The 115,343-nt window shown below is 54.1% G+C and carries 99 protein-coding genes, 1 riboswitch and 1 other annotated feature (2 of these 101 cut by a window edge); of the genes, 35 read left to right on the top strand and 64 right to left on the bottom strand.

Annotated features, from left to right (window positions below; genetic code table 11):
- Positions 1-720, top strand: the 3' portion of a protein-coding gene (gene hofC, locus JOE25_RS11120; RefSeq protein WP_209635097.1) for a protein transport protein HofC. 480 nt of this gene lie to the left of the window's left edge; only the last 720 of its 1,200 coding nucleotides appear in the window; its start codon lies off the left edge, out of view; its stop codon occupies positions 718-720.
- 68 nt (positions 721-788) lie between these two features.
- On the opposite strand, the gene JOE25_RS11115 is transcribed toward hofC, so the two are convergent.
- Positions 789-1,832 (bottom strand): GMP reductase, encoded by a 1,044-nt coding sequence (locus JOE25_RS11115; protein ID WP_209635095.1) that lies wholly within the window; start codon positions 1,830-1,832, stop codon positions 789-791.
- Between the two features lie 379 nt (positions 1,833-2,211).
- On the opposite strand from JOE25_RS11115, the gene coaE reads away from it, so the two are divergent.
- From coaE to yacG, 3 genes are read left to right on the top strand one after another with little or no spacing between them, the layout of a single operon-like run.
- On the top strand, positions 2,212-2,826 hold the full coding sequence (gene coaE / locus JOE25_RS11110; RefSeq protein ID WP_209635093.1) for a dephospho-CoA kinase: 615 nt from the start codon (positions 2,212-2,214) through the stop codon (positions 2,824-2,826).
- Between the two features lie 5 nt (positions 2,827-2,831).
- Positions 2,832-3,584 (top strand): cell division protein ZapD, encoded by a 753-nt coding sequence (gene zapD, locus JOE25_RS11105; protein ID WP_209635091.1) that lies wholly within the window; start codon positions 2,832-2,834, stop codon positions 3,582-3,584.
- 50 nt (positions 3,585-3,634) lie between these two features.
- On the top strand, positions 3,635-3,826 hold the full coding sequence (gene yacG / locus JOE25_RS11100) for a DNA gyrase inhibitor YacG (RefSeq protein WP_037426075.1): 192 nt from the start codon (positions 3,635-3,637) through the stop codon (positions 3,824-3,826).
- A 41-nt stretch (positions 3,827-3,867) separates the two neighbouring features.
- Here yacG and mutT read toward each other — a convergent pair whose 3' ends face one another.
- The 3 genes from mutT to secM form a co-directional block, all read right to left on the bottom strand.
- Positions 3,868-4,272 carry an 8-oxo-dGTP diphosphatase MutT gene (gene mutT, locus JOE25_RS11095; RefSeq protein ID WP_209635089.1) on the bottom strand — a complete coding sequence of 135 codons (405 nt, stop codon included), beginning with the start codon at positions 4,270-4,272 and terminating at the stop codon, positions 3,868-3,870.
- A gap of 104 nt (positions 4,273-4,376) precedes the next feature.
- A complete protein-coding gene (gene secA, locus JOE25_RS11090; RefSeq protein ID WP_209635087.1) occupies positions 4,377-7,088 on the bottom strand; it encodes a preprotein translocase subunit SecA in 2,712 nt (903 codons plus the stop codon).
- A gap of 88 nt (positions 7,089-7,176) precedes the next feature.
- On the bottom strand, positions 7,177-7,710 hold the full coding sequence (secM, locus tag JOE25_RS11085) for a secA translation cis-regulator SecM (RefSeq protein ID WP_209635085.1): 534 nt from the start codon (positions 7,708-7,710) through the stop codon (positions 7,177-7,179).
- A 26-nt stretch (positions 7,711-7,736) separates the two neighbouring features.
- Between secM and JOE25_RS11080 the strand changes: the two genes are divergently transcribed.
- On the top strand, positions 7,737-8,261 hold the full coding sequence (locus tag JOE25_RS11080; protein WP_209635083.1) for a DUF721 domain-containing protein: 525 nt from the start codon (positions 7,737-7,739) through the stop codon (positions 8,259-8,261).
- Between the two features lie 14 nt (positions 8,262-8,275).
- On the opposite strand, the gene lpxC is transcribed toward JOE25_RS11080, so the two are convergent.
- The 16 genes from lpxC to mraZ form a co-directional block, all read right to left on the bottom strand.
- A complete protein-coding gene (lpxC, locus tag JOE25_RS11075; protein ID WP_037426060.1) occupies positions 8,276-9,193 on the bottom strand; it encodes a UDP-3-O-acyl-N-acetylglucosamine deacetylase in 918 nt (305 codons plus the stop codon).
- Between the two features lie 103 nt (positions 9,194-9,296).
- Positions 9,297-10,451 (bottom strand): cell division protein FtsZ, encoded by a 1,155-nt coding sequence (ftsZ, locus tag JOE25_RS11070; RefSeq protein WP_004950150.1) that lies wholly within the window; start codon positions 10,449-10,451, stop codon positions 9,297-9,299.
- Between the two features lie 74 nt (positions 10,452-10,525).
- Positions 10,526-11,782 carry a cell division protein FtsA gene (gene ftsA, locus JOE25_RS11065; RefSeq protein ID WP_004950148.1) on the bottom strand — a complete coding sequence of 419 codons (1,257 nt, stop codon included), beginning with the start codon at positions 11,780-11,782 and terminating at the stop codon, positions 10,526-10,528.
- Positions 11,779-12,630: a cell division protein FtsQ gene (gene ftsQ, locus JOE25_RS11060; protein ID WP_209635081.1), complete on the bottom strand. Its 852-nt coding sequence runs from the start codon at positions 12,628-12,630 to the stop codon at positions 11,779-11,781. The genes ftsA and ftsQ overlap by 4 nt, the downstream gene beginning before the upstream one ends.
- A 1-nt stretch (position 12,631) precedes the next feature.
- Positions 12,632-13,552, bottom strand: a complete 921-nt coding sequence (locus tag JOE25_RS11055) for a D-alanine--D-alanine ligase (protein ID WP_209635078.1) — start codon at positions 13,550-13,552, stop codon at positions 12,632-12,634.
- The gene (gene murC, locus JOE25_RS11050) at positions 13,542-15,020 is read right to left on the bottom strand and encodes a UDP-N-acetylmuramate--L-alanine ligase (protein ID WP_209635076.1); all 1,479 of its coding nucleotides are present in this window, start codon (positions 15,018-15,020) and stop codon (positions 13,542-13,544) included. Before murC ends, JOE25_RS11055 begins: the two co-directional genes overlap by 11 nt.
- An 83-nt stretch (positions 15,021-15,103) precedes the next feature.
- On the bottom strand, positions 15,104-16,168 hold the full coding sequence (gene murG / locus JOE25_RS11045) for an undecaprenyldiphospho-muramoylpentapeptide beta-N-acetylglucosaminyltransferase (RefSeq protein ID WP_209635074.1): 1,065 nt from the start codon (positions 16,166-16,168) through the stop codon (positions 15,104-15,106).
- A 3-nt stretch (positions 16,169-16,171) separates the two neighbouring features.
- Positions 16,172-17,374 carry a cell division protein FtsW gene (gene ftsW, locus JOE25_RS11040; protein ID WP_209635072.1) on the bottom strand — a complete coding sequence of 401 codons (1,203 nt, stop codon included), beginning with the start codon at positions 17,372-17,374 and terminating at the stop codon, positions 16,172-16,174.
- Positions 17,371-18,690 (bottom strand): UDP-N-acetylmuramoyl-L-alanine--D-glutamate ligase, encoded by a 1,320-nt coding sequence (gene murD, locus JOE25_RS11035; protein ID WP_209635070.1) that lies wholly within the window; start codon positions 18,688-18,690, stop codon positions 17,371-17,373. The genes ftsW and murD overlap by 4 nt, the downstream gene beginning before the upstream one ends.
- A 2-nt stretch (positions 18,691-18,692) precedes the next feature.
- Positions 18,693-19,775: a phospho-N-acetylmuramoyl-pentapeptide-transferase gene (gene mraY, locus JOE25_RS11030; protein WP_012005208.1), complete on the bottom strand. Its 1,083-nt coding sequence runs from the start codon at positions 19,773-19,775 to the stop codon at positions 18,693-18,695.
- A complete protein-coding gene (murF, locus tag JOE25_RS11025; protein WP_209635068.1) occupies positions 19,769-21,130 on the bottom strand; it encodes a UDP-N-acetylmuramoyl-tripeptide--D-alanyl-D-alanine ligase in 1,362 nt (453 codons plus the stop codon). The genes mraY and murF overlap by 7 nt, the downstream gene beginning before the upstream one ends.
- Positions 21,127-22,614: a UDP-N-acetylmuramoyl-L-alanyl-D-glutamate--2,6-diaminopimelate ligase gene (gene murE / locus JOE25_RS11020; protein ID WP_209635066.1), complete on the bottom strand. Its 1,488-nt coding sequence runs from the start codon at positions 22,612-22,614 to the stop codon at positions 21,127-21,129. The genes murF and murE overlap by 4 nt, the downstream gene beginning before the upstream one ends.
- Positions 22,601-24,364, bottom strand: coding sequence for a peptidoglycan glycosyltransferase FtsI (locus JOE25_RS11015; RefSeq protein WP_209635064.1), 1,764 nt, complete (start codon positions 24,362-24,364; stop codon positions 22,601-22,603). Before JOE25_RS11015 ends, murE begins: the two co-directional genes overlap by 14 nt.
- Positions 24,365-24,406: 42 nt before the next feature.
- On the bottom strand, positions 24,407-24,727 hold the full coding sequence (gene ftsL, locus JOE25_RS11010; protein WP_012005204.1) for a cell division protein FtsL: 321 nt from the start codon (positions 24,725-24,727) through the stop codon (positions 24,407-24,409).
- Positions 24,724-25,665, bottom strand: coding sequence for a 16S rRNA (cytosine(1402)-N(4))-methyltransferase RsmH (gene rsmH, locus JOE25_RS11005; RefSeq protein WP_209635062.1), 942 nt, complete (start codon positions 25,663-25,665; stop codon positions 24,724-24,726). Before rsmH ends, ftsL begins: the two co-directional genes overlap by 4 nt.
- 2 nt (positions 25,666-25,667) lie before the next feature.
- On the bottom strand, positions 25,668-26,126 hold the full coding sequence (mraZ, locus tag JOE25_RS11000) for a division/cell wall cluster transcriptional repressor MraZ (RefSeq protein WP_037420797.1): 459 nt from the start codon (positions 26,124-26,126) through the stop codon (positions 25,668-25,670).
- A gap of 871 nt (positions 26,127-26,997) precedes the next feature.
- On the opposite strand from mraZ, the gene JOE25_RS10995 reads away from it, so the two are divergent.
- Entirely contained in the window at positions 26,998-27,438 is a 441-nt protein-coding gene (locus tag JOE25_RS10995; RefSeq protein WP_209635060.1) for an L-alanine exporter AlaE, read from the top strand.
- A gap of 42 nt (positions 27,439-27,480) precedes the next feature.
- Here JOE25_RS10995 and cra read toward each other — a convergent pair whose 3' ends face one another.
- From cra to leuO, 5 genes are all read right to left on the bottom strand, one after another.
- Positions 27,481-28,485: a catabolite repressor/activator gene (cra, locus tag JOE25_RS10990; RefSeq protein ID WP_020825201.1), complete on the bottom strand. Its 1,005-nt coding sequence runs from the start codon at positions 28,483-28,485 to the stop codon at positions 27,481-27,483.
- Positions 28,486-28,825: 340 nt separating this feature from the next.
- Positions 28,826-29,317, bottom strand: a complete 492-nt coding sequence (gene ilvN, locus JOE25_RS10985; protein ID WP_004950121.1) for an acetolactate synthase small subunit — start codon at positions 29,315-29,317, stop codon at positions 28,826-28,828.
- A 2-nt stretch (positions 29,318-29,319) separates the two neighbouring features.
- Entirely contained in the window at positions 29,320-31,038 is a 1,719-nt protein-coding gene (gene ilvI / locus JOE25_RS10980) for an acetolactate synthase 3 large subunit (protein ID WP_209635057.1), read from the bottom strand.
- Between the two features lie 321 nt (positions 31,039-31,359).
- Positions 31,360-33,162 carry a long-chain fatty acid--CoA ligase gene (locus JOE25_RS10975; RefSeq protein ID WP_209635055.1) on the bottom strand — a complete coding sequence of 601 codons (1,803 nt, stop codon included), beginning with the start codon at positions 33,160-33,162 and terminating at the stop codon, positions 31,360-31,362.
- 466 nt (positions 33,163-33,628) lie between these two features.
- A complete protein-coding gene (gene leuO, locus JOE25_RS10970; RefSeq protein ID WP_209635053.1) occupies positions 33,629-34,576 on the bottom strand; it encodes a transcriptional regulator LeuO in 948 nt (315 codons plus the stop codon).
- An 888-nt stretch (positions 34,577-35,464) separates the two neighbouring features.
- On the opposite strand from leuO, the gene leuA reads away from it, so the two are divergent.
- Genes leuA through leuD form a run of 4 tightly spaced genes read left to right on the top strand, consistent with a single transcriptional unit; the run spans position 35,465 to position 40,147 of the window.
- Positions 35,465-37,039, top strand: coding sequence for a 2-isopropylmalate synthase (gene leuA, locus JOE25_RS10960; protein WP_209635051.1), 1,575 nt, complete (start codon positions 35,465-35,467; stop codon positions 37,037-37,039).
- Between the two features lie 2 nt (positions 37,040-37,041).
- Positions 37,042-38,133, top strand: coding sequence for a 3-isopropylmalate dehydrogenase (leuB, locus tag JOE25_RS10955; RefSeq protein ID WP_209635049.1), 1,092 nt, complete (start codon positions 37,042-37,044; stop codon positions 38,131-38,133).
- 1 nt (position 38,134) lies between these two features.
- Positions 38,135-39,535 (top strand): 3-isopropylmalate dehydratase large subunit, encoded by a 1,401-nt coding sequence (gene leuC / locus JOE25_RS10950; protein ID WP_209635047.1) that lies wholly within the window; start codon positions 38,135-38,137, stop codon positions 39,533-39,535.
- A gap of 9 nt (positions 39,536-39,544) precedes the next feature.
- Complete coding sequence (leuD, locus tag JOE25_RS10945; protein WP_209635045.1) at positions 39,545-40,147, top strand: 3-isopropylmalate dehydratase small subunit; 603 nt, start codon at positions 39,545-39,547, stop codon at positions 40,145-40,147.
- Positions 40,148-40,257: 110 nt separating this feature from the next.
- On the opposite strand, the gene JOE25_RS10940 is transcribed toward leuD, so the two are convergent.
- The 3 genes from JOE25_RS10940 to sgrT form a co-directional block, all read right to left on the bottom strand.
- Positions 40,258-41,730: a DASS family sodium-coupled anion symporter gene (locus JOE25_RS10940; protein ID WP_209635043.1), complete on the bottom strand. Its 1,473-nt coding sequence runs from the start codon at positions 41,728-41,730 to the stop codon at positions 40,258-40,260.
- 142 nt (positions 41,731-41,872) lie between these two features.
- Positions 41,873-43,078, bottom strand: coding sequence for a sugar efflux transporter (locus JOE25_RS10935; RefSeq protein WP_209635041.1), 1,206 nt, complete (start codon positions 43,076-43,078; stop codon positions 41,873-41,875).
- Positions 43,079-43,237: 159 nt separating this feature from the next.
- Positions 43,238-43,411 carry a glucose uptake inhibitor SgrT gene (gene sgrT, locus JOE25_RS10930; RefSeq protein ID WP_209635039.1) on the bottom strand — a complete coding sequence of 58 codons (174 nt, stop codon included), beginning with the start codon at positions 43,409-43,411 and terminating at the stop codon, positions 43,238-43,240.
- Between the two features lie 90 nt (positions 43,412-43,501).
- Between sgrT and sgrR the strand changes: the two genes are divergently transcribed.
- The 7 genes from sgrR (at position 43,502) to ilvN (JOE25_RS10895) (ending at position 51,046) form a co-directional block, all read left to right on the top strand.
- Positions 43,502-45,163, top strand: coding sequence for an HTH-type transcriptional regulator SgrR (gene sgrR, locus JOE25_RS10925; protein ID WP_209635037.1), 1,662 nt, complete (start codon positions 43,502-43,504; stop codon positions 45,161-45,163).
- 37 nt (positions 45,164-45,200) lie between these two features.
- Positions 45,201-45,424: riboswitch (TPP riboswitch) on the top strand.
- Positions 45,425-45,480: 56 nt separating this feature from the next.
- The gene (gene thiB, locus JOE25_RS10920; protein ID WP_209635035.1) at positions 45,481-46,467 is read left to right on the top strand and encodes a thiamine ABC transporter substrate binding subunit; all 987 of its coding nucleotides are present in this window, start codon (positions 45,481-45,483) and stop codon (positions 46,465-46,467) included.
- Complete coding sequence (thiP, locus tag JOE25_RS10915) at positions 46,443-48,050, top strand: thiamine/thiamine pyrophosphate ABC transporter permease ThiP (protein WP_209635033.1); 1,608 nt, start codon at positions 46,443-46,445, stop codon at positions 48,048-48,050. Before thiB ends, thiP begins: the two co-directional genes overlap by 25 nt.
- Entirely contained in the window at positions 48,037-48,741 is a 705-nt protein-coding gene (gene thiQ / locus JOE25_RS10910; RefSeq protein WP_209635031.1) for a thiamine ABC transporter ATP-binding protein ThiQ, read from the top strand. Before thiP ends, thiQ begins: the two co-directional genes overlap by 14 nt.
- A 103-nt stretch (positions 48,742-48,844) precedes the next feature.
- Positions 48,845-48,943: an ilvB operon leader peptide IvbL gene (ivbL, locus tag JOE25_RS10905; protein ID WP_104410922.1), complete on the top strand. Its 99-nt coding sequence runs from the start codon at positions 48,845-48,847 to the stop codon at positions 48,941-48,943.
- A gap of 111 nt (positions 48,944-49,054) precedes the next feature.
- On the top strand, positions 49,055-50,749 hold the full coding sequence (gene ilvB / locus JOE25_RS10900; protein WP_209635029.1) for an acetolactate synthase large subunit: 1,695 nt from the start codon (positions 49,055-49,057) through the stop codon (positions 50,747-50,749).
- Between the two features lie 3 nt (positions 50,750-50,752).
- Positions 50,753-51,046 carry an acetolactate synthase small subunit gene (gene ilvN / locus JOE25_RS10895; protein WP_037420755.1) on the top strand — a complete coding sequence of 98 codons (294 nt, stop codon included), beginning with the start codon at positions 50,753-50,755 and terminating at the stop codon, positions 51,044-51,046.
- Between the two features lie 27 nt (positions 51,047-51,073).
- Here ilvN (JOE25_RS10895) and JOE25_RS10890 read toward each other — a convergent pair whose 3' ends face one another.
- Entirely contained in the window at positions 51,074-51,844 is a 771-nt protein-coding gene (locus JOE25_RS10890) for a DedA family protein (protein WP_209635028.1), read from the bottom strand.
- Positions 51,845-52,028: 184 nt separating this feature from the next.
- On the opposite strand from JOE25_RS10890, the gene JOE25_RS10885 reads away from it, so the two are divergent.
- The 3 genes from JOE25_RS10885 (at position 52,029) to rluA (ending at position 58,276) form a co-directional block, all read left to right on the top strand.
- Positions 52,029-54,392 (top strand): DNA polymerase II, encoded by a 2,364-nt coding sequence (locus JOE25_RS10885; protein ID WP_209635026.1) that lies wholly within the window; start codon positions 52,029-52,031, stop codon positions 54,390-54,392.
- 269 nt (positions 54,393-54,661) lie between these two features.
- The gene (gene rapA, locus JOE25_RS10880) at positions 54,662-57,568 is read left to right on the top strand and encodes an RNA polymerase-associated protein RapA (RefSeq protein WP_209635024.1); all 2,907 of its coding nucleotides are present in this window, start codon (positions 54,662-54,664) and stop codon (positions 57,566-57,568) included.
- A gap of 57 nt (positions 57,569-57,625) precedes the next feature.
- Positions 57,626-58,276, top strand: a complete 651-nt coding sequence (rluA, locus tag JOE25_RS10875; protein ID WP_209635023.1) for a bifunctional tRNA pseudouridine(32) synthase/23S rRNA pseudouridine(746) synthase RluA — start codon at positions 57,626-57,628, stop codon at positions 58,274-58,276.
- A 267-nt stretch (positions 58,277-58,543) separates the two neighbouring features.
- On the opposite strand, the gene djlA is transcribed toward rluA, so the two are convergent.
- A complete protein-coding gene (gene djlA / locus JOE25_RS10870; RefSeq protein ID WP_209635021.1) occupies positions 58,544-59,365 on the bottom strand; it encodes a co-chaperone DjlA in 822 nt (273 codons plus the stop codon).
- A 228-nt stretch (positions 59,366-59,593) separates the two neighbouring features.
- On the opposite strand from djlA, the gene lptD reads away from it, so the two are divergent.
- The 6 genes from lptD (at position 59,594) to apaH (ending at position 66,357) form a co-directional block, all read left to right on the top strand.
- Positions 59,594-61,957 (top strand): LPS assembly protein LptD, encoded by a 2,364-nt coding sequence (gene lptD, locus JOE25_RS10865; RefSeq protein WP_209635019.1) that lies wholly within the window; start codon positions 59,594-59,596, stop codon positions 61,955-61,957.
- 65 nt (positions 61,958-62,022) lie between these two features.
- Positions 62,023-63,321: a peptidylprolyl isomerase SurA gene (surA, locus tag JOE25_RS10860; protein WP_209635017.1), complete on the top strand. Its 1,299-nt coding sequence runs from the start codon at positions 62,023-62,025 to the stop codon at positions 63,319-63,321.
- Entirely contained in the window at positions 63,308-64,300 is a 993-nt protein-coding gene (gene pdxA / locus JOE25_RS10855; RefSeq protein ID WP_209635016.1) for a 4-hydroxythreonine-4-phosphate dehydrogenase PdxA, read from the top strand. Before surA ends, pdxA begins: the two co-directional genes overlap by 14 nt.
- On the top strand, positions 64,293-65,111 hold the full coding sequence (gene rsmA / locus JOE25_RS10850; RefSeq protein WP_037420728.1) for a 16S rRNA (adenine(1518)-N(6)/adenine(1519)-N(6))-dimethyltransferase RsmA: 819 nt from the start codon (positions 64,293-64,295) through the stop codon (positions 65,109-65,111). Before pdxA ends, rsmA begins: the two co-directional genes overlap by 8 nt.
- 12 nt (positions 65,112-65,123) lie before the next feature.
- Positions 65,124-65,501 (top strand): Co2+/Mg2+ efflux protein ApaG, encoded by a 378-nt coding sequence (gene apaG / locus JOE25_RS10845; RefSeq protein WP_012005174.1) that lies wholly within the window; start codon positions 65,124-65,126, stop codon positions 65,499-65,501.
- A gap of 4 nt (positions 65,502-65,505) precedes the next feature.
- The gene (gene apaH, locus JOE25_RS10840) at positions 65,506-66,357 is read left to right on the top strand and encodes a bis(5'-nucleosyl)-tetraphosphatase (symmetrical) ApaH (protein ID WP_209635015.1); all 852 of its coding nucleotides are present in this window, start codon (positions 65,506-65,508) and stop codon (positions 66,355-66,357) included.
- A gap of 39 nt (positions 66,358-66,396) precedes the next feature.
- On the opposite strand, the gene JOE25_RS10835 is transcribed toward apaH, so the two are convergent.
- The 4 genes from JOE25_RS10835 to JOE25_RS10820 all read right to left on the bottom strand — a co-directional run bounded on the left by JOE25_RS10835 (position 66,397) and on the right by JOE25_RS10820 (position 70,369).
- Positions 66,397-68,286, bottom strand: a complete 1,890-nt coding sequence (locus tag JOE25_RS10835) for a PhoX family phosphatase (protein WP_209635014.1) — start codon at positions 68,284-68,286, stop codon at positions 66,397-66,399.
- Between the two features lie 195 nt (positions 68,287-68,481).
- Positions 68,482-68,964, bottom strand: a complete 483-nt coding sequence (folA, locus tag JOE25_RS10830) for a type 3 dihydrofolate reductase (RefSeq protein ID WP_037420718.1) — start codon at positions 68,962-68,964, stop codon at positions 68,482-68,484.
- A gap of 143 nt (positions 68,965-69,107) precedes the next feature.
- Positions 69,108-69,572, bottom strand: coding sequence for a threonine/serine exporter (locus JOE25_RS10825; RefSeq protein ID WP_209635013.1), 465 nt, complete (start codon positions 69,570-69,572; stop codon positions 69,108-69,110).
- Complete coding sequence (locus tag JOE25_RS10820) at positions 69,569-70,369, bottom strand: threonine/serine exporter ThrE family protein (protein ID WP_209635012.1); 801 nt, start codon at positions 70,367-70,369, stop codon at positions 69,569-69,571. The genes JOE25_RS10825 and JOE25_RS10820 overlap by 4 nt, the downstream gene beginning before the upstream one ends.
- A gap of 174 nt (positions 70,370-70,543) precedes the next feature.
- Between JOE25_RS10820 and JOE25_RS10815 the strand changes: the two genes are divergently transcribed.
- Positions 70,544-71,158 carry a LysE family translocator gene (locus JOE25_RS10815; protein ID WP_209635011.1) on the top strand — a complete coding sequence of 205 codons (615 nt, stop codon included), beginning with the start codon at positions 70,544-70,546 and terminating at the stop codon, positions 71,156-71,158.
- Positions 71,159-71,296: 138 nt separating this feature from the next.
- On the opposite strand, the gene kefC is transcribed toward JOE25_RS10815, so the two are convergent.
- The 8 genes from kefC to pvcA form a co-directional block, all read right to left on the bottom strand.
- The gene (gene kefC / locus JOE25_RS10810) at positions 71,297-73,150 is read right to left on the bottom strand and encodes a glutathione-regulated potassium-efflux system protein KefC (RefSeq protein WP_209635010.1); all 1,854 of its coding nucleotides are present in this window, start codon (positions 73,148-73,150) and stop codon (positions 71,297-71,299) included.
- Positions 73,143-73,700 (bottom strand): glutathione-regulated potassium-efflux system oxidoreductase KefF, encoded by a 558-nt coding sequence (kefF, locus tag JOE25_RS10805; RefSeq protein ID WP_209635009.1) that lies wholly within the window; start codon positions 73,698-73,700, stop codon positions 73,143-73,145. The genes kefC and kefF overlap by 8 nt, the downstream gene beginning before the upstream one ends.
- 179 nt (positions 73,701-73,879) lie before the next feature.
- Positions 73,880-77,104 (bottom strand): carbamoyl-phosphate synthase large subunit, encoded by a 3,225-nt coding sequence (carB, locus tag JOE25_RS10800; RefSeq protein WP_209635007.1) that lies wholly within the window; start codon positions 77,102-77,104, stop codon positions 73,880-73,882.
- Positions 77,105-77,118: 14 nt separating this feature from the next.
- Positions 77,119-78,267 carry a glutamine-hydrolyzing carbamoyl-phosphate synthase small subunit gene (gene carA, locus JOE25_RS10795; RefSeq protein WP_209635004.1) on the bottom strand — a complete coding sequence of 383 codons (1,149 nt, stop codon included), beginning with the start codon at positions 78,265-78,267 and terminating at the stop codon, positions 77,119-77,121.
- 469 nt (positions 78,268-78,736) lie between these two features.
- Positions 78,737-79,558: a 4-hydroxy-tetrahydrodipicolinate reductase gene (gene dapB, locus JOE25_RS10790; RefSeq protein WP_209635002.1), complete on the bottom strand. Its 822-nt coding sequence runs from the start codon at positions 79,556-79,558 to the stop codon at positions 78,737-78,739.
- Positions 79,559-79,927: 369 nt separating this feature from the next.
- The gene (locus JOE25_RS10785; protein ID WP_209635293.1) at positions 79,928-81,187 is read right to left on the bottom strand and encodes a nucleotide disphospho-sugar-binding domain-containing protein; all 1,260 of its coding nucleotides are present in this window, start codon (positions 81,185-81,187) and stop codon (positions 79,928-79,930) included.
- A 21-nt stretch (positions 81,188-81,208) separates the two neighbouring features.
- Entirely contained in the window at positions 81,209-82,072 is an 864-nt protein-coding gene (locus tag JOE25_RS10780) for a TauD/TfdA family dioxygenase (RefSeq protein ID WP_209635000.1), read from the bottom strand.
- A 90-nt stretch (positions 82,073-82,162) separates the two neighbouring features.
- Positions 82,163-83,128 carry an L-tyrosine isonitrile synthase gene (gene pvcA, locus JOE25_RS10775; RefSeq protein ID WP_209634998.1) on the bottom strand — a complete coding sequence of 322 codons (966 nt, stop codon included), beginning with the start codon at positions 83,126-83,128 and terminating at the stop codon, positions 82,163-82,165.
- A gap of 192 nt (positions 83,129-83,320) precedes the next feature.
- Between pvcA and JOE25_RS10770 the strand changes: the two genes are divergently transcribed.
- Positions 83,321-84,244 carry a LysR family transcriptional regulator gene (locus JOE25_RS10770; RefSeq protein WP_209634996.1) on the top strand — a complete coding sequence of 308 codons (924 nt, stop codon included), beginning with the start codon at positions 83,321-83,323 and terminating at the stop codon, positions 84,242-84,244.
- Between the two features lie 307 nt (positions 84,245-84,551).
- Here JOE25_RS10770 and ispH read toward each other — a convergent pair whose 3' ends face one another.
- From ispH to ribF, 5 genes are all read right to left on the bottom strand, one after another.
- Entirely contained in the window at positions 84,552-85,505 is a 954-nt protein-coding gene (gene ispH / locus JOE25_RS10765) for a 4-hydroxy-3-methylbut-2-enyl diphosphate reductase (protein WP_209634993.1), read from the bottom strand.
- Positions 85,486-85,956: an FKBP-type peptidyl-prolyl cis-trans isomerase gene (gene fkpB / locus JOE25_RS10760; RefSeq protein ID WP_209634992.1), complete on the bottom strand. Its 471-nt coding sequence runs from the start codon at positions 85,954-85,956 to the stop codon at positions 85,486-85,488. The genes ispH and fkpB overlap by 20 nt, the downstream gene beginning before the upstream one ends.
- A 1-nt stretch (position 85,957) precedes the next feature.
- On the bottom strand, positions 85,958-86,467 hold the full coding sequence (gene lspA, locus JOE25_RS10755) for a signal peptidase II (RefSeq protein WP_209634990.1): 510 nt from the start codon (positions 86,465-86,467) through the stop codon (positions 85,958-85,960).
- Entirely contained in the window at positions 86,467-89,283 is a 2,817-nt protein-coding gene (gene ileS / locus JOE25_RS10750; protein ID WP_209634988.1) for an isoleucine--tRNA ligase, read from the bottom strand. The genes lspA and ileS overlap by 1 nt, the downstream gene beginning before the upstream one ends.
- Before the next feature lie 156 nt (positions 89,284-89,439).
- Entirely contained in the window at positions 89,440-90,378 is a 939-nt protein-coding gene (gene ribF, locus JOE25_RS10745; protein WP_061807386.1) for a bifunctional riboflavin kinase/FAD synthetase, read from the bottom strand.
- 390 nt (positions 90,379-90,768) lie between these two features.
- On the opposite strand from ribF, the gene rpsT reads away from it, so the two are divergent.
- Positions 90,769-91,032: a 30S ribosomal protein S20 gene (gene rpsT / locus JOE25_RS10740; RefSeq protein ID WP_037420676.1), complete on the top strand. Its 264-nt coding sequence runs from the start codon at positions 90,769-90,771 to the stop codon at positions 91,030-91,032.
- Between the two features lie 70 nt (positions 91,033-91,102).
- Here the strand turns inward: rpsT and nhaR are convergent, their stop codons facing one another.
- The 5 genes from nhaR to JOE25_RS10715 form a co-directional block, all read right to left on the bottom strand.
- The gene (gene nhaR / locus JOE25_RS10735) at positions 91,103-92,002 is read right to left on the bottom strand and encodes a transcriptional activator NhaR (RefSeq protein WP_037420673.1); all 900 of its coding nucleotides are present in this window, start codon (positions 92,000-92,002) and stop codon (positions 91,103-91,105) included.
- A gap of 194 nt (positions 92,003-92,196) precedes the next feature.
- Positions 92,197-93,363: a Na+/H+ antiporter NhaA gene (gene nhaA, locus JOE25_RS10730; RefSeq protein WP_209634986.1), complete on the bottom strand. Its 1,167-nt coding sequence runs from the start codon at positions 93,361-93,363 to the stop codon at positions 92,197-92,199.
- Between the two features lie 235 nt (positions 93,364-93,598).
- A complete protein-coding gene (dnaJ, locus tag JOE25_RS10725; protein WP_037420667.1) occupies positions 93,599-94,729 on the bottom strand; it encodes a molecular chaperone DnaJ in 1,131 nt (376 codons plus the stop codon).
- Between the two features lie 106 nt (positions 94,730-94,835).
- Positions 94,836-96,749 carry a molecular chaperone DnaK gene (gene dnaK / locus JOE25_RS10720; protein WP_209634985.1) on the bottom strand — a complete coding sequence of 638 codons (1,914 nt, stop codon included), beginning with the start codon at positions 96,747-96,749 and terminating at the stop codon, positions 94,836-94,838.
- A 92-nt stretch (positions 96,750-96,841) separates the two neighbouring features.
- Positions 96,842-97,012: a hypothetical protein gene (locus JOE25_RS10715; RefSeq protein WP_209634983.1), complete on the bottom strand. Its 171-nt coding sequence runs from the start codon at positions 97,010-97,012 to the stop codon at positions 96,842-96,844.
- A gap of 61 nt (positions 97,013-97,073) precedes the next feature.
- On the opposite strand from JOE25_RS10715, the gene satP reads away from it, so the two are divergent.
- Positions 97,074-97,673 carry an acetate uptake transporter gene (gene satP / locus JOE25_RS10710; RefSeq protein WP_209634981.1) on the top strand — a complete coding sequence of 200 codons (600 nt, stop codon included), beginning with the start codon at positions 97,074-97,076 and terminating at the stop codon, positions 97,671-97,673.
- A 49-nt stretch (positions 97,674-97,722) separates the two neighbouring features.
- On the opposite strand, the gene JOE25_RS10705 is transcribed toward satP, so the two are convergent.
- The 3 genes from JOE25_RS10705 to tal all read right to left on the bottom strand — a co-directional run bounded on the left by JOE25_RS10705 (position 97,723) and on the right by tal (position 100,846).
- Positions 97,723-99,030, bottom strand: coding sequence for an MFS transporter (locus tag JOE25_RS10705; RefSeq protein ID WP_209634979.1), 1,308 nt, complete (start codon positions 99,028-99,030; stop codon positions 97,723-97,725).
- A 124-nt stretch (positions 99,031-99,154) separates the two neighbouring features.
- On the bottom strand, positions 99,155-99,742 hold the full coding sequence (gene mog / locus JOE25_RS10700; protein ID WP_209634977.1) for a molybdopterin adenylyltransferase: 588 nt from the start codon (positions 99,740-99,742) through the stop codon (positions 99,155-99,157).
- A 150-nt stretch (positions 99,743-99,892) separates the two neighbouring features.
- On the bottom strand, positions 99,893-100,846 hold the full coding sequence (tal, locus tag JOE25_RS10695) for a transaldolase (protein ID WP_209634976.1): 954 nt from the start codon (positions 100,844-100,846) through the stop codon (positions 99,893-99,895).
- A gap of 381 nt (positions 100,847-101,227) precedes the next feature.
- Between tal and JOE25_RS10690 the strand changes: the two genes are divergently transcribed.
- Positions 101,228-102,652 carry a sodium:alanine symporter family protein gene (locus JOE25_RS10690; RefSeq protein ID WP_209634974.1) on the top strand — a complete coding sequence of 475 codons (1,425 nt, stop codon included), beginning with the start codon at positions 101,228-101,230 and terminating at the stop codon, positions 102,650-102,652.
- 105 nt (positions 102,653-102,757) lie between these two features.
- Positions 102,758-103,531 carry a peroxide stress protein YaaA gene (gene yaaA, locus JOE25_RS10685; protein ID WP_209634972.1) on the top strand — a complete coding sequence of 258 codons (774 nt, stop codon included), beginning with the start codon at positions 102,758-102,760 and terminating at the stop codon, positions 103,529-103,531.
- Between the two features lie 63 nt (positions 103,532-103,594).
- Here yaaA and thrC read toward each other — a convergent pair whose 3' ends face one another.
- The 5 genes from thrC to JOE25_RS10660 all read right to left on the bottom strand — a co-directional run bounded on the left by thrC (position 103,595) and on the right by JOE25_RS10660 (position 109,328).
- The gene (gene thrC / locus JOE25_RS10680; protein ID WP_209634970.1) at positions 103,595-104,884 is read right to left on the bottom strand and encodes a threonine synthase; all 1,290 of its coding nucleotides are present in this window, start codon (positions 104,882-104,884) and stop codon (positions 103,595-103,597) included.
- 3 nt (positions 104,885-104,887) lie between these two features.
- Positions 104,888-105,817, bottom strand: a complete 930-nt coding sequence (gene thrB / locus JOE25_RS10675; protein ID WP_209634968.1) for a homoserine kinase — start codon at positions 105,815-105,817, stop codon at positions 104,888-104,890.
- A gap of 1 nt (position 105,818) precedes the next feature.
- The gene (gene thrA / locus JOE25_RS10670) at positions 105,819-108,278 is read right to left on the bottom strand and encodes a bifunctional aspartate kinase/homoserine dehydrogenase I (protein WP_209634964.1); all 2,460 of its coding nucleotides are present in this window, start codon (positions 108,276-108,278) and stop codon (positions 105,819-105,821) included.
- A gap of 25 nt (positions 108,279-108,303) precedes the next feature.
- Positions 108,304-108,422: a sequence feature (Thr leader region), on the bottom strand.
- The gene (gene thrL / locus JOE25_RS10665; protein ID WP_071998276.1) at positions 108,361-108,429 is read right to left on the bottom strand and encodes a thr operon leader peptide; all 69 of its coding nucleotides are present in this window, start codon (positions 108,427-108,429) and stop codon (positions 108,361-108,363) included. (Overlaps the previous feature by 62 nt.)
- A 212-nt stretch (positions 108,430-108,641) precedes the next feature.
- Positions 108,642-109,328, bottom strand: a complete 687-nt coding sequence (locus JOE25_RS10660) for a tRNA/rRNA methyltransferase (protein WP_209634963.1) — start codon at positions 109,326-109,328, stop codon at positions 108,642-108,644.
- Between the two features lie 633 nt (positions 109,329-109,961).
- Here JOE25_RS10660 and arcA point away from each other — a divergent pair.
- Positions 109,962-110,678 carry a two-component system response regulator ArcA gene (gene arcA, locus JOE25_RS10655; RefSeq protein WP_004949989.1) on the top strand — a complete coding sequence of 239 codons (717 nt, stop codon included), beginning with the start codon at positions 109,962-109,964 and terminating at the stop codon, positions 110,676-110,678.
- Positions 110,679-110,721: 43 nt separating this feature from the next.
- Here the strand turns inward: arcA and creA are convergent, their stop codons facing one another.
- Positions 110,722-111,201 carry a protein CreA gene (creA, locus tag JOE25_RS10650; protein WP_209634961.1) on the bottom strand — a complete coding sequence of 160 codons (480 nt, stop codon included), beginning with the start codon at positions 111,199-111,201 and terminating at the stop codon, positions 110,722-110,724.
- 345 nt (positions 111,202-111,546) lie between these two features.
- Between creA and robA the strand changes: the two genes are divergently transcribed.
- Positions 111,547-112,416 carry an MDR efflux pump AcrAB transcriptional activator RobA gene (robA, locus tag JOE25_RS10645; protein ID WP_209634959.1) on the top strand — a complete coding sequence of 290 codons (870 nt, stop codon included), beginning with the start codon at positions 111,547-111,549 and terminating at the stop codon, positions 112,414-112,416.
- Here the strand turns inward: robA and gpmB are convergent.
- Positions 112,413-113,060 carry a 2,3-diphosphoglycerate-dependent phosphoglycerate mutase GpmB gene (gpmB, locus tag JOE25_RS10640; RefSeq protein ID WP_037420628.1) on the bottom strand — a complete coding sequence of 216 codons (648 nt, stop codon included), beginning with the start codon at positions 113,058-113,060 and terminating at the stop codon, positions 112,413-112,415. The genes robA and gpmB overlap by 4 nt on opposite strands.
- Positions 113,061-113,170: 110 nt before the next feature.
- Between gpmB and yjjX the strand changes: the two genes are divergently transcribed.
- Complete coding sequence (gene yjjX / locus JOE25_RS10635) at positions 113,171-113,710, top strand: inosine/xanthosine triphosphatase (RefSeq protein ID WP_209634957.1); 540 nt, start codon at positions 113,171-113,173, stop codon at positions 113,708-113,710.
- Positions 113,711-113,727: 17 nt separating this feature from the next.
- Here the strand turns inward: yjjX and trpR are convergent, their stop codons facing one another.
- Both trpR and sltY read right to left on the bottom strand, forming a co-directional pair.
- On the bottom strand, positions 113,728-114,057 hold the full coding sequence (gene trpR, locus JOE25_RS10630; RefSeq protein ID WP_209634955.1) for a trp operon repressor: 330 nt from the start codon (positions 114,055-114,057) through the stop codon (positions 113,728-113,730).
- Between the two features lie 55 nt (positions 114,058-114,112).
- Positions 114,113-115,343: the 3' portion of a murein transglycosylase gene (gene sltY, locus JOE25_RS10625; protein WP_209634952.1), read on the bottom strand. It continues 698 nt past the right edge of the window; 1,231 of the gene's 1,929 nt are visible here — the last part of the coding sequence; the start codon falls outside the window, past its right edge; the stop codon is at positions 114,113-114,115.

The raw sequence follows: 115,343 nt of genomic DNA, 5'->3' as shown, positions 1-115,343 counted from the left end.
GTTAAGGCACTGCGTTATCCCTTGTTTATCTGCGCTGTAGCGCTACTGGTGAGCATGCTAATGCTGGTCATGGTGTTGCCGGAGTTTGCCGGTGTCTACCAGTCATTCAATGCGCCACTGCCGTGGTTTACTCAAGGACTGCTGAATCTTTCCGCCCTGTTGATCCAGAGCGGCCCCTGGCTAGCCCTCGTACTGTTCTGCATGACGATGGCTTATTTTCACCGTCTGCACCCGCAACCACGATGGCGCAGGCGTGAACAGGCAGCGCTACTCCGCCTGCCGCTGATTGCGCCTTTGATCAAAGGCGGCTGTCTAAGCCAAATATTCCGCATTCTGGCGATGACCCAGCAAGCCGGGTTAACGCTGATTGAAGGCTTGAACGCAGCCGCACTGTCGATAGATAACCTGTTTTACCGTCAGGCAATTGAGAAGGTGCAGCAACAGATTGCGCAAGGGCACACTTTCCACAGCGCGTTGAAGCAACAAACGCTTTTCCCTTCGCTGTGTCAGCAGTTGGTACGGGTTGGCGAAGAGTCGGGATCGTTAGATACGCTGCTGGGCAAACTTGCTCTGTGGCATGAGCAGCAAACCTTTGAGCGGGCCGACACCCTGGCGCAAACGCTGGAACCCATATTGATGCTGGTGGTCGGTGGGATCGTAGGCACACTGGTGATCGCAATGTACCTGCCGATATTTCAGTTGGGGAATGTGTTGGGATGAACCTGAAGACGAACATGGGCGCAGCAAAACACTGCACCCACAATTTAGCTACGTGCAAGCAAGCCAGATTACTTGCTGCCGAAAACGCGGTTTTCCTGCTCCGCTACGCGGATGAAGGTGGTACGTTTGGTCAGCTCTTTCAGACGTTCTGCACCGACATACGTACAGGCAGAACGCAGGCCGCCCAAGATGTCACGAACGGTAAACTCAACCTCACCGCGCAAAGGCAGCTTAACGGTTTTGCCTTCTGCTGCCCGGTACTCAGCAACGCCACCAACATGGCGTTTCATGGCTGACTCGGAGCTCATGCCGTAGAACAGCATGAATTTCTCACCGTTCTCTTCCACAACGGTCCCTTCGCACTCGTCGTGGCCGGCCAACATGCCGCCTAACATGACAAAGTCCGCACCGCCACCAAAGGCTTTCGCGACATCACCCGGCACGGAACAACCACCGTCGCTGACAATCTGGCCACCAAGGCCATGTGCCGCATCGGCGCACTCGATCACTGCAGACAGTTGCGGATAGCCAACGCCCGTTTTCACTCGGGTGGTGCAAACTGAGCCCGGGCCAATACCGACTTTAACGATATCAGCACCGGACAGGATCAGTTCTTCAACCATTTCGCCAGTGACGACGTTACCGGCACAAATCACATGTTTTGGACAGGCCTCACGCGCTTTCTGTAAGAAAGCGACAAAATGCTCTGAGTAACCATTAGCCACGTCGATACAGATAAACTTCAGCCCCGGAGACAGAGCCAAAATCTGCTGCATCTTCACAAAATCGGCGTCGGAGGTACCGGTTGAAACCATAACGTGGCGCAGCACTGAGGCCGGGACGCGTTGCACAAAAGCGGCCCATTGCTCAACGGTGTAGTGTTTGTGTACGGCAGTGAGAACGTCGAAGGAAGCCAGGGCCTCTGCCATGCTGAAGGTGCCGACTGAGTCCATGTTGGCGGCAATAATTGGCACACCGGACCAGCTCAAGCCAGAATGTTTGAAGGTAAACTGACGTTCCAGCTCAACCTCTGAACGGCTTTTCAGCGTAGAACGTTTAGGACGGATCAGCACATCTTTAAAGCCTAACTTCAAATCTTCTTCAATACGCATGACTAATGATTTCCTGGTTTATGGCGACGGATCGCAGAGAGTATTCGAACCTATACCCTATAAAGTTGAAGTTTCAGCCAGCAACGCTGTAACTTGAAGAATGGCGGGTATAGATTAATGCCAGTTCCAGTGACGCTATCATACGCGCTAATAATCCCCGGACAAGACTGCGAATTCTCGATTATTTACGCTACAATCCGACAAATTTACCTGCGAAACCGCAATGTGAGCTCCCGCTCATTTTTCCTTTCTGGCTGCGGTTTTTATCAACGTACAACGCTAGCGACCAGACAAGCGCCACCTGCTGACTTGCACTTCTGCGCGATCGCTTTATGATTCGTCTATTATTTTTTTATGAATACCAGGTGCATTTCCTACCATGGCCTACATTGTTGCGTTGACAGGAGGTATCGGCAGCGGTAAATCAACCGTAGCGGATGCCTTTGCACGCCACGGCGTGACGGTGGTCGACGCTGACGTCATTGCGCGGCAAGTTGTTGAGCCAGGCACCCCGGCTCTGGCAACCATCGCCGATCGTTTTGGTAATGAAATGTTGCAGCCTGACGGCACACTTAACCGTGCTGCACTGCGTCAGCGTATCTTCAGTAACCCTGATGAAAAACGCTGGCTAAACCAACTGCTGCACCCGCTGATTCATCAGGAAACCCAACGCCAATTGGCGCAAGTCACTAGCCCCTATGCACTTTGGGTCGTACCACTGCTGGTGGAGAATAACCTGCAGGCGCGTGCTGACCGCGTGTTGGTGGTCGACGTTGACAGTGAAACTCAGTTGGCCAGAACCATTGCCCGCGACGGTATCAGCCGTCAGCAGGCGCAGAACATACTGTCCGCACAGGTCACGCGTGAACAGCGTCTGGCCGCTGCTGATGACATAATTGATAATAGCGGCGCTGCTCAGGGGATAGAGCCATTAGTTGCCGCACTGCATCGCCGTTACCTTGAGCTGGCGGCATCAGCGACCCGACAGGATTAAACTGAATGAGTGATGTTTCCCCAAGCGTTCTTTTTGAACACCCGTTGAATGAAAAAATGCGCACCTGGTTGCGTATGGAGTTTTTACTGCAACAGTTGCACGGCCAGCGCGCATTGAGTGAAACAGCCATCGCCTTGACGTTCTTCCGTACCATTGCCGATCTGCTGGACGTACTGGAACGTGGCGAAGTACGCACTGAGTTACTGAAAGAGCTGGAACGTCAGCAGCAAAAACTGCTGGCATGGTCCGATGTGCCGGGCGTTGATATGTCGCTGGTGGATCAGTTGCGCAACCAGTTAAAACACTGTGCCGCCGCCCTGATGTCCGCCCCGCGCCTCGGACAATCGCTGCGTGAAGACCGGCTGATTAGTCTCGTGCGTCAACGTCTAAGCATCCCTGGCGGTTGTTGCAGTTTTGACTTACCAACGTTGCACATGTGGATGCATGCGCCTCAGCAGGAACGGAATGACGACGTGAGTCAGTGGCTGCAAACGCTCGAACCGCTGAACCAGGCACTGACCATGGTGCTGGATCTTATTCGCCAATCCGGGTCATTTCGCAATCAAATCAGCCTGAATGGCTTCTTCCAGGATAACGCTGAAGGGGCCGATCTGTTGCGCTTGCGCATCAACCTGGCCCACCAGCTTTACCCACAGATTTCTGGCCACAAGACGCGCTATGCGATCCGCTTTCTGCCGCTGGACAGTGAGTTTGGCACAGTGCCGGAGCGATTAACCTTTGAGTTGGCCTGTTGTTAATCCAATGAAATAAAAACCTTTCATACGTTGGAAGGGTGTAAGGAACTGATATGACGACCGTAGTGAAATGCCCAACCTGTGGCAAAGGCGTGGTTTGGGGTGAAGTCAGCCCATTCCGCCCATTTTGCAGCAAACGCTGTCAGCTGATTGATCTGGGCGAATGGGCTGATGAAGAAAAACGCATTCCCAGCAGCAGTGATTTGTCAGAAAGCGAAGACTGGAGCGAGGCAGACGATCGCTGATCGTCGTGCTTACCGGCCTGGCATTTACCAGGCCGGCTGCTTTACTGCGCAGCGTTAGCCTGCGCCACCAGCAGTTTAATAATACTGACATTGGCTTCTGGGAAGTCTTCCTCCCGTAAATCAGCCTGCTTCACCCAGCGCATTGGCTGCCCTTCACGGCCAAACGGCTCGCCCGCCCAGCTCCCCACCAAATAAAAATTCAACGTCACGATACGATCGCTAAAGCGGTGCTCAAGGACTTCCAGCAGCTCTGCACGTTCGGCCTCAATGCCGGTCTCCTCCAGCAGCTCACGCTTAAGCGCCTGTTCCGCCGTCTCACCCTGCTCAATCTTACCGCCTGGAAACTCCCAAAAACCGGCCATATGTGAATCGGCCGCTCGCCGGGTAATAAAGATTTCCTGCTGGGCGTTACGAATGATGCCGACAGCAATGTTCAGGTGTTTCATCGCATTCTCCTGATTGATTCATTCATTAGGGCCGCAGTTCGCCCCAAAAAACAGGGGTTCAGCATGCTGAACCCCTGGGTTTTATTGGTTACACACCGCCGGATTTACTTCTGCAGACGGCCGTGGCACTGCTTGTATTTTTTACCGGAACCGCAAGGGCAAGGATCGTTACGGCCAACTTTGCGTTCTGCGCTCGCTGGTGCATCAGGATCTTCGGTAACAAGCGCGTTTTCTTCGTAATGGCTCAACTGTTGCTGTTTAGCCAGGCGCTCAGCTTCTTCGCGGCGTTGCTGTTCCAGTGCTTCAACCTCTTCCGGCATCCGCACCTGCACTTTGCTCAGCACGCTGATCACTTCATGTTTCAGTGACTCAAGCATGGTCGCAAACATGTTGAAAGACTCACGTTTGTATTCCTGCTTAGGATCTTTTTGCGCATAACCACGCAGGTGGATACCCTGGCGCAAGTAGTCCATGGCCGCAAGATGCTCTTTCCACAGTGAGTCCAGCGTTTGCAGCATCACGCCTTTTTCGAAGTTGCGCATCATCTCGGCGCCAACAACTTCTTCTTTACGTTTGTACTCTTCTTTGGCTGTTTCCAGAATACGCTCACGCAGCGTTTCTTCGTGTAGCTCTGGCTCTTTATCCAACCATTCTGCAATTGGCATATCCAGATCGAAGTCGTTCTTCAGGCGTTCGGTCAGCCCCTGAACATCCCACTCTTCTTCCAGTGACTCTGGCTGAATGTAAGCGTCGATAGTGGTTTTGAACACATCTTCACGAATGCTGCTGATGGTTTCGCTAACGTCAGACACGTCCAGCAGCTCGTTACGCTGGCTGTAGATAGCACGGCGCTGATCGTTGGCCACATCATCGTATTCAAGCAGCTGTTTACGGATATCAAAGTTACGGCTTTCCACTTTGCGCTGTGCGTTGGCAATGGCTTTGGTGACCCACGGGTGCTCAATGGCCTCACCTTCTTTCATGCCCAGTTTGCGCATCATGTTGGAAACGCGATCAGAGGCGAAAATGCGCATCAGAGCATCTTCCATCGACAGGTAGAAACGGGATGAACCGGCGTCCCCCTGACGACCAGAACGGCCACGCAGCTGGTTATCGATACGGCGAGATTCATGACGCTCGGTACCAATAATGTGTAAGCCACCTGCGGCTAACACGGCATCATGGCGAATTTTCCAGGCCTCTTTAATTGCAGCAATTTGTTCTTCAGTTGGATCTTCCAACTGGGCAATCTCTGCTTGCCAGCTGCCGCCCAAGACGATATCGGTACCACGACCCGCCATGTTGGTGGCGATAGTAACCGCTGACGTCTGCCCGGCTTGCGCAACAATATCCGCTTCCATGGCGTGGAACTTGGCGTTCAACACCTTATGGGCAATACCGGCCTTCTCGAGTTCACGCGAAACCACTTCAGATTTCTCGATTGAAATCGTACCAACCAGTACTGGTTGGCCGTTGGCGGTACGCTCACGAATGTCTTCAATGATAGCGCCAATCTTCTCCAGTTCAGTCATGTAGACCAAATCAGGCATATCTTTACGCAACATTGGGCGGTTAGTCGGCACCACAATGGTATCGAGCTTATAGATAGAGCTGAATTCGAAGGCTTCGGTATCGGCAGTACCGGTCATCCCGGCCAGCTTCTCGTACAAGCGGAAGTAGTTCTGGAAGGTGATCGATGCCAGCGTTTGGTTCTCGTTCTGGATTTCCACGCCTTCTTTGGCTTCAACTGCCTGATGCAGACCATCAGACCAGCGACGACCGTGCATAGTACGACCGGTGTGTTCATCAACGATGATGACTTCACCGTCTTTTACGATGTAGTCAACGTCACGGGTGAACAGTACATGGGCGCGTAACGCAGCCGTTACGTGGTGCATCAGCATAATGTTGGTTGGTGAGTACAGTGACTCCCCCTCCTCCATAATGCCGGCGTCCATCAGCATTTCTTCGATCAGGATCAGACCGCGTTCGGTCAGGTGTACCTGACGCGCTTTCTCGTCAACCGAGAAGTGGCCTTCGCCCTGGAAGGTATCTGAGTCTTCTTTTTCCTGACGAATCAGTTTAGGAATCAGTTTGTTAACCTTGATATACATCTCCGAGCTGTCTTCAGCCGGACCCGATATGATCAAAGGAGTACGCGCTTCATCGATCAGGATGGAGTCAACCTCATCCACCAACGCATAGTGCAGCTTACGCTGAACGCGTTCTTCAGGGCTGAATGCCATGTTGTCGCGCAGGTAGTCAAAACCGTATTCGTTGTTGGTACCGTAGGTAATGTCTGCGGCATAGGCCTCACGCTTAGCCGGTGCTGGCATACCTGGCAGGTTAATGCCGATGCTCAGACCGAGGAATTCGAACAATGGACGGTTGTTTTCGGCGTCACGTTGTGCCAGATAGTCGTTCACGGTGACCACGTGCACACCACGGCCACTCAAGGCGTTCAGGTAAGCCGGCAGGGTTGCGGTCAGAGTTTTACCTTCACCAGTACGCATCTCTGCAATACAGCGATCATTCAGTACCATACCGCCCAACAGCTGTACGTCGAAGTGACGCATGCCGAATACGCGCTTACTGGCCTCACGCACGACCGCGAAAGCTTCCGGCAGCAGGTTTTCCAACACTTCGCCCTTTTCCAGGCGAGCACGAAACTCGTTGGTTTTGGCTTTCAGTTCGTCATCGGACAGTTTTTCCATGTCCGGTTCCATCTGGTTGATCAGCTCAACCGATTTGCGCATGCGGCGCAGCGTACGATCGTTACGGCTACCAAAAACTTTGGTCAATAATTTCACTAACATGATGTTTGATATCTCTGTCATGACGGCCAACACAGGCAGTCAATTTGCTGTTATTTTTTAGGTTTTTTGTCGCCCGGCGGGCAAAAAATCAGATTAGGGCAGCGGGCCCGGCGCGAATTCCCTGCACCTGTGCGAGCCACAACCCGGTCTGATGCTGCGCAAAGGCAGGCAGTACGGCATGGTGGGTATCACGAATGATGGTTGGCGGCTTCGGCTCATGCGTCAGCAGCGCGTTAAGCGTAGAAAGCAGCGCCAGTTGCGCTACCTGCAAAGGGGGTTCAGCCACTTCCGCTTCGTTTTCCTGCACGCGCGCATAGACGGCCTGCGGCGCAAGAGCAAAAGAAAGGTGACGAATGACGGTGCGAAGCGCATGCTGGTGCCAGTAATCGACACTGAAGGTCGGGCGGCGATGCGCTTCTTGCAGTAACGCCAGGCTCTTAAAGGCATTACTGGCGGAATTTTGCCGGTTCAGGCTGGACGAGGTGCTCGGCAGAGCGGCTTGATCAGGTGCGCCGGACAGATTTGAAGGTACGCCAAGCGTGGCCGCAACCATCCCTAACAGGAGATGGGGCCAGAAATAACGTCTGCCAAATTGTCGCCAACGATTTAGAATACCGATCACGAGTTTATTATCCGCCGGAGCCCATTATGCGCGATAGCCGTCCACAATTATTAGATTCCCTGTTCGACGACGCGTCTGCAGAAGACAAAGGGCCGCTGCATAACGTCCAGCAACGCGCAGTGGCGCTGCTTAAGCTTAACCGTGCAGTGAAAGGTCTGTTACCGGTTCAACTGCATCCTTGGTGCCGCGTCGCGAATTTCCGACAGGGTATTTTAGTGCTAGAAACGGCAAATGCCAGCTGGATGATGCGCCTACGCTACGAACAACCGGCTTTATTATCTGCACTACGAGCGCAAATTCTACCATCATTGTCGTCGATCGACATCAGGATTAATCCGGCCTTGATGGCAAAAGGGAGCAACCTTGCGCAGAGCACCGCAAAAAATGCAGGAAATGCACAGCCGAGCGCACCGATGCGTCATCTGAGTCAGGAAAGTGCTAAAGAATTAAGGGGATTGGCGAGCAGAAGCCCAGAAAAACTGCGCAAGATATTGGAACGACTGGCGTCGTTGGCCGGAGAGAGTGCCAACGCGACCAGTCGTGATAAGTAATCAGCGGTATCGACTTATGCCAATACGGTAGACGGAGCTTTGAATGCCAGTGGCATTTCTGCTTCGTCCTGGAAAGTGACGTATTCCCACGCTTCCTGTTTTGCCAGAACGGCTTGCAGCAGCTTGTTGTTCAGCGCATGGCCAGACTTGTACGCGGTAAACGCGCCAATGATGTTGTGGCCGCACATGAACAGATCGCCGATAGCATCCAGCATTTTGTGACGAACAAATTCGTCTTCAAAACGCAGGCCATCTTCGTTCAGAACGCGATAGTCATCTACCACGATGGCGCAGTCAAAGCTGCCGCCCAACGCCAAACCACGCGACTGTAAGTATTCAATGTCACGCATAAAACCGAATGTACGCGCACGGCTGATTTGGCGCACGAACGAGTCGGCAGAGAAATCCAGGCGGTAGCGTTGCGTACTGGCGTCGATCGCCGGGTGGTTGAAGTCGATGGTGAAGTCCAGGCGGAACCCGTTATGCGGGGACAGCTCAGCCCACTTGTCGCCATCTTCAACACGCACGGTGTCTTTCAGACGCAGGAATTTCTTCGCAGAGTTCAGTTCTTCGATGCCGGCATCCAGCAACAGGAAGACGAACGGGCTAGCACTACCGTCCATGATTGGGATCTCGGCGGCGTCAACTTCGATAACGATGTTGTCGATGCCCAACCCAGCCAGCGCGGCATTAAGATGCTCAACGGTAGAAATACGCACGTCATGCTCATTCACCAGGCAAGTACAGAGCATGGTATCACGCACGGATTTTGCATCAGCCGGAAAATCAACCGGTGGATTCAAGTCAGTGCGACGATAGATGACCCCGGTATTAGCCGCCGCGGGGCGCATTGTCAGCGTGACTTTCTTGCCGGTATGCAAACCGACACCCGTCGCCTGAACAATACGTTTTAATGTCCTTTGTTTGATCATCGTTTTATCTCGCAATGTTATCAATCCTACCGACCAAGCATACAGCATGGCCGGCGGGACAGTTTAGCACAAAGAGCGGAGATTCCAAATTCTCAGGATATTCTTAGTCTGCCTGCTTACGCAGGAAAGCAGGAATATCAAGATAGTCGGGCTCTTTATTAGGCTGCGCAGTCGGATCGTTAACTACCTTGGCGGCAGGTTTCACTTCCTGCGGCAACGGCGACATGCCGTGCTGCTGGTAGCGATGATCCATCACTGGCTGGCTAGCCTGTTTGTTGGTCACCAGCGTGATTTCTGGACGTTTGTCCATGCCGATACCCGTCGCAACCACGGTCACGCGCAGTTCGTCGTTCATTTCCGGATCCAATGAGGTACCGATAACCACGGTGGCATTGTCGGAAGCGAAAGCACGAATGGTGTTACCCACGGTTTCGAACTCATCCAGACGCAGGTCAAAGCCTGCGGTGATGTTGACCAGCACGCCGCGAGCACCGGACAGGTCGATGTCTTCCAGCAGTGGGCTGGAGATCGCCATTTCCGCCGCTTCTTCAGCACGGTCTTCACCGCAGGCAACGCCAGAACCCATCATCGCATAGCCCATTTCGGACATCACGGTGCGCACGTCAGCGAAGTCGACGTTCATCAGGCCTGGACGGGTGATCAGTTCGGCAATACCCTGCACCGCACCTTTCAGTACGTCGTTGGCCGCGCCGAACGCGTCCAGCAGAGAAATGCCACGACCCAGAACTTTCAACAACTTGTCGTTCGGGATAGTGATCAATGAGTCCACGTGTTTGGACAATTCTGCGATACCCTGCTCAGCGAATGCCATGCGTTTCTTGCCTTCAAAATTGAAAGGCTTAGTCACCACGGCCACTGTCAGAATACCCAAATCTTTAGCCACTTCAGCAACAACTGGCGCTGCACCGGTACCGGTACCGCCGCCCATGCCGGCTGCAATGAAGACCATGTCTGCACCATCCAGTGCGGCGCGCAGGGCTTCACGGTCTTCTTCCGCTGAATTGCGACCCACTTCAGGGTTCGCGCCTGCCCCCAGACCTTTGGTAATACCGCTACCGATCTGGATGGTTTGGCCAACTGCCGTTTTACGAAGCGCCTGAGCGTCTGTATTAACGGCAAAGAATTCAACACCTTCGATGCGCTCGCGCACCATGTGTTCAACGGCGTTGCCACCGCCACCGCCGACGCCGATGACTTTAATCACCGCGTCATTGGTTAGTTCCATTGGTTCAAACATAGTTTCTCTCCGTTTTGTGCCTGTCGCTGCGAGATCATAAAAAGATTACTCAGCATGATCTCTTTGTTGAAACATTAAAACTCTTTTCTCAGCCAGCTATTGATGCGTTTAAACCAATTGCCCACTGAGGCGCGTTTTTCTACTTCTGCCTCACCACTCAGGTGAGACTCTTTTCCATAGTGCAGCAGACCTACCGCCGTAGAGTAGTAAGGCTCCTGCGCATAATCCGTCAGACCCGTGATGTTCAAGGGTTGGCCGATGCGTACCTGGGTGTGGAACACCCGTTGCGCACAAGCTGCCAGGCCATCAATTTGGGCAGCGCCACCGGTCAGCACAATACCTGCTGCCAAATGATGCTTCACCCCTTGCTGACGCAGTTGCTCCTGCAATTGCAAAATTTCATCGTTAACCAGATTCAACAGTTCGGTGTAGCGTGGCTCAATAACTTCAGCCAGTGTCTGTCTTTGCAGACTACGAGGAGGACGCCCCCCAACGCTTGGCACCTCTACACTTTCATCCTTGCTAACAATCGACCCAAGCGCACAGCCGTGTCGAACTTTGATCGCTTCCGCATCTGTCGGCGGCGTGCCGAAGGCGTAGGCGATATCGCTGGTGACCACGTTCCCGGCGTAAGGGATCACTTTGGTGTGGCGCAACGCACCGCCGGTGTACACCGCCATATCCATGGTGCCGCCGCCGATATCCACCACACAAACACCGAGTTCGCGCTCATCTTCGGTCAGGACTGCATAGCTGGCAGCCAAACCGGCGAAAATAAGTTGGTCTACTTTCAGACCGCAACGTTCTACTGCTTTAACAATGTTCTTCGCCATGTCGTTATGACAGGTGATCAGATGCACCTTGGCTTGCATACGCACGCCGGACAACCCAACGGGGTTTTTGATGCCTTCCTGATAATCGATAGCGTATTCCTGAGGGATGACGTGCAGGATGCGGTGTTCGTCACGCACGCGTACCGATTTAGCGGTATGCACTACGTTCTCGACATCTTCCTGTGTCACTTCCTCTTCGGAAATAGGAACCATCCCTATTTCGTTCTGGCAACTGATGTGTTTACCCGATAATGCGAGGTAAACCGAAGAAATCTGACAATCAGCCATCAATTCGGCCTGATCGATAGCGCGCTGTACGCACTTCACTACCGACTCAAGGTCGTTAACGCCACCCTTATCCATACCGCGAGACGGGCAGCTGCCCACCCCGATAATGTTGACCATGCCATCGGGCAGAACTTCCCCTACTAATGCGGAGACTTTTGCAGTACCGATCTCCAGCCCAACTACCAGTTTTCTGTCCGTCGACTTGATCATTGTTGTTTTGCCTGTGCCTGATTCTGTTGCTGATTACTGTTTTGCTGATCGCCTGCTGCCTGCGGGTCGATAAACACTGGGGCCCAACCTACCGATGCGCCGGACTCATAACGTAAGTCGACATAGCTGACTCGCTTACTCTGAGCCTGCCCCTGCTGCTGCAATACCGGGTAAAGCTCGATAAAGCGCTGCAGGCGTCCGGTGCGATCGTCGCGTCCCAGCTCCAGCCGAACATCATTATCCAAAGCCAGCTGCCAGGAATGGCGGGCACTCATGGCCGCCATTTTCAGCGTATATTTGCTGGCTGCTAGCATGCTGCTCATGGCCCGATAACCTTCCAGAACATCCTGTTCGCTCCCTTCCGGACCATAGAGCAGCGGCAATTTTTGTTTGCCAATTCGTTCTGCTGGCACGCTGAAGGACTTGCCTTCGGCATCCACCATGTGCAAATCATTCCAGCGCGCTACCGGGACATATTCCACCAGGTGGATTTTCAGCTCATCCGGCCATTGCTTGCGCACGCTGGCCTGCTTGATCCACGGCAGGCGTTCAATCTGCTGCTGGATGATATCCACATCCTGCGTCATGAACGTACCCGGCGATCCCAACGCCAAAATTGCCTGGCGAATATCGTCGTTGGTGGTGTAGTGACGTTCACCGGTCACCACCAGTCGTGACAGCGGCAGGCGGCTGGCATCTTTCATCCAGCCAATCACCGCCCAGCCACTCCACAGGATCGTTCCCAACACCATCAGCAGGAAAATCATTCCCGCTAATTGGGTTCCATTGCTGCGGCGCGGGTTATTATCCACCTCGCGTTCACGCGCATTCAGGGCAGCTTGCGACATATCAGTCGGCCAATTCCAAAATTCTCGCTACCAGCTGCGAGAAGCTTAAACCAGATTGGCGCGCTGCCATCGGCACCAGGCTATGACTGGTCATGCCCGGCGAGGTATTCACCTCAAGCAGATAGAAGCTGCCATCGCTATCCTGCATCACATCCACGCGGCCCCAGCCGCTGCAGTCCAGCCCACGGTAGGCGCGTAACGCCAGAGCAGCCATTTCGGCTTCCTGTTCCGCCCCTAGGCCACTCGGACAGAAATACTGCGTATCGTCCGAAATATACTTGGCCTGATAGTCATAAAACACGCCAGCCGGTTGAATACGGATTGAAGGCAATACCTGATCGCCCAACATTGCAACCGTGTATTCCGGGCCGCTCAGCCACTTTTCGACCAGCACGTCGTCGTCATGGCGGAAAGCCTCTTCCAGCGCCCCTTCAAGAGTGGCACGCTCAGTGACTTTGCTCATGCCAACGCTCGATCCTTCACGACTCGGCTTGACGATCAGCGGTAGGCCCAGAGCGTCGATGCGAGCAATCAGCGCAGACTTCTCCGCACCAACATACTGCTTACGGTTCAGTGCCACATAAGGTGCCACCGGTAAACCCATCGACTGCCACACCATCTTGGTGCGCCATTTGTCCATGGTCAGTGCCGACGCCATCACGCCACTGCCGGTATAAGGGAGCTCAAGAAACTCCAGCATCCCCTGCAGAGTCCCGTCTTCACCACCGCGGCCATGCAGCGCGATAAATACTTTGGTAAACCCGTGCTCTTTCAGCTGGGTTACCGGGAAGTCACGAATATCGATGCCATGCGCATCAATACCGGCTTCACGTAATCCGGCCAGGACGGCGGCACCAGATTGCAATGACACTTCACGTTCAGCGGAGGTACCACCCAGCAGTACGGCAACTTTATCGGCCATGGTGTTCCTCCTCTTTTTTCTGCGGCTGCAGCTTAAGCTCGGCCAGTTTTCGAGCCACCTTGCCCACGTTACCGGCACCTTGCACCAATACCAGGTCATCTGCTTGCAGCAACTGCGCCAAGGTTTCCGGCACGGTGTCTGGATCGGAAACCAAAATCGGATCCAACTTGCCACGGCTGCGGATAGTGCGGCACAGCGATCGGCTGTCCGCCCCTGGGATTGCCGTTTCGCCCGCGGAGTACACGTCCAGCATCAACAGCACATCCACCTGCGACAATACGTTAGCAAAGTCGTCGTACAAATCACGGGTACGGGTATAACGATGCGGCTGGAAAATCATAACCAATCGTTTATCCGGCCAACCCGCGCGCGCTGCTTTCAGCGTAGCGTCCACTTCTGTTGGGTGGTGGCCATAATCGTCCACCAGCATTGCGGTACCCTCTTTGCCGTTAACCGGCGTCAGCGGGAACTCGCCCAAGAAATCGAAGCGGCGACCGGTGCCCTGGAAACCTGCCAGCGCACGCAGGATATCTGCGTCATCGATCCCTTCTTCTGTCGCTACCGCCACTGCCGCTGCCGCATTCAACGCATTGTGGCGACCCGGTGCATTCAAGGTCACCGTCAACAACGGCTTGTCCTGACGGTTCAGCGTAAAGTGGCCCTGTGGCCCAACCTGGCGATAGTTTTCGATGCGAACATCAGCGTCTTCGCTAAAACCGTAAGTGGTGATATGGCGACCCACACGCGGCAGCAATTCACGCACTACGGGGTCATCAACACACATCACCGCACGGCCGTAGAACGGCAGATTGTGCAAGAAATTAATAAACGTCTGCTTCAAGTTTTCGAAGTCGCCTTGGTAAGTCTCCATATGGTCGGCTTCGATATTGGTGACAATCGCCACCATCGGCTGCAGATGCAGGAACGACGCGTCGCTTTCATCCGCTTCCGCGATCAGATAACGGCTGGACCCCAGACGTGCATGGGTACCCGCCGCTTTCACCAGCCCACCGTTGACAAAGGTCGGATCCAGGCCAGCTTCAGCATAAATGCTCGATACCATTGCCGTGGTGGTGGTCTTGCCGTGCGTACCGGCCACGGCAATGCCGTGGCGGAAACGCATCAGTTCGGCCAGCATTTCCGCGCGGCGGATCACCGGAATACGCGCCTCACGCGCGGCAACAATTTCCGGGTTGTCGGCAGAGATGGCGGTAGAAACCACCACTACGCTGGCATCCAACACATTCTCCGGGCGGTGATGGAAGTAAATCGTCGCCCCGAGCGCACTCAACTGTTGGGTTACCGGGTTTGGCGCCAGGTCAGAACCGCTGATTTGATAACCTTCGTTAGCCAACACTTCGGCGATACCACCCATGCCGGCGCCACCGATGCCGACAAAGTGAATGTGCCGGACGCGTCGCATCTCGGGCACGATAGTACGTAGTTTCGCCAGTTGTTGTGTATTCATCACTCTCTCTAATCCGGGTCCGGCATACCGGGCCCCTACATGACATTCTTTAATTCAGGCCCGGTGTACCGAACCCCTGCATATTATTTAGCGACTCGCACCAGCTCCGCCGCTACGCGTTCAGTGGCGTCAGGAATGGCTACCGCGCGGGCCTTCTCGGCCATCGCCAGCAACGTCGGACGATCCCAGCTTGCCAGCAGCTCCGCCACCACATCGGCGTTGAACTGCGGCTGCTCGATAATCTTCGCCGCACCGGCTTCTTCCAGCGGACGGGCATTCCAATACTGTTGACGGTCTTTATGCTGGAATGGCACAAAGATCGCCGGCAGGCCTGCTGCTGCGATCTCACTGACGGTCAGAGCACCGGAACGGCACACCACAACATCAGCCCAGGCGTAAGCAGCGGCCATGTCATCAATAAACTCGGTCACCTTATGCTGTGTCTGCCCTACCCTCTCGTAGTCGCGCAGCACAGTTTCCAGAGCCCCTTTGCCCACCTGATGCCAGAGCGTTATTTTATCGCCCAATCTCGCTGCGACTTCAGGAACTGTCTGATTCAGCACCCGAGCCCCCTGACTTCCGCCAATCACCAACACACGAATCGGCCCTTCACGCCCGTTCAGTCGCTCTGCCGGTAGCGGCAATGCCAGTACATCGGTACGGACTGGGTTACCCACAACCGCCGCGTTCGGAAACGCACCAGGGAACGCCTGCAAAACGGTTTTGGCAATGCGCGCCAACCAGCGGTTGGTCAGGCCAGCAATGCCGTTTTGCTCATGCAGCACCACCGGAATGCCGCACATCCATGCAGCCAAACCGCCGGGGCCAGAAACATAACCGCCCATGCCCAGCACCACGTCCGGCTGGTAACTGCGCATAATCGCTTTCGCTTGGCGTACAGCATGCCAGATACGCAGTGGTGCGCTCAGCTGGGCTTTCAGCCCTTTGCCGCGCAGGCCAGAAATACGGATGAAATCAATCTCGATCCCGTGCTTTGGCACCAGATCGGCTTCCATTCGGTCTGCGGTTCCAAGCCAGCGCACCTGCCAGCCTTGCGCCATCAGATGATGAGCGACCGCCAGCCCCGGGAACACGTGCCCGCCGGTACCGCCTGCCATCACCATTAAACGCTTAGGTTTCCCGCTCATCCCTTACCTCTTCACAAACGCCTGGGCTTTAGCCAGACGCGTTTCATAATCAATACGCAACAACAGCACGATTGCCGTCGACATAATTAACAGGCTCGAACCACCGTAGCTTATCAGCGGCAACGTCAGACCTTTGGTCGGCAACATACCGGCTGCGGCACCAACGTTTACTAACGCCTGGAAGCTAAACCACACGCCAATTGAACAGGCCAAAAAGCCGGAAAAGCGCTGATCCAGCTCCAACGCGCGGCGGCCAATCGACATCGCACGAAAAGCGACGCAGAATACCATTAACAATGCGAAAACCACACCGATATAGCCCAGTTCTTCGCCTAAAATCGAGAAGATAAAGTCGGTGTGTGCTTCCGGCAAATACTCAAGTTTCTGCACCGAATTGCCCAGCCCTTGCCCCCAGAATTCGCCGCGACCAAAGGCCATCAGAGACTGAGTCAACTGGTAACCGCTGCCGAACGGATCGGCCCAGGGATTCCAGAACGACGTCACACGACGCATACGGTAAGGTTCTGCAATGATCAGCAGCACCACCGCAAAAGCACCGGAGCCGATAATCGCCAGGAACTGCCACATTTTGGCACCGGCCAGGAACAGCATCGCCAACGTAGTGATAAACAGCACCACCACCGTACCGAGGTCTGGCTGTGCCAACAGCAACACGGCCAACACGACCATGACGCCCATCGGTTTGCAGAAGCCCCAGAAGTTGCTACGCACCTCTTCAACCTTACGGACCAGGTAGCTCGCCAGATAACAGAACAGCGACAGCTTGGACAGCTCCGCCGGCTGAATACGCAACGGTCCCAGCGCGATCCAACGCGATGCCCCGTTTACCGAGCTACCCACCACCAATACGATCAACAGCATCACAATCGACATCAACAGCATGACATTGCTGTAGCGCTGCCAGACTTCCATCGGAATACGCAGCGTCACCATCGACAAGCCAAACGCCAACCCGAGATACAAGGCATCACGCTTCGCGAACAGGAAAGGATCGTCCGCCAGACGTTGGCCGATCGGCATTGACGCCGACGTCACCATCACAAAACCGACAATGGCTAACCCGAAGGTCAGCCATAACAGGGTACGGTCATACAGCACCATATTGACCGAGTCGTTATCGCGCGACCCCGCGACCCAGTTCTTAAACAGCTCAGTCAGCCCGAAGTTCGGCAAGCGTAGTCTCATCCGCCGAGCTCCTGTGCCAAGCGGGCGAACTCGTCACCGCGCACTTCAAAATTACGGAACTGGTCCAGGCTGGCACACGCCGGTGACAACAGCACCATATCGCCAGATTGCACCCGGCCGGCAATCGCCTGCATCGCCTGCTCCATGGTATCGGTCAGCGTAGCGACCTCCGGCCGCAGTTGCGCTAACTGCTCACCGTCACGACCAAAGCAGTACAGACGGACATTATCGCCTTGCAGGTACCGCGCCAACGGGGAGAAATCGGCAGATTTACCATCACCACCCAGCAACAGGTGAAGTGTCCCATCCACCTGCAAACCATTCAGCGCCGCTTCGGTACTGCCAACGTTGGTTGCTTTAGAATCATTGATCCAGCGTACGCCGTTATGTTCCCATGCCAGTTGGAAGCGGTGCGCCAATCCGGTAAAGGTCGTTAACGCCTTCAGGCTGGAAGCCCGTGGGATATTCACCGCATCAGCCAATGCCAACGCTGCCAGCGCATTGGTATAGTTATGACGGCCGGTCAGCTTCATCTCGCGCGTGTTTAAAATTTTCTCTCCGCGAACCCGTAGCCAAGTCTCGCCCTGCTGACGGTTCAGGTGATAATCACCCACATCCGCACCAAAGCTAACGCAGCGCTCATCAGCACCGCGCACAGGCATGGTCAGCGCATCGTCCGCGTTCACCACGCAGACTTCCGCATTTTCATAGACACGCAGCTTGGCGGCACGGTACTGCTGCAGGCCAAACGGGTAGCGATCCATATGATCTTCGGTGACATTCAAAATGGTCGCTGCAGTCGCATGCAGGCTGGACGTGGTTTCCAGTTGGAAGCTCGACAGCTCCAGCACATACAGTTGGCACTCTTGGCGTAACAGGCTCAGTGCAGGCAGCCCGATATTGCCGCCGACGCCCACCGCCCAACCGGCTGCTTTTGCCATCTCGCCCACCAGGGTGGTAACCGTGCTTTTGCCGTTGGAACCCGTGATGGCAACGATCGGTGCCTGGGCTTCGCGGCAAAACAGCTCAACATCGCCAACGACTTCAACGCCAGCGTCCACCGCAGCGCTCAACGCCGGGGTCGCCAACGCCATGCCCGGGCTGGCGACGATCAAATCCGCCGCCAACAGCCAGTCCTGATGCAAATCGCCCAGATGGCGCTCTACGCTGTCGGGCAGCTTATCCAGCCCTGGCGGTGATACGCGGGTATCCATAACGCGTGGCGTCACGCCGCGCGCCATAAAGAAATCAACACAGGACAGGCCGGTGAGGCCCAACCCGATGATGACAACTTTTTTACCCTGATAGTCTGCCATGATTACCGCACCTTCAGCGTCGCCAGGCCAATCAGCACCAGCATCAGCGAAATAATCCAGAAGCGCACGATCACGCGTGGTTCCGGCCAGCCTTTCAATTCATAGTGGTGGTGAATCGGTGCCATACGGAAAATACGTTGCCCGCGCAGCTTGAACGATCCCACCTGCAAAATGACCGACAGCGTTTCAACCACGAACACGCCGCCCATAATCAGTAACAGGAACTCCTGGCGCAGCAGCACCGCAATGGTGCCCAGTGCGCCGCCCAATGCCAGTGAACCGACATCGCCCATGAAGACTTGAGCCGGGTAGGTGTTGAACCACAAGAAGCCCAGGCCAGCACCGACAATGGCGGTACAGACAATCACAAGCTCACCGGCGTGGCGCAGATACGGAATGTGCAGGTAGTTGGCGAAGTTCATGTTACCGGTCGCCCAAGCCACCAGCGCAAAGCCCGCGGCGACGAACACCGTTGGCATAATCGCCAAGCCATCCAGCCCATCGGTCAGGTTGACCGCATTGCTGGTCCCCACAATCACAAAGTACGCCAGCAACACGTATAACAGGCCGAGTTGCGGCATGATGTCCTTAAAGAACGGCACAACCAGCTCGGTGGCTGGCGTGTCTTTTCCTACGGCATACATGGCGAAAGCAACCACCAGCGCAATCACCGATTGCCAGAAGTATTTCCAACGTGCAATCAGCCCCTTGGTGTCTTTGCGTACTACCTTGCGATAGTCATCAACAAAACCAACGATGCCATACCCCACCAGTACGAACAGCACGCACCACACGTAAGGGTTGGACGGGTAAGCCCACATCAAGACTGAAACAGTGATGGAGGTCAGAATCATGATGCCGCCCATGGTCGGCGTACCACGTTTGCTGAAATGCGACTCTGGGCCGTCGTTACGCACGACCTGGCCAAAGGACATTTCCTGCAGGCGTTTAATCACCCGCGGCCCCATCCACAGGGAAAGGAACAGCGCGGTCAGCAGGCTGACAATGGCTCGGAACGTCAGGTAGGAAAAGACGTTGAAGCCGGAATAATATTTGACCAAATGCTCGGCCAGCCAAACTAACATGGTGCTTTCTCCTGTAACGCGCGTACTACCTGCTCCATTGCGGCACTACGTGAACCCTTGATTAACACGGTAATTACCGCATGTTCTGACAGTAATTCCGCCACGCGCGCGATCACTGCTGCCTTATCCTGAAAATGTTCGCCGTTACCGGAGGCATCAATCAGCGCCTGGCTTAACGGCCCCACACCCAGCACTTTATCGACTCCCGCCATCCGAGCAGCTTCGCCCACCTGACGGTGACATTCTTCAGCTTCCGCCCCTAACTCTGCCATATCCCCAACCACCATCACCCGGTAGCCGGGCATTTCTGCCAGTACCTGCGCTGCAGCGGTCATGGAACCGACGTTGGCGTTATAGCTGTCATCGAGCAGCAGTTGATGTTCAGAAAGCGCAATCGGGAACAAACGCCCCGGTACTGCCTGTAAATTTGTTAACCCTTGACGCACAGCCTCAAGCGATGCGCCTGCCGACATGGCCAGCGCCGCTGCGGCCAACGCATTGGCGACGTTATGACGGCCCGGCAGCGGCAGCGCGATAGGCGCGGTACCGAATGGGCTGTGCAGCGTAAACTGCGTCCCCTTGCCATTCACCTGCACATCGCTGGCGAAGAAATCGACACCTTCCGCCGCCTGCGGTGAGAAACGCCAGACGGTTTTGCCGCTCAGCGTGCTCTGCCAGTGTGGCCAGTCGTTATTGTCGGCGTTGATGATCCCCACGCCGTCAGCCGGCAAACCGGCAAAGATTTCGCCTTTTGCCTGAGCGACGCCGGCCAAAGAGCCGAAGCCTTCCAGGTGCGCAGCTGCCAGGTTATTCACCAGAGCCGTCTGTGGACGGGTTAATGCCGTGGTGTAAGCAATCTCGCCAATATGGTTCGCGCCCAGCTCAATCACGGCAAAGTCATGCTGCGGTTGCAAACGCAACAGCGTCAACGGCACACCAATGTCATTGTTGAAATTACCGGCGGTATAGAGCACCTCACCGCACTCACGCAAAATGGCCGCCGCCATTTCTTTCACCGAGGTCTTGCCCGATGAGCCGGTTAACGCCACGACGCGAGTGGGCACCTGTTGGCGTACCCATGCTGCGAGCTGCCCCAATGCCAAACGCGTGTCTTTCACCACCAGTTGCGGAACATCTACCATTAAGCGCTTACTGACCAACAAAGCGCCCGCACCTGCGGCAACCGCATCAACAGCAAAATCATGCGCGTCGAAACGCTCACCTTTCAATGCCACAAACAGGCAACCAGCGGTCACCTGACGGGTATCTGTCGTCACCTCAACGATTTGGCAATCGGCGCCGATCAACTCAGCGTCCAATACATCGGCCAGTGTCCGAAGGGAGACAGGAATCATGCCAGTACCCCCAGAAGACGTGCGACGGTGGTACGATCGGAGTAATCCAGACGGCGATTTCCAACCAGTTGGTAGTCCTCGTGGCCTTTGCCTGCCACCAACACCACATCGTGTTCTTTTGCTTGCATAATGGCGCTGGTGACCGCTTCAGCGCGGCCATGGATGACTAAGGCGCTCCCTGCGTCCAGCAGTCCAGTCAAAATATCTTTGATGATCGCTTGCGGTTCTTCGGTACGCGGGTTGTCGTCGGTCACGACCACACGATCGGCAAATTGCTCAGCAATGCCGCCCATCAACGGACGTTTGCCTTTGTCGCGATCGCCGCCGCAGCCGAAGACACACCACAATTGCCCTGCGCAGTGCAGACGTGCGGCTTCCAGCGCTTTTTCCAGCGCGTCTGGAGTGTGGGCATAATCGACCACAACTGTCGGTTTACCCGGTGCGTTAAACACTTCCATACGGCCACAAACCGGTTGCAGCTCCTGGCCGGTTGCCACTAACTCGTCCAGCGGATAACCCAGCGACAACAGGGTTGCCAATGCCAACAACAAGTTACTGACGTTGAAAGCGCCCATCAGACGGCTTTCAATCTGACCATCACCCCAACTTGAGCTGAAGTGGATAGTGGCACCGTTATCGTGATAATTGACGGTGGTCGTTTTCAACCAACGGCCATGGCAACCTGGCTGCAGATTATCCTGCATGGTCACGGCGACCGCGTCCGGCAACTTACTCAGCCAGCGCTGACCAACTTCGTCATCCGCATTAATAATCGCCTGGCCCACTTCGTGGCTCGCGAACAGCGACCACTTGGCCGCTTCGTAATTGGCCATGTCACCGTGGTAATCCAGGTGGTCACGGCTCAGGTTGGTGAATACCGCAGCAGCAAACGGCAGCGCCGCCACGCGGTTTTGCACCAACCCGTGAGAAGAAACTTCCATCGCAGCGAAGGTGGCGCCGCGATCGACCAGCTCGTTTAGCACGTGTTGAACATCTACCGCAGAGCCGGTGGTATTCTCGGTTGGGCACACTTGGCCCAGCAAGCCATTACCAACGGTACCCATTACGGCGCTGGTTTCACCCAGCAGCTGGCCCCACTGAGCCAGCAATTGAGTCGTGGTGGTCTTGCCGTTGGTACCGGTAACGCCGACCAAGCGCAGACGCTCCGCCGGTTCATGGTAAAAACGCCCGGCCAGTGCGGACAGACGTTGATTGAGTTGGCTCAGATAAATCACCGGCACGCCATGCATTTCCGTGATAGCGCCGTCTTCTGCCTGTCCTTCGGCTTCGGCAATCACAGCGGCAACACCCTGCGCGATAGCCTGCGGAATATAGCGGCGTCCATCCGTCTGATGGCCGACAACGGCGACAAACAGATCCCCGGCAGCCGCAATACGGCTGTCTAATGTCATTTCCCGCAGCGCGCGCCCGGGCGCCGTCGGCACCCACGGAGCGAGTAAGTCGCGCAAATTACGATCGGCCACCTGAACCCTCTTTTCTGTTAATTACAAAATCGCTTTTCTCTGTGGTGGGCAACGCATCCGGTTCAACGTTCATGGTGCGTAATACGCCACCCATGATCGCGCCAAACACCGGTGCGGAGATCGCACCACCGTAGTATTTCCCACCCTGCGGGTCATTGATCACCACCACCAGAGCGAAACGGGGATTACTGGCTGGCGCAACGCCAGCGGTATAAGCGATGTATCTATTGACGTATTGACCGTCCGGGCCAACCTTTTTGGCTGTACCGGTTTTGATGGCGATACGGTAGCCCTTGATCGCGGCTTTCACCCCACCGCCGCCCGGTAAGGCAACGCTTTCCATCATGTGTACGACGGTGCGCACCAGAGGCTCAGGGAAGACACGCTCACCGGCAACCGGTGGATCAACTTTGGTAATCGACAGCGGACGATAAACGCCCAGACTGCCGATCGTTGCGTAGACTCGCGCTAACTGTAACGGGGTTACCATTAGCCCATAGCCGAAAGAGAAGGTGGCCCTCTCTATGTCAGACCACCGTTGTTTTTTTGGGTATATGCCACTGCTTTCTCCGACCAGCCCCAAATTGGTCGCTTTTCCCAATCCAAAACGAGAGTAAGTATCTACTAACGCTGAGGACGGCATCGATAACGCCAGCCGTGAAACGCCGACGTTACTCGACTTCTGCAAGACCCCGGTCAGGGAGAGTTCCGCGTAACGCGCAACGTCCCTGATTTCCTTGCCGTTGATACGGTAAGGGACGGTATTCAGCACGCTGTTTTCTTTCACAATGCCGTGCTGCAATGCCGTCATGACCACCATGGGTTTCACGGTGGATCCAGGCTCAAAAATATCGGTGATAGCACGGTTACGCATGGTTTCTTTCGGCGTACCGGCCATATTGTTCGGGTTGTAAGAGGGGCTGTTGGCCATCGCCAACACTTCGCCGGTGTTCACATCCACCAGTACCGCGGTACCAGATTCAGCCTTGTTGAACGCCACAGCGTTGTTCAGCTCACGATAAACCAGCGCTTGCAGGCGCTCATCAACACTCAGAACCAGGTTATGCGCGGCCTGGCTGTCAACTGAAGAGATGTCTTCAATCACTCGGCCATAACGGTCTTTACGCACGGTCCTTTCGCCCGGTTGCCCGGTCAGCCAGCGATCGAAGCTCTTCTCAACGCCTTCAATCCCCTGCCCGTCAATGTTGGTTACGCCGATAATATGCGAAGTCACCTGGCCGGAAGGATAGTAGCGCCGTGATTCCTGACGCAGATAAATCCCCGGCAGTTTCAGTTTGTGGATGTAATCGCCGATCGCCGGGTTTACCTGGCGCGCCAGATAGACAAAGCGCCCCTTGGGGTTAGCATTAATGCGGGTAGAAAGCTGATCCAGCGGGATATTCAGCGCATCAGACAGTGCCTTCCAACGGCTGTCCAGCGTAATGCCACCGCGCTCATTCAGTTCTTTCGGATCAGCCCAGATAGCATTTACCGGGACACTCACCGCCAACGGACGGCCTGAGCGATCGCTGATCATACCGCGTGACGTCGGGACTTCCTGCACGCGCAGTGAACGCATGTCGCCTTCTTTCACCAGGCGGTCTGGGTTAATCACCTGCAAATAAGCCACGCGCAGCATCAACCCTACCAACGCCAGCAAAATACAGCCGCACAGCAACGCAAAACGCCAGCTTACAAAGCTGGCTTGATCTTCCTGGCGTTTCAACTTACCGGGCCGTGCTGCTTTCATGCGTTCCCTTTCTACTCCGTGTAATGATTTCAGTTAAACCATTCATTGTTTAACGATGATATTTTCCTGCGATGGATCAACATGTTGCATCTGCAGTTTTTCAGTAGCGATACGCTCTACCCGACTGTGATCCCCAAGAGCATTCTCTTCCAGAATCAGGTTGCGCCACTCAATGTCCAGAGCGTCTCTCTCTAAAACAAGCTGTTCGCGTTCGGCGGTCAATAAACGCGTGCGGTGCGCGGTGGTCACCACGAACACCGCAGATACCAGCGAAGCAATCAGCAAAATCAATGGGATCTTGGCGTTGCGCAGCAAATCACCGCCAATGACCCCGACCAAACCGTGACGCTCGTTGCCAATCACGCTGACATCCTCTCGGCAATACGCAGCACCGAGCTGCGCGCACGTGGGTTTTCTGCGACTTCGGCATCGCCAGGCATCATCTTGCCCAGCGCCTTGAGCGTGCGCCCGCCCATGCTGCGCAGCTGCTCTTCAGTCAGCGGAATACCCGCAGGTACCTGAGCACCGCGGCTATGATGGCGCATGAAGCGTTTAACAATGCGATCTTCTAACGAGTGGAAGCTGATGACAGACAGGCGTCCCTGTGGTGCCAGTACTTCCAACGCGCCGTCCAGCGCACGTTCAATCTCTTCCAGTTCACTGTTGATATAGATGCGGATCGCCTGGAAACTGCGGGTTGCCGGATGCTTATGCTTATCCCGGAACGGGCTGGCATTGGCGATCAAATCAGCCAGTTCTTTGGTCCGTGTCATTGGCTCAACGAGGTTTCTTTCTACGATGGCGCGAGCAATGCGCTTGGCGAAGCGCTCTTCACCGAAGGTTTTCAACACCCAGGCAATGTCGTCTGCTTCCGCTTTCATCAACCACTCAGCAGCCGACTGGCCGCTCGATGAGTCCATGCGCATATCCAGCGGACCGTCACGCATGAAGGAAAATCCGCGTTCTGCGTCATCAAGCTGTGGGGAAGAAACGCCCAGGTCGAGCAAAATACCGTCAATCTGCCCCACTAATTCGCGTTCCCGCACATAGTGTGACAAATCGGAGAAGGGGCCGTGTACGATGCTAAAACGAGGATCTTCAATAGACTTGGCGGCTGCAATCGCCTGTGGGTCGCGGTCAATTGCCAGCAAACGTCCTTCCGGCCCTAGCTGGGACAGAATCAGACGCGAATGGCCACCGCGGCCAAAAGTACCGTCGATATATATGCCGTTACTGCGAATATTGAGGCCGTTAACCGCCTCATCCAACAGTACGGTAGTGTGTTTATAATTTTCCAACATGCTTATAGCGACAAGTCCTGTAGCCGCTCAGACAACGGTTCCTGAGTCGACTGTTCTGCGTCAATATCATCCTTGACTTGTTGATACCAGGTCTGTTCATCCCACAGCTCAAACTTGTTGAACTGCCCGACCAGCATCACTTCTTTTGTAAGCCCGGCGTGCTGACGTAGCGTAGTGGCTAACAACAACCGACCGGCACTGTCCATCTGACACTCACTGGCATGTCCCAACAACAGGCGCTGAACGCGGCGCTCGGCGGGATTCATACTCGACAGACGGGATAACTTTTGTTCAATAATTTCCCATTCGGGCAGTGGATAAAGCAGCAGGCAGGGCTGGTGGAGGTCAATGGTACAGACCATTTGGCCTTGCGATTGCTCGTTCAGCAAATCCCGATAACGGGTCGGTACGGCAAGCCGCCCTTTGCTGTCGAGGTTAACCATCGTTGCTCCACGGAACATTCCTGAGTTACCCCTTCACGACCGTTTTCACCACTTTACCCCACAAATTCCCACATAATGGAGTTTACGGAGGGTATGAAAACCTTGTCAAGCCAGAGCGCCAGCGCTTTGGCAATATTTCTTCAGTCATTTTGGGAGCTAGCTCGCGAAAGGAACGCGATTTATTAGATGATTAAAAATTAACATCATGATAAACGGGGAGAATTTTCTAAGCGGAAAGAACGTGATTAAAAACCTGACAAATCGGCGATTAATTAACTCAATACTTCCTTCTGCAATCGATGTCTCATTTTTCAGCTCGGCAATCACAGCCCTGTAACCCCGCGCGAGCCGCAGCGGGCAAGGCCCAGCGTCACCTCACCCTAAAGGTAAAATATGTCATAAGCTATTGAGTTAATAACGCTCAATGGTTATTTCACCCCAAGACGGGCGCTATTTTACTTCAATTAATGCGCCAGTGATCAGTCCGGCAGGAAAATAAATCACTCGGATATTACGAGGCGAGCCAATTCCGATTTAAATCAATTTAGTAAGATTATTCTCAAAACACCTGTTTACAATTATGGTTTCATTTCCTTACATCATTTATTCCCACAATTTTTAGTGAGAATAATTGCCTCGTGACCAAAATCAACACAACTCATTGTTTTTTATTGAATAGTTAGAATGCATCCCTTTTTAATCCCTTCGCGCCATATTCTTCTCCATTCTCTCAGCACAAAAACCACACAAGGCACTCAAATAAAAATATTCGACTACTTAATCAACGCATGACGAAAGCGTAAACTACATAAAGAATTAAAAACCAGATTTAACAACTAAAAATTAAATAATTAACAGAGCATTAACCAATAATCACGGAGATTGCATTATGCTTTCGCCTGTCCCACATTGGCGTAGCGCCGCCGCCGATACCTTTGCACTGGTGGTGTACTGTTTCATTGCCGGTATGGCAATAGAAATTCTGGTATCCGGCATGAGTTTCCAGCAGTCGCTTTCATCTCGTTTGCTGTCGATCCCCGTCAATATCCTGATCGCCTGGCCTTATGGCCGCTATCGTGATGCCTTTATCGGCGTCGCCAAACGCCTTCGCGGCCATCCTTTTTTACTGCGCAACCTTGCCGACTTGCTGGCCTATGTCAGTTTCCAATCGCCGGTTTACGCGGCCATATTGTGGAGTGTGGGTGCCGACGGACAGCAAATCATGACGGCAGTAGCCAGCAACGCGGTGGTTTCAATGGCGATGGGCGTGGTGTATGGCTACTTTCTCGAATATTGCAGAAAGTTGTTCAGAGTGGCGGGGTACGTATAAAGGGATTCGGCAGGAGTGCGAAACAGCACTCCTGCCTGAAGATTATTTCCGGCTCAGGCTACCGCGGCGGAAAAGATTACGACGAATTCGCGTCAGACCTGGTTTAGGTTTACGTGGTTCATCCAGGCTGGCCAAGACCAGCTCCAGCACGCGTTCGGCCACATCCCGGTGCCGCTGCGCAACCGCCAAGACAGGGCATTCAAGGAAGTCCAACAGCTCATGATCGCCAAAGGTGGCGATGGCCAGATCGGTCGGCAAGCGGCCACGTTGTTTCAGCGTGACGTCCATCACCCCTTGCAACAAAGAGAATGAAGTGGTGAACAATGCTTGTGGCATTGGATGCGTTTTCAGCCATTCGGCAAACAATACCCCCGCAGCTTCACGTTCATAGCTGTTGGCATACAGATAATCGACGTGCCGTTCGTCATCCTGCCAGGCCTGGCGGAAGCCTTGTTCACGCAGGAAGCTAACGGAAAGCTCCGGCAGCGCCCCCAAATACAGAACGGACTCTGCCGGGAAGGTACGCAGTTCCTGCGCCAACGCGAAAGAGTCTTCTTGGTCAGCCCCGACAACGCTAATGAAGTGTTCGCGATCCAACGCTCGGTCCAAAGCGATAATCGGCAAGGGATCGTTAGCCCAACGCTGATAGAACGGATGCTCCGGTGGCAAGGCGGTGGAAACGATAAGCGCATCGACCTGACGTTGCAACAGGTGCTCAATACAGCGCATTTCGTTATCCGGCTGATCTTCCGAACAGGCAATCAGCAACTGGTAGCCGCGTTGACGCGCCTGGCGCTCCAAATAGTTGGCAATCCGGGTATAGCTGGTATTTTCCAGATCCGGTATCACCAAACCGATTGAACGGGTCCGCCCAGCGCGTAATCCTGCCGCGACGGCATTTGGGTGATAGTTGTGCTCCCTGACCACGGCCATCACTTTTTCGACGGTTTTATCGCTGACACGATACTGCTTCGCCTTGCCGTTGATGACATAACTGGCCGTGGTGCGCGAAACGCCTGCGAGACGCGCGATTTCATCCAGTTTCACGTTAACCCCTTTTGACGCTAAAAATAGAAGTGAAAGCGATACCCGTCATACTTGAAACTGCCCCTGCGTTGACTACGCTCACTTATCCGAATCACTTACCACAGTAAGCTCATCGGGATGCGTTCCCTTGCCGCCTTGATGCAGCTCCAATTATCTTGGGTATATACTTGGATTAACCATCGCATCCTGTGCGGGTATTCAATCCAGCCTCTGCGATCTAACAGCAGAAAACACTGCTGAGCAACCGCTTTTGCCGAAAGGTGCCAGCAAACAGGCAAAAAACACCGAAAAACAAAGGGCGCAGCCCGTGCCGCGCCCCTAAATCCTACTACGTGGAACTTCAACGCATGATTTTGTCGCCACGCGACACGCCAACCACACCGGAGCGCGCCACCTCAACGATCTCTGCCACCTCACGCACCGCGTTAAGGAAAGCATCCAGCTTATCGCTGGTACCGGCCAACTGAACGGTGTAAAGCGTGGCGGTGACATCAACGATTTGGCCGCGGAAAATATCAGCGCAGCGCTTCACTTCTTCACGGCCATAACCGCTGGCTTGTAACTTCACCAACATGATTTCACGTTCAACGTGTGCACCCTGCACCAGTTCGCTAACGCGCAGCACGTCGACCAGCTTATGCAGTTGCTTTTCGATCTGCTCTAGCACTTTCTCATCACCGACGGTTTGAATCGTCATGCGTGAGAGCGTGGGATCGTCAGTCGGTGCAACCGTCAGGCTTTCGATGTTGTAACCACGCTGAGAAAACAACCCCACCACACGCGATAACGCACCAGACTCGTTTTCCAGCAATACAGATAAAATACGGCGCATGATCAGGTCCTCTCCGTTTTGCTTAACCACATTTCGTCCATGCTTCCACCACGAATCTGCATTGGATAGACATGTTCGGTTTCATCGACGGTCACATCGACAAATACCAGGCGTTCTTTTTCGGCCAGCGCCTGCGCCAGCTTGCTTTCCAGCTCATCCGGCGTACGAATGGCAATGCCTACGTGGCCGTACGCCTCTGCCAGCTTGACAAAGTCCGGCAGGGAATCCATATAAGATTGGGAGTGGCGGCCGGAGTAAATCATGTCTTGCCACTGTTTCACCATACCCAGATAACGGTTGTTCAGGTTCACTACGATCACCGGCAGGTTGTATTGCAGTGCGGTGGACAGTTCCTGAATGTTCATCTGGATGCTGCCGTCGCCGGTCACGCAGACCACAGTTTCGTCAGGCAACGCCAGCTTTACACCCAGTGCCGCCGGCAGACCAAAGCCCATGGTGCCAAGCCCACCGGAGTTGATCCAACGACGCGGCTTATCGAATGGGTAGTAAAGTGCGGCGAACATCTGGTGCTGACCGACATCGGAAGTCACATAAGCGTCCCCTTTCGTCAGCCGGTGCAGGGTTTCGATCACTGCCTGCGGTTTAATGGTACCGCTGTTTTTGTCGTAGCCCAGACAGTCGCGCGCGCGCCACTGCTCAATTGACTGCCACCAATCACGCAACGCGTCGTGATCCTGCGCTTTGTCTTCCTGCGCCAACAGCTCCAACATCTGGGTCAACACCTGTTTGGCATCGCCGACAATGGGAATATCGGCGTCAACCGTCTTGGATATTGACGTAGGGTCGATGTCGATGTGCAGTACGGTTGCGTCCGGACAGTATTTGGCCAGATTATTGGTAGTACGATCGTCAAAACGCACGCCGACGGCAAAGATCACGTCGGAATTGTGCATGGTTTTGTTGGCTTCATAAGTCCCGTGCATGCCGAGCATGCCAACGCTCTGGCGATGCGTACCAGGAAACGCGCCCAACCCCATCAGGGTACAGGTGACCGGCAGACTCAGTTTTTCTGCCAGTTCCAACAGTTCTGCGTCGCAGGCGGAGTTGATCGCGCCACCACCGACATACATGACGGGTTTTTTGGCCGACAAGATGGTGTGCAATGCGCGTTTGATCTGCCCACGATGCCCCTGCACCGTTGGATTATAGGAACGCATACTCACTTCATCCGGGTAAGCATAAGGCATTCTCACCGCAGGACCCACGATGTCCTTCGGCAGGTCAATCACGACGGGACCAGGACGGCCCGTAGAAGCCAGATAAAAAGCTTTCTTCAGTACGCCGGGAATATCTTCGGTGCGTTTCACCAAGAAGCTGTGCTTTACCACCGGACGGGAAATCCCGACCATGTCACATTCTTGGAAAGCATCGTAACCAATCAGTGAGCTGGGAACCTGGCCGGAAAGCACCACCATAGGGATAGAGTCCATATAGGCAGTCGCAATACCCGTGATCGCATTGGTTGCCCCGGGGCCGGACGTCACCAACACCACCCCCACTTCACCGGTCGCACGCGCATAGCCATCGGCCATATGCACGGCACCTTGCTCATGACGAACCAATATGTGATCGATTCCTCCAACCGTATGCAGGGCGTCGTAAATATCGAGCACCGCCCCGCCGGGATAACCGAATACATGCTTAACGCCCTGATCAATCAACGATCGGACGACCATCTCGGCTCCTGACAACATCTCCATGGGTTTGCCTCCAGGCTAACTTATTCTTATCTGGCGCCGGAACGTGACGCCTGCTGTGGGGCAATACCCCAAAATTTTTATGGATTGACTATAACCCATTAACATAACGTCAGAATATGAGGCAGGCAAACGGCAAAATGACACAACGAGTGAAGGGTTACTGCTACAGGCTGGGGATCGGGGAATTTACAGAAACAATGCACTAGCCACGGGCAAATCAAGCTAGGCATTGTTTCAGTCAGGCGAGGAATTACAGAACTATATCAGGCAAGGATTATGCTGTTTTTTCGCCGAACAATCCGCCCGGCGACAATAGCGGATCTACTCCTGGTACATAGAATCGATTTCACGCTGATAGCGCTGTGAAATGACCTTGCGGCGCAGTTTCAGCGTTGGCGTCAATTCGCCCAACTCCATAGAGAAAGCGGCAGGCAACAAGGTAAACCTTTTTACCTGCTCAAAACGCGCCAGCTCTTTTTGCATCTCACGCAGGCGGCTTTCAAACATGTCCAGGATATGGCTATTGCGCAACAACTCAATACGATCCTGATACTTCAGGTTGATGGACTTGGCGTACTCTTCCAGAGACTCAAAGCTGGGCACAATCAAAGCAGAAACAAATTTACGCGCATCGGCGATGATAGCCACCTGTTCGATAAAACGATCCTGTGCCAACGTGCCTTCCAGCATCTGCGGCGCAATATACTTACCGCCAGAGGTTTTCATCAGATCTTTAAGGCGCTCGGTAATGAACAGGTTACCGCCTTCATCAATGGCGCCGGCGTCACCCGTTTTCAGCCAACCGTCTTCAGTAAAGCTGTCAGCCGTTTCCAATGGTTTATTGAAATAACCACGCATCACTATTGGACCACGTACCTGGATTTCATTCTCCTGCCCAATACGCACTTCAATTCCCGGTAAGGGTTTACCAATTGAGCCAAAGCGGAAGTTACTTTCTTCCCAACAGGAAACGGTGGCGCACGTCTCAGTCATGCCATAACCGTACTTGATGTTAACGCCCATCGCCTGAAAGAACAGAATGACGTTGTCGTCAAGTTTGGCACCTGCCGCTGGTAAGAAACGCACCCGCCCGCCAAGAATGCCACGTAGCTTACTCAGCACTAGCTTATCGGCCCAGCGATGGGAAAGATCAAACAGCTTACCTAAAGGTTTACCGGCACGTTCCTGCAAGAATTTGCGCTCACCGCAGACAATGGCCCAATGGAACAGCGCACGACGCAGCCAAGGTGCACGTGCCACCTTTTCATGCACTGCACTGAAGATTTTTTCATAGAAACGCGGCACGGCGCACATCAGTGTCGGACGTACCGACGCCATGGCTTCACGCACCCAGTCGGTATTGGGTAAAAATACGTTCTGGGCGCCGGAATGCATGATAAAAAAGCTCCAAGCGCGTTCAAACACATGTGACATTGGCAAGAAACTGAGAGAAACATCCTCTTCATTCACCGTCAGTCGCTCATCGTGCAGGTAAAGTTGCGCAGCCAGATTACGATAATCCAGCATGACCCCTTTTGGTTCACCGGTGGTGCCAGAGGTATAGATCAGTGTGAACAGATCGCCCAAATCGCAATCGGCGATACGCTGCTGCCGCTGCGATTCAACAGCGGCAAGGTCAGCTTCACGCTCGAAGGTACTCAGGTGCTGTGCAATTTCACAGCCGTGCAGATCGACAGCGTCATCAAACACAATAATGTGGCTTAGTTGCGGGCATACGCCACGCAATGCAATAGCGGCATCCAATTGGGCCTGCTCACCAACAAACAGAATGCGTACATCAGCATCATTGATGATAAAAGCCGCCTGAGCCGCCGTGTTAGTGGCATACAACGGTACGCTAACGCCACGCAATTGCAGAATCGCCAAATCAACCAGTGACCAAGCCATGCAGTTGTTGGCAAAAATGGCGATACGTTCCTGTACGTCAATGCCCAACGCCAGCAACGCACTTGCGATGTGACTGATATGCGCGTCGACCTGTCGCCAGGTCAACTGTGTCTCACCATCAGGTGACCATTGGCGAAAAGCTGTGCGATCGGCACGGTGGGAAACTTGATGCTGTATACGGTGAGTTAAATGGTATTGCAGCAGATTATTGATCATAGCGCTCTAAGCCTGAAATGAATCAAACAGTTAACCTTGGGCAGGACGACATATCCCGCATCTCAGCTTACACGTGTTTACTTTTTTTCGCGCAGTCTACCTACTCTCTGGCAGCGGGAAAAGAGATTTCAGCGTCGAAGTGTGCGCCAAAACCAAGATTAATTTCATCACGTCCATTCATTTGGACAGAAAGAAGGTTAAAAGGTTTGATTCAGGCTACGAAATGCATGTCTGGCAGCAGCACCTTACCAACAGGTAAAAACACCAATCACAATTAAAATATCAGGATATAATTTCGCATTGGAAAATTTTGGTAAAACTATCGAAAAAATAAAGAAGTGGTTAATGAAAAAGACTTAACTCAAGATATATCTTAGATAAGCCCAAGATAATTCCTAATAAACAAACAGCGAAAATTATTCCCCCAATCGGGAGATAGCCGCCTTAGGGGATAATAACCCGTTACTTACTCAGTGGTCTCGGGCTGACTCAGCATGGATTTCAACCATTGATGCCCCTTATCGCGTTCAGCTGATTCATGCCAAGAAAGATAGCATGTTGCTTTTTCCTCAATCCAAGGCAAGGGAATACATCTTAACTGTAATTTTTCGGCTTGCTGCTGAGCTAACCAAGCAGGAACAATAGCCACCATATCTGTATTGGAGACAATGCTCAGTACACTATATAAGTCCGTACACTGCTGGGTGATGACACGCCGCATCGTTTCTTTTATATAGTAAGGTTTACTGAATGAATAGAATCCCTCAAGCGATACTACAGCGTGCTGTTCCGATACAAGTTGTTCCTGTGTGATGTTAGCGTCAATTCTCGGATGTTTCTGGGCTAAGACTAACGTCAGCTCATCCTCAAAAAGCACAACATTGTTAAACTCTGTAGATTCAAAGTTTGCATAACCAATGACAAACTCCACATCCTGATAACGCAATTGGTTGTCAATGTTACTTGTTATATAAGAATTTATTTTCAAATGCATTTGCGGTGCCATTTCTTTCACACGGTTGATTATTGCCGCCCCCAAACGCAAATCAAGCGGGCTGCACAATGCAACAGAGAAAATGCGCTCGCTGGTCACAGGCTCAAATTCCGCCCCTGGCAATTCATTTTGCACAAGCTGCAACGCCTGGCGCATCGGGCCAAACAGCTGTTTGGCACGCACTGTGGGCTGAATGCCGCGCCCACATCGCACAAAAAGCTCGTCATTAAACATCAGTTTCAAACGCGCGACAGCGTTACTCACCGCGGGTTGTGACATCCCCAAAAAGCTTGCCGCCCGCGTAATGTTCTGCATTTGCATAACCGCGTCAAACACCGTGAGCAGGTTCAGATCGACGCTACGCAGGTGTATTTCACTCACACATTGATCAATAACAACCTCTGAATTTAATTCCGACATATCTCACTCCACTAAGTCCTATTTAGATAACTCAAACGAATATAATCAAAGCAATGATTGAAACATCACTCTCTGAATCACACACGAAAAGTTAGTTGCCCATCGCCTCTATTTAAAAAATGGCTTGAACATCATCCCATATAAAAACGTGATTAAAGATTAAATACTGACGTATATCTCGATTATTTTCTTGGTTGCAGACAGAAAAACCGCATTAAAAACCCAACAAACAGTCATAATATAACTCGCAGTTATAACATCACCTGACACACTCACCATTAACTGTTCATACCCAAGAAAATAAAATACAAAAGCATAACCTGTCAAACATCTGATTCTTACCTATTGATAGCCAGATCGTCTAACACATTCACTGGAACAATAAAAAGCACAAACACATTGACAATAGGAATGCAAAAAATAAAAAACACTCTTTTAGTCTCGCGAGAGCGATGGTTACGCACTTTCAATATTAACCAAATGTAAATCAGAAGCAATTACGACAATATATATTCAGTTAATTTATGCTAAGAGGCCCGCAAATCACTCATGATTTTTTCTCTGGCAACATCATTTTTTACCGAATTATCGTCTAAAGCGTTACGCCGTTAACCACGTATGTAAAGACTATCCCCATTTTCAATCAGGTGTTGACAGCGCCAAGCCAATAACGTATCAAATTAGACAACGACATTATTTTGAGAACGTGAACCGCTATGAACCGTACACATCGTCTACTAGGCCTACTACTTAACGCATCTTCTTTGCGCGGTATGCCAGTGGACGAAGTTCAGAGCTGATTCAGCCCACGACATAACAAACCCGCGCTACTGCGCGGGTTTTTTTTTACCCGCTTAGCGTGAAATAAACACGATAAGGAACGCCCTGATGAGCCAACAAGTCATTATTTTCGATACAACGCTGCGTGATGGTGAACAAGCGCTGCAAGCCAGTCTGAGCGTGAAAGAGAAGATTCAGATAGCGATGGCACTGGAAAGAATGGGGGTCGACGTCATGGAAGTCGGTTTCCCAGTCTCTTCACCGGGTGATTTCGAATCGGTGCAAACCATCGCCCGTCAGATCAAAAATAGCCGTGTGTGTGGATTGGCCCGATGCGTCGATAAAGATATCGACGTCGCGGCCGAAGCATTGCGTGTCGCCGAAGCCTTTCGTATTCACGTCTTCCTGGCCACCTCAACCCTGCACATCGAATCAAAGTTGAAGCGTTCGTTCGATGAAGTGCTGGAGATGGCGATTCGGTCAGTGAAACGTGCTCGCAATTACACAGACGACGTAGAGTTCTCTTGTGAAGATGCAGGCCGTACTCCCATCGATAATCTGTGCCGTGTGGTGGAAGCAGCGATTAATGCTGGCGCGACAACGATCAATATCCCGGATACCGTGGGTTACACCACGCCGAACCAGTTTGGCGGCATCATCAGCACTCTGTACAACCGCGTCCCCAATATCGATAAAGCCATTATTTCTGTCCATTGCCATGACGATTTGGGTATGGCAGTCGGCAACTCTATCGCCGCGGTGCAGGCAGGTGCGCGCCAGGTTGAAGGGACGTTGAACGGCATTGGTGAGCGTGCAGGCAACACCTCGTTGGAAGAAGTGATCATGGCGATCAAAGTGCGCCAGGACATCATGAACGTGCACACCAATATCAACCACCAGGAAATTTTCCGCACCAGTCAAATTGTCAGCCAGTTGTGTAACATGCCGATCCCGGCCAACAAGGCGATCGTGGGCTCCAATGCTTTCGCACACTCATCCGGTATCCACCAAGATGGTGTCCTGAAGAACCGTGAAAACTACGAAATCATGTCACCGCAGACCATTGGTCTGAAAGATGTGCAACTGAACCTGACCTCCCGTTCCGGTCGTGCTGCGGTAAAACACCGTATGGAAGAAATGGGCTATAAGGAACAGGACTATAACCTGGACAACCTGTACGCCGCATTCCTGAAGCTGGCCGACAAGAAAGGCCAAGTGTTCGATTACGATCTGGAGGCATTGGCCTTCATTAATAAGCAGCAAGAAGAACCAGAGCATTTCAGCCTGGACTATTTCAGCGTCCAGTCAGGCAGCAGCATCATGGCGACCGCATCGGTGAAATTGATCTGTGGTGAAGAAGAAAAAGCCGAAGCGGCCACAGGCAACGGCCCGGTTGACGCAGTTTACCAAGCTATCAATCGCATTACCGGTTACCCAATCGAGTTGGTGAAATACCAGTTAACGGCCAAAGGTCAAGGCCGTGATGCACTGGGCCAGGTTGATATTGTCGTGTCCTACAACGGTCGTCGCTTCCACGGCGTGGGCCTTGCGACCGACATCGTGGAATCCTCAGCCAAGGCGATGGTTCACGTATTGAATAATATTTGGCGCTCTCAGCAGGTAGAAAAAGAAAAACAGCGTCTGCAGCAAAGCAAACATCAAAATAATCAGGAAACGGTGTGAACATGACGAAGACTTACCACATTGCCGTCTTACCCGGAGACGGAATCGGCCCAGAAGTAATGGCCCAGGCGCGTAAAGTGTTGGACGCAGTGCGTCAGCGCTTTGATATCCGCATCACCGAAGCCGAATATGACGTCGGTGGCATCGCCATCGACCGTCATGGCAGCCCACTGCCCCAGGCTACCCTTGCGGGTTGTGAGCAAGCCGATGCTATTCTGTTTGGCTCCGTGGGTGGCCCGAAATGGGAACACCTGCCCCCCGCCGAACAACCAGAACGCGGCGCGTTACTGCCACTGCGTAAGCACTTCAAGCTGTTTAGTAACCTGCGTCCCGCGCGTTTGTACCAAGGCTTAGAAGAATTCTGCCCACTGCGCGCCGACATCGCCGCCCGGGGATTCGATATTTTGTGCGTGCGCGAACTGACCGGCGGTATTTACTTTGGCCAGCCGAAAGGCCGTGAAGGCCAAGGCATGCAGGAACGTGCTTTCGACACTGAGGTCTATCACCGTTTCGAGATTGAACGCATTGCACGCATCGCCTTTGAATCCGCCCGTAAGCGTCGCAACAAAGTCACCTCTATCGACAAAGCCAACGTCCTGCAAAGCTCAATCCTGTGGCGGGAAGTGGTCAATCAGGTTGCTAAAGATTACCCGGACGTGTCGCTGTCGCACATGTACATCGACAACGCCACCATGCAGCTGATTAAAGATCCGTCCCAATTCGACGTGCTGCTGTGCTCCAACCTGTTCGGCGACATCCTGTCCGACGAATGCGCCATGATCACCGGTTCAATGGGCATGCTGCCATCCGCCAGCCTGAACGAGCAAGGTTTCGGTCTGTATGAGCCGGCTGGCGGTTCTGCGCCAGACATCGCGGGTAAAGGTATCGCTAACCCAATCGCTCAGATTCTGTCGGCCACCCTGCTGTTGCGATACAGCCTGGGCGCCGCCGACGCGGCTGATGCCGTAGAGCGCGCGATAAACCAGGCGCTGGAACAGGGCTACCGCACCGCCGATCTGGCCGGTACAGGTAACGCCATCAGCACCGATGAAATGGGCGACATCATCGCCCGCTTTGTAGCTCAGGGGGCATAACATGGCCAAGACCTTATATCAAAAGCTGTACGATGCCCACGTGGTGTACGAAGCCCCAAACGAAACGCCGCTGTTATACATCGACCGTCATTTGGTGCACGAAGTCACTTCGCCACAGGCGTTTGATGGCCTGCGCGCCATGGGCCGCAAAGTTCGTCAACCGGGCAAAACGTTCGCCACCATGGATCACAACGTCTCGACCCAAACCAAAGACATCAACGCCAGCGGCGAGATGGCACGAATTCAAATGCAGGAGCTGATCAAGAACTGTGCTGAATTCGGTGTCTCTCTGTACGATCTGAACCACCCGTTCCAGGGTATCGTGCACGTCATCGGCCCTGAACAGGGCATGACGCTGCCGGGCATGACCATCGTGTGCGGAGACTCCCACACCGCAACGCACGGCGCCTTTGGCTCGCTGGCATTCGGTATTGGCACCTCGGAAGTCGAACACGTACTGGCGACCCAGACCCTGAAACAGGGCCGCGCCAAGACGATGAAAATTGAAGTCGCCGGCGACGCTGCCGAAGGCATTACCGCCAAGGACATTGTGCTGGCGATCATCGGCAAAACTGGCAGCGCCGGCGGTACAGGTCACGTAGTGGAATTCTGCGGCAAAGCGATTGAAGCGCTGAGCATGGAAGGCCGCATGACCCTGTGCAACATGGCGATCGAAATGGGTGCCAAGGCCGGGCTGGTTGCACCGGACGACACCACCTTTGATTACCTGAAGGGCCGCCAGTTTGCGCCGACCGGCACCAACTGGGAACAGGCTGTCGCTTACTGGCGTACGATGAAGTCCGATGATGACGCCAAATTCGATACCGTGGTGACCTTACGCGCAGAAGATATTGCGCCACAGGTCACCTGGGGTACTAACCCAGGCCAGGTGATCGCCGTCAATCAGGTGATCCCTGCACCGGAATCCTTTAGCGATCCTGTCGAACGAGCCTCTGCCGCGAAGGCACTGGCCTACATGGATCTCAAACCGGGTATCAAACTGACTGAAGTGCCGATCGACAAAGTGTTTATCGGTTCTTGCACCAATTCGCGCATCGAAGATCTGCGTGCCGCAGCGGCGATCGCCAAGGGACGCAAGGTTGCCAACGGCGTTCAAGCTATCGTGGTGCCCGGCTCCGGCCCAGTAAAGGCGCAGGCAGAGGCTGAAGGCTTGGATAAAATCTTTATTGAAGCCGGTTTTGAATGGCGTCTGCCGGGTTGCTCAATGTGCCTGGCAATGAACAACGACCGTCTGAACCCCGGCGAACGCTGTGCATCCACCAGCAACCGTAACTTTGAAGGGCGTCAGGGCCGTGGTGGCCGTACGCACCTGCTCAGCCCTGCTATGGCTGCTGCGGCTGCCGTTGCCGGTCATTTCGCCGATATCCGTGATATTCACTAAGGGGCTAACGTGTCTAAATTTACTCAGCATATCGGTTTAGTCGTCCCTCTGGACGCGGCTAACGTCGATACCGACGCCATCATCCCAAAACAGTTTTTGCAGAAAGTCACGCGCACAGGTTTCGGCCAGCATCTGTTCAACGACTGGCGTTTTCTCGACGATGCCGGTCAACAACCGAACCCAGAGTTCGTGCTGAACAAACCGCGTTACAAGGGGGCCAGTATCCTGCTGGCGCGTGAAAACTTTGGCTGTGGCTCCTCACGTGAGCATGCCCCGTGGGCACTGACCGATTACGGTTTCAAAGTCGTGATTGCACCAAGCTTCGCTGATATCTTCTATGGCAACTCGTTCAATAACCAGTTGTTACCTGTCACACTGAGCGAACAAGAAGTCGATGAATTGTTCAAACTGGTGGCAGACAACGAAGGCGTCGAGTTTGTGGTCGATCTGGAAAATCAGACCGTCAACGCTGGCGGTAAAAGCTATCCGTTCGAGATTGACAGCTTCCGCCGCCACTGCATGATCAACGGGCTGGACAGTATTGGTTTGACGCTGCAACACGAGCCCGATATTTCCCGCTACGAAGCGCAGCAGCCTGCGTTTCTGAACTGATCATCGGCTAATACTCCCAATACGACAAGGGGCCCCCTGGAGCTGAGTAAACTCAGTGGCAGGGGCCCCTTACACAACTCAAACAGCGGCAGTTTCAAGTATGACGGGTATCACCAATAACCCAGCCACTTCCACCACGCCCCACCAATCAAAATCCAAATCAACAGGTTAACCACGCTCATCACCCAACCGGCTTTCCACCACTCCCCTAGCGTCACATAGCCAGAGCCGAAAATAATCGGTGCTGTTCCCGTGCCATAGTGAGTCAGTGACATCATCAGTGAAGAAGAGAACGCCAGGATCAGTCCCAGCAATGCAGGCGGGGCACCCAGCGCAACCCCTGCAGCAAAGAACGCGGCGAACATGGCAGTGACGTGTGCAGTGGTGCTGGCGAAAAAGTAATGCGAATACAGATAGATAATGGTCAGAAGTACCGTGCCACCGACCCAGCTCATGCCCATGTGATCGATACCGTTGCCCACCGTTTGCGACAGCCAACTGATCAATCCCAACTTACCAAGGAAACTGGCCATCATCACCAGCGCAGAGAACCATACGACGGTATCCCAAGCGCCCTTGTGTTTCAGCACGTCTTCCCAGCTCAACACCCCTGTAGCCAATAGCACCGCCAGGCCAATCAGCGCCGCAGTGGTTGGGTTTACCGACAAGGCCGGTCCAAAGATCATCGCCGGGATACCTGCCCACATCACCAATAACAAGGCAAACACCGCCAAGGTGATTTTCTCGGGTAATGTGATGTGTCCCAATGCCTGCAGTTTTTCACGGGCGAAAAGTGGTGCATCCGGGGTACTTTTCACGTCCGGTGGATACAACAGGTAAATCACCAATGGCATAACGATAAGCGAGCACAATCCCGGTACCAAAGCCGCAACAGCCCACATTGACCAGGAGAGCTCAAAGTTGCCATGGGTGCCTTTGGCAATCAAACTGACGATCAAGGGGTTAGGTGCCGTAGCGGTGATAAACATCGCAGAAGTGATAGGGTTGATATTGTAATTTACCAATGACAGATAGCGGCCAATTTTACCGGAGGTATTCAACTCGGGTTTGGAGCCAAAGCTATCGGCGATTGATCTCATGATCGGATGGATAATCCCGCCGCCACGGGCCGTATTGCTTGGCGTTACCGGTGCCAACGTGGTCTCAGCCAGCGTCAATGCATAGGCGATCCCCAGCGTCTTTTTGCCAAACAGCGAAATAAAGTAATAGCCAATACGTGCACCTAACCCGGTTTTGTTCAGGCTAAGAGAAATCATAATCGAGAAACCAATCAGCCAGATCAATTGGTTGGAAAATCCACTCAGCGCGTCATTCAGCGCCGCGCCTGGATTGCCGGGATGGGTAACGCCGGTCACGGCCACCAGCGCAATGGCCACCACTGAAACGGCACCGATCGGCATCGCTTTGCCGATGATGGCAATAATGGTGCCGATAAACAGCGCCAGCAAATGCCAGGCATTGGGCTCTACCCCATCAGGCACAGGGATCACAAACCAAATTAGCAAAGTCGCAGCGAGGGCACACAGAGAAGGGACAGGTTTGAGCGGTGTTAGTTTATCCATAACATACCCACTTTTCTAAACGGATCGGCATCTCAGCAACAAGATGGGCGGGAGCGCAGCAGTCACGCTCCGTGTTCCATTTAGCTTGGGGGGTTGGCGTCATGTTCTCAATGACATGCGTCAATGTTGCTGACGTTAAAACTCACACTTCCCGCACGCGAGCGCTCACCCATAACGCCACCACAGCCAGGACGGTCGCGAACCAATACACCGCATAATGGCCCAGATTTTCCACCAATGCCCCCTGCAGTACACCCGCCAAAATCACACCGGTAGAGATGCTGTTGGTAAACAACGTCGTCGCTGCTCCCGGCCGTCCCGGCATCAGGTCCTGGAAGTACAGCATGCCGATGCCAGCGATAATGCCAATAAATATGGCGTTGAATAGCTGTAGCACCATCAGTGCCAGCTTGAATTTAAACATCACCAACCCGGCATAAAACAAAATACCCGCTGCCACAGCAAACAGCATCATGTTGCGCTTGCCGAAGCGTTTGACGTAATAGCCAGCCAGCAGCATTGCCGGGATCTCCAACCCCGCCGCTGTCCCCATCAGCAGACCCGCCAGATTCTCCGGTAGCCCCAAATCCGCGGTAATGTAGAGCGGCATATCGATGATATACATCGTATTGCACGTCCACATCAGCATCGAGGCGATAAACAAGCGCCGCACATCAGGGTTACGCCAGGCACTCACGGGGGCAATAGGGGCAGAGGCCGTATTGGCAAGCGCATCGTCCTGTGCTTGCTGCCCAGCACGCGGCACTGATGGCAAGGTAAACCACACCAATAGTGCACAGACAGCAAAGGTTGTCGCCGCAATCACGAACATCACGGTAAATCCATAAGTCAGCGCCAGCGTAAACGACAGCGGCGGACCAATCACCCATGCCAGCGACAATTGCGCACGCATCACCGAGCTGAACATCACGACTTCACGCGCCGAGCTGTCAGCATATTCTCGCGCCAGCGCGAAAATTTGCGGCATCGCCGTATTGGCAATAGCCGACAACAGCACACCGGCGGTAATCAGCGTCAAATAGTCACGATTGAAGGCAAACAGCAGACAGTTGCCGATCGCCATAACACAGCACATCAGAATCAACTTACGCCGGTCACCCTGCGTATCCGAACGCTTGGCCAACAGAAAACTGACGGCAATACCGACAATGGCATTAACGGTGTAGAACAGGCCAACCCATAACGGTCGCACCTTAACTTCAGTGGTCAGGAACAGGCTCAGCGTCGGCGCCAAGAGTGCCCCGGCAATGCCGGAAAGAAACGCGATCAGCAGGAAAGCGGCAAAGACAGGATTAAAGCGGCGTGGCAGCCAGCGCTGGCGTTTCATATCATCGTTCCCTGGCCCTAAAGCGGAAGACAGAACCTTAGGCTACGGGAGAAAAATTGCAAGAGCATCCCCATGGCCCACAATAAAAAAACCAGTGGGTATGACCCCACTGGCTGGTGAACAACACCATTACTCAGAAACACTTTCATTACCGGAGCCTCAGAGGTGCTCGCGGTATTGCTTGTCCGTCATGCTCTTAATGTCCCACTGGGTCAGGTGGGCCAACATGTCCAATCGTGCCTGTTCAGGCACCAGGCCCAGCCAGTCGGCGTGCTGCCGGCGTACCGCACTGAAGTAGCGCTGATAGAACTGTTTTGACAAGAAAACTTTCATCCGTCGCCCTCCCCCTTTCATTGAGGAAAATTATCGGCGTAATATAGGGAAAGATAAATTGATGAGTTGATGCCGGAGCGTTCCTCTTTTATGTCCACCTCCAGATTGCAACAGCAGTTCATTCGCCTGTGGCAACGCTGCCATGGCGAGCCGACAGAGACCACGCTGCAAGAACTGGCCGACGCGCTCACCTGCTCACGTCGTCACGTGCGTTCGCTACTTGGGGCCATGCAGCAGCAAGGCTGGCTGACCTGGCAAGCGGAATCGGGGCGCGGCAAACGTTCGCGGCTCACCTTCCACTATACTGGCCTGGCATTGCAGCAGCAGCGGGCGGAAGACCTGTTGGAACAAGATCGCATCGATCAACTGGTGCAATTGGTCGGCGATAAAAATGTGGTGCGACAGATGCTCCTCTCGCAACTGGGGCGCAGCTTTCGTCAGGGTAAACACATTCTGCGTGTGCTCTACTATCGCCAGTTGTACAACCTGTTGCCCGGTTCGGCGTTACGACGTTCGGAAACCCATTTGGCACGGCAGATTTTCAGCGGACTGACGCGTATAAATGAGGAAAACGGGGAACTAGAATCAGATCTCGCGCATCATTGGCAAGCGTTAACACCGCTGCACTGGCGTTTTTATCTACGTCCGGCGATCCATTTTCACCATGGCCGTGAACTGGAAATGGAGGATGTCATCAGCACGCTCAGTCGGTTGACGCCGCAGCCCCTGTTTTCCCATATCGAGCGAGTGACGTCACCGACGCCATACGTGATTGACGTGCACCTGCTCAGCCCCGACTACTGGCTCCCCTGGTTGCTGGGCTCTGTGCACGCCATGATCCTCCCGCGTGAGTGGCAGAGTCTGCCAGAGTTCTCACGCCATCCAATCGGCACTGGGCCGTACAGTGTGGAAAGGAACCACCGCAGTCAGATGAAAATTCACGCCTTCGACGATTACTTTGGTTACCGGGCACTGATCGATGAGGTAAATATCTGGGTATTGCCGGAAGTGACAGAAGAACTGGTACATTCAGGCGTACAACTGCAAGCTGACGATACCGGCAAAAATGAGCTGGAAAGCCGATTGGAAGAAGGCTGCTATTTCCTGTTGTTCGATCAACGTTCCCCATTGGCGGCAGATCCGGCCATTCGCAGTTGGCTGTGTGAGTTGATTAACCCCATTTCACTGCTGAGCAACGCCGGGCCTATCTACCAACGCTATTGGTCTCCCGCCTATGGCATTCTGCCGCGCTGGCATCATAACCGTGCGCTGGCCCTGCAACCCAAACCACCTGGATTAACCGAACTGACGCTGACCTTCTACAGCGAACACTCGGAATTCCATGCCATTCAACAGGCGATCGAACCTTTGCTGGCGCAGCAGGGTATCAAGCTGAAGATTCAGAGCGTCGATTACGACACCTGGCACAAAGGCGATGCGATCAGCGATGTGTGGCTAGGCAGCGCCAACTTCTATCTGCCGCTGGAATTCTCACTGTTCGCCACGCTGTATGAGTTGCCGCTAATGCAGCACTGCATGAATGAAGATCTCGCAGAGGATGCGATGTTATGGCGCGCCAATGCCTTACCGCTGGCCGATTTTGGTCAACGCCTGGTCAGCAGTCATCAGTTGCATCCGCTGTTCCACCACTGGCTACAGCTACACGGTCAACGGAGTATGCGCGGCGTGCGGATGAACACCCTCGGCTGGTTTGATTTTAAATCCGCGTGGTTTGCGCCACCGGAAGCATAAGCATCTTTCACCAGCGCGCGTTAGTCTTTACAATGGCGCCGTCTCAACGGGGTGCAAAAAACGAATTATTGCTGAGATATACCCAAAATAATTTGAGTTGCAGGTAGGCGGCAAACGAGCGAATCCCCAAAACATAGAATTCCTATGTGACTGGGGTGAGAGAGAGAAGCCAACACCGCTGCAACGTCAAGTATGAAGGGTATAAACCCGTCGAACCTGATCCGGTCAATACCGGCGGAGGGATTTGAGCCTAGCGAACCGGCAGCCGCCATTCGCCCCTCAGATACCTTTGCCCCCTAAATGTTCAGGAGTGCAAAGTGGTCAAAAAAAGCCTGCCCTTATTACTGTTGTTGAGCGCCGCACCGGTGTTCGCCAAACCCACGCTGACGGTCTATACCTATGATTCTTTCGCTGCCGACTGGGGCCCTGGCCCGGCAGTCAAAAAGGCCTTTGAGGCCCAGTGCGACTGTGATCTGAAATTCGTTGCCCTGGAAGACGGTGTCTCACTGCTTAACCGTTTACGCATGGAAGGCAAAAACAGTGCCGCCGACGTGGTTCTGGGATTGGACAACAACCTGCTGCAGGCCGCGCAACAAACCGGTTTATTCGCGCCAAGCGGCGTTAACAGCGCAACCTTGAGTGTGCCTGGCGGCTGGCAGGATAAAACCTTCGTGCCTTACGACTACGGTTACTTTGCCTTTGTTTACAATAAAGAAAAACTGAAGAACCCACCCACAAGCCTGCGAGAACTGGTCGACAGCGATCAAAAATGGAAAGTGATTTACGAAGATCCGCGCACCAGTACTCCGGGCCTGGGCCTGCTGCTGTGGATGCAGAAAATCTATGGTGACAAAGCCCCCGAAGCTTGGCAGAAACTGGCGAAAAAAACCGTCACCGTGACAAAGGGCTGGAGTGAAGCCTACGGTTTGTTCCTGAAAGGTGAAGGCGATCTGGTGCTCAGCTACACCACCTCCCCTGCCTATCATCTTATTGAAGAGAAGAAAGACAGCTACGCCGCGGCCAATTTTAGCGAAGGCCACTATCTGCAAGTCGAAGTGGCGGGCAAACTCAAAGCCAGCAAACAACCGGCGCTGGCCGAGCGCTTTATGCAATTTATGGTCACTCCGGCGTTCCAGAATACCATTCCAACAGGCAACTGGATGTACCCGGTGATAAAAACCCAATTACCCGCAGGTTTTGAGCAAATGACCGTACCGCAGACAGCGCTGCAATACAGTGCAGAAGACGTGGCTAAACAACGCGGCAACTGGATCCGAGCATGGCAAACCGCCGTCAGCCACTGATCCCGCATTGGCTATGGCCGGGGCTACTGGCCGCAGGTCTGATCCTGACCATCGCCGTATTGGCGATGGGTTCTCTGTGGCGACACGCGCCGGAAAGCGACTGGCGCGGCCTGTGGCAAGACAGCTACCTGTGGCATGTGGTCCGTTTCACCTTCTGGCAGGCGTTGCTGTCTGCACTGATTTCGGTGCTGCCCGCAATCCTATTGGCACGTGCGCTATACCGCCGCCGTTTTCCTGGTCGTCAACTGCTGCTGCGGTTGTGTGCCATGACGCTGGTGCTGCCCGTACTGGTAGCCGTATTCGGCTTGCTCAGTGTGTATGGCCGACAAGGCTGGTTGGCCGCGCTATGCGGCTGGCTCGGCATTGACTACAGTTTCTCCCCTTACGGCCTGCAGGGCATCCTGTTAGCCCACATGTTCTTCAACCTGCCTTTAGCGACCCGGCTACTGTTACAGGCACTGGAAAACATTCCGGTCGAGCAACGCCAACTGGCGGCCCAGCTTGGCATGAGCGGTTGGCAGCAATTCCGCTTTGTCGAGTGGCCAGCGCTGCGTCGTCAAATTCTGCCGAGCGGTGCGCTGATCTTTATGTTGTGCTTCGCCAGCTTCGCCACCGTGCTATCACTGGGAGGCGGGCCGCAAGCCACCACCATCGAACTGGCTATCTATCAGGCACTCAGTTATGACTACGATCTCAGCCGTGCAGCACTGCTGGCTCTTATCCAACTGGCATGCTGTCTGGGCCTGGTGGTGCTCAGTCAGCGTTTGAGTCAGGCGCTGCCCGTTGGCAGCACCCATGCCCACCGTTGGCGCAATCCGGAAGATAGCCTGTGGCGCCGCACCAGTGATGTTCTGCTGATTACCGCCGCGCTGCTGTTGCTGTTACCCCCGCTGCTGGCCGTCATTGCCGACGGGGCCAATCAAACACTGGTCAGCGTTCTACAACAACAGGTGCTCTGGCAGGCGTTGTTCACCTCGCTACGCATCGCGCTCGGTGCAGGCGCACTCTGTGTCATGCTGACGATGATGCTGTTGTGGAGTAGCCGTGAATTAAAGCTGCAACAGCGATTACGCTTTGGCCATACGTTGGAACTGAGCGGCATGGTGATCCTGGCAATGCCGGGTATCGTGCTGGCTACCGGCTTCTTCTTGTTGTTAAGCGATACCCTGGGGCTACCGCAATCGCCCTATGCGCTGGTTATCCTCACCAATGCGTTGATGGCAGTGCCTTATGCGTTGAAAGTGCTGGAAAACCCCATGCGCGACCTCGCTGAACGTTACAACCCGCTGTGTTTGTCACTGGATATCCACGGTTGGCAACGGCTACGCTGGATCGAACTCAAAGCATTACGCAGCCCACTGGCACAGGCGTTAGCCTTCGCCTGCGTATTGTCACTCGGGGATTTTGGCGTGGTGGCCCTGTTCGGCAACGAGCACTTCCGTACGCTACCTTTTTACCTGTATCAACAGATTGGCGCCTATCGCAGTAATGACGGCGCGGTCACCGCACTGTTGCTGCTACTGTTGTGCTTCCTACTGTTTACCTTGATCGAACGTTTACCAGGCCGCCATGATAGATCTTGAAAAACTGACCTACCTATATGAACACCTGCCCATGCGCTTTGATCTGCGCATTGAGCCGGGCGAACGTGTCGCGGTGCTTGGCCCCAGCGGGGCAGGAAAAAGCACGCTTCTTAGCCTGATCGCCGGGTTCCTGTCTGCCACCAGCGGCAAGCTGCGGCTCAATGGCAGCGACCACACCACTACGCCACCGGCTAAACGCCCCGTCTCTATGCTGTTTCAGGAAAATAACCTGTTCGCCCATTTGACGGTGGCACAGAACATCGGATTAGGTCTGGATCCCGGATTGCGGCTGAAGGAAGAACAGAAGCAACAGTTGGCACACATCGCGCGACAAGTGGGATTGGAAGAACATTTGACGCGCCTGCCGTCACAGCTATCCGGTGGCCAGCGCCAGCGTGCAGCCTTGGCCCGCTGCCTGATCCGTCAACAGCCTATCCTGTTGCTCGACGAGCCTTTCTCAGCGCTCGATCCCGCACTGCGCAATGAAATGTTGCAGCTACTGCAGGAGGTTTGCGACCAGCGCTCCCTGACATTGCTGATGGTTTCCCACAATCTGGATGATGCCGCGCGGATCGCGCCGCGCACCTTACTCGTGGTCGACGGCCGCATTTATTATGACGGCCCGACGCTGGCACTACTGGACGGCAGCGCCCCAGAGGCCAAGGTACTCGGCATCGCGAACAAAGCGTGATCTGACGCGCGTTTTTTATGCTGTGAAAATAAACCTGTTGTGCGAATTTTGCGCCTGTGGTTTTATAAAAACCTGACTTTTTTTACTGATGATAAGGTTCCCTGTGATCGCATCCTCGCTGACTTCGACCCTACTAATTACCGCGCTACCAGCCGCGGTGGTCGTCGTGCGTGTGGTGGTGGTCGTCGGCAATGCGCCGTAGGGTCCGAATCAACGCATCGATTCCCAAACCCCGCCGGCGCAAACCGGGCGGGGTTTTTAGTTTTAGCCCCCTGCCCAGAAAAGCGAACCGGCCTTGAGAAAGGATAGGAACATGGCAATTTCGGGCACGCCACATCAAGGTAACCGCTTCACCGGCGCACAGCTGATCGTTCATCTGCTGGAACGGCAGGGTATTACCACCGTCGCCGGCATTCCCGGTGGTGCAGCACTGCCACTGTATGATGCACTGGGCCAAAGCACTCGCATTCACCACGTACTGGCACGCCACGAACAGGGGGCAGGCTTTATGGCTCAAGGCATGGCGCGTGCTAACGGCAAAGCGGCGGTGTGCATCGCCTCCAGTGGACCGGGTGCAACCAACCTGGTCACCGCCATCGCCGACGCCAAGCTCGATTCCATTCCGCTGGTATGTATCACCGGCCAAGTGCCTTCCTCGATGATCGGCACCGACGCTTTCCAGGAAGTGGATACCTACGGCATCTCGATCCCTATCACCAAGCACAACCATTTGGTACGCGATATCCGCGAATTGCCGCAAGTGATCTGCGATGCATTCCGTATCGCAGAGTCCGGTCGCCCAGGTCCAGTGTGGATCGACGTGCCTAAAGACGTACAAACTGCGGTTATCGATTTGGATGAGTTGCCCCCGATCGCCATTCCCGATGCGGCTCCCGCCTTTGAAGCCTCCGCGGTGGCTCAGGCTGCGACAATGATCAACCAGGCCAAGCGCCCGGTGCTGTATCTGGGTGGCGGTATCATCTGCGCCAATGCCTACCAACAGGCGGTTGAATTGGCCGAACGCGCCAACTTGCCCACCACCATGACGCTGATGGCACTCGGCGCCATGCCGGTTCAGCATCCGCTGTCGCTGGGTATGCTGGGGATGCATGCGGCACGTAGCACTAACTTTATCCTGCAAGAAGCCGATCTGCTGATCGTACTGGGCGCCCGCTTTGACGATCGGGCGATTGGCAAAACCGAACAGTTTTGCCCGAACGCCAGCATCATCCATGTGGATATCGACCGTGCCGAACTGGGTAAGGTGAAACAGGCCAATATTGCCATTCATGCCGACGTTGGTCAGGTGTTGCAGCAACTGTTACCACTGATTGAGGCACAGCCACGCAGTGAATGGCTGGACACCGTCAACGGCCTGAAGCGCGAGTTCCCGTTCAGTATGCCGAACGCCGAAGACCCGCTGAGCCATTACGGGCTGGTGCTCGCTGCCGCACGCTGTGTAGATGACAGCGCCATTATCACCACCGACGTGGGCCAGCATCAGATGTGGGTAGCACAAGCCTATCCGCTGAGCCGTCCGCGCCAGTGGCTGACCTCTGGTGGGCTCGGGACCATGGGCTTTGGCCTACCAGCCGCAATTGGCGCCGCGTTGGCAGAACCACAGCGTAAAGTGCTGTGCTTTTCCGGTGACGGTAGCCTGATGATGAACATTCAGGAAATGGCTACTGCCGTCGAACACAATCTGGACGTGAAAATTATCCTGATGAACAACCAGGCGTTGGGGCTGGTACATCAACAGCAAACCCTGTTCTATCAACAGCGCATTTTTGCCGCCGCCTACCCCAAGCGCACCGACTTTATCAAGATTGCTGCCGGTTTCGGGTTGGACACCTGCGATTTGAACGCCGCGGAAGATCCACAGGCAGCGCTCGCAGAAGCGATCCAGCGCCCAGGGCCTTGTCTGATCCACGCGCTGATCGATATCAATGAAAAGGTCTTCCCGATGGTGCCGCCGGGTGCCGCTAATATCGACATGATTGGAGAATAAGCCATGTCAGAACAATACAATAACCCGCAGGTGATCCTGGAGCTGACGGTTCGTAACCATCCCGGCGTGATGTCGCATGTGTGCGGTCTGTTCGCCCGCCGCGCCTTTAACGTGGAAGGCATTCTGTGTCTGCCGCTGAAAGACGGTAAACAGAGCCGCATCTGGCTATTGGTGGCGGACGATCAACGACTGATGCAGATGATAAGTCAGGTAGAGAAACTCGAAGATGTATTGCAAGTAAAACGCCACAGCGAGGACGTGCGGGTGTTCGAACAGTTAGAGGCATTCTTCCAGTAATGTACAAAGGGGCGTTACGCCCCCTTGTTATTGTCCTGCTAATACCTTCCACAAGAGGTGCCGATAAACCGGCATCAGTGGTTGCAGGGACAGATAATAAAAGGTGCCGAGCGCCAGGATCCAACTCAGCACGCAGGCCATCCGCAGTCGCACCGGCGACAGCCAGTTGCTCAAGCGGTCGGCGCTGCGCTTGCCTTCACGCCACCAACGCCAGCTCAGCCAGACGGCAAGCCAAACCAGCATCACCACCGCAAACAGCAACCATTTGAATAACGCACTGTTGGCGCTGGCAGGAATGTCGATCGCCACGCCGGCCAGAATACCCGGGAAAAAATAGACCGGTGGCCAGGTGATGCAGCCGATAATGTTCGGCAATGCGAATTTGTACGGCGGTAAATCCAGCATCCCGGCGACCATCGGCACCAGTGGACGCGTCGGGCCAATAAAACGGCCAATCAGAATGGTCGCCATACTGTGCTGATGTAGCGCATGCTCGGTTTTGTCGAGCATCGCCTTGTTCTTTTTCAGGAATGACCACCGGTGCAACGGCCCCTTGAAGGCACGACCGATAAAGTAAGAGATCCAGTCGCCCAGCAAGCAACCGGCAATGCCCGCCGCCCATGCGTAATAGAAGTCAACCTGACCACTGCCAATCAAGGCGCCGATACTGGCCATCATCACCGTGCCGGGCAACAACAACCCAACCAACGCCAACGACTCCAAAAACGCGACAAGCATGACGACCATCAGAGTGAAAGCCAAAGACTGGGTAATTAAATGCTGTAAATAGGCTTCCATTAAACCTCTGCTGGTTATCCAAAGCGCGTGGGCGTGGGATTGTCAGGTGCAGCCGGGAACGAGTCAACCGGTGAATTGTAGGGTTTTTTGGCAGGACTGCACGGCAATGGACAATGACTGTATAAAAACCCATACTGTAATTTATGTCCTTCTCCCTTTAGCTTAGCCTCTCAGGAACAGCGTGATGTCACTCCAACAGGGTTTCCTGCTCACCCGCCACTGGCGTGATACGCCGGCTGGCACCGAGGTGGAGTTTTGGCTGGCGACCGACAATGGACCACAGCAAATTCGCCTGTCGCCGCAGACCTCCGTCGCCTTCATTCCTGTCGAACAGCGCCAACGTGCTGAGCTGTTGCTGCGCGAAGAGCGGCAATGGGAGCTAAAACCCTTACCGCTGACTGATTTTCATCACCGCCCGATACTGGGACTGTACTGCCGCCAACACCGTCAGTTGATCAAACTGGAAAGGCTGCTGAAAGACGGCGGCGTCAATGTCTACGAAGCCGATATTCGCCCGCCGGAACGCTACCTGATGGAACGCTTTATCACCGCGCCGGTGTGGTTCAGTGGCCAACCGAATGGCAGTGGCCCCCTGCTCAACAGTAAAATGAAACCCGCACCAGAATACCGCCCTGTACTGAAGCTGGTCTCGCTGGACATTGAAACCACCGCTCACGGTGAGCTGTACTCTATTGCACTGGAAGGTTGCGGACAACGCCAGGTCTACATGCTTGGGCCAGCCAACGGTGGCAATGAGACGCTGGATTTTGCTCTGGAGTACTGCGTAAGCCGCCCGCAGATGTTAGAACGCCTGAACCAGTGGCTGGAACAGCACGACCCCGACGCCATCATTGGCTGGAATCTGGTGCAGTTTGATCTACGCGTACTGCAAAAACACGCCGAGCGCTACCAGATCCCATTACGGTTAGGCCGTGGGGGTAACCCGCTCGAGTGGCGTGAGCACGGTTTCAAACAAAATCACTTTTTCGCCTCCGCCGCCGGTCGATTGATTATCGATGGCATCGAAGCGTTGAAATCTGCCACCTGGAACTTCCCTTCTTTTAGTCTCGAGCACGTGTCCCAGACACTGCTGGGGGAAGGCAAGTCGATCGACAACCCTTATCAGCGGATGGCCGAAATCGACCGACGCTTCGCCGAAGATAAACCGGCACTGGCACGCTACAACTTAAAAGATTGTGAGCTCGTGACGCGGATTTTTGCCAAAACCGAGTTGCTGACCTTTCTGCTGGAGCGCGCCACGGTCACCGGGTTAGCGGCCGATCGCAGTGGCGGTTCGGTCGCGGCCTTCAGCAATCTGTATATGCCACGCATGCACCGGCTAGGTTTTATCGCCCCCAACCTCGGCGAACAGCCAGAAGAACACAGCCCCGGCGGTTTTGTGATGGATTCACAACCCGGCCTGTATGATTCAGTGCTGGTGCTGGATTACAAAAGTCTGTATCCGTCGATCATCCGCACCTTTCTGATCGATCCGGTCGGGCTAGTGGAAGGCATGCAACACCCGAGCGATGTCGATTCAGTGCCCGGTTTCCGCAACGCGCGCTTCTCACGTAGCAAACACTGCCTGCCGGCGATCGTCGAGCAGATCTGGCAGGGGCGTGAAACGGCAAAACGTCAGCAGAACAAAGCGTTATCCCAGGCATTGAAGATCATCATGAATGCGCTGTATGGCGTATTGGGATCGAGCGGTTGCCGCTTTTTCGATCCCCGCCTGGCCTCGTCGATCACCCTGCGTGGCCACGAGATCATGCGCCAAACGCGTGAACTGATCGAAGCACAGGGGTATCAGGTCATCTACGGCGATACTGATTCCACCTTCGTTTGGCTCAAGCAACCCCATAACGAGCAGCAGGCCGCCCAAATCGGCAAGACGCTGGTTGAGCACGTAAACCAATGGTGGCAGCAACATTTACAGGCGCAGTATGGGCTGGATAATGCCTTGGAGCTGGAGTTCGAAACCCATTACTCGCGCTTCCTGATGCCGACCATTCGTGGTGCCGAACAGGGCAGTAAAAAACGCTATGCTGGGCTGATCGCAAGCGCTGATGGCCGTGAAGAGATGGTTTACAAAGGCCTTGAAACCGTGCGCACCGACTGGACACCGCTTGCGCAGCAGTTCCAGCAACTGCTCTACCAACGCATTTTTAAACGGCAGCCGTATCAGGATTTTGTGCGGGAATACGTGAGCCAAACACTGAACGGCGATTTCGACGACCGGCTCGTTTACCGCAAGCGCCTGCGCAGGAGACTGGACGAATATCAGCGCAACGTACCGCCACATGTCCGAGCTGCACGCATCGCCGACGACTATAATCGTCAGCAGGGCCGGCCGCTTCAATACCAGAATGGCGGCTGGATCAGCTATGTCATGACCGTTGCCGGGCCAGAGCCGCTGGAGACCCAGCAATCGGCAATTGATTACCCCCATTATCTGGAGCGCCAGTTACAACCCGTGGCAGACGCTATACTCCCATTCTTGCACGACGATTTTACCACGCTGGTGACCGGGCAAATGGGGTTGTTTTGACATTCAGCCCGTCCCGCGGGCTTTGGCGAAGGGTTAAGAAAAATCATCAGGTTTTGCAGGTGACGAACGCGTCGCCTTCCATTACCATAGCGCCCTTCCCAAATTCTGGACCACACTTCACCCATGCCGTCTAACGATGTATGCATGGGATGAATAGCTATTGCCCGCCATATAAAAATAAATCGGGATTAGCAGACGTTTGATACGGGTACCGCGGTGTTCTAAACCCGGTAACAAGACTTACTTAAAAAGAATCGAGCCGACAATATATGCCTTTTACACTTGGTCAACGCTGGATCAGCGACACGGAAAGCGAATTAGGATTGGGTACTGTCGTGGCGCTGGATGCGCGCATGATTACCCTGCTTTTCCCCGCAACCGGCGAAAACCGCCTCTATGCCAGAAATGACTCGCCAATCACCCGCGTGATGTTCAACCCAGGCGACACCATCAGCAACCACGAAGGCTGGGAGCTGCAGGTGGAAGAGGTCAAAGAGGATAACGGCCTGCTGACCTATATTGGCACCCGCCTGGACACCCAGGAAAGCGGTGTGGCAATGCGTGAAGTGCTGCTGGACAGTAAGCTGACCTTCAGCAAGCCGCAAGACCGCCTGTTTGCCGGCCAGATCGACCGTATGGATCGCTTCGCGCTGCGTTTCCGCGCCCGTAAATACCAGAGCGAACAGTATCGTCTGCCGTTTGCCGGTCTGCGCGGCATGCGAGCCAGCCTGATCCCTCACCAGTTGCATATTGCCTATGAAGTCGGCCAGCGCCATGCCCCACGCGTTCTGTTAGCAGATGAAGTGGGGCTGGGTAAAACCATTGAAGCCGGTATGATCATCCACCAGCAACTGCTGGCAGGCCGTGCCGAGCGCGTATTGATCGTGGTACCAGAAACGTTGCAGCACCAGTGGCTGGTCGAAATGATGCGCCGCTTCAACCTCTATTTCTCACTATTCGACGACAGCCGTTACTCAGAGGCCAAACTCGACAGCAGCAACCCGTTTGAAACCGAACAGTTGGTCATCTGCTCGCTGGACTTCGTGCGCCGTAATAAGCAGCGCCTGGAAGAACTGGCCGATGCCCAATGGGATCTGCTGGTCGTCGATGAAGCACACCACCTGGCCTGGAGCGAAGACGCACCAAGCCGCGAATACCAAGTGATTGAACAGCTGGCCGAGCATATCCCCGGCGTACTGCTGCTGACCGCAACCCCAGAACAGCTTGGCCAACAGAGCCACTTTGCGCGTTTACGCCTGTTGGATCCGAACCGTTTCCACGACTACCACGAATTCGTCGCAGAACAGCAGAAATACCGCCCGGTGGCGGATGCTGTCACCTTGCTGCTCAGTGGTGAGCGCCTGGCGGATGACAAGCTGAACCTGCTCGGCGAGCTGATCGACGAACAAGACATTGAACCGCTGTTAAAAGCCGCCAACAGCGACAGTGAAAACAGCGAGCAGGCGCGTCAGGAGCTGGTTACCATGCTGATGGACCGCCACGGCACCAGCCGCGTGCTGTTCCGTAACACCCGTAATGGGGTCAAAGGCTTCCCGCACCGTAATCTGCATCAGATCAAGCTGCCGCTGCCAACTCAGTACCAGACCGCCATTAAAGTGTCTGGCATCATGGGTGCAAAGAAAACCGTTGAGGCACGTGCACGCGACATGCTCTATCCAGAGCAAATCTATCAGGAATTTGAAGGCGAAAACGCCACCTGGTGGAACTTCGATCCGCGTGTTGAATGGTTACTGAATTACCTGGTAAGCAACCGCAACGAAAAAGTCCTGGTGATCTGCGCCAAGGCCGCCACTGCACTGCAATTGGAACAGGTGTTGCGTGAGCGAGAAGCTATCCGCGCCGCCGTGTTCCATGAAGGCTTGTCGATTATCGAACGCGATCGCGCCGCCGCTTACTTCGCCTCAGAGGAAGACGGTGCCCAAGTGCTGCTGTGCTCGGAAATCGGCTCTGAAGGCCGTAACTTCCAGTTCGCCAGCCACCTGGTGATGTTCGATCTGCCGTTTAACCCGGACCTGCTGGAACAACGTATTGGCCGTCTGGACCGTATCGGCCAGATGCATGACATTCAAATCATGGTGCCATACCTGGAAAACACCGCTCAGGCGGTACTGGGCCGTTGGTTCCACGAAGGGCTCGATGCCTTCGAACATACCTGCCCAACCGGCCGTACCATTTATGACAGTGGTTATGAGCAACTGATCGGTTTCCTGGCGTCCCCCACCGAGCAGGAAGGCCTGGATGAATTCATTCACACCTGCCGTCAGCAGCACGACCAACTGAAGGTGCAACTGGAGCAGGGCCGCGATCGCCTGCTGGAAATGCACTCCAATGGCGGCGAGAAAGCGCAGGCGTTGGCTGAAGCCATTGCCAATCAGGACAACGACGTCAACCTGGTGGGCTTTGCGCTTAACCTGTTCGACATCGTCGGTATCAACCAGGACGACCGCAGCGATAACCTGATCGTCCTGACACCGTCCGATCATATGCTGGTACCTGACTTCCCGGGCTTGCCACAGGATGGCTGCACCGTCACCTTCGATCGTGAGCAAGCGCTTTCACGTGAAGATGCCCAGTTCGTCAGTTGGGAACACCCGATTATCCGCAACGGCCTGGATCTGATCCTGTCTGGCGATACCGGTAGCTGTGCCGTTTCTCTGCTGAAAAACAAGGCGCTGCCTGTCGGCACCTTGTTGGTTGAGCTGGTGTACGTGGTTGAGGCGCAAGCGCCGAAGCACCTGCAACTGACCCGCTTCCTGCCACCGACGCCAATCCGTATGTTGATGGACCGCAAAGGTACCAATCTGGCGGCGCAGGTTGAATTCGAAAGCTTCAACCGCCAATTGAACGCCGTTAACCGTCACACCTCCAGCAAGCTGGTCAATGCCGTGCAGCAAGATGTGCATGCCATGCTGCAACAGGCAGAAAGCCTGGTTGAAGAACAGGCCCGTGCCTTGATCGAGCAAGCAAAACAGGAAGCGGATGACAAGCTAAGCACCGAGCTGGCACGTCTGGAAGCCCTGAAGGCCGTCAACCCGAACATCCGTGATGACGAAGTCGAAGCGCTGGAGTTCAACCGTAAGCAGGTGTTGGTTAACCTGAATGAAGCGGGATGGCGTCTGGACGCGATCCGTCTGGTGGTTGTCACTCACCAGTAACCTGGCGCAAGGGGGAGCTGCGGTTCCCCTATTGTGACTTTCAGCGGAGCCAACAAGATGGAACCCTACAATCCCCCACAGGGCCCGATGCATATCCTGTATCAGGATGAGCACATTATCGTGGTCAACAAGCCGAGCGGTCTGCTGTCGGTACCCGGCCGTGCGCCGGAAAACAAAGACAGTCTGATGACACGCATTCAGGCAGACTTTCCGGCCGCCGAGTCGGTGCATCGTCTGGATATGGCAACCAGTGGCGTGATTGTGGTGGCGTTAAATAAAGCCGCTGAACGTGAGCTAAAACGCCAGTTCCGCGAGCGCGAGCCGAAAAAGTCCTATATCGCACGGGTCTGGGGTCATCTGGAGCACGATGAAGGTCTGGTGGATTTGCCGCTGATTTGCGACTGGCCTAATCGGCCGTTGCAGAAAGTGTGTTTCGAGACGGGTAAAGCAGCGCAAACGGAGTATCTTGTGCTGTCACGAGATGCCGATGGAAGCACACGCGTAAAACTCATGCCGATCACCGGTCGCTCACACCAGTTGCGCGTTCATATGCTGGCATTGGGCCACCCGATCCTCGGTGACGGTTTTTATGCCACACCAGAAGCCAAGGCCATGGCGCCACGTTTACAGTTGCATGCGCAAGAGCTGCGCATTACCCACCCTGCTTTCCAGACGCCGATGCATTTCCGCGTTGAACCGGATTTCTAACCCCATCGGACAGCGATACCCTTAATAATTCGAGTTGCAGGAAAGCGGCAACCTTGCTCACCCCAGGAGCCTGGTCAACCAGGTGACCGGGGTGAGCAGGCGTAGCCAACAAAGAGGCAGCTTCAAGTATGACCGATTCTATACCCTAAATAATTGGAGTTGCGTCGAGGCGGCAAGCCTGTAAATCCCCGGGAGCCTAGTCAACCAGGTGACCGGGGTGAGCAGGCGCAGCCAACAAAGAGGCAGCTTCAAGTATGACGGGTATCGTTATTTGAAGCCTTTCTCACGCTTGATCAGGTCGTAGGCCGCCTGAATTTCCTGCGCCTTTTGCTTGGCCATTTCCATCATTTGTGGCGGTAAACCTTTCGCCACCAGCTTGTCTGGATGGTGCTCGCTCATCAGCTTGCGGTAAGCACGTTTAATGGTGGTCGCATCGTCGCTGCTGCTGACACCCAGCACTTTACAGGCGTCATCCAAAGTAGGCCCACGCTGCGCCTGCTGGTAGCCGCCCTGCGAATGCCCGCCTTGCTGACCGCCGCCAAATTGGCGCCCGCCCTCCATCATGCTGAGGAACTGATCAAACTGCGCACGCGAAATGCCCAATTCTTCAGCGATGACGTACAGCACCTGGCGCTCGTTTGGATGCAGCGAACCATCGGCAAACGCCGCCTGAATTTGAATTTCCAGAAACATCCGAATCAGGTCAAAACGGCCAAAACAGATGCTGCGGAACTGCTGCAGCGTTTCTCTCAGTGGGAACTGGCTCTGTTTACCTTCACGAAATGCCTGCTGTGCCGCGGTACGGGCTTCCCCGTGCAGTTGCAGGCGATCCATAAACAGGCTGGCGATCTGGATATCCGCCTCGGTAACACGTCCTTTTGATTTGGTCAGGTGACCCATCACCTGAAAAGTGGTGCGGAAAAACAGCGTTTGCCGCGTTTGCTGGTCGGCGAAAAAACCCCGGCTGCGCTTGTTGCTGCGCGCAGTGTCAATCATATGACCGACAATCAGCCCCAAAACTACACCCCAGAATCCCGCGCCAGCCCAAATGGCCACGATGACCCCGAGCAGTTTTCCCCAATACTGCATATACTCCTCAATTATCATGCCGAAAGCCGACTGCTCCCTTCCGTCTTAGGTAAGGGTTAAGGCGATTTTTCCCAGGATTTCGATTATCATACCTGTCATTTATCTTTGCGCCTATCGACGACGCAAGTAAACGGCCGGATTTAACACTAGCGCAACGCAGATGAGTGATATAGTCTCTGACCGTTTGCCGGACATGACGCCTCTGATGACGGAACACCAAAACCGCGTATGAAAAAAAGTTTCCCAACACTGCTGGCCACACTGATTTGGACGGCACTCTACAGTCAGCACGCGCTGGCTGACCTGGCTGAGCAATGCATGCTCGGCGTACCTGTTTATGACAAACCGCTGGTCAGCGGCGATCCGAACAGCCAACCCGTCACTATTCACGCCGATGACTCCCGCGCCGATTATCCAAAAAGCGCGCTGTTCACCGGTAACGTGAACATTGAGCAAGGCAACAGTACCCTGACTGCCAAACAGGTTGAGCTGAACCAGACGCAAAACCCAGGACAAACCGAGCCGGTACGCACCGTAACGGCGACCGGTGACGTGCACTACAGCGACAATCAGATCAAACTGAAAGGTCCGAAAGCCTGGTCTAACCTGAACAATAAAGACACCGACGTCTATGAAGGCGACTACCAGATGGTAGGCCGTCAGGGCCGTGGCGACGCCGACAAGATGAAGATGCGCGGCGCCAACCGCTACACCATTCTGGAAAACGGCACCTTTACGTCCTGCTTGCCTGGCGACGATAGCTGGAGCGTCGTCGGATCCGAAGTGATCCACGACCGCGAAGAGCAGGTCGCAGAAATCTGGAACGCGCGCTTCAAAATTGGCGGCGTGCCCGTATTCTACAGCCCTTACCTGCAATTGCCGGTGGGTGATAAACGTCGCTCCGGTTTCCTGATCCCGAATGCAAAATATGGCAGCAGCAATGGTTTTGAGTTCTTGCTGCCGTATTACTGGAACATTGCGCCGAACTTCGACGCCACCATCACACCGCACTATATGTCCCGGCGTGGTCTGCAGTTGCAGAACGAATTCCGTTATCTGGTGCAGCCTGGTTTGGGCCTGATGGAATTCGACTGGTTGCCGAACGACAAGGAATACAGCAAGGACAACCCTGACGACAGCAAGCGTTGGTTGTTCTACTGGAACCACAATGGCGTGATGGACCAGGTGTGGCGTTTCAACGTCGACTACACCAAGGTCAGCGACTCCAAATACTTTACCGATTTGGACTCTAAATACGGTTCCACCACCGACGGTTACGCGACGCAGAAATTCAGCGTCGGCTACGCCATTGATAACTGGGACGCCACCTTAAGCTCCAAACAGTTCCAGATCTACGACGATACCGACCGCAGCCAATCGGACTCTTATAAAGTTCAGCCACAGCTGGACCTGAACTACTACAAAGACGATATCGGGCCGTTCGATTTCCACATTTACGGCCAGGCAGCCAAGTTCATTAGCGTTAACCCATACAGCCCTGACGCGACCCGTCTGCATATGGAACCGACGCTAAGCCTGCCGCTGACCAACGGTTGGGGCAGCCTGAACACCGAGGCCAAACTGCTGGCAACCCACTATCAGCAGGATATTCCTGACGGTTTTGCCACCAACTACAAGAACCGCACTGGCAACAACGCCCCAGGCCTGGAAGACTCGGTCAACCGCGTGCTGCCGCAGTTCAAAGTCGACGGCAAGATGGTATTCGATCGCCCAATGAACTGGTCTGAGGGCTATACGCAAACCCTCGAACCGCGCGTACAGTATTTGTATGTGCCGTATCGTGACCAAAGCAACATCTACACCTACGACACCACGTTGCTGCAAACCGACTACTCAGGCCTATTCCGTGACCGCACCTACAGTGGCCTGGATCGCATCGCGTCACAAAACCGTGTTTCAACCGGTTTGACCTCGCGTATTTATGATGACGCGCTGGTTGAACGTTTTAATGTTTCCGTTGGTCAAATCTACTACTTCAGCCGTTCCCGTACCGGTGACCAGACTACGCGTTACGACAACAATGACAATACCGGCAGCCTGGCTTGGGCTGGCGATAGCTATTGGAAGATTGACGATCGTTGGGGTCTCCGTGGCGGTCTGCAGTACGACACGCGTCTCAGTAGCATCTCATTGGGTAATGGCGTACTGGAATACCGTCAGGATTCTGAACGCGTACTGCAGTTGAACTACCGTTACGCTACGCCGGAGTATATTGAGACGGCATTGAATACCACGCAGGTTCCGGCTTATCAGGACGGTATTTCGCAAGTGGGCGTGACCGGCAGTTGGCCGATTGCCGATCGCTGGGCCGTTGTAGGGGCTTATTACTACGACACCCGTGCAAAACAATCAGCCGATCAGCTGCTCGGCGTGAAGTACAACACCTGCTGTTGGGCGGTAACCTTGGGCTATGAGCGCAAGATCACCGACTGGAATAACAGTAACAATACCAGCGTTTATGACAACAAAGTTTCATTCAACGTCGAACTGCGTGGCCTGAGCAGCGATCACAGTCTGGGCTCCGCGGAAATGTTGCGTTCCGGCATTCTGCCTTATCAGCGTGCATTTTGATGCTTTGTAACACTTTGAAAACGAGAACTTTCACCCGCATTTGCGGATTACATAATGGGAAATGTATGAAGAACTGGAGAACGCTTATTCTCGGATTGGTGGTTTGCGCCAATACCGCGTTCGCAGCACCCCAAGAAGTGGATAAAGTCGCCGCCGTCGTGGATAACGGCGTTGTGCTTGAGAGCGACGTAAACACCCTGTTGCAGTCGGTGAAACTTAATGCGCAGCAAGCCGGGCAACAATTGCCGGATGACAAGACACTGCGTCACCAAATCCTTGAACGCCTGATTATGGATAACATCCAGCTGCAGATGGCCAAGAAAATGGGCATTACCGTTTCCGATGCCGATCTGGACAAAGCCATCAGTAACATCGCTGCACAGAACAAAATGAGCATCGATCAGATGCGCAGCCGTCTGGCGTATGAAGGCTTGAACTACAACACTTACCGTTCGCAGATCCGTAAGGAAATGCTGATTTCTGAAGTGCGTAACAACGAAGTTCGCCGACGCGTCACCATCCTGCCTCAGGAAGTGGACTCACTGGCAACGCAGGTTGGCGCTCAGAACGGTAGCGATACTGAAATGAACATCAGTCACATCCTGATCCCGCTGCCGGAAAACCCGTCGCAGGCACAGGTTGACGACGCAGAAGCCTTGGCGAAAAAACTGATGGGTGAAATCAACGGCGGTGCCGACTTCGGCAAGCTGGCGATCGCCTACTCCGCGGACTCCCAGGCGCTGAAAGGCGGCAACATGGGCTGGGGCAAGCTGCAGGAAATCCCTACGCTGTTCGCTGAAAGACTGGTTAACGCCAAAAAAGGCGATGTGGTCGGCCCAATCCGTTCCGGTGTCGGCTTCCACATTCTGAAAGTGAACGATATCCGCGGCGCCAACCAGTCGGTATCCGTCACCGAGGTTCATGCACGCCATATTCTGCTGAAGCCTTCCGTGGTGCTGACCGACGATCAGGCTCGTGCAAAACTGCAAGCCGTTGCTGAAGAAATTAAGAGCGGCCGCGCCAAGTTTGCTGACGAAGCCAAACAGCTTTCTCAGGATCCAGGTTCTGCACTTCAGGGTGGTGATTTGGGCTGGGCTTCTCCAGACATCTACGATCCTGCTTTCCGCGATGCTTTAATGAAACTGAGTAAAGGCGAAATCAGCCAACCAGTGCACTCTTCCTTCGGCTGGCACCTGATTCAGTTGCTGGATACGCGTCAGGTGGATAAAACCGACGCGGCGCAGAAAGACCGTGCTTACCGCATGCTGTTCAACCGCAAGTTTGCAGAAGAAGCGCAAACCTGGATGCAGGAACAACGTGCTCAGGCTTACGTGAAGATCCTTGACGGTAATGCACAACAATAATCGCATCGTAATCACCCCCGGCGAGCCTGCCGGGGTTGGGCCGGATTTAGTGGCAGTGCTGGCACAACAGGATTGGCCTGTTGAACTGGTGGTGTGCGCGGATCCGGCCTTGTTGCTTGAGCGCGCCCGGCAGTTAAACCTGCCGTTGCAACTGCGCGACTATCAAGCTCAACAGCCTGCCCAGCCACAGCGAGCCGGTACGCTGACGGTATTACCCGTCGCGCTCGCTCATGCGGTCGTAGCAGGTGAATTGAACGTGGGCAATAGCGCCTACGTCGTAGAAACGCTGGCACGCGCCTGCGACGGCTGTCTGAATGGCGAATTCGCCGCACTGATCACCGGCCCGGTGAACAAGGGCGTGATCAATGATGCCGGTGTCCCCTTTATTGGCCATACCGAATTCTTTGCAGATCGCAGCGGCTGCGATCGTGTCGTGATGATGCTGGCAACGGAAGAGCTGCGCGTGGCGTTGGCGACCACTCACCTGCCTTTATTGGCTGTGCCTGGCGCTATCACCCAGCAAAGTCTGCATGAAGTCATCCATATTCTCGACCATGACCTGAAAACCAAATTTGGCCTTGCACAACCACAAATTTATGTCTGTGGCCTGAATCCGCATGCCGGAGAAGGTGGCCATATGGGCCGCGAAGAGATCGATACCATTATCCCGGCGCTCGACGCGCTGCGTGCTGAAGGTATCCATCTTATTGGCCCACTGCCGGCAGACACCCTGTTCCAGCCCAAGTATCTGCAACATGCCGATGCTGTGCTGGCGATGTATCACGATCAGGGTCTGCCAGTGCTAAAATACCAAGGGTTCGGCCGGGCGGTAAATATTACCCTCGGTTTGCCTTTTATCCGTACCTCGGTCGACCACGGTACCGCTTTAGAACTTGCAGGCACCGGCACCGCCGATGCAGGCAGTTTCAAAACGGCCTTGAATCTCGCCATTAAAATGATAATTAATTGTAATGAATAATAAAGTCCACCAAGGGCACTTTGCCCGCAAACGCTTTGGACAGAACTTTTTAACCGATCAGTTTGTCATCGATAGCATTGTCTCCGCCATTCATCCCATGCCGGGTGAAGCGGTGGTTGAAATCGGCCCCGGCTTGGGTGCATTGACCGAGCCGGTTGGCGCACGCATGGACCGCATGACAGTGATTGAGCTGGACCGCGATCTGGCGGCTCGCCTGGCGAATCACCCACAGCTGAAAGACAAACTGACCATCCACCAGCAAGACGCCATGACGGTGAACTTTGCCGAAATGGCCGAGCAGGCTGGCCAACCGCTGCGCGTGTTTGGTAACCTGCCGTATAACATTTCGACGCCGCTGATGTTCCACCTTTTCAGCTATACTCAGGCCATCCGCGACATGCACTTTATGTTGCAGAAAGAGGTCGTCAATCGTCTGGTTGCTGGGCCAAACAGCAAAGCCTACGGGCGTTTAACCGTAATGGCGCAGTACTACTGCAACGTCATCCCGGTGCTGGAAGTGCCACCGACCTCTTTCACCCCGGCGCCAAAAGTGGATTCCGCTGTGGTACGTCTGGTTCCGCATCTTGTGAACCCGAACCCGGTGGGTGACGTACGTATGCTAAGCCGGATAACAACTCAGGCGTTCAACCAACGCCGGAAGACGGTCCGCAACAGCCTGGGTGATCTGTTCACGCCAGAGCAACTGACGGAATTGGGTATCGATCCGGTACTTAGAGCAGAGAATATTTCTGTGGCGCAATACTGTAAGCTGGCTAACTGGCTTTCAGCCAATCCCGCGCCGCAGCAATAAGGAGTAGTGGTCATGATTGATTCGCCCCGTGTATGTATTCAGGTACAAAGTGTCTATGTGGAATCACAATCGATACCTGAGGAAGAACGTTACGTCTTCGCTTATACCATCACCATCCGCAATTTGGGGCGTTTCAACGTGCAACTGCTTGGGCGTTACTGGTTGATTACCAACAGTAATGGCCGTCAGACTGAAGTTCAGGGTGAAGGCGTGGTTGGCGAACAACCCCTCATTCCACCTGGGGGAGAATTCCAATACACCAGCGGCGCTATCCTTGAAACGCCACTGGGTACCATGGAAGGCCATTACGAAATGGTTGATCATCAGGGTCAACCGTTCCAGACCGCTATTCCCGTGTTCCGCTTAGCTATCCCAACACTGATTCACTAATTCTATGTCGACATATCTCATCGGCGATGTTCATGGCTGTTTTGATGAACTGCAGTCGCTATTGGCCCAAGTTGCTTTCGATCCTCTGCATGACCGCCTGTGGCTGACCGGCGATTTGGTTGCCCGCGGCCCCGGCTCGTTGGACGTGCTGCGCTACGTGCGTTCACTCGGCCCTGCGGTACGTATGGTCCTGGGCAACCACGATCTGCACCTGTTGGCTGTCTATGCCGGCATCAGTCGTAATAAGCCCAAAGACCGCATCACTCAGTTGCTGGAAGCCCCTGACGCTGATGAGCTTATCAACTGGCTACGCCGCCAACCGGTGCTGCAAGTGGATGAGCAACTCAAACTGGTGATGGCACATGCCGGGATCACTCCGCAATGGGACATTGAAACGGCACAAATCTGCGCCCGTGAAGTCGAGGCCGTATTGAGCAGCGACAGCTATCCGCTGTTCCTCGACGCCATGTACGGTGATATGCCGAACAACTGGAGCCCAGAGCTGAGCGGATTGGCTCGCCTGCGGTTCAGTACCAATGCCCTGACACGCATGCGTTACTGCTTCCCGAACGGCCAGCTTGATATGATCTGCAAAGATGCGCCAGGCACAGCGCCTGCCCCGCTCAAGCCTTGGTTTGAATTACCGCGATTGGTTGATGCCGATTACACCATTATCTTTGGTCACTGGGCATCACTGGAAGGTAAGGGCACACCCGCAGGCGTTATTGGCCTTGATACCGGCTGCTGTTGGGGGGGCGATCTGACCATGCTACGTTGGGAAGACCAGCAGTACTTTACCCAACCGGCTCACCGCCGTGATTCTCAGGACAGCGTGCACCAACAGGTCGCGTCATAATTAGAGTGGGGCGGTTAAAGCCGCCCCACTGTTTTCGCCTTAAGCCCCGATAACACCACCGTCTTCACGCGTAATCATCAATACTGACGAACGCGGGCGCGGACTGTTGTTCGGGAAATGGGAATCGCCTTCTTCGCCCGGGTGCTGTACGTTGACAAACATCGTCTTGTAATCCGGAGTGAAGGTAATACCGGTCAATTCGCAGGATTTCGGGCCGACCATAAAGCGACGAATCTCACCACTGAGTGGATCCCCCACCAACATCTGGTTGTTCCCTTGCCCAGCATAGTCGCCCTTATTACTGTATTTACCGTCAGTGAGGATCCACAGGCGACCGGATTTATCAAAGCCCAAGCCATCCGGGCTATTGAAGGTATTGTCCGCAGTAATATTGGGCGTACCGCGATTCACCCCTTCCGGGTGCGCAATAGGGTTGCCGCACAATGCATAAATATCCCAGGTGAATGACGCCGCCGTGGCATCGCCACCTTCATCCCAACGGATAATCTGACCGTAGACATTATTCGGGCGCGGGTTCGCCGCGTTCAGCGGCATGCCCTCTTCGCCACGCTTACTGTTATTGGTTAACGTGCAGTAGGCTCGACCATCGTGAGGATTGACCGCGATCCATTCAGGGCGGTCCATTTTGGTTGCCCCAACCTGCGCCGCCGCTTTACGGGCGAAGATCAGCACTTCAGACTCGTCACGGAAGCCATTTTCCGGTGTCAGCCCATTCTTGCCGAACTCCAGGGCAATCCAACGCCCTGTGCCCTTCAACGGCGTACCGGCGGCATCGCCATCAAACTGCGCCACATACAGCGTGCCTTCGTCCAACAGGGTACGATTATTGGCAGGGTTAGCCACGTCAACCACACCCTTGGAAACGTATTTATAAATGTGCTCACCGCGCTCATCGTCCCCCATGTAAACAACCAGGCGGCCATCCTTTGCGACAGTAACGGCAGCATTTTCATGCTTGAAGCGCCCCAGAGCGGTGTGTTTGATCGGTGTCGACGTTGGATTCATTGGGTCGATTTCGACAATCCAACCGTGGCGGTTGAATTCGTTTGGATTTTTCGCCACATCAAAACGCTCGTCATAATCCGGCCAGTTACGCTCCGGTTCGCTCACTTTCAGCGTGTAGCGTTTCTGTTCTGCCGTCGTCTTGTAATCCGCCTGGTGAGTACCAAAATAAGTATCAAAATTCTCTTCGCAGGTCAGGTAAGTGCCCCAGGGCGTTTTCCCGTTAGCACAGTTGCCGAAGGTGCCCAACACCTTGCGTCCGCTAGGATCAGCCGCCGTCTGCAACAACGGGTGGCCGGCAGCCGGGCCGCTGAACTGCATTTCGGTATTGGCCGTGATACGGCGGTTATAGCGTGACGGACGCTCTACTTCCCAGCGTTGGCTGTCACCGTCGCGGCGCACCGCAACAATGGAAACACCATGTGCGGCTTGTGATTTACGCACGTCCTCCAGGCTGGTGGCTTTGGTGCCACCGTGGGCAAAGAGATACTGCTCATTAACGTATTCGTTGTTGATGGCCATCACGCCGTGATTGTCATCAATCGGGAAGAAACTCATGCCATCGTTGTTATCACCAAACTGCTTTTCCTGGTCGGCGGCGCTGTTATTGCCCTGCGGGTCAAAAGCGGCAGCGCCCTCAACCAACGGTTCCCCCCAAGAGATCAGCACCTCCGCGCGATATCCCGGTGCAATCGCCACCTCATCCGCGGTTGAGGCTGCAATGCCCTTGAAGCCTAACAGCTTGTTTGGCGGTAAATCTTCTGCCAATGCGTCGGCGGATAGGGTCCAAATACCGCCGCCGAGGAAACCGGCCAGGCCAACGGCACCTGCGCTGCCCAGCAGTAACTTGCGGCGGGTGGGGTCGGTCAGGCGATCGGCATCTAATTGCTCAATTTTAGTCGTCATAGGTTTATTTCCTTTTTTAATATGGCGCCGCGATCAAGATTCACCAGAGTTGCCGGGCGCTCAGAGTTCGGCTTCATACTAATCAGGAAATGTGACGAAAATGTTACAGCTAAAAGTCAGAAAACCTTTTGCCGCAGAAACGACAAAGGACGCAATCTCTTGCGCCCTTTGGTGGATATGATTAACACCCGGTGATTAGCGGTGTTCTAAAATCTCGAAGCAATAGCTGTGAGAATTCAGCTCGTCAGCATCGTGGAACTCACTGAACGAAGTTTCCCATTCGTCCGGCTCATAGTCCGGGAAATGGGTGTCACCACCGACTTCGGCATCGATATGCGTCAGGTACATGCGGTTGGCGCGTGGCAGGAATTGGGTATAAATACGCCCCCCCCCCATCACCATGACTTCTTCGACATCGCCAGCAGCGGCCAGTGCTTCGTCCAGTGACGTCGCCCAGGTCACCCCGGTTTCACTGCCAGGACGGCTGCTTAAAACGATATTATGGCGCCCCGGCAACGGGCGACCAATGGACTCGAAAGTTTTACGGCCCATAATAACCGGTTTATTCAGCGTGTTACGTTTAAACCACGCTAAATCTGCTGGCAGGTGCCACGGCATGGCGTTTTCCATACCAATAACGCGATCCGCCGCCAAGGCAGCGATCAGGCTGATAATCATTGTTAAACCCTGTGTAGGCAGCAAAATTGCTCACACTATACGTAAAGCCCTATCTGCCGTCGATAGGCTAATCAAGCAATATGAATATATAAGATAGCTCTTATCAGCATAACTAATACCCATATTTTTTTGCCCGTAAATCCTCAAACGCCGGGACGTTTGCGATACAACCAAAGCCCTGGCAATGACAGCCCGATCGATAACGCGCCGACGATAAAACAGGCCTTCAGAAAATTACTCATCATCGTGGCCATCAGCGCCTCGCTATAACCCAAATGCGAAATCTCAACCACTGAGATCATCGCGGTATACGCGGAGATTCCGGGGAACATCGGGATCACGGCTGCCACGGTAAACACCTTTGGGTGTGCCAGCAGCCAGCGAGACCAATAAATGCCGATGATGCCAATCAAAATAGCTGCCAGCAGCGACGCCCATTCGATGTTCATTCCTGCGTGCATCATCAGCATACGGGAACCGTGGCCCACCGCGCCCAACAATGCGCAATAACGCAAGGCACGCAGCGGCACGTTGAATACCATGGCAAAGCCCAGCGCCGGCACCGCCGCCAGCAACATGTCCTGCAGTAAGGCCCAAAGCAAACTCATGACCACCCCCGCAGATCCCATAGCGCCATCGCCATCACTACACCGATACAGGTGGCCAACGTCAGCAAGCTCGCCATCGCCCAACGCGCCAAACCAGTATTAATGTGCCCCTTGAACATATCGGCGACCGCGTTAATCAGCGGGAATCCGGGCACCAGCAGCAGTACGCTGGCCGCCATCGCCACCGTGGAGGTTTGACTAAACACCGGCAATCGCAGTAGCAGGCCGGAAACCGATGTAGCGACAAAGGCCGTCAGGCAAAAGTTAATCAGCGGATTCATATGACGAGCCGTCAACATTTGGCGCACAGACATCGCCAGGCCACTGGCGATAAAGGTGACTGCAAATGCTTTTTGATCACCACCGTTCAATACGCTGAAGCAGCCGCAAGACAGCGCCACCATCAACACGACCAACCAGCGTGGGTAACGCAGCGGACGGATTTTCTCGAAACGCCGGGCTACGTCATGCGCATCGGCGAGCCGATGCTCCGCCAAAATGACAATGTGTTGTACCTCGGTCACCATCTGCATATTGATGCCGCGGTCAACATTCTTGCGTGTCGTGGTCAGGCATTCACCTTTACTGAGCGTCGTCAGCACGACCGCATTGGCCGAGATCGAACTTTCCACGCTGTCCATCCCCAGCGCCATCCCCAGCCGAGTCGATAACTGCTCCACTACCGTGCTTTCAGCGCCATGTTGTAACAGCAGCAAAGCACACTGAATGCACAGCCGAGTGATTTCACGTTGTTGCCGCTGTGGCGGCGGGATGTCTGTCGTTGTCGGCTGTTGCATAATGTCCCGGGGTTCGCGCTGAGTAGACCCTCTGGCTTTCACTACTGCGGCTTGAAAGACGGCGGGCAGGAATGTTTATCATAGAGTCAAACATTACCTCATTTGGTTGATGCGCATCAGGAGAAGCGGCGTTATTATCAGCGCAATTGGGCCTTTTGTGCAGAGAGTCAAATCATGCTTGAAACTTCGCTGTTCGTTGCCGGTATTGCCGCTTTAGGGATGCTATCGCCAGGTCCGGATTTTTTCCTGGTGATCAAAAACGCGGCCCGTTATCCGCGGCTGGCTGCCATGATGACCGCCTTCGGTGTGTTCTGCGGTGTCGCGACCCATATGTCTTACTGTGTCGCCGGCTTGGCGGTGGTGATCACAACCACACCCTGGTTGTTTAATGTGCTGAAATACGCGGGAGCGGTATACCTGATTTGGGTTGGTATTCAGGCGTTACTGTCACGCGGTGGCAGTAAGATGAATGTCAGTAATCTGCCGCAACAGCAGGTGAGCCTGAAAAACGCCTTTGTACAAGGATATCTGTGTAATCTGCTTAACCCAAAAGCCACGTTATTCTTCCTGGCGGTCTTCACTCAGGTACTGCAGATCAACTCTGGGCTGGGCGAAAAACTCTGGTACGCGGGGATTATTCTTGGGCTGTCTGCCCTCTGGTGGCCGGCGTTGGTATTCCTGATACAAAGCGGGCCGGTACGCCGTGGGCTGGAAAAGACCCAGAAGATCGTCGACAAAGTGCTGGGCGGCATGCTGATTGCCTTGGGTATCAAGGTCGCGCTCAGTTAATTGCCCCTTCTTACCTGTCGCTGCCGCGTTGTTGACGGCATACATTTACCCCGGTCACTTGGCTCACCAAGCTCCCGGGGATTCATGGACTTGCCGCTTAACCGCAACATCCCGTACTTTGGGTCAATATCAGCATGATTATCCCTTGGCTTCTACCACCTCATCCTCCGGTGCCTTACCGTCAATACTGCCACGCCAACCACTTTGCTGTACTCTCGCCAGCCGATTTTGGTCCTGCTCGATAGCAGCGCTGAGCATCTCTTTGGCCCGCTGCAAGCTGGCAATGCGGAATTCTGTATCCTGGTAATTCTCCAGCGTTTCCTCCAGCATTTTCTGGTTATAACGCCGGAAGGTATCGGCTTTCTCACGTGCCTCGTAGGCATCCAGCCCCAACAGCTCCAGTGTTTCACGACCGATACGCAGTGAGCTTTCAAAGGTTTCACGTTCCGGGCTTTCCACCCCCAACTGCCGCAGCTGATACCAGTGATCAACGTCACGTGCACGCGCCACCACCTTAAGATGTGGGAAATGCCGCTTGGCCAGTTCGGTCAGTTGCAAGTTGGCCTCTACGTCGTCGATAGCATTAATCAGCACCTTGGCGTGCTCAGCCCCCGCCGCTTCCAGCAGATCGGCACGGGTGGCATCGCCATAAAATACTTTCGTGTCGAACTTGCGCAGAGTTTCAATATGGTCTGGGTCGTGATCCAACACCACGGTATGCACACCATTGGCCAGCAATAAACGGCCGGCAATCTGGCCGAAGCGACCAAACCCGGCAATGATTACGCTGGCATTCTCATCGTCAATCTCATCCGCCGGACGTTCATCTTTCGGCGCGTTCTTCTCAAGCCGGGCGGCCACGACCAACAACAAAGGGGTCATCGCCATCGACAGGGCCACTGACAGCGTCAATGACTTAGCCCATTCTGGCGGCAAGACCCCAGCCAGTTGCGCAGCCGCAAAGATCACAAAAGCAAACTCACTGCCCTGACCTAACAAGATGGCAAACATGCCACGCTGACGTTTTGGCACCCCCAGCCACGGCCCAATCAGCCACAGTAACGCTGCTTTAATCAGCATAAAGCCCAGCAGTAGCGACGCGATCAGCAACGGGTGGTGGAACAGGGTGCCGAAGTCGATAGACATGCCGACACCGATGAAGAACAGCCCGAGTAACAGCCCTTTGAATGGCTGAATATCGCTTTCCAATGCGTGGCGGTATTCAGAACTCGCTAACATCACCCCAGCGAGGAAAGCCCCCATCGCCATCGACAGCCCGGCCATTTCCAGCAGAATGCCAAAACCAAAGACCAGGAACAGTGCTACGGCGCTGAAGACTTCGCGCATACCGGAACGGGCGACAAAATGCAGCAACGGTCGAGTGACATAGCGACCAAGCAGTACCACCGTCGCCAATGCCCCAACCACCTTGGCAGCCGACAGGGCGAATGATGCCAACGTGGTCGCAGTACCGCTGCTGGCCAATAGCGGAATCATCGCGACCAAAGGGATCGCCGCGATATCCTGGAATAACAACGCCGCAAACGCGCTGCGACCAATCGGCGATGGCGTCAGGTTACGCTCACTCATGGCCTGCATGGCAATCGCGGTGGAAGACAATGCCAGAGTCAGACCGATCAGCAGCGCCACCTTCCAGTCCAGTCCGAGGAAATAACAAAACGCGCTCAGCGCCAGCCCGCACGACGCCATCTGAATAATACCGCCGCCAAACACCGATGCCCGCAACGTCCAAAGCCGTTTCGGATCCAACTCCAGGCCGATGATAAACAACATCAGCACCACGCCGATCTCGGCAAAGGTGAGGATCGACTCAGCGTCGGAAACCAGCTTCAGCCCCCAGGGACCAATAATGCAGCCAGCAATCAGGTAGCCCAGCACAGAGCCCAGTCCAAGCCGCACTGCGATCGGCACAAACAATGCGGCCGATCCTAAATAGATCAGCCCCTCAATCATCATCTGGTGATTATCCATTTTCGACTCCCTGCTCAACGGGTTCGCTGTGTTCCATCAGATACGTTATCAGCCTTTGGCGATAGGCTTCCCCAGCGGCCATCAACGCCGGCTCATTGCAGGTAAAGGTGTTATGCACGGCAAAATACGGCAGCCAATTCATGCCGCAATACAATGCGGTCGCCTGCAACGGTTGTGCCAGTGCTGCAAAGTTGGGGTAATCGCCCAGCTCGAAATGGTGTTCATCGCCACCGCTGGTTACTGCCCACAGCACATCTTTACCCACCAAGGCATTGCCTTCATGGCCATAAGCCCAGCCATGTTCCAGCACTTTATCGATCCACAGTTTCAGTAACGGCGGTTGGCTGTACCACTGCATCGGGTGTTGCAACACCACCAGATCGGCGCGCTCCAAGGCTTGCTGCTCGGCATTGATATCGATATTGAAGTCGGGATACAGCTCGTACAACGAGCGCACCTCCACCTCAGGAATATCCTTCACTGCCTGTAGCAGACGGTGATTGGCATGCGAATGCCGGGGATAGGGATGGGCGTAAATAATGAGAATCATGTTGTCGTCGTTCCTTCGTTCCATGCTAATACATCAAGCATATACCAATCACACAGGGTGACAGTTTGCTGAATGATTGATAGCGGAAATTTCTAATTCAAGACAACAAATTCCCTGAACAAGTTAAAAAAATAAGGGCGCTGCAGCTGCAGCGCCCTAAGGCTTACGGCATTATCGAATTACTTGCCGATGCGTGCGTGCAGCTCCTGCACCGACGTCACTTGCTCGGTCGGATCTGCCTTCAGCGCCATCGCAGTGGCAAAGCCGCCGTTCAGGGTTGTGTCGTAATGCACTTTGTACTGCAGTGCGCTGCGGCGAATCAACTTGGAGTCTTCAATCGCCTGACGACCGGCCGTGGTGTTAACGATGTAGGTGTATTCGCCATTCTTGATACGATCCTGAATGTGCGGACGGCCTTCATGCACTTTGTTGACCAGGCGCGGGTTAATTCCCGCCTCGCCCAGCACCACTGCGGTGCCGTGAGTGGCATCCAGCTCGAAGCCCTGTTTCAACAGGCTTGCGGCCAGGTCCACCACGCGGGCTTTATCGCCTTCACGCACAGAGAGCAGTGCGCGGCCCTGTTTTTTCATGCCTGACTGGCTGCCGAGCATCGCTTTGGAGAAAGCTTCTGCGAAGGTGCGGCCAACGCCCATCACTTCCCCGGTAGAGCGCATTTCTGGCCCTAAAATCGGGTCAACGCCTGGGAATTTGTTGAACGGCAGTACCACTTCTTTCACCGAGTAGTACGGCGGGATAACTTCTTCCGTTACGCCCTGCTCAGCCAGTGTTTTACCTGCCATCACACGCGCAGCCACCTTGGCCAGCGGCACGCCAGTAGCCTTGGAGACAAACGGCACGGTACGTGCAGCTCGTGGGTTGACTTCAATCAGGTAGACTTCGTTGTTCTTCACGGCAAACTGCACGTTCATCAGGCCACGAACCTGCAGCTCAAACGCCAGTTTCTCAACCTGTTGACGCATCACGTCCTGAATTTCTTTGCTCAGGGTGTACGCCGGCAGTGAGCAAGCGGAGTCACCGGAGTGTACGCCAGCCTGTTCAATGTGTTCCATAATGCCGCCAATCAGCACCCGCTCGCCGTCGCAAATGGCGTCGACGTCCACTTCTACCGCGTCATCCAGGAAGCGGTCCAGCAGTACCGGGGCGTCGTTGGATACGCTGACCGCGTTTTGGAAGTAGCGACGCAGGTCGATGTCGTCATAGACGATTTCCATCGCACGCCCGCCCAGCACATAGGAAGGACGCACCACCAGCGGATAACCGATACCGGCCGCTTTCTCTACCGCTTGTTCGATAGTGGCAACGGTAGCATTAGCAGGCTGTTTCAGGCCCAGACGGTTCACCGCCTGTTGGAAACGTTCACGGTCTTCGGCACGGTCAATCGCATCCGGGCTGGTGCCGATAATCGGCACACCTGCAGCTTCCAGCTCACGTGCCAACTTCAACGGGGTCTGGCCACCGTACTGCACGATCACGCCTTTAGGCTTCTCGATGCGCACGATTTCCAGCACGTCTTCCAGCGTCACCGGCTCGAAGTACAGGCGGTCGGAGGTGTCGTAGTCGGTAGACACGGTTTCCGGGTTACAGTTGACCATAATGGTTTCGTAACCGTCTTCACGCAGTGCCAGCGAGGCGTGCACGCAGCAGTAGTCGAACTCAATACCTTGGCCGATACGGTTCGGACCGCCGCCCAGCACCATCACTTTCGGACGGTCATTGGTCGGGTTGGACTCGCACTCTTCTTCATAGGTGGAGTACATATAAGCGGTATCGGTAGCGAACTCCGCTGCGCAGGTATCCACACGTTTGTATACCGGGTGCAGGCCATAACCGTGACGCAGTTTGCGGATTTCGCTTTCGGCGACGCCAGCCAAAGTCGCCAAACGCGCATCAGCGAAGCCTTTACGCTTCAGGGTGCGCAGGAACTCTTGAGTCAGGCCGTTGATGCCGGTTTCGGCAACCTGCTCTTCCAGACGCACCAACTCTTCAATCTGTACCAGGAACCAGCGGTCAACGTTGGTCAGGTTGAATACGCCATCAACTGACAGGCCGGCACGGAAGGCGTCAGCGATGTACCAGATACGATCGGAGCCAGCATCTTTCAGCTCACGACGAATTTTGGTCAAGGCTTCCGGGTCATCCAGGCTCACTTTCGGGTCAAAACCGGTCGCGCCCACTTCCAGGCCGCGCAGCGCTTTTTGCAGTGACTCTTGCTGGGTGCGGCCAATGGCCATCACTTCGCCGACCGATTTCATTTGGGTGGTCAGGCGGTCATTGGCACCGGCAAATTTCTCGAAGTTGAAACGAGGAATTTTAGTCACAACGTAGTCGATTGACGGTTCAAACGAAGCCGGGGTACGGCCACCGGTGATGTCGTTCATCAGCTCATCGAGGGTGTAGCCCACCGCCAGCTTGGCGGCGATTTTGGCAATCGGGAAGCCGGTGGCTTTTGACGCCAGCGCCGAGGAGCGGGATACGCGCGGGTTCATTTCGATGACGATCAAGCGGCCGGTTTTCGGGTTAACCGAGAACTGCACGTTGGAACCACCGGTTTCGACGCCAATTTCACGCAGCACCGCCATCGAGGCGTTACGCATGATTTGGTATTCTTTGTCGGTCAATGTCTGTGCTGGCGCCACGGTGATGGAGTCGCCGGTATGGATACCCATGGCGTCGAAGTTTTCGATCGAACAGACGATGATGCAGTTATCGTTCTTATCGCGCACCACCTCCATCTCGTACTCTTTCCAGCCGATCAGCGATTCGTCAATCAACAGTTCTTTGGTCGGTGACAAGTCCAGACCGCGTTCGCAGATCTCTTCGAACTCTTCACGGTTATAAGCGATGCCGCCACCGGTGCCACCCATAGTAAAGGAAGGGCGGATGATGCATGGGAAGCCAACGTCAGCGGCAACCGCCAGCGCTTCTTCCATGTTGTGTGCGATGCCTGAACGCGCGGTGTCCAGACCGATTTTCTTCATTGCTACGTCAAAACGGCGACGGTCTTCCGCTTTATCGATCGCATCAGCGGTCGCGCCAATCATGGTCACGCCAAACTCGGCCAGTACGCCTTGACGTTCCAGCTCCAGCGCACAGTTCAGTGCAGTCTGGCCGCCCATGGTCGGCAGCACGGCGTCTGGACGCTCTTTCTCGATAATTTTACGCACCACTTCCCAGTGAATTGGCTCGATGTAGGTCGCATCAGCCATTTCCGGGTCAGTCATGATCGTGGCCGGGTTGGAGTTCACCAGAATGACCCGGTAACCCTCTTCGCGCAGCGCTTTACACGCCTGAGCACCCGAGTAGTCGAACTCACACGCCTGACCGATAACAATCGGGCCAGCGCCGAGGATCAGGATGCTTTTTATATCAGTACGTTTTGGCATTTTTTTGCTCCTGATTATTTGGCGTTAGAACGGTAAGTCTCGATCAATTCGATAAAGTGATCGAACAGCGGCGCGGCATCGTGTGGGCCCGGGCTGGCTTCAGGGTGACCCTGGAAGCTAAACGCTGCTTTATCGATGCGGTGAATGCCCTGCACCGTGTGGTCAAACAAGGATTTGTGCGTGATGCGCAGTTCGGCCGGCAAGTTATTTTCGTCCACTGCAAAACCGTGGTTCTGGGCGGTAATCATGACGCAGTCGTTATCCAGGTCTTTCACCGGGTGGTTGCCGCCGTGGTGACCAAGCTTCATCTTCACGGTTTTTGCGCCGCTCGCCAGTGCCAGCAACTGATGACCGAGGCAGATGCCGAACACCGGAATGTCGGTCTCCAGGAACTGTTTAATCGCAGTGATAGCGTAATCACATGGCTCTGGGTCGCCAGGGCCGTTGGACAAGAAAATGCCGTCCGGATTCATCTTCAAGACTTCATCTGCCGGCGTCTGTGCGGGTACTACCGTCAGGCGGCAACCGCGATCCACCAGCATGCGCAGGATGTTACGCTTGGCGCCGTAATCATATGCCACGACGTGGAATGGCAGTTCAGAGGCTGCTTTGGCTTCCGGCAGTTCGCCTTCCAGTGTCCAGCTCCCCTGCTGCCAGCTGTAAGCTTCCTGGGTGGTCACTTCTTTGGCCAGATCCATGCCTTTTAGACCCGGGAAGGCTTTGGCCTTCGCTAATGCCAGAGCGGCATCCGGCGTGTCAGCGGCGATGATGCAACCGTTCTGTGCACCCTTTTCACGCAGCAGGCGAGTCAGCTTGCGGGTATCAATATCGGCAATCGCCACAATGTTATGGCGCTTCAGGTAATCAGACAGACCTTCTTCGTTGCGGTAGTTGCTGGCAATCAGTGGGAGGTCACGAATGACGAGGCCTTGGGCGTGTACTGCGGAGGATTCTTCGTCGGAAGCATTGGTGCCGACATTGCCGATATGGGGATAAGTAAGAGTAACGATCTGGCGGGAGTAGGAAGGATCAGTGAGGATTTCTTGATAACCGGTCATCGACGTATTGAAGACCACTTCCCCCACTGCCGTACCCTCTGCCCCGATGGCCCGACCGTGGAATTGGGTTCCGTCTTCGAGAACCAATAGCGCTGACTTAATCAAAACACCCTCCAAGGAATAATCAATCACAATATTTGCATATTAATTCAGATATCGCGATCTAAATCAATGCAAAAACCGCCCTCAAGGTCAATTTTTGGCAAATTGGGCGCATTTTAATGATGAGTGCTCCGCTTGTCTACCCAAAGCGCCATTTTTTCTCTTATTTTTGCACTTCTCGGCGTTTAATAGCCCCAGCAGCCATAAAAACACCGCTAAACTCGGGCTGGTAAACGGTTGCGGGATGGGATGACAAAAAATTGCACTAGCGACGCTAAAATACGGGGTTTAAAACATCATCAAAGCCTATTACGGATGAAATAACCCATTAAAACACACACAAAAACACATCAAGAACACAGAAATAATCGAAACCATCGTTTTCAGTGTTAAAAAAAAGGACAATAAATTATTGTCCTTTAATCATATAATTATGATTAATACAACCACATCACGATGGTGTATAAATTAATTAAAACTGGTCAAGACCCAGCACATCACGCATATCAAACAGGCCTTTATCACGCTTACTTAACCAAATAGCGGCCTTAACTGCTCCACTGGCAAAAGTCATACGACTGGAGGCTTTGTGGGTAATTTCTACCCGCTCGCCAATGTCGGCAAACATGGCTGTGTGTTCACCGACAATGTCGCCAGCGCGGATAGTGGCAAAGCCGATGCTTTTTGGGTCACGTTCGCCGGTATAACCTTCACGTGCATACACGGCGCACTCTTTAAGATCACGCCCCAGCGCACCGGCAATCGCCTCCCCCATCGCCAACGCAGTCCCCGACGGGGCATCCACCTTGTGGCGATGATGCGCTTCAACAATTTCAATGTCGGTATAATCCCCCATCACCTGGGCTGCTTTTTCCAACAGTTTCAGCACCAGATTAACGCCCACGCTGAAGTTAGCGGCAAACACGATGCCAATCTGCTCGCCAGCGGCGCAGATGGCATCTTTGCCCGCATCATCAAAACCGGTGGTGCCTATCACGATAGCTTTTTTGTGTTCGACACAGAAAGCCAGATACGCCAGGGAGCTTTCCGGACGAGTGAAGTCGATCAGAATATCAAAATCACCGACAACGCTTTCCAGGCTGTCGCTCACGGCCACGCCCAACTTGCCTATGCCTGCCAGCTCACCCGCATCAACACCGATCAGACTTGAACCCGGGCGTGAAATCGCCGCACCCAGTACCACGCCAGGCACCTGTTGTACCGCCTGGATCAATTGACGGCCCATGCGGCCGCCGGAACCCGCAATCGCAATGCGGATTTGTGAATCAGTCATACATGCTCTCTTGTCATTGTGATATCAGCACCCGAGATAATTCAGAGCGACACCCAGGCCGCAAAGGCGCGTTTCCCGATGAACGTACTCTTACGGGTGATCGAACGCAGCCAACACAGATGCCACTTCAAATATGATGGGGATATGGGTTCAGGTTAACTGCCACACCTTATCACCACCAGAGGATTCATTTCATAATTAGAAAATTATGATATTGGCTGCTTTTCATCAGTAATGCTGTCAATAGGTTAACATTCGCTGCAATACACGCCAATTCAGGGTTATACATAATCATGCAGTTTTGACCGGTTGAATCTGCATAAAAAAAGGCACCACGAAGGGTGCCTAAGAGGTGATAAGACGGGCTGCTTAACCGGTTAAGGCCGCCACTTCCTCGGCGATTGCCGCCAGCGCATCATGGCGCGCATAGTCGGCCTGGACCAGCGCCGCACGCTGTCGATACAGCGGCTGTGCCAGGATCTGTTGTACGGCCTGCCTCAGCAGTGCTTCATCTGGAGTGCTGGTATGCAGGTTTATCCCACATCCCGCAGCGACCACCCGCGTAGCGGCCTCGAGTTTATCTTCGCCCGTACCGGCTACAATCAAGGGTACGCCGTGATCCAACGCGGCGTTGATCGAACCGTAACCGCCGTTGGTGATCAACAACGCCGCCTGCGGCAACCAGTGATCAAAAGAGATAAACGCCTGCACCCTGGCATTAGCAGGCAAAAGTGCCTGCAAGGCTTCAACTGAACGCCCACCGGTGGTCGCTAAAACTCGCACAGGTAACTGCGCCAGCGCCTTCAACGTTGGGACTATCAACTGGTGCAGATCGACATTCGCCAGCGTGCCCTGCGAGACGATCACCAGCGGACGACGGTCGGCCTCATCCCACAGGTCTGGTGTCTTATCCGCCGCCGCGGCACTGCGCAACGGGCCAATAAAACGCACGCTGTCAGGCAAATCGTCACGGGGATATTCCAGCGCCGGGGTAGCCAGTTGCAAGAATCGATCGCAACCGCCAATCAGTGCATCAGTAAACGCCTGTTGCAGCGGTTTACCGCCGGATTGTGCCATCGCAACATCAAAACGCTGGTTCACTTCATCGATGAGCAAACGGGTCGCGTCATCCACCAGTTGCTCACGCAGCAAATCGCGTGGCAATAACCCGGGGGGTATTCGCGGCCCGTAGAAGATCGAATCCGTTGAAGAGTACGACAAAGGTGTCACGCCGATGCCGATCACCGGAGGACGGTCCACCCTTTGCAGCAGTGGTAACACGCCATAGAAGCAGTTTTCCACCATCAACAAATCCGTGGCCTCAGCCGCGATCGCGGCGCGCAATTGCTGATCCAACAGCGGGATCGGCGCAGCAAAAAAATCTTTCAGCGCCAACGCCATCTGCGCATTACCCGGGGGCAGCGCAGCGCGCTCTGGAAAGTGCTGCTCAAGATAGCGGTAATCAAAATCTACCCGCTCATCAAAGGCGATAAATTGTGCGCCAGCCGCTTCTGCACGTTCACGAAACAGGGCACCGGTCATCACCCGAACCTGATGCCCTTGCGCAATCAGGTATCGAGCAATGCTCAGCATCGGATAAACATGACCCGGCGTTGCCACCGCGGTCATCAGAATACGTGCCATAACGGGTTAAGCCTCTGCGTTAGCCGGCTTTAGCGCCAAATTGGCACACACCGGGTTACTCTGAATATGCACGCGCTGCAAATGACGTGCGGAACGGGCAGTGAACCCTTCACGGCCGTGCAATAACGAGAAGTTGTCCGCAATGACGACGTCGCCCTGCTGCCATTGATGGGCATAATAGTGGCGCGGATCGTACAAATGCTGCTGCAGCGTCTGATGGAAAGCCTCTTGTTGATCTTGCGGCACACCGTGGTATTCCAGGGCGTGCTGGTTCAGGAATTTCTTGCCTTCGGTCGGCGGCTCGTTATAGCGCATGATCTGCCCGTGGCCGCTTGGATGCGTCACCACCAGCGGTGAGCACACCTCACCGCCATAATGCACCACCTGCTTAATACGGTAGGAGATCGATACCGTCAGCCACTGGGCCAACAGTGATTCGTCGGCATTGGCCAACAACCGCGTGGTATCCACAAAGGTCGTCCGTCCGCCTTCATCCTGTGAAGGTGCCGCGACGCAGTGGAACAGCTGAAATTCAGGAATGGTCGGTTTGTACATACCATCCCAATGCAGTGGCACATAGCTGCTATCAAAAATGTGGTCCTTGGCGTCCGGGTGTTCTTTCACGTCCAGCACCGCACCGAACGGCCACATCATGATGTCTCCCCACCCCTCGGCATAATGCGTCAGTACCTGTGGATCGGTAAAACCGGAGCCAAAGCCGCGCAACACCAGCAGGTGATGCTGCTGCGCCAATGCCCGCAGTGCAGCCACGGGCAGTTCGCTGATGTGTTGCCCAGGGTGCATAGGGGTCAGTACCGCACCAAAGGGGGTATTCAGTTCAATGCGGCAGTTCAGTGTTTGATTGTCCATCAGTAACTCTCCTTGAATCGAATTTGCTGCTCACACGGCAACCGTACCGTTAAAAGACGCCCACCAAGATTGCGGGCGCAATGTGGCCAATTACGCCATTTGAGGTTGTTCGATCAGATAATGGCTGGGTGTTCCGCGGATCGTCACCAGTTCACCCGCCAACTGCTGGGCATCCTTGCGCTTCATCAGGACAAACTGTCCGTTGATGTTAGCCGCCACCCCGTGCCACGGGGTCAGCCAATCATCTTTGGTCGGCATCATATGAATGCCCATTTTCAGGCTGTCCGCAGGCTGCGGGTGGATAGACAAACGTATCGCCGATGGGAAATGCTGGGCCAACAAATTGCCCCAGGCCCAGCTACGCTGTATCACGCCACAGGCACGCTGTTTGGCATCTTTTTGCAGTGCCGCGTTGGAACCAACGTAATCAGGAAGCTGACTGTCTTCATACAAGAAGCGGGTGATGGCGCGATACAGCTGTAACCCCTGCTCATCCTGCATCAGCTGTTGTTTGATCGCCGTTTCCGATTCGGCATAACCGTCGACCAGCAGCTGACGCAGGAGATCGTAATCGCCGGTATGCTCGGCCAGGCCTTCCACATCGCCCAGGTTGAACACGCTCAGGTGAGTTGCCCCCACCTCATGTAACAAGTTTTCGATTTCGCGCTGATAGTGATTAATGGCGTCATCGCTGACGCGGATCAAATCGCCAAAGACATGGCCGTCAGAACAGATGACGATATGCGCCCCTGGCGGGTAATAAAGCTGAATACGCTGGCAGAGAGAATTAAGGAATATCAGTGACAGCCGTTCTGCCATATCAGGCACCGAACCAATTACCTTATTAGTATTAGGTGATTTTGTTGGGAAGGCGGGGAGTACAAATTCAATGCGTTGTTGGTTTTCAATAAATGCCCGGATACGCGGTAATTGTACCTGAGAAACGGCATGTTCTTCCTCAGCGTTTGACGTTTCCATTCCTGGGAATCGACGTCGGTATTGCAATAGCTCATGAAGGATTTTTAACGATATTGTTTCAATACGAGCACTATCCACAATTAACTCCTGTTCAGATGTGGCGCAGGCAATTTATTCGCAAACGCAATAAGACTTATCAAAAATAGAGATGACGATCGGGAAATAAGTCTTACCCTCACGATTTATCTGCTTCAGGCAATATAGAAGAGAAACTGCTATATTATTAGCCCGTATAATTCACAATCTTGGTTAAGTTGAACTTAACAAACTATGAGTAATATTCTAAAACGCATGGCCATTTTTTCTAAAGTTGTCGATTGCGGCGCATTCAGCATGGCAGCCAAAGAATTAGGCATTACTACCTCCGCCGTCAGTCAGCATATCCGCTTGCTGGAAAACGAACTGGGCATTCAATTACTTCTACGTTCTACGCGTTCACTGAGCCTGACCGAGGCCGGGCTGTGTTTTTATGAGGATTGTGTACTGATGATCCATGCAGCCGAACGGGGCCAGCAGCGTATCGCTGCGTTGCGCGGTGAACTGGCTGGGGAATTGCGCGTCGCCACCTCCACGGAATTTGCCACCCATTATCTGGTGCCGGCGCTGCAAAGCTTCCTTGATGATCACCCGCGAATCACACTGAGATTAGAAATTCATGACGAAAAAATCGACCTGATAGGCCAACGCATTGATCTGGCCATCCGCGGTGGCGTATTGGCCGACTCCAGCTACGTATCGACCCGGCTGGCGCGCTTTCGCGAAGTCCTGTGCGCTTCTCCAGTCTACCTTGCCAACCACGGCATACCCGATAGCCCGCAGTCACTGACTCACCACCAATGGGTTACTTTTACCCCCTTGGGCAACCCGCAGTTTGTCCGCCTGCTCCATCAGGATGGCGCAGAGCACAGGTTACGAATGACCGGACGTTTATTTACCAATAACGGCATGGCGATGAAAGAATTGGCACTGGCCGGCAAAGGAATCATCCGGAATTTTTTTGTCAACGTTGAGCGTGAATTACACAATGGTGATTTGGTGGAGGTGTTACCCGAGTGGCGATTACCCGACATTAATTGTTATGCGATTATGCCAAGAAGGGACAGCCAACCATTAAAAGTTCGCCGCTTATTAGAGCATATGAAAATCTATTTACAGAAAAACGAGAAGCATTCCTTAGATCAGTTCAGAACTTAATAAAATAAGAAGTATCCGTAACGTCACTTAATTTAGTTATTTAACTTTTCGGCATATTGCTGACCAGCACCAGAGTTAATTTAGATTGCAGACTAATGATATTATCCTTAATAACTCCCTGACTTTCTATATAAGTAATTTCTCATCTTTAATTCAAATTATCAGAACGAATTTGACTTTGAATAACATAAAATTTGAATCAGTTCCCTTTCCCTACCCAAAACTCAATTCCTCTATTTCTTGGCTCTCACTCCCAAACGAAAAACGGGGAGCCTAGGCTCCCCGTTATCTTATTTGGCGTTGAAGCTTATTCAACCTGCTTGATATCAACCCGCAACTCTTTCGGCACTTCAAACACGATGTTTTCTTCGCGGCCGCTGACTTCCTGCACGTTGACCCCCCCCAACGCCTTCAGGCGGCTGATCACATCCTGAACCAGTACGTCAGGTGCGGATGCGCCGGCAGTGACACCGATATTACGGGCATCTTTCAGCCAGGCTTCCTGAATGTCAGCCGCAGAGTCGATCAGATATGCCGGCTTGCCGACACGCTGAGCCAGCTCTGCCAAACGGTTAGAGTTAGAGGAGTTTTTCGACCCCACAACCAAAACCACATCTGCATCACCCGCCAGGTTACGTACCGCTTCCTGGCGGTTAGTGGTGGCATAGCAGATATCGTCCTTACGCGGGCCGATAATGCTCGGGAAGCGCTTGCGCAAAGCATCAATCACGTCAGACGTGTCATCCACCGACAATGTGGTTTGCGTCATAAAGCACAGGTTGCTCTCATCTTTCACCTGCAGCTTCCACACATCATCTGGCGACTCGACCAGGTACATGCCCCCTTTAGGGTTACTGTACTGGCCCATGGTGCCTTCCACTTCTGGATGACCCGCATGGCCTATCAGGATCGCCTCGGTACCACGGCGGCTGGCTCGCGCCACCTCCATATGCACTTTGGTCACCAGTGGGCAAGTGGCATCAAACAGCATGGTCAAATCACGCGCTTTGGCTTCTGCTCGTACCGCCTGAGAAACACCGTGCGCCGAGAAGATCAAAATCGACCCATCCGGCACTTCAGTAATTTCCTCGATAAATACCGCCCCGCGCTCGCGCAGGCTATCTACCACATAGCGGTTATGCACCACTTCGTGGCGCACATAGATAGGTGCGCCATAAATTTCCAGCGCACGTTCAACGATACTGATCGCACGATCAACCCCAGCACAGAAGCCGCGTGGGTTAGCCAGCAATATTTGCATGCGTCTCCTCCTGCTGCGGATCGATCTCCAGCACTTCGATATCGAAGGTTACCGGATGGCCCGCCAGCGGATGGTTGAAATCAACGGTAATCGAATCTTCCGCCACTTCACGTACCACGCCTGGCATTTCGCTACCGTCAACGGCGGTAAACAGCATAATTGTGCCGACGTCCGGTACCCCGGTTTCCGCGAAATCACGACGTGAGAAGAACTGGACCAGATCCGGGTTCTCTGCACCGAATGCCGCTTCCGGCTGTAAGGTAAAAGCACATTTGTCGCCCGCACTCAAACCAAGCAGTTGTGCTTCCAGCGGTTCGGACAAACTGCCGTCACCCAGACGGAACAGCGCCGGTTTGCCACTGCTGCGGGTAGACTCTGCGGTCGAACCGTCTTCCAGTTTCAGCGTGAAGTGCACCAACACTTCACTGCTGCCGTTAACCTGAGCCGTCATATTACTCACCTTTGCTCTTTGCGCTTTTGTTCGCCGGCGACAAGAAGCCTTCCAGCACTATCATCGCCGCCCCTACGCAAATAAAACTATCTGCAAGGTTGAAGGTCGGGTAATGCCAATCGCCTACGTAGAAGTCGATAAAATCGACGACAAAACCGTGCCATAAGCGATCGAACAGGTTACCGAGCGCACCACCGATGATAAAAGCATAGGCAATGTTGTTCAGCTTCTGCTGCGCCTGACTGCGGTACATCATCACCAGCAGCACCGCCACGATAGCCACCGCAATACCGGCGAAGAACCAACGCTGCCACCCGCCATGATCGGCCAGGAAACTGAACGCAGCACCGTAGTTACGCGCATAGAACAGATTGAACGACGGGATCAGCGGCTGGGACTGGCCCAGCACAAAGTTACCGAGGATCCACTGCTTGCTGGCAAAATCCAGTACCAACACGACTACTACCAGCCACAGCCAGCGCAGGCCAGTCGAACAGATTGGTTTACTCATTAGGCAAACTTACGCTTTTCGCCGTCGCCGGCTACGTTGATAACACAGCGGCCGCAGAGATCTGCATGCTCCGCCACCAAACCGATATCGGTGGTGTAATGCCAGCAGCGCGGACACTTCTCACCTTCTGCAGTGCTGAAGGCGATTTTCAGGCCCTTCACCAGTTCTGACGTCAGTGCATCCGCTGGCGCATCAGCCAAAGGTGCAACGCGAGCGCCGGAGGTCAGCAACACAAAGCGCAGCTCATCCTGCAGGCTGTTGAGACGTTCAGCCAGTTCGCTATCGGCATACAACGTTACCGCGGCTTCCAACGAGCCACCGAGACGTTTGTCAGCACGTGCCTGTTCCAGCACCTTGTTCACTTCGCCACGCACTTTCAGCAGCTCAGCCCAGAAGGCGTCGTTCATGCCTTCGCCTTCGGCCAGACCGAACAGGCCGTCGTACCACTCTTCAGTGAACACGTACTGCGCGCGTTTGCCCGGCAGGAAAGCCCAGATTTCATCAGCGGTGAACGACATGATCGGTGCCATCCAGCGCACCAATGCCTCTGCGATATGGAACAGCGCAGTCTGGCAGCTGCGGCGGGCGACGCTGTCGCTCTTCGCGGTGTACTGGCGATCTTTGATGATATCCAGGTAGAAGGACCCCATCTCGACAGAACAGAACTGCATCAGGCGTTGTACCACTTCATGGAAATCGTAGTTGGCGTAAGCCTGCTCGATATCCTGTTGTGCCGCCAGAGCACGACCCACGGCCCAGCGATCCAGTACCACCATATCTTCCGGAGCCACACAATCCGTGCTTGGTTCGAATCCGTTCAGGTTCGCCAGCAGGAAGCGCGCGGTGTTACGGATGCGGCGATAGGAATCGGCAGAACGTTTCAAGATCTCGTCAGATACCGCGATCTCACCGGTGTAATCCGTAGAAGCCACCCACAGACGCAGGATGTCACCCCCCAGCTTGTTCATCACGTCTTGCGGACTGATGGTGTTGCCGATGGACTTGGACATCTTGCGGCCCTGACCGTCAACGGTGAAACCGTGAGTCAGTACTTCTTTATAGGGTGCTTTGCCCTTCATGGCGGTGGAGATCATCAGTGATGACATGAACCAGCCACGGTGTTGGTCGGAGCCTTCCAAGTACATGTCAGCGCCATGACCATTGAACTCAGGACGAACATCAACCACGGAAGAATGGGTCGAACCGGAGTCGAACCACACGTCCAGGGTATCGGGCACTTTGACATAGTCGGCAGCTTCCGCGCCAAGAATGTCAGCGGCGTCCAGATCCCACCATGCCTGAATACCGTCCTGCTCAACACGTTTGGCCACTTCTTCCATCAGCTCTACGCTGCGTGGGTGCAGTTGCTCCGTGTCTTTATGCACAAACAGCGACATTGGCACGCCCCAGGTACGCTGGCGTGAGATACACCAATCCGGGCGGTTAGCGACCATGGTTTCGATGCGTGCCTGGCCCCATTCAGGGATCCACTGCACGCCTTTGATCTCTTCCAGCGACTGCTTGCGCAGGCCTTTTTGATCCATGCTGATGAACCACTGAGGCGTTGCACGGAAGATGATCGGCGTTTTGTGACGCCAGCAGCAGGGATAACTGTGAACCAGTTTCTCCACGTGCAGCAATGCACCTTTCTCACGCAGCAGATCAACAATCAGATCGTTGGCCTTAAACACAAACTTGCCATCCAGCAGTGGATGAGTGCCCGGCAGATAGCAACCGTTCGGCCCCACCGGGTTGGCAATTTCCAAACCGTATTTCTGGCTGATGACAAAGTCATCCGGGCCGTGGCCACCGGCGGTGTGTACCGCACCGGTACCCGCGTCCAGCGTGACGTGCTCACCCATGATCGCCGGTACGTCGAAGCCCATGAACGGGTGTTCAAAACGCATCAGCTCCAGATCGGCACCCTTGCAACTACCCAGCACGGTCCACGCGCTGATACCGGCGCGTTTCATCACGCTTTCTACCAGTTCAGCCGCCAGGATCAGGCATTGGCCGTCGACCTGCACCAGCTGATAAGCAAATTCCGGGTGCAGAGAGATAGCGCGGTTAGCCGGTAAGGTCCACGGCGTGGTGGTCCAGATAACCAAAGAGACCGGGCCATTGAAGCTGGTGACGCCAAACTTGGCCGCCACGGCAGCCGCGTCAACCGCATGGAAAGCCACATCGATAGACGGCGACGTCTTGTCGTAATATTCGACTTCCGCTTCCGCCAGTGAAGAGCGGCAATCGGTACACCAGTGCACCGGCTTGGCACCTTTCAGCAGGTGACCGTTGTCGATGATTTTACCCAGCGCACGAATGATATTGGCTTCGGTTTTGAAGTCCATGGTCAAGTACGGGTGATCCCAGTCGCCCAGTACGCCAAGACGGATGAAGTCTTTTTTCTGGCCTTCAACTTGTTCAGCGGCATACTCACGGCATTTCTCACGGAACTCCGCCGCGGTGAGTTTCTCGCCCGGCTTACCGTACAGCTGCTCGACTTTCAGTTCGATCGGCAGGCCATGACAGTCCCAACCTGGAACATAAGGCGAATCGAAACCGGACATCCCTTTTGACTTGATAATAATGTCTTTGAGAATCTTGTTAACCGAGTGACCAATGTGAATGCTGCCGTTCGCATACGGAGGGCCGTCATGCAAAATGAAGGATTTTTTGCCCTTTTTGGCAGTACGAATGATCCCGTACAGATCCTGTTCATACCAACGTTGCAGCATGCCAGGTTCACGCTTGGCCAGATCGCCACGCATCGGGAACCCTGTTTCCGGCAAGTTCAGGGTATTCTTGTAGTCACTCATGAGATTCTCGTTTCCGTTTTCGGCTATTTACCCGTCGCACTTCAAGCCACATCTTTGTGGGCCGCCCTTGCTTATCCGAATCACCTGCCTGTGCAAGCCCATCGGGATTCGCGCGGTTGCCGCCGCGATGCGGCTCGAATTACTTAGGGTAAACGATTAAACCAGTGTTTTTAACCCGAAGAACTTCCGGGCCGTCACCACATCATTGGCGATTTGCTGCTTCAGGGCATCGAGCGAAGCAAAACGCTGTTCATTGCGCAATTTCGCGCGGAGCACCACGTCAATATGGCGCCCGTAAAGATCCATTGTGACATCCAACAGATGGACTTCCAGCTGTTGGCGCACGCCGGCAACGGTTGGTCGCGTACCAATATTGGCTACGCCAGGCAGCGGTTCAGGCCCCAGGCCATACACCTCCACCGCATAAACCCCTTTGACCGGTGCAACCAGGCGTTTCAGCGGCAGGTTGGCCGTGGGGAAGCCGATGGTGCGGCCCAGTTCATCACCGTGTACTACTCGGCCTGAAATACTGTACGGATGACCCAACAGCGTTTCAGCCTGTGCCAGATCATCATCGCGCAGTGCATTGCGAATCGCCGTACTGCTGATACGTTGATCGCCTTCACGGAAGGTCGGCGTGCTGATCACTTCAAAGCCGTATTCTATCCCGGCTTTTTGCAATAGCGGAAAATCGCCCTGACGCGTCGCGCCAAAGCGAAAATCATCCCCGACCATCAGGAATTTCACACCCAGTTTTTCCACCAGCAACTCGGCAACGAACGCCTGTGCCGTGTTGGCGGCGAAACGCGGGTCAAACTTGACGCACAGCAGGTAGTCAACGCCCGCCTGCGCCAGATATTTGGCTTTATCACGCAAGCGCGTGAGTCGGGCCGGTGCCTTGTCCGCTGCAAACATTTCCAGCGGTTGCGGCTCAAAGATCATGACCATCACTGGCAGCCCGAGGCGTTGCCCCTCTTGTTTCAGCTGCTCCAGCAACGCTTGGTGACCGCGGTGTACGCCGTCAAAGTTGCCGATGGTGAGCACACAACCATGGTGGCGTGCCCGGATATTGTGAATGCCGCGAATTAGCTCCATAGCTGGCTCAAAACAGTGGAAATCGCCGGATTATACCTTGTACAGCGGTTAAGGTTAACCCGCGATTGGTGCCTTTGTGTAATAGACATACCATACCGGAGATAATCTGCAGGTGAAACGCCCCAACCGCAGTTTATCCGGCAACATGCCGCTGATTATCGACCACGACCAACAGCTTGCAGCCAATACAGCAATTCATTGGCGAATTTTCTCGCGAAACACTGTATTCCCATGACCGAAGCTGGTAAAATCCTGCCCCATCACAACGTAGCAAGTGCCGCCCGTACAAACGGCGCTTATTTGCACAAATCCGTTGACAAACGAAGACTAAAAGGGGATATTCCTCGGCCTTCGAATTGTCCTCAATAGAATATATTTGGGAGTTGGACCTTGGCTAATATCAAATCAGCTAAGAAACGCGCCGTACAGTCTGAGAAACGTCGTAAGCACAACGCTAGCGGCCGCTCTATGATGCGTACCTACATCAAGAAAGTAGAAGTTGCTATCGCAACTGGCGATAAAGAAGCTGCAAAAAACGCATTCCTCGTGATGCAACCAATCGTGGACCGCAAGGCAGCTAAAGGCCTGATCCACAAAAACAAAGCAGCACGCCATAAGTCAAATCTGACTGCGCGTATCAACGCAATGCAATAAGCATTACGTTGTCTGCTTGATAAAAAAACCGGCTCAGGCCGGTTTTTTTACGTCTGCAGTTTTCACCGCGTTAGTAAGTAAACAGCGCGGAAAAATCCTTGTTGCATACCCGTTGTACCGCTGGATGCTGGATCATTCGTTCGGCAAAAATGATGTAGTACTCTTCCTGTACGCTATCAATACGCCCAATCTCCACCACGTCATCATCGTTATAGGTATCCTGCGCATACAGCGTCGGCGCAACGAAGATCGCGTTGTGGTACATGCCAAAGGTCTTCATCAGGGCCGCATCATCGAACTCGCCCAAGATCTCTACCTGAATACCTTGCGTGTTAAACCAGTTAAGCAGCTTACGCCCCAGCATCGAACGCCGGCCTGGAATGAGCAGCTTACGCTGTTCAAGACAAGCGGGAAACGGCAAGTCCGGCGCGGGCTGACGGCAAAAGAAACTGATGCCGCATTCACCCAGCTTGAGCGAAAACAACCCTTCCTGCTGACTGGAGTCCACCGGGCAATCTGACAAAATCATGTCGAGCTTATGCTGGCTGAGCTGTTCCAGTAGCATCTCGTGCGTCGACTCAAAGCAGCGCAGATGGATTTGTTCATTATCCACCACCACCGCGGTCTCCAGAACCTGACTCACCAAGCGTTTGGACAGCGCATCCGCGACCCCGACGTCGAACAGCAGGTTAGATTCCTTGCGATAATTGACGATATCCAGCATTTCCTGGCTGAGCATAAACATTTTGTCGGCGTAGCGGAAAACCAGCTGCCCCAATTCAGAAGGCACCAGCCCACGCCCCTGACGCTTGAACAGCTTACCGTCTAAACGTTCTTCCAGCGCTTTGATCTGGCCGGTGATGGTCTGCGGCGTCAGAAACAGTGCTTCAGCGGCGCCGACCACCGAACCTTCTTTGCAGACCTGCCAGAAGTAGTAAAGGTGATTAAAGTTAATATGCGACATCCTCACGAGGTGCTCTCCTTAACATTTCGTCAGGCTAAACGATAGACCCTGACGAGCGACTAATGTCCTTTCCCTGTTTCAGACAACCTGTTGCTGCATTCGTCCCAAACAGAATGGCCGAAGCTGCACATATTTCATACTGTACAGCTCCGACCAGCTATTGTAATCGGTACTTACGAACAGAGGATCCCCTAAAGGGGTTATCTGACCCGTGGCAACGACATGCGCAACAGACCGTATCCAACCACCGCCGCCGTGGTTGACCCAATCAGGATACCCAGCCGCGAATAAGTGCTTAGTACGACATCCGCATCGCCAAACGCCAGCGAAGCGATGAAAATTGACATGGTGAAACCAATACCACAGAGCACAGAAACGGCAAACACCTGTTTGAAACCAATTCCTTCAGGCAGCTTGGCAATGCCCAACTTCACCGCCAGCAGACTAAAGATGAAGATACCCAACGGCTTACCGATGAACAGACCCGCTGCGATACCGACCGGGAGCAGTGAGGTCAGCCCACTCAGTGACACGCCCTGCAATGAAACACCCGCATTGGCGAAAGCGAACAGCGGCAGTATCAGGAACGCCACCCATGGGTGCAGCTCGTGCTCCAGAGTCTCCGACGGTGACGGGCCTTTCTTCACGTTCAACGGGATCATAAAGCCAATAATTACCCCGGCCAGGGTCGCATGTACCCCGGACTTGAGGATAGCCACCCACAGCACCAGGCCGACAATCATGTAAAGCGACGTTTTGCCCACGCCACGCCAGTTCATAAATGCCAGCACCGCAACAGACGCGGCTGCTACACCTAAAGCCGCCATCGACACTTCGTGGGTATAGAACAGTGCGATAATCACGATCACACCCAGGTCATCGATAATCGCCAGCGCCAGCAGGAACACTTTCAGGCTGGTTGGTACGCGGTTCCCCAACAACGCCATCACCCCAAGGGCAAACGCAATGTCCGTTGCCGCCGGGATCGCCCAGCCCTGGCGAGTAACCTCATCGGCACCGTTAAACAGCAGGTAAATCAGTGCCGGTGCCAACATGCCGCCCAACGCAGCAATAGCGGGAAACACCGCCTTATCACGCCCAGCCAGTGAACCCTGCATCAGTTCACGCTTGACCTCCAGCCCGACCACCAGGAAAAAGATCGCCATCAGGCCGTCGTTGATCCACAGCAGGAGCGGCTTGGCAATGTCCAGTGAGGACACTTTCACCATGACCGGTAAATTGAGAAAAGCATGATAAATCCCCTGGGCTGGGGTATTGGCCATGATCAACGCGATAATCGCGGCTACGATCAGGATAATGCCGCCTGCGGCTTCCTGACGTAAAAATTGACGAATGATATTGGTCACAATACGTCTCTCCAGAGATGCGCGAAGTAGAAACAGCTCCGCAAACAAAGTAATGGAATGAGTATAGACGGCGATTTAGCTCGATAAAATACGTTTATAAATGCTTTAATGATCGTAAAAACCGATCTATACACGACAGGTGTCACATTTTTTGTAGGGTTATTAGCCGGCCACGGCCAATAAAAAACCCCGGTTTTGACGCCGGGGTTATGCAGTACGCTAACAGAACAACAGCTTAACGCGTCAGGTCATCAAAAAACTTTTTCACACCGTCGAAGAAGCTCTTCGAACGTGGGCTGTTTTTATCACCAGAAGGGCCACCCAGGCTCTCTTCCAGTTCCTTCAGTAATTGCTTCTGCTTGTCGTTCAGGTTAACCGGGGTTTCCACCACCACGCGGCACAGCAGGTCACCCTGGCTGCCACCACGCACCGATTTAACACCCTTGCCGCGCATGCGGAACAGTTTGCCCGTCTGGGTTTCTGACGGGACTTTCAGCTTCACGCGGCCATCCAGCGTTGGCACTTCAATCTCACCGCCCAATGCTGCCATCGCGAAGTTGATCGGCACTTCACAGTACAGGTTATTCCCTTCGCGTTCGAAGATCGGGTGCGCTTTCACCTGAACCTGAACGTACAGATCGCCTGCTGGTGCGCCATGTTCACCGGCTTCCCCCTCACCCGCCAAGCGGATGCGGTCGCCAGTATCAACGCCGGCCGGGATTTTCACCGACAGCGTTTTGGCTTTCTCTACCCGGCCGTGGCCATGGCAGCTGTTGCACGGGTCTTTGATAATTTGGCCGCGGCCATGGCAATGCGGACAGGCCTGCTGCACGGTAAAGAAGCCCTGGCGCATTTGCACCTGGCCTTGGCCGTGACAGGTTGGGCAAGTCACTGGCGAGCTGCCTGGTTTTGCACCGCTACCGTGGCAAACGCCACACTCTTCCAGCGTCGGGATACGGATCTCTTTGGTTACACCACGAACCGCTTCCTCAAGGGACAGCTCCATGTTGTAACGTAGATCAGAACCGCGGCTGGCACGCTGACGGCGGCCACCACCAAAGATATCGCCGAAAACGTCGCCAAAGATGTCGCTGAAATCGGCACCGCCGCCGCCAAACCCACCGCCACCACCCATACCGCCTTGTTCAAAAGCGGCGTGGCCGTACTGATCGTAAGCTGCACGCTTTTGATCGTCGGTCAGGACTTCGTACGCTTCCTTGATCTCTTTAAACTTGGCTTCGGCGTCTTGATCCTGGTTACGGTCAGGATGGTATTTCATCGCCAGGCGCTTATACGCCTTTTTTATGTCACGCTCTTCCGCCGTCTTGGAGACGCCGAGAATCTCGTAATAGTCTTTCTTCGCCATTATTTCTGTAACCCTTAACATGCGTGCACGGGCGCAGAGTTGCCTCGACGCCCGTGCTGGTTTCCAGTAACGGCCTCTCGGCCGTTACGTGCCCGCTTAAGGGCGATTATTTTTTGTCTTTAACTTCTTCGAACTCAGCGTCAACCACGTCGTCGTCTTTCTGCGCCGCGTTGTCAGCACCAGCATCAGCACCTTGCTGTGCCTGCTGCGCCTGAGCCATTTCCAGCAGTTTGCCAGAAACCTGCACCAGAGCCTGGGTCTTCGCTTCGATATCGGCTTTATCTTCGCCTTTAACCGCAGTTTCCAGATCTTTCAGCGCCGCTTCGATAGCCGTTTTGTCTTCTGCTGGCAGTTTGTCGCCCGCTTCTTCCAACTGCTTACGGGTACCGTGGATCAGGTGGTCAGCCTGGTTACGGGTCTGCACCAGCTCTTCGAACTTACGGTCCGCTTCGGCGTTCAGTTCAGCATCACGCACCATTTTCTGGATTTCTTCTTCGTTCAGACCAGAAGAAGCCTTGATGGTGATTTTCTGCTCACGGCCAGTATTCTTGTCTTTAGCAGACACATGCAGAATACCGTCGGCGTCGATGTCGAAGGTCACTTCGATCTGCGCCATACCGCGCGGAGCAGCCTGGATACCGTCCAAATTGAACTGACCCAGTGACTTGTTATCGTTAGCGCGTTTACGCTCACCCTGCAGCACGTGGATGGTTACCGCAGACTGGTTGTCTTCAGCGGTAGAGAACACCTGGCTGTGCTTGGTCGGGATCGTGGTGTTTTTGGTGATCAACGGAGTCATCACGCTGCCCATGGTTTCGATACCCAGCGACAGCGGGGTAACGTCCAGCAGCAGAACGTCCTTCACATCACCGGCCAACACGCCGCCCTGTACCGCAGCACCCACCGCAACGGCTTCGTCCGGGTTAACGTCTTTACGTGGTTCTTTACCGAAGAAGTCAGCAACTTTCTTCTGAACCATTGGCATACGGGTCTGGCCGCCCACCAGGATCACGTCCTGGATGTCGGAAACCGACAGGCCTGCGTCTTTCAGTGCCACTTTCAGCGGCTCGATAGAACGCGCTACCAGATCTTCAACCAGCGACTCGAGTTTTGCACGGGTCACTTTGATGTTCATGTGTTTTGGACCGCTCGCATCTGCAGTGATGTACGGCAGGTTAACGTCGGTCTGCTGAGCGGAAGACAGTTCGATCTTCGCTTTCTCAGCGGCTTCTTTCAGACGCTGCATCGCCAACGGATCGTTGCGCAGATCGAAACCTTGTTCTTTCTTGAACTCTTCCACCAGGTAGTTGATCAGGCGGCTGTCGAAGTCTTCACCACCCAGGTGGGTATCACCGTTGGTTGCCAGAACTTCGAAGGTTTTTTCGCCGTCAACTTCGTCGATTTCGATAATAGAGATATCGAAAGTACCGCCACCCAGGTCATAAACCGCGATGGTACGGTTGCCAACTTCTTTGTCCAGGCCGTAAGCCAGGGCAGCAGCAGTCGGTTCGTTGATGATACGTTTTACTTCCAGACCTGCGATACGACCGGCGTCTTTAGTCGCCTGACGCTGTGCGTCGTTGAAGTATGCAGGAACAGTGATAACCGCTTCAGTTACCGGTTCACCCAGGTAATCTTCCGCCGTTTTCTTCATTTTCTTCAGCACTTCAGCAGAGATCTGCGGTGGTGCTACACGCTGGCCTTTCACTTCAACCCATGCGTCGCCGTTATCAGCAGCCACAATTTTGTACGGCATGATGTCTTTATCACGCTGTGCTTCTTCATCCTGGAAGCGACGGCCAATCAGGCGCTTGATCGCAAACAGGGTGTTTTGTGGGTTAGTAACAGCCTGACGCTTAGCAGGCTGGCCAACCAGAATTTCACCATCCTGGGTATATGCGATGATCGAAGGTGTAGTACGGTCGCCTTCGCTGTTCTCCAGCACGCGCGCTTTACCACCATCCATAATAGCTACACAAGAGTTGGTAGTACCCAGGTCGATACCAATAATTTTGCCCATCTAAACGTCTCCACTAATAAATTCATATTCGGTCAGGTTGCTAACCTATATGCGGGCAAATTTTTGTTTTTCAACTGCCCAACATTTCAGTCTTAGCCGCGGTCAGCAACTGCGGTTGCAAATAAGATGGGGCCATCCAACTCAGCATCAAGGGGCAAGGCGAAAAAAATTTCTTTTTTATCGTCACTCAGATCATTGTTTCCTGTTCCGGGGATCATTATGATGCCGCGCACTCTGATGGAAGTTATCGATTTTTCGGCCATTCAGAACATTTATGTATTTACTTCGCTATTTCCGTTAATTTTCTGTTATTGCAGAGGACTTATGCACACCAACAAGTTGGCGAATCCCGGCCCTCTCGGCCTGATGGGCTTCGGGATGACCACCGTCTTGCTGAACCTGCACAACGCGGGCTTTTTCCCATTGAATTCCGCCATTATCAGCATGGGGATTTTCTTCGGTGGGTTGGCCCAAATTATGGCCGGCCTGCTGGAATACAAGAAGGGAAACACCTTCGGCATGACTGCCTTTATCTCTTATGGCAGCTTCTGGCTGAGCCTGGTGGGCCTGCTGCTGCTGCCGCGCCTGGGTCTGGCAGAACCGACCGACGCCAGCGTACTGGGTATTTATCTGGCGCTGTGGGGTGTCTTCACTCTGTTCATGTTCTTCGGCACGTTGCGCGCTAACCGCGTGCTGCAGTTTGTGTTCGGCAGCCTGACGCTGCTGTTCGCCTTGCTGGCGATCGGCAATATCACGGGCAATCATGCCCTGCTGAACGTTGCTGGTTATGAAGGCATTATCTGCGGTGCCAGTGCCATTTACCTGGCAATGGCAGAAGTGCTCAACGAGCAATTTGGCCGTAAGGTTCTGCCGATTGGCGAACCCGACGTCAACAATGTAGAACCCATTCGGGCAGCGGCATAATCACCGCCGTCTGAAACAAAAAGCCCTGCACTTATTGCAGGGCTTTTTTTTAGCTGTAAGAGCGGGCACGCTGCGCCTTGGTCTCACTGTTCAGGTCACGGTACAGGTACATTCCCAGCAGCAACCCGATACCTGACAGCGCCAGTACATAGTAAGCAGGCGCTAACGGGGTTAACTTCATGATCAACGTCACAAATACTGGGGTTAAACCCCCGAAAATAGCGTATGCAACATTATATGAGAACGAAATCCCGGTAAACCGCACTTCCGCTGGGAAAGCCCGCACCATGACATAGGGTACAGCCCCGACGACACCCACGCTGAAACCTACCAGTGCATAGCAGGCGAACAGCATTTCCGGGTGCTCTCCCACCGTCCGATAAAACAGCCAGCTGCAGCCAGCCAACAGCAAGCTGCCAACGATAAAGGTTTTGCTGGCGCCGAAACGATCCGCCGACAACCCCGCAATAATACAACCGGCAATCAGCATAATGGTGGCGATACTGTTAGCTTGCAGTGACAGCGCCGGGGCGATGCCGAACTGTTTTTGCAAATAGGTCGGCGTCATCAGGATCACCACCACAATGCCGGCGGACAACAGCCAGGTCAGCAGCATTGACACCACAACCTCTTTGCGATGGTTAAGTACCACCGATTTCAGCGGCAGCTCCTCCGCCAAGGCTTTCCGCGCCTGCATCTCGATAAATATTGGCGTTTCCTGTAACCAACGGCGCAGATACATTGCCACCAGACCGAAAATACCGCCCAGCAGGAACGGCAGGCGCCAGCCGCCGTCAATAATGGTCTGTTGACTGAGCGTGGTATTGATTACCGTCGCCACCAACGACCCCAGCAAAATACCGACGGTCAGACCGGCAGTCAGCGTACCGCAGGCAAAACCAATACGGCGGCGCGGCACGTGCTCGGCAACAAACACCCATGCGCCGGGGACCTCACCACCGATAGCCGCCCCTTGCAGTACGCGCATCAGCAGCAGCAGCAGTGGTGCGGCAATGCCAATACTGGCGTAGGTCGGTAACAGACCCATGCCCAACGTAGGCAACGCCATCAGTAAAATACTCAGGCTGAACATTTTTTTGCGGCCGACCCGATCGCCAAAGTGCGCCATCACGATGCCACCCAGCGGGCGCGCCAGATAGCCTGCGGCAAAGATGCCGAAGGTCTGTACCTGGCGTAGCCATTCCGGCATATCTGCCGGGAAGAATAGCTCACCCATAACCGCGGCAAAGAAGACAAAAATGATGAAGTCATAGAACTCTAACGCACCGCCCAAGGCGGCTAACGTCAGAGTTTTGTAGTCTTGCCGGTTTAACCGGCGATTATTATCGAGAGGCATAGAGTACCGTCGGAGGAGACTGTTAAAATAAAAGCCAGAGGCTTTCTGTAAACGAATCCTTACTATAACGGCAAATTTATTTCACACCAGATCGGCTGGGATTTATCCCACATATCGCTGAAATTTAGAGGTTTATCTCGCGACGCGCATTCTTAGGACGAAATGCTGCTACCACCGCGGCATGCGTTTCCACATAAGGTCCTTCAAGCAGCTGTATGCAGTACGGCACGCTGGCGAAAATACCGTGCACAACCACCTTACCCTGCTCATCCTTAACCCCTTCCAGCGTTTCCTTGATCGACTTGGGTTGCCCCGGCAGATTGATGATCAACGCCTGCTTGCGGATCGCCCCCACCTGACGCGAAAGAATTGCCGTTGGCACATAGTGTAGGCTGATTTGACGCATTTGCTCGCCGAAGCCGGGCATCACGCGATCGGCAATCGCCAACGTGGCATCGGGGGTCACATCACGGCGTGCCGGGCCGGTACCGCCGGTCGTCAGCACCAAATGGCAGCCCATTTCATCCACCAGCTCACACAGGGTTTGTTCGATCAACGTTTGCTCATCGGGGATCAGCCTGGTTTCCACTTTGAACGGCGTCGCCAGCGCTGTGGCCAGCCATTCTTCCAGCGCCGGTATGCCTTTATCCTGGTAAACGCCGCCAGAAGCGCGGTCAGAAACGGAAACCAAACCAATACGTAATATGTCCATGCGTAACCTCTACAGCCTGATGGGGTTCGGGCGGGTTCATTTCCTGCCCTGTTATGAATCCAGAGAGTATAAAGTGTCTGCCCGCTACCGGGATCTGCGGGCATAAAAAAAGGCGGCCTAAGCCACCTTTTTCTGCGCTGATTGCGAAAATTACAGCAGATCGGCGATCATTTTTTCGAGCTTACCCTGGTCTACGGCAAACTTGCGGATACCGTCGGTCAGTTTCTCAACGGCCATTGGATCCTGGTTGTGCTGCCAGTAGAACTCAGGCTCAGTCAACGCTGTAGGACGCGCTTTCACTTCGCCCGTGTAGGACAGTTTACGCTCCAGCGTGCCTTCGCTTTCTGCCAGCTCTTTCAGCAGCGCAGGGGCGATGGTCAGACGGTCACAGCCAGCCAGTTCGATGATTTCGCCGACGTTACGGAAGCTCGCGCCCATCACCACGGTTTTGTAACCGTGCTCTTTGTAATACTGGTAAATCTCAGTAACGGAAACCACACCTGGATCTTCGTTTGGCGCGAACTCTTTCTTGTCGCCATTCGCTTTGTACCAGTCGAGGATACGGCCAACAAACGGAGAAATCAGGAACACGCCAGCTTCAGCACAGGCACGCGCCTGAGCGAAGGAGAACAGCAGTGTCAGGTTACAGTTGATGCCTGCTTTTTCCAGCTGCTCCGCGGCGCGGATGCCCTGCCAGGTAGAAGCCAGTTTGATCAAGATACGATCGTTGCTGATACCGGCATCGTTGTACAGTTTGATCAGTCGCTTGGCTTTGGCAACGCTGGCTTCAGTGTCGTAAGACAAACGCGCGTCCACTTCAGTGGAGATACGGCCCGGCACCAGTTTCAGGATCTCCAGACCGATGTTGACTGCCAGCTTGTCGGCGGCATCGGCAATCTGCTGTTCGCGATCGCTGCTCTGCTCACGTGCCCAGGCAATGGCTTCGTCAATCAGTTTGCGGTATTCAGGAATTTGGGCTGCATTGAGGATCAGCGAAGGGTTGGTCGTAGCATCTTGCGGTTGATACAGCTTCATTGCCGCGATATCGCCCGTATCTGCAACCACGGTAGTCAGTTGGCGCAGGGAAGTTAATTTATCGGTCATGTTGGCATTATCTCATCGTGTGTGCATGAACTTTTGGCATCGTTCAACCATGCCCTGCCCTGATAATAACATGCGCAAGGCCCGGTGCAAGGCTGGAAAATCACGGCCTGGCGACGCCCGTTTTATCCTTGAGCGAGCAACCGTTTACGCCACTATCTTTCGCCATTCCCGAGCTGATGAAAAGGCAATAACGTGCTATCGATTGAATAAATTATGTTAAATTCGCGAAAATTAGTGCAATGGGTGACAAAATCTGAGAAAAATCTCAATTGCTCAGACTCCGGCTGATCTCAGCTAAGCTCTTGTAAAAATTCAATCAATGTCTTTTCACCCGCGGTGGATGCGGCGTGGTGCGCAACAAATTTCAACAAGGAGGGATCCGTGACGGACCTAATGAATTTTATCAATAATATCTTGTGGGGTTCGGTACTGATTTATTTGCTGTTGGGTACAGGCATTTATTTCACGCTGCGCACCCGCTTTATTCAGGTCCGCCATTTCAGCCACATGTTCTCGATACTGAAACACAGCAACAAGAGCGACAGTGCTGGCATTTCCTCCTTTCAAGCGCTCTGTACCACCCTCGCGGCCCGTGTTGGCACCGGTAACCTGACGGGAGTAGCGATCGCCCTCACCGCCGGTGGCCCTGGTGCCATCTTCTGGATGTGGGTTGTGGCATTTATCGGCATGGCCACGTCCTTTGTAGAAAGTAGCCTGGCGCAGCTCTACAAAACCAAAGACGACCAGGGTAACTACCGTGGCGGTCCGGCTTATTATATGGAGAAAGGTCTGGGCATGCGCTGGATGGGCGTATTGTTCTCAATCTTTTTGATCATTGCCTTTGGCCTGGTATTCAACGCCGTGCAAGCCAACTCCATCGCTCAGGCTTCCGCCGTCGCCTTCCATATAGAACCTCTGTATGTCGGTATCGGCCTGGTGATCCTGAGCGGCGCAGTGATCTTTGGCGGCATCCGTTCCGTCGCCCGCGTGGCTGAGTTGATCGTCCCCTTGATGGCGGCCGCTTACCTGCTGCTGGCGTTCTGGGTGATTGGTCATAACATTGAGCATATGCCGGCTATCCTGTCACTGGTGGTCAAAAGCGCTTTCGGGCTACAGGAAGCGGCAGCAGGTGCCGTCGGTTACGGTATTTCGCAGGCAATGACTCAGGGCGTTCAGCGCGGCCTGTTTTCCAACGAGGCCGGCATGGGTTCTGCCCCCAATGCGGCGGCTTCCGCTTCCCCCTATCCTCCGCACCCTGCTTCTCAGGGCTATGTACAAATGCTCGGGGTATTTATTGATACCATCGTGATTTGCAGCGCGACCGCCGCAATCATTCTGTCCTCTGGCGTATTGGACCAACCGGTAGCCAACATCAGTGGCATCGACATGACACAGCGGGCACTCTCCGCCGCCGTCGGCAGTTGGGGCTCGCCGTTTGTCGCCATCGCCATTTTCTTTTTCGCCTTTACCTCTATTATTGCCAACTATGCCTATGCCGAGAGCAATCTGGTTTTTCTGGAACGCAATCACCCGGCGGGTCTGCTGATTTTCCGTTGCGCCGCGCTAGGCATGGTGATGTTTGGCGCACTGGCAGAACTGCCTGTGGTATGGAAAATGGCAGATACCTCAATGGCGTTGATGGCCATTACCAACCTGACAGCAATCTTGCTGCTGTCACGGGTAGCGCTGAAGCTGGCGAATGATTACCACCGTCAGCGAACGCTGGGGCAATTGCCCACCTTCGACGCCAATCGCTTCCCCGAACTGAAATCCCAGCTTGAACCGGGCGTGTGGGACAAGCATTAATTTTTTGCGGGCGCGTCTGGCACGCGCCCTGCCTATCACACCCATTGCCCCTTTTTTCCGCGCTTTTTGCTACAGTACTCGTTCTTGGATAAACAGGATCTGGCCATGCTCGTTATTATTTCACCTGCAAAAACTCTTGATTACGAAAGCCCGCTGGCGACAGAACGCTTCACACAGCCGGAGCTGCTGGATAAATCTAAGCAGTTGATCAAAATCTGCCGTGACCTCACGCCGGTACAAATTTCTACGTTGATGGGCATCAGCGACAAACTGGCCGGGCTGAACGCCGCTCGCTTTGGTGACTGGCAGCCAAAATTTACCCCCGACAATGCCCGCCAGGCACTGCTGGCTTTTAAAGGCGATGTCTATACTGGCTTGCACGCACAAGACTTTAGCGAAGACGACTTTGATTTTGCCCAACAGCATCTGCGCATGCTGTCCGGGCTGTACGGCGTGCTGCGGCCGCTCGACCTGATGATGCCTTACCGTCTGGAGATGGGCATCAAGCTGGAAAACGCCAAGGGCAAGGATCTGTACAGTTTCTGGGGCGAGCAAATTACTAAAAAGCTCAACGAGGCATTGGAACAACAGGGAGACGACATGGTAGTCAACCTGGCGTCAGACGAATACTTCAAATCCGTGAAACCAGCCAAACTGCACGGCACACTGATTAAACCGGTGTTCCTCGACGAGAAGAACGGCAAATACAAAGTGATCAGCTTCTATGCCAAGAAGGCGCGTGGGTTGATGAGCCGCTATATCATCAAAAACCGCCTGACCCAGCGCGAACAGCTGCTTGGCTTCAACCTCGAAGGCTACGCCTTTGATGAAGCCGGCTCCAAGGGCAACGAACTGGTGTTCAAACGCCCAGAGCAGTAATAAACCTCGCCCACAAAAAAGCCGTCGTAATGACGGCTTTTTGATTTTATGAGCTCATCAGAATCAGGCTGGTAAGGCCATCAGGAACTTACGCAGTTCGCTGAACCCAGCTGGCAGGTTATGAGACAGCAACGGCAAATCGGCACGCAGTGCCAATGCTTTTGGCAATGGCAGTTCCTGACCCAGAATCTCCTCTACGCTCTCTTTAAACTTGGCTGGATGCGCGGTCCCCAGGAACAGACCAAACTCACCGTCCTGCAACTGGTCGCGCAATGCGCGGTACGCAATTGCCGCATGAGGTTCGGAGAGATAGCCCAATTGCGCCAGCTCACGCATGCTGTCCTTGGTGGTCTCGTCACTGACCGTTGCGTGACCCAGCTCTTTCAGTTGCCAGATCTTACGACGGAACAGTTCTTCTACCCGCGGCCAGTTGTTCGGCTGGCTAACATCCATCGCATTCGACAGCGTCGCCACGGTGGCGTGCGGCTGCCACTGCCCGTGAGTCAGGAAACGCGGCACAGTATCATTGGCATTGGTCGCTGCGATAAAACGCTTCACCGGCAGGCCCAACGATTTTGCCAGCAAACCGGCAGTCAAATCACCGAAGTTGCCGCTAGGCACCGAGACAACCAACTGATTGCGTGCTTCTTGCGGCAGTTGCGCTACCGCTTCGAAGTAATAACAAATCTGCGCCAGCAGCCGGCTGATATTAATAGAGTTAGCCGAGTTCAAATGCAGAGCGTCTTTCAATTCCTGATCGTCAAATGCCTGCTTCACCAGTGCCTGGCAAGCATCGAAGTCGCCGTCGATCGCCACGGTATGGATGTTGCCACCCAGGGTACAGAACAACTTTTCCTGCAGCGGGCTGATTTTGCCCTGCGGATACAGAATCACTACGCGCACATTCTTCAGGCCATAGAACGCATGCGCTACCGCGGCCCCCGTATCGCCAGACGTCGCGGTCAAAATAGTCACAGGCTGATCGCCCGCGACTTCCGCCAACATTTGCGCCATAAAGCGGCCGCCGAAGTCTTTGAACGCCAGCGTTGGGCCATGGAACAGTTCCAGACAGGCAATGTCATCTTCGACTTGCGCGACCGGCGCTGGGAACTCAAAGGCCGCCGCCACACGCTTATGCAATGCTTCTTCAGAAACTTCATCACCAATAAACGCCGACAGAATACGGCTGCTGCGCGTGACAAAATCCTGTTCCAGCAACTGGTCGATTTCCGTCAGCTCAAATTCCGGCAGCTCCAGCGGGAAAAACAGCCCTTGCTGTTTACCCAGGCCCTGTTTGATCGCCTGTGCGAAGCTGACCTGCTCGTTGTGATCCTTAAGGTTGTACAGTTTCATGCGTTATCCCAGTAGTCGTGCGCCTGCGGTATCCAGACGGCAAATATGAACAAAACCTTCGTCGTTTTGCAGATAGTGATGAGTCAGCCAGTCGGCCATGCGTTGCGCGGTCGCGCTGTCGTTGCAAACGGCAAACAGCGTCGGGCCTGAGCCGGAAATACCGCAGGCCAACGCGCCGATATCCTGCGCAGCCTTGCGCGCCTCGGCAAAGCCCGGCAACAGGCGGGTGCGATACGGTTCGGCAATCACATCCTGCATCAGTTTGGCGGCCAGCTGCGGTTGTTGGGTGTGGCAGGCATGGATAAAGCCCGCCAGATAACGGCCGTGGCTGATGCAGTCCTGACGACGATACTGCGCGGGCAAGATCGCACGCGCTTCGGCGGTGGATACCTTGATGCCTGGATAGGCCATCACCCACAGCCAGTCTTTAAAGCATGGCACTTCCTGGCTGATGAAGCCTTCTTCTTCCAGCATCAACTGCAGGCCGCCAAGGTAGCAAGGCGCCACATTATCGTAATGCACGCTGCCGGAGATACGGCCTTCCAGCTCGCCCATCAGGCCCAGCAGGGTCATTTTATCCAATGGGCGGTTGCAGAATTCGTTCATCGCCATCAATCCTGCAACCACTGAGCAGGCACTTGAGCCCAACCCGGAACCTATCGGCATATTCTTCTCAAGCCGCATCGCCACCGGGATCTGTTGACCCATCTCCTGGCAGAAACGCTCCCAGCATTGGTAAACGATATTCTCTTTCGGGTCGTCCGGCAGCTTGCTGACGAAACGGCCGGCATTCTGCAAACTGAACGTTTCGGCGGCCTCTACGCTGACGCAATCGCCCAGCAAAGTCCCGTCGATCGGGGATACCGCGGCGCCCAGGACGTCGAAACCGACGCTTACGTTGCCAATTGAGGCCGGCGCATACACCTTAACCATATTAAACTCCCAACTTCCATGACAGTGTGCGCAGCAAGTCAGCAAAGACACCCGCTGCGGTCACATCGTTACCGGCGCCATAGCCACGCAGCACCAACGGCAACGGCTGATAGTAACGGCTGTAGAAAGCCAAGGCGTTCTCGCCGTTCTTCACTTTATACAACGGATCGTTGCCGTCTACCGCATCTATACGTACCTGACAGCGGCCATTTTCGATCACGCCGACATAGCGCAATACCTTGCCCTGTTCGGTAGCATTGGCCACGTTGCGAGCGTACTCGTTATCCAGCTCCGGCAGGCGCGCCATAAAGGCATCTACATCGCCAGCAGCGTCAAAGGACGGCGGCAACACCGACTCCACGTCGATATCCGCCAACTCCAGTTTGTAGCCCGCTTCGCGCGCCAGGATCAGCAACTTGCGCGCGACATCCATACCGGACAGATCATCCCGCGGATCCGGTTCGGTGTACCCTTTTTCCTTAGCCTGTTGAGTCGCCGCCGACAACGACATCCCTTCATCCAACTTACCAAAAATAAAGGACAGTGAACCGGAGAGAATACCGGAGAAACGCGTCAGTTCGTCACCCGCGTTCAACAGGTTCTGCAAGTTCTCGATCACCGGCAGGCCCGCACCGACGTTGGTATCGTACAGGAACTTGCGGCGCGAACCGGCTGCAGCGGTGCGCAATTGCTGGTAGTAGTTCATCGACGAGGTATTGGCCTTTTTGTTCGGCGTCACTACGTGGAAACCGTCGGCGAGGAAATCCGCATATTGGTCGGCAACCGCCTGGCTGGAGGTACAGTCAACAATCACCGGGTTCAGCAGGTGATACTCCTTCACCAGACGAATCAAACGGCCAAGATTGAACGGCTCCTGTGCACCGGCCAGCTCGTCGCGCCAGCTTTCCAAAGCGATGCCGTGTACGTTGGTTAACATGGCGCGGGAATTGGCGATCCCGCACACGCGCAGATCGATATGCTTTTGTTTTAACCACGGCTGCTGGCGGTAAATCTGCTCGATCAATGCGCCACCCACGCCACCGACACCGATGACAAAGACCTCAATCACCTGATCGGTGTTGAACAACATCTGGTGGCAGACACGAACACCGGTCGTCGCGGAATCATTGCTCACCACAACCGAAATAGAACGTTCTGAAGACCCTTGGGCAATAGCGACAATGTTAATATTGGCGCGCGCCAGTGCCGAGAAGAAACTGGCCGAAATCCCCCGGAGAGTACGCATGCCATCGCCGACTACCGAAATAATCGCCAGTTTCTCCATGACGTCCAGCGGCTCCAGCAGCCCATCTTTCAATTCAAGATAGAACTCGTCTTCCAGTGCTCGACGCGCACGCTGCAGTTCATTTTGCGGCACACAGAAGCTGATGCTGTATTCGGAAGAGGACTGGGTAATCAGCACCACCGAAATACCTGCACGCGACATCACGGCGAACACCCGCGCAGCCATGCCGACCATGCCCTTCATCCCTGGCCCGGAAACGTTGATCATCGCCATGTTGTTCAGATTGGTGATGCCTTTAACCGGGGTATCTGTATCCAGATTTTCACCGCCGATTAACGTGCCTGGGGCTTGCGGGTTGGCGGTATTTTTAATCAGACAAGGGATTTGGAACTGGGCAATCGGGGCGATAGTGCGGGGGTGAAGTACGCTGGCGCCGAAGTAGGAAAGCTCCATCGCTTCCTGATACGACATCGACTTCAATAACCTGGCGTCCGGCACGGTGCGTGGATCGCAGGTGTAGACACCATCGACGTCAGTCCAGATCTCACAACAGTCGGCACGCAGACAAGCAGCCAGCACCGCAGCAGAGTAATCAGAACCGTTACGGCCAAGCACCACCAGTTCACCTTTATCATTACCGGCGGTGAAACCGGCCATCAGCACAATGTGATCCGCAGGAATCGCCGACGCCGCAATGCGCAGTGTGGATTCGGCGATGTCCACCGTAGATTCCAGATAGTGCCCCTGGGCCAGCAATTTCTCTACCGGGTTGATCACCGTGACCGGGAAACCTTTGGCACGAAACACGCCTTCCATGATAGCGATGGAGAGCTTCTCACCGCGGCAGATGATAGCCGCATTCACGCTGTCCGGACATTGTCCGAGCAGTGCAACGCCGTGCAGTACCTGCTTGAGTTGAGCGAACTCATGATCGACCAAGGTCTTGAGACGATCATATTCAAAGCCAGGTAATGCCTGTGTCAAACCGCTCAGCAAGTCAGCGAAAATGCGTTCTGCATCGCTCATATTTGGCAGAATGTCTTGCCCTGCTACCGTTTTGTCAATCATCGCCACCAAGTGGTTGGTGATTTTAGCCGGAGCGGACAATACCGTGGCCACCTGTCCCTGACGTGCGTTACTTTCCATGATGTCGGCGACGCGCAGAAAACGTTCTGCATTCGCTACCGAGGTTCCGCCAAATTTCAGCACTCGCATTTCTTATCTCTCCCGAATTTAAGCCGAAAAAAAAGCCCGCACTGGTTAGGTGCGGGCTTTTTTCTTTTGTTTCCTGTACGCGTCAGCCCGCCCCGTTACCTGTGGTATCGGTGGTGGTAATAATTGTTGTGTTCAGGCTGATGTTTCGCATTTTTTCTGTCTGTCTCATTAAATACTCTGTCCCCTCTATTGGTTAAAGCAATCGCTATCCCAAGTCAAATTATTTCTTATTTTTGCTTATTTATTCCCCAAAGGGGCCATTGAGCAATGAGAGAGCTGAAAAGCCAAATGACAGAATAAAAACACAGACAGCAAGCAATTTTGCAGTGGATCACACTGCATAATAAGCCATGTTTGTGGGTATCACTTTGTCAGTTTTTTTTCGATGTCGTGCAACAACGTATGCAGCATCGCCGTGTCCCGCTGCTGCAAAGCACCGAGCCGTTGATGCAACCAGTCTCGCAATTTTTGGTCATCACTGACCCCTAATGCGCCAAGTAAACCTTCGGCACGCTGACGCAGCGCCTTAAGTTGGCCTTCGTTAGCCACCGGCTCCTGCGGTGCACTAACGTCCATCAGCGCTGACAGTTGGTAGCAATACACCATCACCGCCTGGCCAAGATTCAAGGAGGGGTAATCCGCCTTCATTGGCACACCGGTGAGCAGATCGGCCAATTCCAATTCTTCGTTGGTCAAACCGGAATCTTCACGACCAAACACCAGCGCAGCCTGACCTACCCACTCACGGCGTTCGTCCAACTGACCCAGTAACTGCTGGGGCGTACAGTAATAGTGGAAGCGTGCGCGGCTGCGAGCGGTGGTCGCTACCGTGAAATCAACATCCGCCAACGCCTGCTCCAGCGTTGAAAAAGTTTGCACGCCGTCAAGGATATCCCCTGCCCCATGGGCGACCCAGCGCGCCGCCGGCTGCAAGTGCGCGTCGCTATCGACAATGCGTAACGAAGTAAAGCCCATGGTTTTCATCGCCCGCGCCGCAGCGCCGACGTTTTCCGGCCGTGCCGGAGCCACTAAAACAATATGAAGCTGCATCAATACTCCACAGAATGAGGGATTGCGAGTTTTTGACTGTTCAGGATAGTCTGATTATATTTACAAGCGTGCAACAATAATCCCGACAGCCACGATAGATAGGGTTAAATGCGTTATTGGCCTGATAAAGAGAGCGTAATACATATTATTGCTGCTTATGATTTACTACCATTATAAATCAAAGTGTTAAAAGCCCCCTTTTATCAATAAGCCGATAATTCTACCCCATTAGGCGCGACAATGCTGAATCGTACACAGAATTTATGCTTCTGTGACTTAAACTGGCATTTCTGTAAGTGTTTTTCACAAAACTGTTAACGTGCTACAATTGAATTTGATATATGTCAACAAAGCTTAGTTTTGTTGGGTGATGAATTCGGTACGCACTGTTATATTGCTGTTAATAGGGTTAGGATATGCGCCGTTTTGGCACCTTTGGGGTTGTAGGGAATAGCACCCCCACCAAGCTAGCGATCTTGTTGACATGAGATGGAAAGTGCATCAAGAACGAGTTTACGTACTGTAGTCATTTGTTAAGAGGGAACGTGAGCGCTAATCTCTGCCCTCCGCCAAGAAAACAAAGACTTCTGTACTTCCTATTTTCTATTTTGTTGGCAATTTTAGGTAGCAAATATGCAGACCCCGCACATTCTGATTGTCGAAGACGAGTTAGTCACTCGTAACACCCTGAAGAGCATTTTCGAGGCGGAAGGCTACGTTGTTCATGAAGCCAATGATGGTGCAGAAATGCACAACATCCTGTCTGAAAATGATATCAATCTGGTTATCATGGACATCAATCTGCCAGGCAAAAACGGCCTGCTGCTGGCGCGCGAACTGCGTGAACAGGCTAGCGTCGCGCTGATGTTCCTGACCGGCCGTGATAACGAAGTTGATAAGATCCTCGGATTGGAAATCGGCGCTGATGACTATATCACCAAGCCGTTCAACCCGCGTGAACTGACCATTCGCGCACGCAACCTGCTGTCTCGTACCATGAACCTGGGCAGCGTCGGCGAAGAACGCCGCCTGGTTGAAAGCTATAAATTCAACGGTTGGGAGCTGGACATCAATAGCCGCTCACTGATCAGCCCAGCTGGCGAACAGTACAAACTGCCGCGCAGTGAATTCCGCGCCATGCTGCACTTCTGCGAAAACCCGGGCAAGATCCAATCCCGTGGCGAACTGCTGAAGAAAATGACCGGCCGTGAACTGAAGCCCCATGACCGTACCGTGGACGTGACCATCCGTCGCATCCGCAAGCACTTCGAATCAACGCCTGACACACCAGAAATTATCGCCACCATTCACGGTGAAGGTTACCGTTTCTGCGGCGATCTGGAAGAGTAAGTCTCCCGCGTTAAATAGTTGGGGTTCCCTCGAACCCCAAATCTTATTTTGCCTCACCCCAAGGGATGATCGGCACCGCACTCAACGCGTTCTTCGGTGAACCATCCACCACTCGGTCTGAATAGCTAAGATAAATCAACGCATTGCGTGTCGCATCGTAGAAACGCACGACCTGCAGCTTCTTAAACACCAACGATGTTCGTTTCTGGAACACGACGGTACCTTCCGCCTTGCCATTCTTAATTTTATCGTTCAGCTCAATGGGCCCAACCTGCTGGCAAGAAATGGCCGCATCCGCAGTGTCTTCCGCTAATCCCAACCCGCCTTTAATACCACCGGTTTTTGCCCGGCTGATATAACAAGTTACATTTTTGACATCAGGATCGTCGAACGCTTCCACGACAATTTTGTGGTCTGGACCAAAGAGTTTGAATACCGTGTCGACTGACCCAACCTGTTCAGCCTGCGCCGTATTTACGGTTGCGCAAACTAAACCAAACAAAAATATCCATCCTTTTTTCATTCACTTAACTCCAATAGCCAGAACCTAAAGAAATAGGCGCTGGCAATCAATATTGTTTATGTTTTAGGTCACAGAATAGGTTTTCTTCTGGTCCGCACCGATCTTTTTAGCACAGAGCGTGAAAAAAATCTTTGGGAGTCTCGGAGGAAAAAAATTGCTATTATGCGGCGTCGTTATTTCTTTTCGCCCGTTTAAGGTGTGCCCCTATCCAACTCTTGCGCAACCCGCAGCAAGAGGTAAAGAGTGCTACGCAAAATGGCTCATGGATTGGTCTGATAGCGCAAAGCACCAGCGTAATGAATAAACAGTTCGGGTCCTTACCCTAAAGCTCTACGAGGAAGATCTATGGATCAAGCCGGTATCATTCGTGATCTGCTTAGCTGGCTGGAAAGCCATCTGGACCAACCCTTGTCGCTAGACAACGTGGCGGCTAAAGCGGGTTACTCCAAGTGGCATTTACAACGGATGTTCAAAGATATTACCGGTAACGCCATCGGCGCTTATATCCGGGCAAGGAGATTATCCAAAGCTGCGGTGGCGCTGCGTTTAACCAGCCGACCTATTCTGGATATCGCCTTACAGTATCGCTTCGACTCGCAGCAGACATTCACACGCGCATTTAAAAAACAGTTTGCGCAAACGCCAGCGCTATATCGCCGTGCAGAAGACTGGAGCGCATTCGGCATTTGCCCGCCAATTCGCCTGGGTGCCTTTACCCTGCCGCAGCCTGAGTTTATCTCTCTGCCGGAACAGCATCTGATTGGCCTGACGCAAAGCTATTCCTGCACACTTGAGCAAATATCCAACTTCCGTACCGAGCTGCGTTCCCAGTTCTGGCGCCAGTATCTGGGCGAAGCAGACACGCTGCCACCGGTGTTGTACGGGTTGCATCATTCGCGCCCAAGCCAGGAAAAGGATGACGAGCAGGAAGTGCTGTACACCACGGCGCTGGAGCCTGATCACGTGCCGGCAAAAATACAGGCAGGCCAGCCGCTCGTACTGCAAGGCGGCGAATATGCCATGTTCAGCTACGAAGGCCCGGCTTCAGGCCTACAAGACTTTATTCTGACCCTGTATGGCACCTGCCTGCCAGCGCTCAAACTCACGCGCCGTAAAGGGCACGACATTGAGCGCTTTTATCCAAAAGGTGACCGTAGGCCACCTCAACCGCCAACCGAGATCAACTGCGACTACTTGATCCCGATCCGCCGTTAGCGTTGCAGTTCGTCCAACGCGGGCATGTCCAAATGCGTGACATCGCCCGCGGTTTCAACGATCCAGCCAGAAGCCAGCCATGGGCTCTGCTGATAGTCGACACGCGACAGCGAACAGTTACGCAGGCGCAGGCGGCGTTCAGCATAAGCCGGCAATCCGAGTACGGTGCTGATCAAACACCCCAAAGCGATACCGTGGCTGACGATCAGCGGTTTGCTGCCCTCAGGCAACATCAGGCAGCTTTCCAATGCCGCTCGCATACGTTCGCCCAACTCGCTCATGGATTCGCCTTGAGGGATACGCCCGTCCGCAGTACCATCGACCATCTGCTTGCGCCACTGCTCTTCCTGCGGCGTCAGGCTGTCGATCAAGCGCTCTTCCAGCACCCCCATATGCAACTCACGCAAACGTGGATCGTTAATCACCTCGCAGCCGCAAGCCTCTGCGATGATTTGTGCAGTGCGTCGGGTGCGCCCGAGATCGCTGGTAATCACATGCGTAATGCCTTGTTTGCTGACACGCTGGGCAACCAGACGAGCCTGATGTTCACCGTTGGCGGTTAACGGGCTGTCGGACTGGCCTTGGATACGGCGAGCCGCATTCCATTCCGTTTCGCCGTGGCGAACGAGGTATACCTGTAACATTTTGCTTTTCCGTTATACTGCGTGAAACCTGAGTTTATCTTCGTCAGAAACCGCTTTCGCACATGCCTGACGTTTGAATAGGCTCTTAGCTTAAGGATGCCAAACCCGTTATGTATCATGTTGTCGCTGCCACTACCAACCCGGCAAAGATCAAGGCTATTCAGTTGGCTTTTGATGACACCTTTGGCGCAGGCCAATGCCGTATTGAATCAGTCGACGTCGCCAGCGGCGTCTCACTGCAACCCATAGGTAATCTCGAAACCCGCACCGGGGCACGCCAGCGTGTAATGGAAGCGCGGCAAGTACGCCCAGAAGCCGACTTTTGGGTCGGCGTGGAAGCAGGTATCGAAGAGAATATGACTTTCGCCTGGATGACGGTCGAAAACCCACACACCCGCGGCGAATCGCGCTCAGCCAGCCTGATGTTACCAGAGACAATTTTACAGGGAATTCGCGCTGGTCGCGAATTGGGGAGCGAGATGGCGGCCATCACCGGCAATGCTGAAGTGAAACGCCAGGGCGGCGCTATTGGCATCTTTACCGATGGGCGGTTAAGCCGCACCAGCGTTTACCATCAGGCGCTGTTGCTGGCGTTGGTGCCCTTCCACAATTCAATCTACCAAAACCACAATAACGCGCCGCAGAAGTAGCCCTGTTGGGCGTTACGCTACTGCGTATCGCCCAACAGCTGCTGTTCCAGCCATTGCTTCAGCGCCGGTGTCGCCGCCTTCAGGCTGTTCGAACCCCGGGTGATAGTGGCAATGCCTGCCCCCAGTTCATTTTTCAGCTCACGCTGGCTCATCTCACCGCGCATCAGTTCCTGAATGATCCGTACCCGCGTGCCTAACGCCGTGCGTTCATCTGGCGTCAGCAGCAGTTGCATCAGAGGCTGATGCAGTTCTTGTGCAAACGCGTTTTGCAGCAGCGCAACAAAGCGCAGCCAATCCTCATTACCTTGTTCTGAAAGAGCCGGGTCGTTAAGTGATAATTGCGTCATGGCAAGCCACCATACTATTTAACTAGTACAGCAGCATACCATAGCGCCGTCAAAATCAATAACGCCTCTGCCACTCCGCATCGGTCAGCACTTTGGCTGGTCGGTGCATGAGATAGCGATAAAATGCATCGTAAGCCAACACGTTCTTCACGTAAGAACGGGTTTCCGAGAACGGGATGCTTTCGACAAACGCCACCGCATCGACTCGCCCTTCACTGTTGCCCAACCAGGTGTTTACGCGGGATGGGCCAGCGTTATAAGCCGCCGACGACAGAATACGGTTTCGCCCAAACTGCTGGTAAACGTACTCCAGATAACTGGTGCCGATGGTAATGTTGACCCGCGGGTCAAGTAATTGGCTTGGGCTTGAGTAACCCGGAATATTGTACATTTCAACGGTATGCTGCGCGGTTCGCGGCATAACCTGCATCAGGCCGCTCGCCCCCACCGGGGATTGCGCTTTTGGGTTCCAGGCGCTCTCTTGGCGGGCAATCGCCATGGCATAGCTCGGCGTTATCCCCTTGTCGTCAGTCGCAGCACGGAACTCTTGCGGCCAGGCCACCGGGAAACGCTCTTCCAGGTGATCCCACAACTTACCGACGATGGTCGCCTGCACGCTAAGATCGGCCCATTTCTGCTCGAAAGCATAACGCGCCAGCGCTTCCTGTTCTGGACGACTGCGACTGGCCACAAAGGAAGTCCACTCGCTGCGCGCCAGATTGTCCATATTCCAATACATCAACTCACGCACACGGGCAATTTCCGGCCCGTCCACCAGCGACGCGCGAGGTTTCGCCGCCACAGCGACCATAACCGGGTAAGTCGTATTCAGCTTTTGCGCCGCCACCATGGGATAAAAGCCGCGCTCAGTCATCAGGCGACGCAGGATCTCTTCACCTTCACTGCGTTTGCCCTCGTCCAGCAAAATACTCGCACGCCAATAGCGCCATTCATCTTTATTACGTGACTCTTCTGGCAAGCGAGCCAACCAGGTCGCAACGCCTTGGCGATCGCCATTACCCAGCGCCATGCGCACACGGCGTTCCAGCAGCGTGGGGGATTGGCTGCGCAGGATCACCTTATCGCGCCATTGTGTCTGTTCAAAGGTGGCGTCACTGCCCATCAGACGCCACGCCACCGCTTCTTCCAGCCCCAGTCGTTCGCTGTCACTCATTTTCTGCAGGCGAGCGAGCGTTGGGATCATCGCGCGGGCGTTTTCGACATCCTGACGCGCCAGACGTTCGAAAGCGATGCTGGTCGCCGCCCGGGTAAAGTCAGTCGGCCCC

Source organism: Serratia sp. PL17 (assembly GCF_017832355.1).
GTDB lineage: Bacteria > Pseudomonadota > Gammaproteobacteria > Enterobacterales > Enterobacteriaceae > Serratia.
This window is presented reverse-complemented; position numbering and strand designations above follow the sequence as displayed.

Bases quoted from the DNA above. Each gene is read 5' to 3' on its own strand.
- JOE25_RS10995 (WP_209635060.1), top strand. From the start codon at position 26,998: ATGCTTTCGCCTGTCCCACATTGGCGTAGCGCCGCCGCCGATACCTTT.
- yacG (WP_037426075.1), top strand. From the start codon at position 3,635: ATGACGACCGTAGTGAAATGCCCAACCTGTGGCAAAGGCGTGGTTTGG.
- mutT (WP_209635089.1), bottom strand. From the start codon at position 4,272: ATGAAACACCTGAACATTGCTGTCGGCATCATTCGTAACGCCCAGCAG.
- rsmH (WP_209635062.1), bottom strand. From the start codon at position 25,665: ATGTTGGAAAATTATAAACACACTACCGTACTGTTGGATGAGGCGGTT.
- JOE25_RS11055 (WP_209635078.1), bottom strand. From the start codon at position 13,552: ATGGCCGATAAAGTTGCCGTACTGCTGGGTGGTACCTCCGCTGAACGT.
- creA (WP_209634961.1), bottom strand. From the start codon at position 111,201: ATGAAAAAAGGATGGATATTTTTGTTTGGTTTAGTTTGCGCAACCGTA.
- murG (WP_209635074.1), bottom strand. From the start codon at position 16,168: ATGAGCGGGAAACCTAAGCGTTTAATGGTGATGGCAGGCGGTACCGGC.
- rsmA (WP_037420728.1), top strand. From the start codon at position 64,293: ATGAATAATAAAGTCCACCAAGGGCACTTTGCCCGCAAACGCTTTGGA.
- ilvN (WP_037420755.1), top strand. From the start codon at position 50,753: ATGTCAGAACAATACAATAACCCGCAGGTGATCCTGGAGCTGACGGTT.
- JOE25_RS10770 (WP_209634996.1), top strand. From the start codon at position 83,321: ATGAGTAATATTCTAAAACGCATGGCCATTTTTTCTAAAGTTGTCGAT.
- apaH (WP_209635015.1), top strand. From the start codon at position 65,506: ATGTCGACATATCTCATCGGCGATGTTCATGGCTGTTTTGATGAACTG.
- dnaJ (WP_037420667.1), bottom strand. From the start codon at position 94,729: ATGGCGAAGAAAGACTATTACGAGATTCTCGGCGTCTCCAAGACGGCG.
- sgrR (WP_209635037.1), top strand. From the start codon at position 43,502: ATGTCCACCTCCAGATTGCAACAGCAGTTCATTCGCCTGTGGCAACGC.
- leuA (WP_209635051.1), top strand. From the start codon at position 35,465: ATGAGCCAACAAGTCATTATTTTCGATACAACGCTGCGTGATGGTGAA.
- zapD (WP_209635091.1), top strand. From the start codon at position 2,832: ATGAGTGATGTTTCCCCAAGCGTTCTTTTTGAACACCCGTTGAATGAA.
- ftsZ (WP_004950150.1), bottom strand. From the start codon at position 10,451: ATGTTTGAACCAATGGAACTAACCAATGACGCGGTGATTAAAGTCATC.
- pdxA (WP_209635016.1), top strand. From the start codon at position 63,308: ATGCACAACAATAATCGCATCGTAATCACCCCCGGCGAGCCTGCCGGG.
- JOE25_RS10705 (WP_209634979.1), bottom strand. From the start codon at position 99,030: ATGCCTCTCGATAATAATCGCCGGTTAAACCGGCAAGACTACAAAACT.
- ribF (WP_061807386.1), bottom strand. From the start codon at position 90,378: ATGGAGCTAATTCGCGGCATTCACAATATCCGGGCACGCCACCATGGT.
- thrA (WP_209634964.1), bottom strand. From the start codon at position 108,278: ATGCGAGTGCTGAAATTTGGCGGAACCTCGGTAGCGAATGCAGAACGT.
- dapB (WP_209635002.1), bottom strand. From the start codon at position 79,558: ATGACTGATTCACAAATCCGCATTGCGATTGCGGGTTCCGGCGGCCGC.
- JOE25_RS10825 (WP_209635013.1), bottom strand. From the start codon at position 69,572: ATGAGTTTGCTTTGGGCCTTACTGCAGGACATGTTGCTGGCGGCGGTG.
- murC (WP_209635076.1), bottom strand. From the start codon at position 15,020: ATGAATACACAACAACTGGCGAAACTACGTACTATCGTGCCCGAGATG.
- secA (WP_209635087.1), bottom strand. From the start codon at position 7,088: ATGTTAGTGAAATTATTGACCAAAGTTTTTGGTAGCCGTAACGATCGT.
- lspA (WP_209634990.1), bottom strand. From the start codon at position 86,467: ATGAGTAAACCAATCTGTTCGACTGGCCTGCGCTGGCTGTGGCTGGTA.
- fkpB (WP_209634992.1), bottom strand. From the start codon at position 85,956: ATGACGGCTCAGGTTAACGGCAGCAGTGAAGTGTTGGTGCACTTCACG.
- JOE25_RS10935 (WP_209635041.1), bottom strand. From the start codon at position 43,078: ATGAAACGCCAGCGCTGGCTGCCACGCCGCTTTAATCCTGTCTTTGCC.
- arcA (WP_004949989.1), top strand. From the start codon at position 109,962: ATGCAGACCCCGCACATTCTGATTGTCGAAGACGAGTTAGTCACTCGT.
- apaG (WP_012005174.1), top strand. From the start codon at position 65,124: ATGATTGATTCGCCCCGTGTATGTATTCAGGTACAAAGTGTCTATGTG.
- ispH (WP_209634993.1), bottom strand. From the start codon at position 85,505: ATGCAAATATTGCTGGCTAACCCACGCGGCTTCTGTGCTGGGGTTGAT.
- ilvN (WP_004950121.1), bottom strand. From the start codon at position 29,317: ATGCGCCGTATTTTATCTGTATTGCTGGAAAACGAGTCTGGTGCGTTA.
- sgrT (WP_209635039.1), bottom strand. From the start codon at position 43,411: ATGAAAGTTTTCTTGTCAAAACAGTTCTATCAGCGCTACTTCAGTGCG.
- JOE25_RS11015 (WP_209635064.1), bottom strand. From the start codon at position 24,364: ATGAAAGCAGCACGGCCCGGTAAGTTGAAACGCCAGGAAGATCAAGCC.
- JOE25_RS10815 (WP_209635011.1), top strand. From the start codon at position 70,544: ATGCTTGAAACTTCGCTGTTCGTTGCCGGTATTGCCGCTTTAGGGATG.
- thrB (WP_209634968.1), bottom strand. From the start codon at position 105,817: ATGGTTAAGGTGTATGCGCCGGCCTCAATTGGCAACGTAAGCGTCGGT.
- trpR (WP_209634955.1), bottom strand. From the start codon at position 114,057: ATGACGCAATTATCACTTAACGACCCGGCTCTTTCAGAACAAGGTAAT.
- JOE25_RS10780 (WP_209635000.1), bottom strand. From the start codon at position 82,072: ATGGACAATCAAACACTGAACTGCCGCATTGAACTGAATACCCCCTTT.
- JOE25_RS10835 (WP_209635014.1), bottom strand. From the start codon at position 68,286: ATGACGACTAAAATTGAGCAATTAGATGCCGATCGCCTGACCGACCCC.
- ftsW (WP_209635072.1), bottom strand. From the start codon at position 17,374: ATGAGACTACGCTTGCCGAACTTCGGGCTGACTGAGCTGTTTAAGAAC.
- thiP (WP_209635033.1), top strand. From the start codon at position 46,443: ATGGCAAACCGCCGTCAGCCACTGATCCCGCATTGGCTATGGCCGGGG.
- JOE25_RS10975 (WP_209635055.1), bottom strand. From the start codon at position 33,162: ATGATCAATAATCTGCTGCAATACCATTTAACTCACCGTATACAGCAT.
- murD (WP_209635070.1), bottom strand. From the start codon at position 18,690: ATGGCAGACTATCAGGGTAAAAAAGTTGTCATCATCGGGTTGGGCCTC.
- JOE25_RS11080 (WP_209635083.1), top strand. From the start codon at position 7,737: ATGCGCGATAGCCGTCCACAATTATTAGATTCCCTGTTCGACGACGCG.
- coaE (WP_209635093.1), top strand. From the start codon at position 2,212: ATGGCCTACATTGTTGCGTTGACAGGAGGTATCGGCAGCGGTAAATCA.
- ftsQ (WP_209635081.1), bottom strand. From the start codon at position 12,630: ATGTCGCAAGCTGCCCTGAATGCGCGTGAACGCGAGGTGGATAATAAC.
- ileS (WP_209634988.1), bottom strand. From the start codon at position 89,283: ATGAGTGACTACAAGAATACCCTGAACTTGCCGGAAACAGGGTTCCCG.
- JOE25_RS10660 (WP_209634963.1), bottom strand. From the start codon at position 109,328: ATGCAGCTTCATATTGTTTTAGTGGCTCCGGCACGGCCGGAAAACGTC.
- yaaA (WP_209634972.1), top strand. From the start codon at position 102,758: ATGCTCGTTATTATTTCACCTGCAAAAACTCTTGATTACGAAAGCCCG.
- mraZ (WP_037420797.1), bottom strand. From the start codon at position 26,126: ATGTTCCGTGGAGCAACGATGGTTAACCTCGACAGCAAAGGGCGGCTT.
- yjjX (WP_209634957.1), top strand. From the start codon at position 113,171: ATGTATCATGTTGTCGCTGCCACTACCAACCCGGCAAAGATCAAGGCT.
- JOE25_RS10940 (WP_209635043.1), bottom strand. From the start codon at position 41,730: ATGGATAAACTAACACCGCTCAAACCTGTCCCTTCTCTGTGTGCCCTC.
- surA (WP_209635017.1), top strand. From the start codon at position 62,023: ATGAAGAACTGGAGAACGCTTATTCTCGGATTGGTGGTTTGCGCCAAT.
- carB (WP_209635007.1), bottom strand. From the start codon at position 77,104: ATGCCAAAACGTACTGATATAAAAAGCATCCTGATCCTCGGCGCTGGC.
- lptD (WP_209635019.1), top strand. From the start codon at position 59,594: ATGAAAAAAAGTTTCCCAACACTGCTGGCCACACTGATTTGGACGGCA.
- tal (WP_209634976.1), bottom strand. From the start codon at position 100,846: ATGACCGATAAATTAACTTCCCTGCGCCAACTGACTACCGTGGTTGCA.
- leuO (WP_209635053.1), bottom strand. From the start codon at position 34,576: ATGTCGGAATTAAATTCAGAGGTTGTTATTGATCAATGTGTGAGTGAA.
- JOE25_RS11115 (WP_209635095.1), bottom strand. From the start codon at position 1,832: ATGCGTATTGAAGAAGATTTGAAGTTAGGCTTTAAAGATGTGCTGATC.
- kefC (WP_209635010.1), bottom strand. From the start codon at position 73,150: ATGGATAATCACCAGATGATGATTGAGGGGCTGATCTATTTAGGATCG.
- dnaK (WP_209634985.1), bottom strand. From the start codon at position 96,749: ATGGGCAAAATTATTGGTATCGACCTGGGTACTACCAACTCTTGTGTA.
- JOE25_RS10885 (WP_209635026.1), top strand. From the start codon at position 52,029: ATGTCACTCCAACAGGGTTTCCTGCTCACCCGCCACTGGCGTGATACG.
- kefF (WP_209635009.1), bottom strand. From the start codon at position 73,700: ATGATTCTCATTATTTACGCCCATCCCTATCCCCGGCATTCGCATGCC.
- ilvB (WP_209635029.1), top strand. From the start codon at position 49,055: ATGGCAATTTCGGGCACGCCACATCAAGGTAACCGCTTCACCGGCGCA.
- leuB (WP_209635049.1), top strand. From the start codon at position 37,042: ATGACGAAGACTTACCACATTGCCGTCTTACCCGGAGACGGAATCGGC.
- murF (WP_209635068.1), bottom strand. From the start codon at position 21,130: ATGATTCCTGTCTCCCTTCGGACACTGGCCGATGTATTGGACGCTGAG.
- satP (WP_209634981.1), top strand. From the start codon at position 97,074: ATGCACACCAACAAGTTGGCGAATCCCGGCCCTCTCGGCCTGATGGGC.
- JOE25_RS10785 (WP_209635293.1), bottom strand. From the start codon at position 81,187: ATGACCGCGGTGGCAACGCCGGGTCATGTTTATCCGATGCTGAGCATT.
- ftsA (WP_004950148.1), bottom strand. From the start codon at position 11,782: ATGATCAAGTCGACGGACAGAAAACTGGTAGTTGGGCTGGAGATCGGT.
- JOE25_RS10890 (WP_209635028.1), bottom strand. From the start codon at position 51,844: ATGGAAGCCTATTTACAGCATTTAATTACCCAGTCTTTGGCTTTCACT.
- ilvI (WP_209635057.1), bottom strand. From the start codon at position 31,038: ATGGAGATGTTGTCAGGAGCCGAGATGGTCGTCCGATCGTTGATTGAT.
- JOE25_RS10715 (WP_209634983.1), bottom strand. From the start codon at position 97,012: ATGGCCGAAAAATCGATAACTTCCATCAGAGTGCGCGGCATCATAATG.
- mog (WP_209634977.1), bottom strand. From the start codon at position 99,742: ATGGACATATTACGTATTGGTTTGGTTTCCGTTTCTGACCGCGCTTCT.
- djlA (WP_209635021.1), bottom strand. From the start codon at position 59,365: ATGCAGTATTGGGGAAAACTGCTCGGGGTCATCGTGGCCATTTGGGCT.
- robA (WP_209634959.1), top strand. From the start codon at position 111,547: ATGGATCAAGCCGGTATCATTCGTGATCTGCTTAGCTGGCTGGAAAGC.
- thiQ (WP_209635031.1), top strand. From the start codon at position 48,037: ATGATAGATCTTGAAAAACTGACCTACCTATATGAACACCTGCCCATG.
- JOE25_RS10820 (WP_209635012.1), bottom strand. From the start codon at position 70,369: ATGCAACAGCCGACAACGACAGACATCCCGCCGCCACAGCGGCAACAA.
- mraY (WP_012005208.1), bottom strand. From the start codon at position 19,775: ATGTTAGTTTGGCTGGCCGAGCATTTGGTCAAATATTATTCCGGCTTC.
- rluA (WP_209635023.1), top strand. From the start codon at position 57,626: ATGGAACCCTACAATCCCCCACAGGGCCCGATGCATATCCTGTATCAG.
- thrC (WP_209634970.1), bottom strand. From the start codon at position 104,884: ATGAAACTGTACAACCTTAAGGATCACAACGAGCAGGTCAGCTTCGCA.
- folA (WP_037420718.1), bottom strand. From the start codon at position 68,964: ATGATTATCAGCCTGATCGCTGCCTTGGCGGCGGATCGCGTTATTGGT.
- lpxC (WP_037426060.1), bottom strand. From the start codon at position 9,193: ATGATCAAACAAAGGACATTAAAACGTATTGTTCAGGCGACGGGTGTC.
- gpmB (WP_037420628.1), bottom strand. From the start codon at position 113,060: ATGTTACAGGTATACCTCGTTCGCCACGGCGAAACGGAATGGAATGCG.
- rapA (WP_209635024.1), top strand. From the start codon at position 54,662: ATGCCTTTTACACTTGGTCAACGCTGGATCAGCGACACGGAAAGCGAA.
- leuC (WP_209635047.1), top strand. From the start codon at position 38,135: ATGGCCAAGACCTTATATCAAAAGCTGTACGATGCCCACGTGGTGTAC.